Consider the following 90,481-nt stretch of genomic DNA (forward strand, 5'->3'; position numbering starts at 1 on the left):
GTGGCCGTGATCACCACGTCGCTATCGGCCACCGCGTCGTTGCGGTTGTGCGCCACGCCGATCGTGCATCGATCGACGAAGTGCGCTTCGAACGCCGGGTCCGGTTCGCCGCTCACGGTCACGTACTGCACCGTGCATCGCCGCGGCAGCAGCCTGAGCGCGTAGTCGAGCTGCACACGCGCCTGCACGCCCGTGCCGAACACGCAGAGCCGCGTGCTGTCGCGGCGCGCGAGCAGTTGCAACCCGAGGCCGCCGGCGGCCCCGGTGCGCGCGGTGGTGATCGCGTTGCCGTCCATGATGCACAGCGGGCGTCCCGTCGCCGGATCGAACAGCGCGACGGTGGCCTGATGCGGCTCGCCGCCCAGCGCACGGTTGCCCGGCCAGAACCCGGCCGCCTTGAAGCCGAGCAAGTCCTGACCGGCGACGTCGCCCGACTTGATGCCGAACACGCCGCCGGTATGGAGCTTCTCGCGCACGACCGGGAATACGCGTCCTGCCCGTTGACTGTGCAGCACGAACGCTTCGCGGACGGCCGCCATCACTTGCTCGACCTGCAGGGCGGGCTCGACGGCATCGCGGTCGAGGAGAAGGAGGCGGGCGTCGGTCGGCATGGTCGGGGGCGCCTGTTCGGCACGAGATGAATCAAGGGTGTTTAAAGTTTGTCCAAATATGGACAAATAGTCAATGCGTGGATGAGACGGCATGGACGCCGGACGACGCTCACCACCCGTAGAACCGCGGCCACGTCTGCGCGGCGCCGTCGCCGCCGATGGCCTGGTATTCGGGATGCTGCGCGCCAGTGGCGCACGCATGATTCGGGAGAATGCGCAGCCGCGTGCCGATCGGAAACCGCTGCGCGATGTCCGTATCCGGCGCGCCCGTTCGCGACACGATCCCGTGTTCCTGATTGGCGGCGCTCATCAGGTAGCCGCCGAGCACCTCGCCGTCTTCGGTGCAGACCTGCCCGTAGCCGAAATCGCGCGCCTGGCGCTGCGTGCCGCGGTCGCGGCTCATCGCCATCCAGCCCGCGTCGACGATCGCCCAGCCTTTCTCTTCCTGATGGCCGACGACGGTGGTCAGCACCGACAGCGCGATGTCGGACGGTTCGCACACGCCGATGTTGTGCATCACGAGGTCGAACATCACGTACACGCCGGCGCGCACTTCGGTCACGCCGTCGAGCCGTTGCGCCGCCAGCGCGGTGGGCGTCGATCCGATGCTGACGACCGGGCACGGCAAGCCGGCGGCCCGCAGGCGCTCGGCGGCGCGCACGGTGCGGCTGCGCTCCTGTTCGGCGATCGCGACCAGCGCTTCGGGCGTGTCGTATTCGTAGCTGGAGCCCGCATGAGCGAGCACGCCGCCGAGCCGCATGCCGCCGTCGGTCAGCGCGCGGCCGACGGAGATCAGCAGGTCGGCATCGGGCGGGATGCCGGAGCGGTGCCCGTCGACGTCGACCTCGATCCACACGTCGAAACGTTCGCCGTGCTCGCGCCCGAACGCGGCGATCGCGTGCGCGGCCGGCAGGCTGTCGGCGACGATCTTCAGGTCGCAGCCCTGCCGGCGCAGCGCCAGCGCCTGGCCGAGCTTGGCGGGCACCATGCCGACCGCATAGACGATATCGACGATGCCGTCGGCGAAGAATTGCTCGGCTTCCTTGAGCGTGGACACCGTGATGCCCTGCGCGCCCGCCGCGATCTGCGCGTCGACGACTTGCCGGCATTTGGTGGTCTTGACGTGCGGCCGGAACCGCACGCCGAGCGCGTCCAGATGCGCCTGCATGCGTGCGATGTTGCGGTGCATGCGGCCGATATCGATCAATGCGGCCGGGGTGTTGAGGGTGTGAAGGTCCACGATGCGTCCGTTTGCGAAGTTGCCGATACGGACACTGTAGGGGAGGGGAGCAGCGCCGTGTTTAATGCACGGCTAATCTGCCATTAAGTAGAATTTAATCAACGAAGTCCTCCTGGATCGCACCGGATCTCAGGCCTTGCCGCGCCAGGGCGGCGGATCGAGAAACTGCCGCGCGGCGTCGAGAAACACCCGCTGCCGCGCGGAGCGGCCGGTACGCGATGGCACGAGCGCCGTCACCGGCGCGGGCGGCAGGCGCCAGCGGGGCAGCAACCGGACGAGCTTGCCGTTCGCCAGCAGCGGTGCGACGTCCCACTCGGAGCGCTCGACGATGCCGAGCCCGGCCAGCGCCCATTCGGTGATGACGGTGCCGTCGTTGGACGACAGCGCGCCGGTGACGCGGATGACGGTGGACCGCCGCGAATCGCCCTTGGCGCCGCCAACAGGCGAGAAGCGCCAGCGCGGGATGTCCTCGTCGTTCTCGCGCAGGCACAGGCAGTCGTATCGCGCCAGGTCGGACGGATGCTTCAGATCCTTGATGCGACGCGCGTACGCGGGGCTCGCACAGAGGAAGCGCTCGTTGGGCGCGAGCGGATAGCCGATCCACGAAGACGACTTGAGGCTGCCGACATGGACGACCACGTCGGCCCCCGCCGCGCTGGTCAGCGGGCTTTCCGACAGATGGAGCGAGATCTCGAGTTTCGGATGTGCGCGCTGCACGTCGCGCACGATTCGTGCGACATATTTGCGGCCGAAGCCGAGCGGGGCGACGACGCGCAGCGTGCCCTGCACGTCGCCGTGGTCGCCCGCGATGCTGACCGGCAGCGCCTCCACGCGCTCGAGAATGCCCACGGCTTCCTGGTACAGCCGCTGCCCTTCGTCGGTCAGCGCGATGCCTTTCGGTTGCCGCACGGCGAGCCGCGCGTTCAGGCGCGCTTCCATCCGCTGCAGGCGAATCGTGACCGCGGGCGGCGTGAGATCGAGCAGCCGGGCGGCAGCGGCCAACGATCGGGACGTGCCGATCGCGCGGACGAGTCGAAGATCGTCGAGGTCGAGCATTTCACGGCTCTTAATGCAGAGGGTATCCAGCATTAAACCGCACATTCGGTGCCGCCGCCATCGAGGGGGCCGGCGCCCGCCTGCCGCATTCGCCGATATATTGAATCGTCCGATCGATCGTGACGCCCGGCGCCCGCCCGCCTACGCGTGCAGCCCCCAGATCAGCGACCGGTGCGCGGCCACTCCGGCCATCACGCCCGATGCCGATGCGAAGGTTGCGTTGCTCATCGACGTCGACGCATCGCCCGCCGCGAATACGCCGGCGACGCTCGTCTGCTTCGACGCATCGACGCGAACGACGGGGCCGAGCGGCCCTTCGTCGAACGCGCAGCCGAGCTGCCGCGCGAGGTCGCTCGCCATGTCGGTGCGCGCGCCGATGAACAACGCGTCGATCGGCACGACCTGGCCGTCGGCGAGCCGCAGCGCGTCGATACGCGGCGCATCGCCGAGGATCTCGGCGACCGGCGAGCGTTCGATCCGCACCCCGCGCGCGGCGAGCAATGCGGCTTCTTCGTCGTTCGCTTCGACCACGCCCTGCGTGAACCACGTCGTCGGGCCCCAGTCCGGAATCAGGATCGCCTGATGGACCGACAGCGGATGCGTGGCGAGCACGCCGAGCCGCTGGCCGCTTACTTCATAGCCATGGCAGTACGGACAATGCAGCACGCTGATGCCCCAGCGTTCGGCGAGCCCCGGCAGCGCGGGCAGTTCGTCGCGGATGCCGGTGGCGAGAATCAGCCGGTCGGCGCTCGCGCGGCCGCCGTCGGCCAGCGTCACGTGAAAGCGCCCGTCCGCGTCGCGCTCGGCCGTGCGAACCGTGCCGTCGATGCGCCGCACCGTCGGATACGCGTCGAGCTGCGCGCGCGCATCGGCGACGATTTGCGCCGGCGGCTTGCCGTCCTGCCCGAGGAAGCCGTGCGCGTGTTCGGCAAAGCGGTTGCGCGGCCGGCCGGCGTCGATCACGAGCACGCGGCGGCGCGCCCGCGCCAGTTGCATCGCGGCCGACAACCCGGCAAAGCTGCCGCCGATCACGATCACTTCATGATGAGAATGCATGCGTCCGCTCCTTTCTGAACCTGCGTGAATGACCGATGTGCTCCGCTGACGGTCAACTCATGAAACATGAGAAGTTGCATGATAGGGGCGATGGTATCATTCATGCAACTTCAGAAGTTTCGAGAGAGAGGGGAGTTCTACCCGTGAGAACCGACAGCCGTTTGTCGCGCATTCTGCATGCGCTGATCCACATGGACCAGGCCGACGGCCCGCTGACGTCGGAGACGATCGCGACGATGCTGTGCACGAACCCGGTCGTCGTGCGGCGCCTGCTCGGCGGGTTGCGCGATCGCGGGTACGTGCAGTCGGAGAAGGGGCACGGCGGCGGCTGGGCGCTCAGCGTCGCGCTCGACGACATCACGCTGCTCGACGTCTATCGCGCGGTGGGCGAGCCGCCGCTGTTTTCCGATCTCGTGTCCGACGACGCGCCCGAATGTCTGGTCGAACAGGCCGTCAACGCGCATCTGTCGGCGACCCTGAAGGAGGCCGAAGCCTCGCTGCTCGCGCGCTTCGGCGAAGTCACGCTCGGCATGCTGTCGCGTGATTTCGACGCGAAGGCGGCGCGGCCGCGCAAGCCGCGCTGACGCGGCGCAGCACGTCCGCCGTACACGCGTGACGTGCGCGCCGGTGCGATCGAAACCGTCGCGCCGTCATGTTCTGTCCCCCAACTTCTGCCCGGTTCGCCCGCCACAGGGCAAAATACGGGTTTTCCGCACCCGCGAGGGCGCGTTCGAATCACGCGCCGGGCGGCGGCAGTGCGCATGCCGCACGCGGCCGCCCGGTGCCAGGCAAGATCGCTCGCCACGCTGCGAGCCCACAGGAGTCCAGACCCCATGCCCGAATCCAACCTGTCCTTCTTCGGCCGGCTGTCGCTGGCCGTCGGCACGTTCTTCTCCGTGCTCGGCAATCGCGAGTTCGCCGCCGACGTGCTGCGCGTGCGCGATGGCGCCGCGGCGCCGGTCGCGCCCGCCCCGACGCCGGCACCGGCCGCCGCGCCCATCGCCCCCGCGCCCGTGAAGCCGCCGGCGCCCGAGCTGCGCGAAGCGAGCCCGCAGGCCGCGCTGCAGCTGCTCGGCCTGCTGCAGCGCGATGCGCGCTTCATCGATTTCGTCGAGGAAGACATCGCCGGCTACGCGGACGCCGACATCGGCGCGGCCGCGCGCCTCGTGCACGACGGCTGCCGCGCCGCGCTGCGCGAGCACTTCACGATCGTGCCCGTGCGCGACGAAGCCGAAGGCAGCCGCGTGACGCTGCCGGCCGGCTTCGACGCGACGGCCGTGCGCGTGACCGGCAACGTGGTCGGTTCCGCGCCGTTCACGGGCACGGTCAGCCATCGCGGCTGGCGTGTCGCAGACGTGCGCCTGCCGAAGCTGACGGGCAGCCACGACGCATCGGTCATCGCACCGGCGGAGGTGGAACTGTGAGCGATCCGCGCTATTCGATCGGTATCGACCTCGGGACGACCCATTGCGCGCTGTCGTACGTTGACAGCAGCACGAGCGACGGCGAGAAGATCACGCAGCAGGTGCTGCCGATCGCGCAACTCACTGCACCCGGCGCGCTGGAATCGCGCGACCTGCTGCCGTCGTTTCTCTACTTGCCGCACGAAAGCGAGCTGACGCAGGGCGACCTGACGCTGCCGTGGACGGCCTCGCGCACCTTTGCGGTCGGCGAGATGGCGCGCACGCGCGGCGCCGGCACGCCGATCCGCCTCGTGTCGAGCGCGAAGAGCTGGCTGTGCCACCCGGGCGTCGATCGCCGCGCGGCGATCCTGCCGAGCGATGCGCCGCCGGAAGTGACGCGCGTGTCGCCGCTGGAAAGCTCGATCCGCTATCTGACGCACCTGCGCGAAGCGTGGGACCACGCGCATCCCGACGCACCGTTCGCCGACCAGGACGTGACGGTGACGATCCCCGCGTCGTTCGATCCGGCCGCGCGCGAGCTCACGGCCGAGGCGGCGCGCGCCGCCGGCTACTCGCGGATGACGCTGCTCGAGGAACCGCAGGCCGCACTGTATAGCTGGATCCAGAAGAGCGAAGGCGGCTGGCGCAAGCAGGTGCAGGTTGGCGACCTGATCCTGTGCGTGGACGTCGGCGGCGGCACGACCGACCTGTCGCTGATCGCGGTGGTCGAGCGCGACGGCAATCTCGAACTGCATCGCGTGGCCGTGGGCGAGCACATCCTGCTCGGCGGCGACAACATGGACCTCGCGCTCGCGCACGTGGTCGCGCGCAAGCTCGCGCAGCAGGGCACGCAGGCCGATCCGTGGCAACTGCGCGCGCTGACCTACGCGTGCCGCTCGGCCAAGGAAACGCTGCTGTCCGATCCGAGCGCCGACGCGGTGCCGCTCGTCGTGCCGAGCCGCGGCTCGAAGCTGATCGGCGGCTCGATCCGCACCGAACTGACGCGCGCGGAACTGACGCAGACGATCCTCGAAGGCTTCTTCCCGCAGGTCGATGCGGCCGCGCGCCCGGTGAGCCGCGCGCGTGTCGGCCTGACGCAGCTCGGCCTGCCGTATGCGCAGGACGCCGGCATCACGCGCCATCTCGCGGCGTTCCTCGGCCGCCAGGTCGCGGCGCTCGACACGCTCGAAGGCGTGCAGCGCACGCTGCCGCAGGGCGCGACGTTCCTGCATCCGACCGCCGTGCTGTTCAACGGCGGCGTGTTCAAGTCGACGCTGCTCACGCAGCGCGTGCTCGACACGCTCAACGGCTGGCTCGCCGCCGAAGGCGCGCCGCCCGCGCGCCTGCTCGAAGGCGCGGATCTCGATCTCGCGGTCGCGCGAGGCGCGGCGTACTACGGCTACGTGAAGCGCGGCCGCGGCGTGCGCATTCGCGGCGGCACGGCGCGTGCGTACTACGTCGCGATCGAATCGGCGATGCCCGCGGTGCCGGGGCTGGAGCCGCCGGTGCAGGCGCTGTGCGTCGCGCCGTTCGGGATGGAGGAAGGCTCGGACGCGGCGCTGCCGCCGCAGGAGTTCGGCCTCGTCGTCGGCGAACCGGTGCAGTTCCGCTTCTTCGGCTCGTCGGTGCGGCGCCAGGACCAGGTCGGCACGCTACTCGACTACTGGTCGCCGGAAGAGCTGCAGGAGCTGGAGGAAATCCAGGCGACGCTGCCCGCCGAAGGGCGCACCGTCGGCGAAGTCGTGCCGGTGAAGCTGCATGCGCGCGTGACCGAAGCCGGCACGCTCGAACTCGAGGCGATCCCGAGCGGCACGAACGAGCGCTGGAAGGTCGAGTTCGACGTGCGCGGCGCCGCCTGAGCGCGATGAAGCGTTATACGGTCGGCATCGACCTCGGTACGAGCAATACGGTCGTCGCGTACGTCGAGGCCGGTTCCGACGCGATCCGCGTGTTCGACGTCGAGCAACTGGTCGGGCCCGGCGCGATGGCCGCGCAGCCGCTGCTGCCGTCGGTGCGCTATCACCCGGCGGCGGGCGAGCTGCCGCCGGATGCGTTGCGACTGCCGTGGGCGGCCGATCCGAAGGCCAACACGAAAGCGGACGCGGCCGACGCGCCGCCGGCCGTGATCGGCCGCTACGCGCGCACGCTCGGCGCGCAGGTGCCGGGCCGGCTCGTGTCGAGCGCGAAGAGCTGGCTGTCGCATGCCGCGGTCGATCGGCTCGCGGCGATCCTGCCGTGGGGCGCGGCTGACGGCGTCGACAAGGTGTCGCCGGTCGACGCGAGCGCGAGTTATCTCGCGCACGTGCGCGACGCATGGGACGCGCATTTTCCCGATGCGCCGCTCGCGCGGCAGGACGTGATCCTGACGGTGCCCGCGTCGTTCGACGACGGCGCGCGCGCGTTGACGGTCGAGGCCGCGAAACGCGCGAAGCTGCCGGCGCTGCGCTTGCTCGAAGAGCCGCAAGCCGCGTTCTACGACTGGCTGTATGGGCAACGCGACACGTTGCGCGAGGCGTTCGCCCATGCACGGCGCGTGCTGATCTGCGACGTGGGCGGCGGCACGACCGACCTCACGCTCGTCGACGTCGCGCCGGGCGACGACGGCGAGCCGACCTTTACGCGCGTCGGCGTCGGCAACCACCTGATGCTTGGCGGCGACAACATGGATCTCGCGCTCGCGCGCCTCGTCGAGACGCGGCTGACCGAGCCCGGCACGCGGCTGTCGGCCGCGAGCCTGTCGCAACTCGTCGAGCGCTGCCGCGGGGCGAAGGAGCGGTTGCTCGGCGACGACGCACCCGCGTCCGTCACCGTCACGCTGCTCGGCGCGGGCAGCAAGCTGGTGGGCGGCGCGCGCTCGGCCGAGCTGACCCGGCAGGAAGTCGAGCAGATCGTCGTCGACGGGTTCTTTCCGCAGGTCGACGCCGACGAATTGCCGCGCCGGGCGCGCGCGGCGATCGTCGAATTCGGCTTGCCGTATGCGAGCGACGCGGCCATTACGCGCCACGTCGCCGCGTTCCTGAAGCGTCATGCGGAAGGCCCGCTGCCCGACGCGCTGCTGCTCAACGGCGGCGTGTTCCGCGCGGATGCGCTCGCCGGCCGTCTCGCGCAGACGCTCGGCGCGTGGCGTGGCGCGCCGCTCGACGTGCTGCACAACGCGCACCCGGACGTGGCCGTCGCGCGCGGCGCGGTGGCCTACGGGCTCGCGCGCGCCGGGCATGCGCCGCGCATCGGCGGCGGCTCCGCGCGCAGCTATTTCCTCGTGCTCGACGATGGCGCCGATGGCGCGGCCGCACGCGGCGTCTGCCTGCTGCCGCGCGGCGCGGAAGAGGGCCGCGAGATCCGGCTCGACGATCGCACGTTCGCGCTGCAGCTTGGGCAGCCAGTGCGCTTCCACCTCGTATCGACCGTGGCCGACACGAAGTATCGACCCGGCGATCTCGTCGATCTCGACGGTGGTGACTTCGTGCGGCTGCCGCCGATCGCGACGGTCGTCGACGCGAAGGCGGGCGGCGACGCGCGCGAAACGCCGGTGACGCTCACCGCGTCGCTGACCGAGGTCGGCACGCTCGAAATGCACTGCATCGCGATCGATGATTCGTCGCGACGCTGGCGGCTCGAATTCCAGTTGCGCGGCGATGCACCGGTGCACGGCGACGCTGCCGCGCCCACGCGGCATCCAAGGCTCGACCAGGCGATCGAGCTGATCGAGCGCTCGTTCGGCAGCAAGGCCGCGGGCGTGACGCCGAAAGACACGCGCCGGTTGCGCGCGCAACTCGAGCAGGTGCTCGGCGCGCGCGAAGAGTGGGACGTCGCGCTCGCACGCGAACTGTTCGACGCATTGCTCGCGCGGGCGCGGCGGCGGCGCCGCTCGGCCGATCACGAGCGCGCGTGGCTGAATCTCGCCGGGTATTGCCTGCGTCCGGGTTTCGGCCATCCGCTCGACGCGTGGCGCATCGAGCAACTGTGGCCGCTGTTCGACGACGGCATTCAATACGTGACCGACGCGCAGGTGTGGTCCGAGTGGTGGACGCTGTGGCGGCGCGTGGCCGGCGGGCTCGACGACGATGCGCAGACGCAGGTGCGCGATGCGATCGCGTTCCTCGAACCGTCCGACGACAAGCGGCGCAAGCTGCCGTTCGATCCAGCCAAGGTCGGGCCGGCCGACATGACGCGGTTGTCCGCGTCGCTCGAACGGCTGCCGGTCGAGCGCAAGGTCGAACTGGCCGAGCGCCTGATCGCGCAATTGCAGAAGCCGGCCGAACGCACGCTGTGCGCGTGGGCGCTCGGGCGGATCGGCGCGCGCCGGCCGTTCTACGGCAGCGCGCACGGCGTCGTACCGGCGGAAATCGTCATCGGCTGGCTCGATGCGCTGTTCGCGCTCGACTGGAAGCAGGTCGAGCCGGCTGCGTTCGCGGCTGCGCAGATTGCGCGGATGACGGGCGACCGCTCGCGCGATCTGCCGGACGACACGCGCGAGGCGGTGATCAAGCGCCTGTCGGCCGCGAATGCATCGACGGCATGGATCGACATGGTGCGTGAAGCGATCGCGTTCGACGAAGCCGATACGGTGCGCGTGTTCGGCGAAACGCTGCCGGCCGGGTTGAAGCTGCTGGGCGATTGATGGCAGTACAGGATGTTTCGATCTCGTTGGAAGGTCGAAGCATCCGGTCGCGGTCGCGCCAACCATGGCGCGACCGCGACGCCCGTTCCATTCAGGCGTGCGATACCGACGCTGCTTCGCGTCGTTTTTCCATTGATTCGAATTTCGCGCCATCCTGCGCCGCCGCCGAACGCCGTGCGAGATGAATTCCCGCGAGCATGCAGCGCACCGACCGTTGACGCGCAAGGCGCGACACGGGCCGGTTCCGCGCCACGTTCCTGCGTGCGGTCAGGCGCTGGGCGCCGGCTCCGGAAACACCGGCTCACCAAGCGTCAGCATCAACCGGTTCGCCCACGCGAAGATCGCGATCGCGTGCGACAGGTCGAGAATTTCCTCATGCGGGAGCCCTTCGGCTTCGAGCGCGGCGATGTCGTTCTCGTCGATCGCGTCGGGCCGTTCGGACAGCGCGATCGCATAGCGGACGATCGCGCGTTCGCGTGCCGTGGTGCCGGCCGTCGCCGGGTCGTCGAACACCTGTTCGATCGCATCGGTGCGTTTCGCGAGTTGCGCGAAGCGCTGCGCATGCACCGACGCGCAATACACGCAGCCGTTCACGCGCGATACCGCCGTGCTCGCCAGTTCGCGCTCCGCGCGCGACAGCCCGCCTGGGCCGTACATGATCGCATTGAACACGCCCGAGCGCTGCCGCAGGATGTCGGGCAGGTGGACGAGCAGCAGGTAATAGTCGGACGTCTTCGCTTGCGGGTGGCTCGCTTCGAGCACCGCGAGTTGATCGGGCGTCGCCGCATCGAGCGAGACCGTGTCGAGCCACGCGCGCCAGCCGAGCGTGTCGGAGGTGAAGCCGTGGGTGGCAGTCGTCATGCGGCCTCCTTTGCGGCGCGTGCCTGAAGCGCCCGCGCGGCCGCGGCGACGCGCAATTGATACGCGACGAACGCGACGAGCTGCGACAGCGCGACGATCGCGGGCGTCGTGAGCCCGGCCGACTTCAACGTGTCGAGATCGGATGCGCGCGCGTCGACCGGCGCGTGCGTCAGGCGCTTCGCGTGCAGCAGGATCGCGCCGAGGCGGCGAGGCAGCGCGTCGAACGCGTCGGCATCTGCGTGCTCGATGTCGTCGAGCGTGCCGCCTGCGTCGAGCAGCCGGGCGCGATAGATGTCGGCCAGCGCGTGCGCATTCGACTGCCACGCGACATACCGTGCCGCATGCAGCCGCTCGATCAGCGAAAGATCGGGTAGCGCGGGATCGAACAGCGCGGCTTCGCTCAGTTGCGTATGCAACAGCACCTTGTCGCGCGCGCGGCGCAGCGCGGCGACGGCGTCGCCGGCGCGCAGGCCGGCTGCCGCGTCGATCGTGTCCGGCCCGGCGGCCGGCGTGATGGAGTCAGTCATCGTTTCGGTTTCCCTTCGTCGTCAAAGTGATCGATGGCGTCGGCGTCGCGCCATTCGTCGCCTTGCAGTTCGGCATTCGCGTACGCGACGAGCGCATCGTAGTGGCGGTCGCGATCGGCATCGAACAGCCGGCTCGCAATGCCGCGCGCGAGCCGCTGCGCGCCCGCGCTGATCGCCGGGATATCGCCGGACAGCTTGCCTTGGCTCAGGCTCGCCGCATGGTTGAAGCAATGGATGCGCGTGACGGCCGGGCACGCGCCGCGCTCGCGTTCCTGGAACGCGAACGCGGGGCCGAGATCGGGCGACTCGGCGAGCTCGTCGAGCCACAGCGCCGGTTCCGGCCGATACCGATCCTTCCAGCGCCGCACGTGCGCGCCGAACGACGCGAATTCCTCGCGCGTCGTCCAGTCCGAATGAAAGCCCGTCGCGAAGATCAGGAAGTCGACCGTGTAGCGTCCGCGCGGCGTCGTCAGTTCGAGGCCGTCCGCGTGGTCGGCGAGCATTTCGATCGGGCTGCCCGCATGGAAATGCGCATGGTCGTGGCGCGAGACGCGCAGCACGCTGTCGCGCGGCGGTGGCGTCTGCGACGTCAGCGCGTAGTGCATGAAACGCCACTTCGTCGCATCGTCGAGATCGGCGTAGCCGTGCACGAGGCCCGGGCTGCCGATGCCGGTCAGCTTGTTGATGCGCGGAATGTCCGCGCGACGGAAGAACAGGTCGACGCGCGCGGCGCCCGCTTCGAGCGCGGTGCCCGCGTTGTCGAACGCGGACGCGCCCGCGCCGACCACGCCGACGCGCTTGCCCGCGAGCGCGGCGAAATCGATCGGCTCGGATGAATGAGCCCAGCGCGCGCGCGGCGCGCGCCGCGCGACGGGCGGCACGTACGGGCCGCCGAGGCCGTCGCGGCCGGTCGCGAGCACGACGTGCCGCGCGAGCAGCGTGTGCGCTTCGCCGTTGCCGCGCACGTCGAGCGCGAGCAGCCCGTCGTCGCGCGGGCGCAGCGCGACGAGCGTCGTGTCGTTGCGCACCGGCAGGTCGAGCACGCGCCGATACCAGCGCAGGTAGTCCATCCATTGCGGGCGCGGAATCTTGTACAGCGCGTCCCACGCGTCGCGGCCGTATTGCGCTTCGAACCACGCGCGGAACGTCAGCGCGGGCAGGCCGAGTGCGGGGCCCGCAAGCTGCTTCGGCGAACGCAGCGTCTCCATCCGCGCGAACGTGACCCACGGGCCTTCGTAGCCGGCCGGCGCGCGGTCGATCACGCACTGGTTGTCGATGCCGAGCAGGCGCAGCTCGGCCGACGCCGCGAGCCCGGCCATGCCGCCGCCGACGATCGCGACGTCGAGCACGCGCGCGCCGTCCGCTTCGCGCGGCGGCACCCACGACGGCGCGGGCAGGTCGAGCCAGCGCAGGTCCTGCGCGAGGCGCGCCTCGAGTGCGTCGAGCGGGGGCGTCATGCGGCCTCCGGGCGCACGCGGCGGGTACGTGCCGGGCGAGGCGCGCGCGTCGCGCGGTCGGCCTGCAGCCGGTCGCCGCGCAGCAGCGCATCGTGCGCGGCGGCATCGTGAAAGGTCACGTCGTCGAGCAGCGCGCGCGTCGTGCGATGCAGCGCGTCGAGCAGCGCATCGACGGCCGCCGTGCGCGCCTTGCCGGCCGGCGTCGCGACGCCGAACGCGAACGGGATGTCGACGTCGAGCGCGCGCGCGACGACACCGTCCACCGGCAGCGCGACGCCCGTGGCCGGATCGACGATGCCGACCCCGATGCCCGCGCGCGCGGCCATCACCGCATTCAGCGACGCGTTGGTTTCGATGAACACGTGCGCATCGACACGCGCGGCCGCGAACGCCGCGTCGATCCGCTGGCGCAGCCGGTGCCGGTTCGCGACCGTCACGATGCGGCGCCGCGCGAGGTCGCGCAGCGCGATGCGCGGTTTCGCCGCGAGCGGATCGTCGGCCGGCAGCACGGCGACGCACGGCGTTTGTGCGATCCAGTGCACGTCGAGCCCGGCATGCGCCATCGGCAGCGTGACGACGCCGACATCGGCCGTGCCGGCCAGCACCTCGTGCACGACGTGCTCGGCCGATTCGCTGCGCAACTGATAGTGCGGCGCATGCGCGTCGTCGGGCAGCGCGGCGAGCGCGGCCGGCACGAGCGTGGCCGCGAGCGACGGCGTGGCCGCGATGCGAACGGGTTCGGCCGTTTCGTCGCCGAGTGCGCGTGCGCGCGCCTCGATCGCGCGCAGGCCGACCAGCGAGCGCTCGACTTCCTCGTACAGCAGGAACGCGCGCCGCGTCGGCGTGACGCGCGGGCCGTGCCGGTCGAACAGCGCGTAGCCGAGATCGGCTTCGAGTTCCTGGATCTGCCGCGTGACGGCCGGCTGCGAGCGGCCGAGCAGCTCGCCCGCGCCGGTGACGCTGCCGGCCGACATGACCGCGGAAAAGGCTTCGAGTTGATGCAACTCCATGACGCGTTCCGATGATGCGATTTGCGCATTGTAGGAGTGCGAGCATGCACGATTCATATAATGATTTTTGCTATCGACAGCGGGAAAACTGCGAAGGGCGTAACGGCCGCGGCGGCCCGTCGTGCGTGCAGTCGCACCGGTCGTGCACGGTGCGCCGAACGAAACGCCCATCGAATCAATACGATGCGATGCATGCCGGCATGTCGATCGATGCGGCGGGTATCGGCGGCCGTTCGCGCTCGTCATCGGCTTCGCGCCGCATGCGATATCGATATGCGCAAAACTTCGTTGGATCGTCCTGAACCGGATGGTTACATGCCCTCACTCTTTTCGATTGACGGAAGCTGGGGGACGCATGAAGGTTTCGGGGAACGACGCGCGCGGCGCATGGCGGCGCGTGCTGGGCACGGTGGCGGCGCTCGCCGCCGCATGGGGCTTGTCGGCCGGCGGCGCGCTCGCGGCCGGCGTGTCGGGCGAGCCGGTGGTGATCGGCGTGAGCGGGCCGCTGACGGGCCAGGACGCGCAATACGGCGAGCAGTGGAAGCGCGGCTTCGATCTCGCGCTCGACGAGATCAACGGCAGCGGCGGCATTCACGGCCGGCCGCTCGCGATCGACTTCCAGGACAGCCGCAGCGATCCGCGCCAGGCGGTGGCGATCGCGCAGAAGTTCGTCGCCGATCCGCGCATCGCGATCGAGCTCGGCGATTTCTCGAGCGCGACGTCGATGGCCGCATCGCCGATCTACCAGCGCGGGCAACTGGTGCAGTTCGGCTTCACGAATTCGCATCCGGATTTCACGAAGGGCGGCGATTATCTGTGGAGCACTGCGCTGAGCCAGGCCGAGGAGCAGCCGCTGCTCGCCCGCTACGCGGTGAAGGAACTCGGCTTCAAGCGGATCGCGGTGCTGTACCTGAACACCGACTGGGGCCGCACCAGCAAGGACATCTTCGCGAAGGCGGTGACGGGGCTCGGCGCGCAGGTCGTCGCGGCCGAAGGCTACCAGCCGGCGGAGAAGGATTTCCGCTCGACGCTCGTGCGGATCGGCGCATCGAAGCCCGATTCGATCGTGCTGATTTCCTACTACGCGGACGGCGCGCAGATCGTGCGCCAGGCACGCACGTCGGGCGTCGCGCTGCCGATCGCGGCGGTCGGCTCCGTGTATTCGCCGAAGTTCCTCGAACTGGGCGGCACGGCCGTCGAAGGCGTCTATACGGAATCGAACTTCTTCCCGGCCGAGCCGCGCCCCGAGGTGCAGGCGTTCGTGCAGCGCTATCGCGCGAAATTCCACGCCGATCCCGATTCGTTCGTCGCGCGGGCGTACGATGCGCTGATCCTGTCGGCGGAAGTGCTGCGCCGCTACGGCACGACGCGCCAGGCCGCGCACGACGGCTTCGCGAAGATCAGCGACGTGCCGAGCGTGATCTTCGGCAAGGTGCGTTTCGATCCGCAGACGCGCCGCGTCGCGGGCGCGCGCACTGTGTACCTGGTCGTGAAGCAGGGGCAGTGGGCGCTGTGGGATGGCGCGAAGCCGCAGCTCGCGGCGCGCTGAACCCGACATGAACCGCCTGCACCTGACGGACGCATCGTGATGGCTTCCTGGCTCGACTACACGCTCAACGGCCTCATCGTCGGCAACATCTACGCGTTGCTCGCGGTCGGGCTCGCGCTGATCTTCGGCGTGTCGCACCTGATCAACTTCGCGCACGGCTCGGTGTACATGGTCGGCGCGTTCATCGGCTGGCTGTGCCTGACGCGCTTCGGGCTGCCGCTGCCGGTCGCGCTCGCGGCGGTCGTCGTCGGCTGCGGTGCGCTCGGCATCGCGATCGAGCGGATCGGGCTGCGGCCGCTGCGCCATGCCGCGCGCATCGCGCCGCTGCTCGCGACGATCGGCATCAGCTTCATCCTCGATCAGCTTGCGCAGCTCGCGTTCGGCGCGGACCCGCGCGCGGTGCCGACGCCGCTGCCCGACTGGCACCTGCGGATCGCCGGCGCGACGCTCGGCTCGCTCGACCTGCTGATCGCGGGCATCGGCATCGCGGCGGCCGCGCTGCTGTACGGCTTCCTGCGCTTCACGCGGCTCGGCTGGGCCGTGCGCGCGACCGCGCAGGATCGCGACGCGGCGTTGCAGATGGGCGTCGACGTCGATCGCGTGAACCAGACCGTATTCGCGATCGCGTGCGCACTCGGCGGCGTGAGCGGGCTGCTGGTCGGCATGTACTACAACAGCATCGATCCGGCGATGGGCTTTCAGGCGACGCTGAAGGGCGTGGTTGCGCTGCTGATCGGCGGGCTCGGCAACGTGCCCGGCGCGATCGCCGGCAGCTTGCTGCTCGGTCTCGTCGAAAGCTACGGCGTCGCGCTGTTCGGCACCAGCTACCGCGACCTGTTTGCGTTCGGGCTGCTGATCGTGTTCCTCGTGTGGCGGCCGAACGGCTTGTTCAGCGCGAACCGCGCATTGCCGCCCGAGCCGATGACGGGCACCTTCCTCGCCGCCGCGAAAGCCGTGCGCGTGCCGCGCCCCGTACTCGTCGCGCTGATCGCGGCGGCGGCCGTGCTGCCGTGGCTCGGTGCATCGCCTTACGTGCTGCAGACGCTGACCAACGCGTGGCTGTACGGGCTGCTCGCGCTGAGCCTCACGCTCGTCGCGGGCACGGTCGGGCAGATCTCGCTTGGGGCTGCCGCGCTGCTCGTGATCGGTGCGTATGCGTCGGCGCTGCTGTCGTCGGATCTCGGCTGGTCGCCGGCCGTGACGATTCCGTGCGCGGGTGTGATCACCGCCGTGCTCGGCACGCTGCTCGTCTATCCGGCGTTCCGGCTGCGTGGGCATTACGTGTCGATCGCGACGCTCGGCATCGGCGAAGTGGTGAGCCTCGTGATCCTGAACTGGGATGGCCTCACGCGCGGCCCGCTCGGCATCACCGGCATCGCGCCGTTGCCGTGGGCGACGACCGCGCGCGCCGCGTACTGGTTCACGTTCGCGGTGCTCGTCGTGTTCGCGCTCGTGCAGGTGCGGCTGCTGCGCTCGCACCTGGGCCGCACGCTGCGCGCGGTGCGCGAGGACGACGTCGCCGCGCGCGCGCACGGCATCGCGCCGAACCGCTACAAGGCGATCGCATTCGCGGTCGGCGGCGTCGCGGCGGGCGTGAGCGGCGGGATCGCCGCGCATCTGTACAGCTACATCAATCACCAGACCTTCGACTCGCAGGTGTCGATCCTCGCGCTGACGATGGTGATCCTCGGCGGGCTCGGCAACGTGCTCGGCGGTATCGTCGGCGCGATCGCGCTGATCGGGCTGCCCGAGCTGTTCCGCTGGGCGGCCGATTACCGGATGCTGATCTACGGCCTCGTGCTGCTGCTGCTCGTTCGTTTCCGGCCACAGGGCCTGCTCGGCACGGTGTGAGGAGGAATGCGATGATGACGACTCGACCCCTGCTCGACGTGCAGGGCCTGACGCGCCGCTTCGACGGCGTGACCGCGCTCGACGGCGCGAGCCTGACGCTCGCCGACGGCGAACTGCTCAGCGTGATCGGCCCGAACGGCGCGGGCAAATCGACGCTGTTCAACCTGATCGCGGGCGCCGACCGGCCCGATGCCGGCCGCGTGACGTTCGACGGCCGCGACATCACCGGCACCGCGCCCGAACGGCTCGCGGCGCTCGGCATCGCGCGCACGTTCCAGCACGGCCGTGTATTCGGCAACCTGAGCGTGCTCGACAACGTGCTGATCGGCGCACATGCGCGGCTGCGTGCGGCGCGGCCGGGCTGGCCGGCGCTCGGCGCGGCGGCCGAAGTGCTGCGCGCGCTCGTGCGGCCCGCGTCGGTGCGGCGCGAGGAAGCCGCTTTGCGTGAAGAAGCGCGCGACATCATTGCCGGCTTCGGCGAACGGCTTACGCCGCGCATCGATCATCCGGCGCACAGCCTGTCGTACGCGAACCGGCGGCGCGTGGAGATCGGTCGCGCGCTCGCGCTGCATCCGCGCCTGCTATTGCTCGACGAGCCGACGGCCGGGATGAACGAGACGGAGACGGCCGAGATGCTCCAACTGATCCAGTCGCTGAAGGCACGCGGACTGACGATCCTGCTGATCGAGCACAAGCTCGAACTCGTGATGCGCGTGTCCGACCGCGTGATGGTGCTCGATAACGGCGTGAAGATCGCCGAAGGCGCGCCGCGCGACGTGCGGCACGATTCGCGCGTGATCGAGGCCTATCTCGGTCGCCGCCACGCGGGCGGTGCGCCGGCGGACCATACCACGCAGGCGGCCGCATGACCGTGCAATCTTCCGTGCCTGATACGACCATGACCGACGCGCTGCTGAAACTCGAACACCTCGACACGTTCTACGGGCCCGTGCAGGTGCACTTCGACGTGAACTTCGAAGTCGCCCGTGGGCAGATCGTCAGCCTGCTCGGCGGCAACGCGAGCGGCAAGTCGACGACGATGAAGCTGATTCTCGGGCTGATGCGTCCGCGCCGCGGCGTCGTGCGTTTCGACGGCGACGACGTGACCGCGCTCGCGACGCCGCAGCGCGTGCGGCGCGGGATCGCGGCCGTGCCCGAAGCGCGGCGGCTGTTCGGCGACATGAGCGTGCGCGAGAACCTGTTGATGGGCGCGTACACGCGCGGCGATCGCGCGGCGGTGGCCGAGGACTATGAGCGCGTGCTGGACCTGTTTCCGCGTGTGCGAGAACGATTGACGCAACGTGCGGGCACGTTGTCGGGCGGCGAGCAACAGATGCTTGCGATGGCGCGCGCACTGATGGCGCGGCCGAAACTGATCTGCATGGACGAGCCGACGATGGGGCTGTCGCCGCTCTACGTCGACAAGGTGCTCGAACTGATCGACGCGATCAACACGCAAGGGGTGACGGTGTTCATGGTCGAGCAGAACGCGAGCCTCGCGCTGGAAATCGCGCACTACGGGTACGTGCTGCAGACGGGGCGGGTGGTGCTGGAAGGGCCCGCGAAAACGCTGCTCGACGACGAGCGCGTGCGCGATGCGTATCTCGGTGGGGAGGCGGTGGCGGCGTAGGGCGTTTCACCGCCCGGCATTCGGCGGGTTCGCGTCGTCGACCTTGCCTTGCAGCCGTCGGTCGGGTTCTGTCCGATGCAAGTGAACCGCGTAGGTATCCCAAGGGAGTTCGATATGCTGTGCCGAGAGCGCGGCCGCCTGAATCATCAGTCTGCCCGCTTCGCCGCGATGATAGCCGCCGTGCGTGACGACATGGGTCAGCATCTCTTCGCGCATGAGCCGCCCAGAAAAATCGTCACCGATACCGAAATTCACGGTAGATTGACGATCTCCTGATCTCGAACGCCACGGGGTTGCCGCGCCATGTTGACCTATTCCATCCAGAGAGTCGGCTACGATTTCAATCAGCTCGATCAGCAGGGCGCGACCGACTACGCGTCGTTCGTTCATGCGTTCGAGGCGTTTCCTTGGGCGGCCCAGCACATCGAATGGAACGAGACGCAGGACGGCCCGCTACCGGCGCTCGTGTTGCAGCATGCCGACGATCAGCGCGAGCTGTGGGTGACGGCATTGACGGATGCGCATTCGGACGGCTTCCAGCTGAATGCGGTGTCCATGCGGATGAAGAAGGGGCTCTTCGGCATCGGCAAGGGCAAGCTGGAGCAGCACGTCGAGACGATCGACGTGAGGAAGCGCGTGGACGTCGATACGTTGTGCCGGTTGTTCTGCGACCGCCAGTATGACGAACTGGACCAACTGGTGGCGCGGCATGCGCGGCGAAACGCCGACGACGGTCGGGACAGCGACGGCTGAACGCGTGTCGCCCGGTGGCGTTCAACGGAGCGTGCCTGCGCCGGATGCCGTTGCCTAAGTGTCGCTTGCGTGCGCCGTCACCGCACGCGGAAACGTCAACACCACCGCGAACCCGCCCGCCTCGGGAAACGCGAACCCCACGCGCCCGCCGTGCGCCTTCATCACTTCCTGCACGATCGCGAGCCCGAGGCCGGACCCCGTGCGCCGCTCGCTGCCGTCCGGCGCGATCCGCACGAACGGCTGCAACGCCGCGTCCCAGTGCTCGCGCGGTATCCCGCGCCCGTTGTCGGTGACGGTCAGCGTCACCGCCTGATCCGCGTTACCCATGGTCGCGACCGACACGACGATGTCGTCCGCATGGCCGTGCAGCAGTGCGTTGTGCAGCACGTTCGACAGCGCTTCCTGAAGACTGATCGCGTCGCCGTCGATCCACGCATGCGGCGCGTCGCTCGCGAACGCAACCGCCACGTCGCGTTCGCCGGCGAGCGGAATCGTGCGGCCCAGCACTTCTTTCGCGAGCGCGACGAGGTCGACCGGTTGCAGCGGCACGGCCTCGGTGCGATGAATCACCATCGCGTGATTGAGCAACTGCCCGGTGAGCCGGCCGACGTCCGACGAGGTCGCACGCAGCGCATCGAGCCGTGCCGCGTGACGCGCGGGATCGGATTCGCCGTCGAGCAGCTCGATCTGCGCGTCGAGCCGCGCGAGCGGCGTGCGCATCTGGTGCGCGGCGTCGGCGATGAAGCGCTGCATCGCGTTGATCCGCTCGGCGAGCCGCCGCATCAACCCGTTGATCGACCCGATGATCGCGTCGATCTCGCTCGGCGTATCGACGGCCACCGGCCGCAGGTCGGCCGGGTCGCGTGCGGCGATGATCGCGCCGATCCGCGCGAGCGGGCGCAGGCCGCGCCGGATCGCGAGGCCGCTCGCACCGATCGCGAGCACGCTCATCAGCAGGATCAGCGTCCATACCTTGATGCTCATGTCGTTCGTCAGTTGCTGGCGCGCATTGGTGGTCTGGGCAACCGTCACGAGCGCCCAGCCCGGCGTGCTTTCCTCCGGCATGTAGCGTGCGATCGTCGCGGTGCGGACCTGGTGCCCCTGGTAGACGGCGTTCGCGAACGCGGGGCCCTGCTTCGCGGCGGCGAGTGTCGCGGGGCTCGCGAGATCGTGATAGCCGGCCACGACGACGCCGCGCGAATCGACCACCTTGTAGTAGACGAGGTCGTAGCGCGACAGCGTCGACAGCGCGGCGACCGGCGGATTCAGCGCGAGCACGCCGCCTTGCACGTAGAGGTTTTCCGCGACCTGGATCGACGCGCCCGCCAGCAACTGGTCGTACGCGCGTTCGGCCGCGACGCCCGCGTAGTAGCGCGCGATCGCAGCGAGCGCGAGCGCGCCGGTCGCGACGACGAGCGCGATGAACAGCAGCGTGCGCCCGAACAGCGTCCTCGGGAACCAGTCAGTGCGCGGCAATCTGATACCCCATCCCGCGTGCGGTGCGGATCTCGACCGAGCTGCCCTGCAGCTTCCTGCGCACGCGCGTCACGTATTGCTCGACCGCGTTCGCCGTGGGCTCGTTGCCGAAGCTGAACAACTGGTTCAGCAGTTCTTCCTTCGAGAAGATGCGCTGCGGACGGCTCGCGAGGATTTCGAGCAGCGCGAATTCCTGGCGCGACAGCGACAGCGGCTGGCCGTCGAGTTCCGCGAGACGGCTGCTGCGGTCGATCACGAGGCCGCCGAGCGTCAGCACGTCGTTCGCGTGGCCGCTGTTGCGGCGCAAGAGCGCCTGCACGCGCGCGTCGAGCTCGCGGTAGTCGAACGGCTTCACGAGGTAGTCGTCGGCGCCGAGGCCGAGGCCGCTCACGCGGTCGTCGATCGCCGAGCGCGCGGTGACGAGCAGCACGGGCGTCGTGCTGCCGGCCGCGCGCAGGTTGCGCAGCACCGTGAAGCCGTCCATGCCGGGCAGGTTCGCATCGAGCACGACGAGATCGAAGCGCTCGACGCGCAGCAGCCCGTTCGCGGTCGAGCCGTCGGTTTCGAGATCGACGGCATGGCCGAGCCGCGTGAGACGGCTGCGGATCGCCGCGCCGATTTCGGCATCGTCCTCCACGACGAGAATGCGCATGGTGCCGTTTGCAGGTAGGTGGATTAGGGGTTTTCCCGGGGACGGGATGTCAGCATTTTCTCAGACTCGCCCGATAACCTGTGTCGAGCCGGAAGCAGGATGCAAGGACGGCATTAATACCAGAAATATTCAAGGAGACGGCAACATGCAGCATGTCACGGGCACGACGAACGCGCGCCGCCGCGCCACGCCGGCCGGCGCGTCGCCGCTGGCCGTCCGCCGCGCGGCGGTGCGCGCATGACGACGTCGCCGCGCCGCCGCGCGTTGATCGCCGCCGGCCTCGGCGTGCTGGGCGCGCTCGGGGCCCCGGCGCTCGTGCGCGCGAAACCGCGCACGGTGCGGATCTCGAAAGGCTATGGCGTGCTGTACCTGCCGCTGCTCGTGATGGAGAAGCAGCGGCTGTTCGAGCGGCATGCGGCGCGCCACGGCGTGCGCGACGTCGCGGTCGAATGGGTGCTGCTCGACGGCGGCAATTCCGTCAACGACGCGATGATGGCCGGCACGCTCGATTTCGCGGGCGCCGGCGCGCCGGGTTTCATCGAGCTGTGGGCGCGGGCGCGCGGCATTCCGAATGTCGAGGTGATCGGCATCAGCGGGCTGTCGACCACGTCGCTGTCGCTGAACGCGAACCGGCCGGGTCTCGTGTCGCTGCGCAATTTCACGCCGTCCGACCGGATCGCGGTGCCGGGCATCCGCACGTCGCTGTCGGCGGTCGTACTGCAGATGGTCGCGAGCCGGCAGCTCGGCCCCACGCATTTCGCGCAGCTCGATTCGATCACCGTGAACCTGCCGCATCCGCAGGCGATGCAGGCGCTGATCCGCCGCGAGCACGGCGTGACCGCGCACTTCACGTCGCCGCCGTTCTCGACGCTCGAATTGCGGCAGCCGGGCATCCATCGCGTGGTGAGCTCGGTCGACGTGCTCGGGCCGATGACGCTCGACGTCGTGTTCGCGCCGAAGCGGCTCGTCGATGCGGAGCCCGCGTTGGCCGCGGCGTTTCTCGGCGCGCTCGACGAAGCGAACCGCCTGATCGCGCAGGACCCGCGCGCGGCGGCGGCGCTCTATGCGGCGTCGTCCGGCGTCGGCGTGTCGCACGACGACGTGATGCGCATGCTGGCCGCGCCCGACACGCGCTTCTCGGTGCGGCCGAACCAGCTGATGGACTACGTCGAATTCCTGTACCTCGCCGGCACGATCAAGGCCAAGCCGCGCGCGTGGCACGAGATGTTCGCGCCGATGCTCGACGACTACCGGTCGGGTTGAGCCACGCGGGCCGCGAGCCGATTCCATTCATCGAACCACGTGGCGCCGGCGCGCTCGTTCCGCGCGGCGCCGATTCAACCCGCCGATTCAACCGATACGCAACCGATTCACGAAGGAGCCTGAAGTGAACGCTACCGACACCCTGGACCCCGCGTCCGCCGAAGAACAGCGCATCATGTCGAAGATGGCGCGGCGCCTGCTGCCCATCCTCGTCGTGATGTTCCTGATCGCGTTCATCGACCGGCAGAACGTCGGTTTCGCGAAACTGCAGATGGTGCACAGCCTCGGGATGACGGAAGCCGCGTTCGGGCTCGCGTCGTCGCTGTTCTTCATCGGCTACCTGCTGTTCGAGGTGCCAAGCACGCTCGCGCTGCATCGTTACGGCGCACGCGTATGGCTCGCGCGGATCATGCTGACGTGGGGGCTCATCACGGTGCTGATGGGCTTCACCACGTCGATGCCCGCGTTCTGCTCGCTGCGCTTCCTGCTCGGCATCGCCGAGGCCGGCTTCTATCCGGGCGTGATCTACTACCTGACGCTGTGGTTCCCGCAGAGCTACCGCGCGAAGGTGCTCGGCATCTTCACGCTCGGCAGCGCGCTGGCGAACATGCTCGGCTCGCTGGTCGGCGGCGTGTTGCTGAGCCTGAACGGCGTATGGGGGCTCGCGGGCTGGCAGTGGGTGTTCGTCGCGACGGGCATTCCGGCCGTGATCGTCGCGATCGTCGTGTTCCGCGTGCTGCCCGCGTCGTTCCGCGAAGCGCCGTTCCTCGACGAGCGCGAGAAGCAGATCGTCGCGGCCGCGCTGGAGCGCGAGAAGCCGGCGCAGGCCGAGCACGGGCAGCCGTGGAAGGCGCTGCTCGATCCGCGCGTGATGCTGTTCGCGGCGACCTACATGCTGATGTCGACGTCGCTGTACGGCGTCACGTACTGGCTGCCGACGCTCGTGAAATCGTTCGGCGTGTCGAGCGCGACGAACGGCTTCCTGAGCATGCTGCCGTGGGCGCTGGCGGTGGTGCTGCTGGTGTGGCTGCCGGCGAAGCTGCGCCGCGCGAAGAGCATCCTGCGCACGATCGCGATCGTCGCGGCGCTCGGTGCGCTCGGCTTCCTGCTGAGCCTCGTGCTGCCGTCGACGCCGCTGCGCTTCATCGCGCTGGTGCTCGGCGGCGCGTGCATCCCGCTGCTGTATCCGTGCTTCTGGTCGATGCCGCCGCGTTACTTCACCGGCGCGCGGGCGGCCGCGAGCGTCGCGGCGATCAACTCGATCGGCAACCTCGGCGGCTTCTTCAGCCAGAACCTGATGCCGTTCGCGGGCAAGATGACGGGCACCGCGTTCGGGCCGATGATCGTGCCGATCGTGTGCCTCGCGCTGCTCGGCGTCGGCGCGCTGGTCGCGTGGACGCGCTCGGAGCGGGGGATGGTGGCGGCACGGGCGTGAGCGTTCCGTCGACAGCTCGACTAGAACGAACGGTCGACTGTCGTCGATTCGGGCCGATGTGCTACCATGTATTACATATGTAATGCATGGAGGGTGCGATGAAAACGGCCACGATGCCCGCGCTGCGAGTCGATCCGCAGTTGCGCGAGGAAGCGGAATCAGTTCTTGCGGAAAACGAGACGCTCTCTGCGTTCATGGAGTCGGCGTTGCGTGATGGCATCGCTCGGCGACGCTTGCAGCGCGAGTTCGTCGCACGAGGTTTGGCGTCTCGCGACGAGGCGCGACGCACGGGCGAATACATCGATGCCGCCGACGTTCAGCGCGAGCTCGAGTCCATGCTGAAAGCGGCTCGTTCGAAGAAGGCGGCGGATTGAGTTACCAAGTCAGATATACGCGTGCGGCGCGCGAAGACTTGGTGCGACTGTATCGATATCTCGTCGAACGTGATGAGGAAGCGGCAGCGAGGGCGTTGGAAGCGATCGAACGAGGTGTGGCCATGTTGCGATTGTTTCCGTTTACCTGCCGCAAGCTGGATGCGAGCAATCCCTTCCTGCGTGAACTCATCGTTTCCTTCGGCACGTCAGGCTATGTGCTCCTGTTCGAGATCGAAAGTGCAGAACAAGTCACGGTCTTGGCCGTTCGGCATCAGCGCGAAGAGGACTACCACTGACCCCTCGCGGCAGCATCCCGCTACCGTTGCTTTGACCGCTTTAGCCTTTCGTCCGCAACGCGCCGGGTCCTTCATGCACAATCGCCGCATGCACGGACGCCACCGGAATATCCACCTCCACCGTCGTGCCTTCGCCGAGCGTCGTCGCGATCCGCAGCGTGCCGCCGACCAGATACGCGCGCTCGCGCAACCCCACCAGCCCGAACGAACTCGACTTGCGCGGCACCGCGGGATCGAACCCCGCGCCGTCGTCGCGTATCGTCAGCGCGATCGCTTCGCCGCCGCACACGAGCTCGACGGCCGCGTGCGACGCGGCCGCGTGCCGCGCGACATTCGCGAGCGCTTCCTGCGCGATGCGGAACACGGCCGTCGCATACGGCTCGTCGAGTTGCAGCTCGGGCGGCTCGACGTGCAGCGAACAGGCGATCCCGTGACGGTGCCGGAAATCCTCCACGAGCCATTGCATCGCCGCCGCGAAGCCGAGATCGTCGAGCATCAGCGGGCGCAGGTCGGACGCGATGCGGCGCGTCGCGGCCACCGCGCCGCGTGCGAGCGTATGCATCGCCGCGATCTTGCGTGCGAGCGACGCGTCGTCCTGCGGCACGCGGTCGATCAGCCATTCGAGGTCGTTCTTCAGCGCCGCGAGTGACTGCGCCAGTTCGTCGTGCAGTTCGCGCGCGATGCGGCGCTGCTCGGCTTCGCGCGCGCTGGCGCTGATCGCCGCGATCTCGCGCAGCTCCTCGCGCGATGCCTGCAGCGCCCGCTCGGCACGCACGCGCTCCTCGACTTCGCGCCGCAGGTCGCGGTTCGACGCGCTCAGTTGCGCGGTGCGCGCGGCGACGCGCTGTTCGAGCCGTTCGTTCGCGTCGTTCAACTGCGCGCTTTTCTGCGCGACGAGCAGATGCTGGTAGCGGGCGCCCGCCAGTGCGCGCACCGTCTGCGCATGCAGCCGGCCGTTTTCGAACAGCATCGCGAACAGCACGACGCCCGATGCAACGAGACCGTACGCGCGCCCCGCATAGAAACCGAGATCGAAGCGCCCGTGGTTCAGCATCGACGACAGCGCGATGTCGAACAGCCACGCGACGAGCACCGTCATCACCCACAGGTCGAGCACGGAATGGCGCCGCCGCTGCCGCCACATCAGCATCAGCGCGACCAGGTTCAACCCCCAGACGGCCGTGATCGCTTTCGTCATCGTCGCGGTCATCCGGTTGCCGCTCATGATGCGCGGCAGCAGGTCGTGGCCGGCGGTCGCGAGCAGCGCGAGCGCGACCGTCGCGCCGCCTGCGGCCGCGATGCAGAGGACGACCGGAATCGCCGCGCGACGCTGCGGGGCCGGGACCGCACGGCCGCGCGAGGTCGCGCGCAGCAGTGCGTACGCGGCGACCGACAGCGGAAAGCCGCCATGCCAGAACAGGTACAGCCATGCGGTGGTCTGTTCGCCGGCGCCGAGCAGGCCGGTGGGCGCGAACAGGCCGGGGAAGGTCAGCATGTGCGTGCCGGCCATGAACGCCGTGAACAGGTAAGCGCCCGCCAGCACGAGCAGCGGCTTCTCGCGCAGGATCGCGTACTGGCCGAGCAGCAGGCCGGCCGTCACCATGTCGTTGACGACGATCGCCGACTGGTACACGGGAATGAACGCCCAGCCCGGCGCGAGCGGGATCGCTGCGAACGGCGCGAGCGCGGCGAAGATCACGGCCGAGACGAGCACCGTCGCGAGCGCGAGCCGCCGCTCGCGTCGGCCAGGCGGCAGCGACGACATGAACAGGCGCGACGTATCCGGACCGTCGTCGTCCGACGGCGGCGGGGTGGGCGGGAGGGGGAAGGCGGCCGTCATGCGTCGTCGGTGCCGAGGTCGAGATCGTGGCGCACCGCGTAGCGGATCAGCGCGGCTTCGTGCGGCAGCGCCATCTTCTCGAGGATCCGCGTCTTGTACGTGCTGACCGTCTTCGCGCTCAGCGCGAGTTCGCACGCGATCTGCGTGACGGTCCGGCCCGTGACGATGCGGCGCATCACGTCGAGCTCGCGCGCGGACAGTCGCTCGTGCGGCAGGGCATGAGCCGGCGCCCGCAACGTGCGAGCGAGGCTTTCGGCCGCGGACGGGCTCACGTAGACGCCGCCCGCCGCCACCTTGCCGACGGCCTCGACGAGCTCGGCGGTTGCGCTGTCCTTCGTCAGATAGCCGATGGCGCCGGCCTTGAATGCGCGTGCCGCGTACTGCGTTTCCGCGTGCATCGTCAGCACGAGCGTGCGCAGCGACGGCGCCTGGCGCTTGACCAGCCGGATCAGCTCGATGCCGGTGGGGGCGGGCATCGACAGGTCGAGCAGCAGCACGTCGGCGGCGGCGCGCTCGGCCAGCGCGAGCGTGCCCGAGCCGTCGCTCGCCTCGCCGACGATCTCGAAACCGCCGGCCGTTTCCAGGATGTGACGCAGTCCGTCCCGCATGACTGCGTGATCGTCAGCCAGAATTACCCTGATCATCTTCCAGCGGTCCTCTTCGGGATGACGCCGCGCGCTGCTGTCGTTGCTGTCCGGGTGTTGCCGCGGCCGTTCTTCTGACCAATATATGCCCCCGAACCCGAAAACGGTACTCGTTCGCGAAATTTTCAGGATGGTGGGTCGCGAAATGCCCACCGACACGAAATAATTCACGCGGAATGGCACGGCCCCAGCCCGGGCGAATCAGGGTATTCCCGGGGGGATCGTGACGTCCGACGCGGCCCGGCGCGCCGTCGCCGCAACCGCCCCGCGAACCGTGCCGAATCGGGACTAAACTGGTGCGCGATGCCACTGCGCGAACCGGGGAGCCCGCGATGATCGACCTGGCCGATATCCTGCCGTCCGCGCTGCCCGCCGCGCTCGCCTGGGCCGAAGCCGAGGCGGCGAGCGGGCTCGCGCGGGGCGCGCCGCTGACGCCGGCGCAAGCCGACGATGCGCGCGCGGTGGGCGTCGTGCAGCCGGACCTCATTCGCGTGGTGGCGGTCGATCGCATGCCGTTTCCCGATACGCCAACGCTTGCCGAGATCGCCCGCGAGGCCGGGCTGCTGTCGCCCGGGACGATCGGCCTCACGCTCGGTCATGCGGTGTACGTGCTGCGCGGGCACGACACGCGCCGCCTGCTGACCCATGAATTCCGTCACGTACATCAATACGAGGCCGCCGGCTCGATCGGCGCGTTTCTTGCGCGCTACCTGCGCGAGATCGCGACGGTCGGCTACCACGATGCGCCGCTCGAGGCCGACGCGCGGCAGCACGAGTTCGATTGAGACGCAACCCTGCCCCCTGAACCCCGCCGGCGGCGCGAGCGTGTACATGTTGCGATGAACGTATCCAATGCCCCTGCCGGCCCGGCGTTCGCACACCGGGCCGCCCCGCTCGGGAGTGTGCGATGAGCGACACGATCCATGCGTGGATCGGCGCGATCGGCGCGCATCCGCTGCTCGTGCTGGCCATCGTATTCGTGGCCGCGTGCGCCGAGGCGATCGCGCTGATCGGCACGGTCGTGCCGGCCGGCGCCGTGATGTTCGCGGCCGGCGCGCTGATCGGCGCGGGCGCGCTCGATGCATGGGCGACGATCGGCGTCGCGGCCGTCGGCGCGGTGATCGGCGACGGGATCAGCTACGAACTCGGGCGACGTTACCGCGGGATGATCCGCAACGCATGGGTGCGCTTCGGCTACGCGAGCGCGTACGCGCGCGGCGAGGAATTCGTGTTGCGTCACGGCATCAAGAGCATCGTGCTCGCGCGCTTTCTCGCGCCGGTGCGGGCGGTGGTGCCGGTCGTCGTCGGCTGCGCGACGCTGCCGCGCCGGTCGTTCTATCCGGTCAACGTGATCTCGGCACTCGTGTGGGCGCCCGTGCACGTCGCGCCCGGCATTCTGTTCGGCGCATCGGCCGCACTGGCCGCGGCGATCAGCGTGCGGGTCGCCGCCATCCTGCTGGTCGTGGCCGCGCTGGTCGCGCTGGTATGGATCGGCGTGCGCGTCGCGCTGCGGCGCGGCTGGCCGCTGCTGCGCCGTGCGCTCGCCGACGCCGTGCACGCAGGCGCGCACCGCTGGCCGCGGGTCGGCGCGCAATTGCACGGCGCGATCGCCCGCTTGCGCGCGTTGCCGGGCGCGGTGCCCGTGCTCGCGCTGCTGTTCATCGGCTGCGTGTGGCTGTTCGCGGGAATCGTGCGGGACGTCGTCGCGAACGACCCGCTGATGCATGCGGACATCGCGCTGTACGCGTTCCTGCAGAACCTGCGCACGCCGCCCGTCGACGCCGCGATGAGCGCGCTCGCCGTGCTGCACGGGCACGACACAGGGCTGATCGTCGCGGCCGCATTTCTCGTCTGGCTGATGATCCATCGCTGCTGGCTGACGGCTGCATGGTGGCTCGCGACGGTCGGCGTCGCCGTCGTGCTCGTGCCGGTGTTCGGCGCGAGCGTGCCCGGCGCGACGCCGGCGAGCCTGCCGCCCGGCGCGCCGCACGTGCCGCTGCCCGATGCCGATGCCGCGTTCGCGATCCTCGCGAGCAGCGGCCTCGGCTGGGTGCTGACGCGCGACCGGCCCGCGCCGTGGCGCATTCCGGTCGTGACGGCGGTCGTGCTGTGGATCGTGCTCGGCGGTTTTGCGCGGCTGTACGTGGGCGATACCTGGTTGTCGGGTTTGCTGGGCGGCTGGAGCCTCGGGCTCGCGTGGTTCGCGTTGCTCGCCGGCGCCTACGCGTACTGGCGCGTGCGCGAGCACGTGCAGCCGAGAGGCGCGCTCGTCGCGATGGTGGTCGTGCTTGCGACGGCCGGCGTATGGACGGTTCCCGCGCAATGGCAGATCGATCGCGCATCGCGCCCGCATGCCGGCGACGTGGTCGCGATGACGGTCGACCAGTGGCGGCGCGGCGGGTGGCAGCGCGTGCCGACGCGGCGCACCGAGATCGGCGGCGACCGCGAGGAGTATCTGCCGCTGCAATGGAGCGTGACGTCGGACACGCTCGACCGCCATCTCGCGCAGGCCGGCTGGCAGCGTGCGACGCCTTGGTCGCCGGCCACCGCGCTGCGCTGGCTGTTGCCGCAGGCGCCGGCCGATGCGCTGCCGGTGCTGCCGCGCTATACGCATGGCGAAAGCACGCGGCGCGTGTTCGTCCGCGTCGATCCGGCCCACCCGGACAGCCGCTTCGTGCTGCGGCTCTGGCGTTATCCGTACGTGCTGCAGGACGCGCTCGGCATGCGCCCGCTGTGGTACGGCGCGCTGTATCGCGAGACGCTGCGCCGGCCGGCGCGGCTGATGACGTTCGTGCGCACGACGACGATCGACGATGCGGCGGCGATCGCGCAGGCATTGGCGGTCGAGCCGACGATCGAGCATCGCCCGGCGGGGATGACGGCCGCGCCGGGCGAGATGCTGCTCGTATGGATGTTCAGGCCGTGAGCGGGCAGGCGTGACGTGCGCCCGTTACGCGTGCGACGGCTGTGCGGGAACGACGGACAGGCGCAGGCCGACGGTCTTGAGCACCGCGAGCAGGGTCTTCAGCGTCGGGTTGCCGTTCGGGGACAGCGTGCGATACAGCGATTCGCGGCTGATGCCGGCCTCGGCCGCGACCGCGCCGAGCCCGCCGTACGCTTCCGCGACCGTGCGCAGCGCGAGCAGGCCGGCCGCGCGGTTGTCGGGATCGTCGAGCGACTCCATTGCGACGCGCAGATAGGCCACCGCGAGTTCGCGGTCGGCGCCGAGTTCGGCGACTTCCGCGTCGTGGTGCGATACCGCGCCTTTGAGCTTGTTCATGTTTGTCTCCGTTTCCAGTTCGACCAGTGTTCCTTCGCGCGCCTGATGTCGTCGGGTTGGCTACCCTTGTCGCCGCCGGACAACAGCGGGATCAGCGCACCGCCGTACCGGCCGAAGTACACGCGATAGCCGGCACCGACGTGGATGCGCAGTTCGATCACGCCTTCGCCGACCGGTTCGCAATCGCCGAAATTGCCGGTCTGCACGCGGCGCAGGCGTTCGCGAATCCGTGCCTGCGCAAGCTTGTCGCGCACGGCGTTCAGCCACTCGGTGAACGGCTCGCGACCGTCGTCGCGCTGATAGCGAAGCAGTTCGAACCTGGAAAGCATTGTAACTTATAAGCTACAAAAAAGGTGGCTGGAACGAGGCGGTCCGTATCGCGACGGCGCTGCGGCCGACACGCACGCGGCGTCTTCATGGCTCGAGGTTTCAGGCAGTGATGCCGGCTTCACGGACGAAGATCATTCTTTCATCCGGTTCGAAGCGTGGCGATTCGGCCGAATGGCCACGGTCGATGGTGTGATGAGGGGCGCGTATTGCAGCGCGGCATTGCGCGCCGGCGAGCGTCGATGAATCGCGGTACGATCGCTGGCCTGCCTGTCGACATCACCCGCACGAGAGAACCCGCATGATCACGATCCGCCCGATGACCGACGACGATTTCGCACGCTTCTGGCCGACCTACCGCGCCATCGTCGCTGCTCAGGAAACCTACGCATTCGATCCGGAGCCGACGCCGGAAGCGGCGCGCGCACAGTGGCTCGACGCGCCGCTCTGCACGTGGATCGCCGAGGAGGACGGCGTGCTGCTCGGCTCGTACTACCTGAAGGCGAACGCGGCCGGGCCGGGCAAGCACGTGTGCAACTGCGGCTACATGGTGAGCGAGGCCGCGCGCGGACGCGGCGTCGCGCGCCTGATGTGCGAACACTCGCAGCAGGTCGCACGCGAGCGCGGTTTCCTCGCGATGCAGTTCAATTCGGTGGTCGCGACGAACGAGGTCGCGGTCGCGCTGTGGCAGAAGCTCGGATTCGAGATCGTCGGCCGGCTGCCGCGCGCATACCGTCACGCGCGGCTCGGCTTCGTCGACTGCTTCGTGATGTTCAAATGGCTCGGCGACGCGGCGGCCGCCGAAGCCTGAGCCGGCAATCGCCGCCGCGTCAGACGGCGAACGCGCCGTCGAACACGATCCGCTCGTCGAGCGCGAGCGTGCCGCGCGCGAAGATCAGGTCGAGATGGTGGCTGCCGTTTTCGCCGCCGCCGAGCCCGAGATGCAGCCCGGGGTGGCGTTCCTCGAACCCCGCGTTGCGGCCGTACAGCCCGCGAATCCCGAGGTTCGTGCCGATGCCGAATTCCTCGATCCGCCGGTGATTCGCGTGCCGGTCGAGATAGGTCGAGAAATCGCGGCGGAAGCCTGCATCGTCGGTGTCGAAATCGACGATCGTGCTGTGCTCGACGTGCAGCGTCGCGAGCCGCTCGGCCACCTTGTACTTGATCGCGAACGGCACGGTGCCGAGAAACGTGCCGCTGAACACGACCGAGCCGTTCAGGTCGGTCACGTGCGTCGCGATCTCGCCGGGCACGACGTCGAGGTTGCCCATGCCGTCCACGCTCGTCCATTTCTGGTCCGGCGCGAGCGAGCCCGTCAGCGTGTTGCCGGCTTCGTCGATGAAGCGGATCTGCGACGCGCGCGCGGCCGCCTCGATCAGCCGGGCGTTGCGTGCGGCGATGTCGTCGAGCGATTCGGCGAACGCCTCGTCGAGATGCGGGCCGTAATCCTTGAATAAAACCGATTTGCTCCAGTGCTCGACGATCGCGGGGCGGATCGCGGCGAGGAACGGCGGCCCGCTCGGAGAAGGCGTCGGCAGGCACGACGAGTCGTACAGCAGCACGAACAGGTCGGCGTCGCCGAGTGCGGCGGCGATGTCGGCGGGTGGGGTGCTTTCGAGGCAGAGGGTGGTCGCGTCAAGCGAATCGGGCAGGGCGGAAAAGGCGCGCAACGCGATGTCGCGATTGCGGGCGTCGTAGCCGACCAGCAGTTTCCCCGATTCGCCGCGTGCCAGCTTGTCGCGCAGCGCCGGGTGAAAACCGAGCGCGCGGTGCAGGTTCAGCATGCGTATCTCCGGAAGCGGCGGAAGGGCCGCGGCCCTTCCGCGAGAACGGGTGGCCCGCTCAGACCGGCCAGAGCGCGGTGCCGAACGGCACCACGGCGTCCTCGACCATCATGTCGACGGCCTCGGGGTGCGTGTCTTCCTGCATCCAGTCAAGCAATTCGATTTGCTGGGTTTCCTGCATGTCAATTCTCCTGTGGTGAACATGAGTGATTCAACATGAAAGCGCGGAAAAAACAATCCCGCTCCTCGTTCGATATTTTGTGAATGCCGGACGAGTGGCGTCGATATTAGTCGGATGAATTTGCGAAAGCAATGCGTTGCAAGGTTTTTAGCGGAAGCGTGCTAAACAAGGGCGTTTGCGGTTCAAATATTGGAAAAAAACGGATAAAACGACAGGCGGGTCACGCATCTTTTTTTAGTGAATCGAATTTGGATCTCCGAAATGAATTCGATCATTTTTAATTTGGATTCAATTGCCGGAATTGCTGCGCTTTATGTCATTGACGAAAGCCGCATGCGAGCGTCATCCGAGCAACGCCTTGCCGATCGCCTTCGTCGGCTCGGAGCGCAGCACCAGCGAAGTCGTGACCGCGCCGAAGCGGGCAATCGCATCGATGAGGGTTTCGAGCTGGCCCGGTGTCGGCACCAGCACCTTCAGCAGAAAGCAATCCTCGCCGGTCATGCGATGGACTTCGATCACATGCGGCATCTCGGCAAACGTGCGCAGCGCCGGTTTGATGTGCTCGTGGGTCGTTTTCAGCCGGATGATGGCCATCATGCCCAAGCCCAGTGCCGCCGGATCGATCCGTGCGCCGTAGCCGGCGATGATGCCGCGTTCTTCCAGCCGCTTGACGCGCTCCGACGTCGCGGGCTGCGACAGCCCGATACGCCTGCCCACTTCCGACAGCGGCGTCCGCGCGTTCTCCTGCAGCGCTTCGAGGATCGCAAGATCCAGGCGATCGAGTGCTTCGTCCGGCATGACGGTCCTCCGGTACCGTTGATTCATCGGCATTCTGGCTCAATAACCGATGACTTGCCATTCCATGCCGATCGGCGCCCCGTCACACTGCGGGCTTTGCGTTGACGGAGGGCGTGATGGAGCAAGCGATCGTGATCGTGCCGGGTATCGGCAATTCGGGACCGGATCATTGGCAGAGCCACTGGGAGGCGGCGTTGCCCGGCGCCGCGCGCATCGCGCCGGCTTCGTGGGAGGCGCCCGACCTGGCCGACTGGACGGCGGCGCTGGACGCGGCCGTCGCGAACGCCGGGGCGCCGCCGCTCGTGGTTTGTCACTCGCTGGGCTGTCTGTTGTTCGCACATTGGCATGCCGCGTCGGCGCGCGCGGTGTGCGGCGCGTTTCTCGTGGCCGCCCCCGACCCGCAAGGGCCGCGCTTTCCGGTTGCCGCCGCCGCGTTCGCGAACCTGCCGAAGCGTTCGTTCGGGCGCGTGCCGGTGCTGGCGATCGCGAGCGCGGACGATCCTTACGATCCATCCGGGCGCGCGCTCGAATGGGCAACGGAACAGGGCGCGACGCCGCTTCTGCTCGGCGCACGCGGCCATCTGAACGCGGCGTCCGGGTTGGGCGGATGGTCGGAAGGGCGCGCCCTGCTTGCGGCTTTTGCGGCCGGACTCGGGCGGTAGTGCGGGTCAGCGCCGGCCGACCTTCGGCTTATTCCCGCCGTTGTGTCGGACAGAGGGGGGCGGGCGCCCCAGCCGTCGCGATTTTGCCGCGTGCGCGCGCCGGTTTCACGGCGGCTCCAGTATGATCGACCGATGGCGGCGGAAGCCCCGGAATCGAACAACGAAGGAGACACCCCCGATGCGTGCAGTGCCGCAACCGGAGCGTGCCGGCCGCTCGCGGCCGGACGCCGGCGCAACCGATCCCGGCCGCATGGCCGCATGGCGGCTCGCGATCGGCCTGTCGCTCGGCAGCGCGATCGCGCTTGGCCTCGCACGCTTTTCGTACGCGCTGCTGCTGCCGCCGATGAAGGCCGATCTCGGCTGGACGTTCGCGCAGGCCGGCGCGCTGAACACGGCGAACGCGGCCGGCTACCTGATCGGCGCGCTGGCATTCCCGCTGCTGTCGCGGCGCTGGCGCGCGGGCACGCTGCTCGCGGCCGGCTGCGCGTTGACCGCCGTGCTGATGGCCGCGGGCGGGCTCACGTCGGACATGCACGCGCTGCTGGCGCAGCGGCTGGCAACGGGTGTCGGCAGCGCATCGATCTTCATCAGCGGCGGCGTGCTGGCCGCGCGGCTCGCATCCGCGTCGCCGCGCGACGCGGGGCTGCTGCTCGGCCTTTATTACGGCGGCACGGGATGGGGCATCGTCGCGTCGTCTTTGCTCGTGCCGGCCACGCTCGTGCCGCGCATGCACGGCTGGCAACCCGCGTGGTTCGCGCTCGCGACGGCATGCGTGCTGTTCTCGGCGGTGGCCGTATCGGCTGCACGCCGCATCGAGCAGGCACATGCGGCACCGGTCACGCAGGCCGACGCCGACGGCGCGAAACCGGCGGTGACCGCGAGCCCGGCGCGCTTCGCGCTCGCGCTGGCCGGCTACGGCCTGTTCGGCGTCGGCTATATCGGCTACATGACGTTCATCGTCGCGCTGCTGCGCGGCGCGGGGATGAGCGGCACGGTGGTCGCCGCGTTCTACGTGATGCTCGGGATCGCGACCGTCGTGTCCGCGCGGTTGTGGTCGGGGTTGCTCGACCGGATGCGCGGCGGCCAGGCGCTCGCCGTGCTCAACGCGCTGCTCGGCGTCGCGACGCTGATGCCCGCGCTGTTCGTGCATCCGGCTGCCGCGTTCGCGTCGGGCTTGCTGTTCGGCGCGACGTTCCTGTCGGCGGTCGCGTCGACGACGGCCTTCGTGCGGCACAACCTGCCGCCCAACGGCTGGGCGAAGGGCATCAGCGCGTTCACGACGGTCTTCGCATTCGGGCAGATCGCGGGGCCGGTCGCGATCGGGTGGGTGTCGGACAGCGCGGGCCTTGCGCGCGGGCTCGTGTATTCGGCGCTGACGCTGTTCGCGGGCGCCGCGCTCGCGGCCGGGCAGCGCGCGCTGCACAGCAGGTCCGCGTAGTCGCGCGAACGTCACCGCACGCACGCGGCGCGCGACACGCGATGAAATGCACGGCTGAAGTAGATGAGGCTGTCGCCGTCGTCGCGCACGCGAATCGACGTCGCCTCGATGAACATCACCGAGTGCGAGCCGACTTCCTTCATCTCGGCGATCGTGCCCTGCAGGCTCGCGAGCGCATCGCGCAGCACCGGCACGTCCTGTTCGCCGCGATCCCACACGGGCAGCTGGAAGCGTTGTTCCATCGGCAGGTCGGTGAGCCCCGCGAAGTGTCGCGCGAGCAGTTCGTGCTCGGCCGGCAGCACGTTGATGCACACCTGACGGTTGCGCTCGAAGGTCGCGTGCATCGCGCTCGACCGGTTCAGGCACACGAGCAGCGTCGGCGGCGCATCGGTGACGGAGCACACGGCGCTCGCGGTGATCCCGCAGCGGCCGTGCGGCCCCGCGGTGGTGATCACGTTGACGGCCGCACCGAGGTGGGCCATCGCCTGGCGGAAGGCCTTCTGCGCGTCGGTCGGTTCGACGCGCGGCGGTCGCTGGATATCGGTCGTGGAAGACATGGGCGCTCCTGATTGGACGAAAGCGGCGAACCGCGCGGCGCTGCGAGGGCAGCGCCGGATCGCCGACGATGACCCAAGCGTACGTCGCGAAAAGGCGGCCGACCATTCGCACGATTGACGATCGGGATGGCGTTCCTGCCAACGCGTCTAAAGGTTCTACCTAGACGCGCGCCGCCGCGTGCAAAAAAAGCCGCGATTGTGCGTTCGCGCGGCACGTCCAGGGGTTTGCAGCGGGTTTTCGGCTCGTTATGATGTGCCGCACACCCCCAGCGAACGACGCTTGCGCCACGCCGGCCACCGGCGTTGCGCGCGGCGCGTGCGATACCGATACCGATATTCAGCGAGACCCCCGCGATGACGTCACCCGCACCGATCGTATACATCGTCGACGACGACAGCGGCATGCGGACGTCGCTCGCCTGGTTGCTCGAATCGGTCGGCATCGCGTCCGAGGGATTCGCGAGCGCCGCCGATTTTCTCGCGCGCTTCGACGTGAACCTGCCTGCGTGTCTCGTGCTCGACGTGCGGATGCCGGAGAAAAGCGGCTTCGACGTGCAGGCCGAACTGAACGCGCGCGGCGCGACGCTGCCGGTGATCTTCGTCAGCGGGCACGGCGACATTCCGATGTCGGTGCGCGCGCTGCAGAACGGGGCGATCGATTTCGTCGAGAAGCCGTACAACTCGCAGCAGATGCTCGAGCGCGTGCAGCGTGCGTTGCGGCTCGCGCAGCAGCGGCATGCGGTGAGCCAGCGCCACCGTGAACTGCGCCAGCGGCTCGATGCGCTGACCGCGCGCGAGAAAGAAGTGCTGCGCGGCGTCGTGGACGGCAAGGGCAGCAAGCAGATCGCATCCGATCTGTCGATCAGCGTGAAGACGGTCGACGTGCATCGCGCGAGCATCAAGGAGAAGCTCGGCGCGACGTCGATCGCCGCGCTCGTGCGCGACGTGATGGTCGTGTGGGGCGACGACGGTGAGCCGTCGCGATGAGGTTCGGCGCGTTCAGCGCATGTACAGCCCGCCGTTGATGTCCCAGCATGCGCCGTTCGCGAAATGCGCGTCGCCCGACGCGAGCAATACGGCTGCATCCGCAACAAAAGCGGCCGACCCGAGCTTGCCGCCCGGCAGGCTCGCGAGCACCTGACGCAGCTTGTCGGGCGCGACGCTTTCGTACATGATCGGCAGATCGAGCGGGCCCGGCGAGATCGCGTTGACGGTGACGCCCTGCGCGGCGAGATCGCGCGCGAACACCTTGGTCAGCGTCAGCGTGCCGCCTTTCGCGGCCGCATAGTGCGCGCCCGTGGCCGAGCCGCCGTTCTGCCCGGCGAGCGACGCGATGTTGACGATGCGGCCCGCGCCGCGCCGCGCGAAATACTGGCCGAACACCTGGCAGCCGAACAGCACGCTGCGCAGGTTCACGTCGATTACGTGGTCGAACTGCTCGGCCGTGATCTCCATCGCCGGCACGACCTTCGATGCGCCCGCGTTGTTGACGAGCACGTCGATCGCGCCCCAGCGCGCGACGAGCACATCGCGCGCCGCTTCGAAATCGCGTTTCGACGTGACGTCGAGCGGCAGCGCGATCGCGCGTTCGCCGCTCGGATCGAGCTCGCGCGCATGCGCATGAACGGCATCGGCCGCGATGTCGGCCAGCGCGACGCGGTAGCCGGCCGCATGGAAGCGTTCGGCGATGACGGCGCCGAGCCCGCGCGCGGCGCCGGTGACGAGGACGACTCGGTCTGACATGGTGTGGTGTTCCGTGGTTCGTGGGCGCACGCCGGTGAAGGCGGCCCCCGCATCGTGGTTCATGCGGCCAGCGCCGCTTCGAAGTGTGCCGCGATCGCGCAGACCCGTTCGTCCGCGCCCTTGCGCCCGACGATCTGCAAGCCGGCCTTCAACGGTGAACCGGCGAGCGGCAGCGGCAGGCTGAGCGCGGGATGGCCGCTCAGGTTGAACGGCCGGATCAGCGACGACATCGCGATCACCGATACGCCGTCGCGGGCCTGCTGCAGCGTGATCGGCAGCGCGGGCAGCGTCGGCAGCACCAGCACGTCCGCGTGTTCGAGCGCGGCATCGACCTGCGCGGCGAAGCGTGCGCGCACGGCCTCGGCTTCCTTCAATGCCGCAGGCGCGGTCGTTGCGGCCGCACGCAATCGTGCATCGAGATCGGCGCCGAGTTTGCCGGTCGCGACCAGATGGCCGAACGCACGCGACGTTTCCGCGTTGATCACGGTGAGCCCCGCAGCGAACGCGGCCGGCATTGCATCGAGCACGACGGTGTGCGAGCGGAGGCCCGATGCACGAACGGCCGCGTCGAGCGCGGCGGCGATCGCCGGATCGGCTTCCACGGCGAGTCGAGCGACCGTGCAGCCTTCAACGGAGGCGGTCGCCTGCGCGCGATCGAAGCCCGGTGCGATCGCGGCCATCACATCGACGAGCGTGCGGATGTCGCGGGCGAATGGCCCGACGCAATCGAGCGTGGTTTCCGCAGGCGCGACGCCGCGCCGCGACACGCGCCCGAACGTGGGCTTGAGCCCGGCCACGCCGCAGCAGGCGGCCGGCCCGCGAATCGAGCCGCCGGTATCGGTGCCGAGCGCCGCATCGACGGCGCCGACCCCGACGAGCGACGCGGAGCCGCTTGACGAGCCGCCCGGAATGCGTGAGGCGTCCTGCGGATTGACGGGTGTGCCCGTGTAGTCGTTGATGCCGGTCATGCCGAACGCGAGCTCGTGCATGTTCGCCTTGCCGGCGATCTGCCAGCCGGCGTCGAGCAGCAGGCGGACCACGTCCGCGTGGCGTACGGCGGGCGGCGCGTCGGCGAGCGCGCGGCTCGCCGCGCGGGTCGGATGGCCAGCGATATCGATTGTGTCCTTGATCGCGATCGTCGGGCCCGGGCCGCCGAGCGTGAAAGTGTCGATGAAGCCTGTCATGGTCGGTATCGTGCGAAAGCGGCGGGAAACATCAGGACCGTGGCGCGGCGGCGAGCGGCCACGGGCCGTCGAGCACGCGTTCGGTGCGGAAATGGCGGATCAGCCAGGCGGAGCCGCTGGCGGCCGGCGCGAAATCGACGGTCAGCCGCGCGGCGATCAGTTCGGCCGAGCCGTCCGCGTAGCGCGACGCCTGCAGCATGACCCAGCGGCCGCGTGCGCTTGCATGGCCGGCGCCGATCTCGATCGACTCCGACGTCAGGAAGTGCAGATTCGCCGCGAAATGCGGATCGGGCGGCAGATAGCGGCCGAGCATCGCGACGATCGCGGCGGTGCCTTCGACGCGGCCGAACTTCTTTGCATACTGCGGGCCGATGCCTTCCCACACGGCGTCGGCCGTGAACAGTTCGGCCAGCGACGGGCCCGCGCCCGCATCGTCGGGTACGTCGCACAGCGCCATGTACCGGGTGATCGTCGCGCGCACCGCGCGCTCGGCGTCGAGCGCCGCGACGCGCCGCGCGAGCGCGTCGATCGCGGCGAGTGTCAGGTCGCTCATCGCGCGCCTCACGCCGCGGGCTTCGCGGCCGGCGGCACGGTCAGCGCGCGGCCGACGCGCGCCTCGATCTTGCCGTAGCGCCACAGGTTGTATTCGCCGACGGGCGTCGTGCGGTACAGGTTGCACACGGCGACCGCCGTGTCGAAATCGGCGACGTCGGCCATGATGTAGAACGTCCATGGCGCGCCGTCGGCCTGGCCGACCACGAGGCGGTCGTCGTCCATCACGCCGAGCACGCGCACGCCGGGCATCGCCTCGACGGCCGCGAGCATCGCGCCGTACGCCTGCCACACTTCGCCGATCCGCTCGCGCGGCAGGTCGAAGAAATTCTGCGACACGCCGCAGCAGAACAGCACGCGCAGCGGCAGCGGATTCGAATCGGACATATCGGGTTCTCCAGAGGAATCGGTTGGGTGCATGATCCGGCCGGCGAGCGCGCTCCGGATCCGGTTTCATGCGTATGCATCGCGGTTTCGGCCGATGCCGGTCACAGATAGCCGGGAAACGGCGTGACGCCGGTGAACACCGCGCCCGCGCCGTCGAAGTTGCCTTCGCCGAGAAACGCGTGCTGCGTGACGACCATCGCATCGCGCAGCAGCCGCTGCAACGGATGCGTGCGATAGATCGCCGCCGTGCCGCCGAGGCGGTATGCGCGTTCGACGACGCTCGCGCCTTCGCGCGCGATCTGCGTGGCCGCGAGCCGCAGCAGGCTGACCTGGTCGGGCGTCACCGGATTGCCGGCGAGGATCGATTGCCACACGGTATCGGTCGCGTCGTAGAAGAACGCGCGTGCCGAGCGCAGTTGCGCCTCGGCCTTCGCGAGCTCGATGCGGTAGTACGCGCGATCGGCGAGACGCGGCGCGCCGGTCGTCGTCTGGCGGCCGCCCGACATCCGGTTCACGACGTCGAGCGCCGCGCGCGCGAGGCCGAGGTTGACGACGGCCAGCACCTGCGCCGCATACGCGACGGTCGGGTAGCGGTACAGCGGCTCGTCGACCGTCGCCTCGCCGCCGCGCACGAAGGTCCACGCGTCGGGCACGAAGCGGTCGTTCACGCGCAGGTCGTGGCTGCCGGTGCCCTGCATGCCGACCACGCTCCAGTTCTCGACGATCTCGACGTCGGCGGCGCGGAACACGGCCGTGCGCGGCTTGTTGGGCGCCGCGTCCCGCGCGCCCGGCACGGCGATGCCGACGCCGAGCCAGTCGGCGCCCTTGCAGCCGCTCGCGAATTTCCACGTGCCGTTCACGCGCCAGCCGCCCGGAGCGTCCTGCGCGGGCTGCACCGGAAACAGGCCGCCCGCGAACACCTGATCGGGGCCGCTCGCGTACAGCTCGGCCTGCGTGTCGAGCGGCAGCGCGGCGAGGTAGACGTTCGCGGAGCCGAAGCTCGCGACCCACGCGGCCGAGCCGTCGGCGGTCGCGATCCGTTCGATCATGTCGAGGAACGCGGTCGGCGCGAGCGCGTCGCCGCCGAAGCGGCGCGGCGTGCCCGCGCGATAGATGCCGGCCTGCTTGAACAGCGCGATCACGTCGCGCGGCACGTGCGACAGCCGGTCGAATTCGTCGCGGCGCGCGGCGACGGTTTCGATCACCGCGTCGAGCGGCGACAACTGCCCGGCCGCGGGACGGGCCGCGGGCGGCGAAGGCGGCGCGGATTCGATGGCGAGGGCGGCTTGCGGCATGAAAGTCTCCTGGGGATGGGGCGATGTCGGGCATTCGCATGTGCGTTTCATATGCAAACAGACCTAGTCTAGAAACGCCGAAAACACGCAGCAATTGGTGCGTTGGGCCGCCTGACTGGTGACGCTCCGTGCCGGCCTAAAGAAATCTTCAGATGCGATCGGCGCGCGCCGGTGCTATGTTGGGCTTCCGGCCGCGCGACGCCGCGCGCCTTGCTCCGAATCCGATCATGAGTTTTCCCGACGAAGACGATTTCCACCGGCTGCTCGACGCGCTGACCACGTGCGTGCTGCTGCACGACGCGCAGACCAAGGCGATCGTGTGGGCGAATCGCGCCGCGTGCATCGCGCTCGGTTTTTCCGTCGAGGAATTGCTGCCGCTGAAGGCGCCGGACATGACGCGCCCCGAGCCGAAGTATCGGCGCGAGATCGCGGTGAGCGCGTGGGATCGCGCGCTCGTCGACGGACCGCAGGTGTACGAGTGGTGTTATCGATCGCGTACGGGCGTCGACATGCTGTCCGAGGCCACCGCGACCTACGTGCCGCTGCGCGGGCGCGACGTCGTGATGGTGCAGTTTCGCGACATCAGCGCGGAAGAGGCGGTGCGCCAGCAATTGCGCCGCTACGAGGCGCGGCTGCGCGAGTTCATGCAGGATCTCGACGAAGGGATCGCGGTCGTGACGCCGCACGGCGGCGTGCAGTTCATCAGCGAGTCGGGCCGCCGCGTGCTCGGGCTCGCGCCCGGCGAACCGCTCGGCGAGGTGCTCGACTACTGCGCCGAAGCCGATCGCGACCGGCTCGTCGCGCAGTTGCGCGATGCACCGTCGGCGCATCCGTCCGCGCCGCAGCGCTACCGGATCGTGCGGCGCGACGGCTCGGCATGCTGGCTGCGCATCCTGTGCCGGCAGGTCGAGATCGAAGGCGATCTCGACGGGCTGCTCGTGCAGTTCCGCGACGTGAGCGACGAAGTCGCGATCGAGGACGCGCGGCGCGCCGAGGCGCGGATGCTCGAATACGCGGGCCGTTACAACGCGATGGGCGAGATGGCGACCGTGATCGCGCACGAATTGAGCCAGCCGCTCGCGGCCGTGCGCAATTTCATCGAAGGCGCGGTGCGGCGGCTGAACGGCAACGGCGCCGTCGACGACGCGATCTGGGGGCTGCGCAGCGCGGACCGGCAGGCCGAGCACGCGGCGCTGATCATCAAGAGCGTGCGCGAGTTCATCGTGAAGCGCGAGCCGGTCGTCGCGCGGGCCGACCTGCGCGACATCCTCGCGGACGTCGCGTACTTCATCGAGCTGCGCGCGAAGGAAGCCGGCGTGACGGTCGCGATCGTGCAGGCCGACACACCGCTGCCGATCCGTTGCGAGCGCGTGCTGATCGGGCAGGTGATCCTGAATCTCGCGTTCAATGCGATCGAGGCATTCGCCAGTTGCGAGCGCGTGCCGCGCACGCTGACGCTCGGCACCGCGAACGTGGCCGGCCAGGCGGAGTTGCGTGCGATCGACAATGGCCCGGGCATCGAGGCCGGCGCGCACGAGCGGTTGTTCGACGGCTTCTCGTCGTCGAAGGCCGGCGGCAACGGAATCGGGTTGTCGCTGTGCAAGAGCATCGTCGCGCGCCACGGCGGGCGGATCGCCGCGAGCGCGGCCGCAGGCGGCGGGCTCGACTGCCGCGTCACGTTGCCGCTCGCCGATGGTTGAGCGCAACCGCGGCGGCGCGTCGCGGCGGGGCGGTGGCGCACGGCGCATCGTCAGCGCCCCAGCGCCCGCGCGGTCCGGCCGCCGATGCCGAAGTCGGTGTTCGGAATGTCCTTGATGATCACGCGCGTCGCCTGCAGCGGCGCGTCGAGCACGTTCGCGCCCGCGTCGGACAGCGCGGCGATCAGCGCGCGCTTCTGCTCGTCGGTGCGGCTGGCGATCAGGATCGCGACGATCACCGGCAGCGACGGCGGCGCGCCGTCCGCGGCGCTGCGGCCGCCGAGGCCGATATGCGTCGCGGGCAGTTCGGTGAGCAGCACGCGCACCGATTCGATCGGTGCGCCGATCGCGTCGACGGTCGCACCGGTCAGTCTCGCGATCAGCTCGGCCTTGCGCGCATCGTCATGGCCGGCCGGCAGGAAAACTTCGAGTGTGGGCATGATGGCTCGGAAAGGTGAAGGTGACCGGTTCACCTTTGCGCGTGCAGCGGTGAACCGGCCACGGCTTACAGCAGGAAGCCGATCGCGCTGAGCGCTTCGGTCGAGTCGATCAGGCGCACGACCTTCTCCGCGATCCGCATCTCGCCGTCGGCATCGACGTGCAGTTTGTGCGTGACGTCGGCCGCGAACAGCGTCGCGGCACCGCGCTTGTACGCGACGACGACCTGCGCCGATTTCAGCTCGACGGTGTCGGCGCTGCCGCTCTCCAGCGTGAAGCGCGACACGGTGCGCACCGTGCGCGCCGCGTCGGCGGCCGACGCCGAGTAACCGGACACCATCCGCTGCACGCGCTTCTCGCGCATGTCGTGGTCGTCGAACACGTAGTTCAGCGTCGCCGCGAAGTCGGTCGCGTCGGGATCGATCGGCACCACGTAGTGGCCGGCCGGATCCCACAGGTCGAGCCATGCGCGGTAGTCGCGACGGTCGAGCATCTCGGCTTCGCGCCACACGAATTCGACCGCGCGGGCGAAGGTCTGCTCGGAAAAGAGGGCGTTGCGGTCGTCCATCACTGTTGCTCCATCATCTTGCGCCACTGCTGGTAGGCCTCGCGCATGCCGGTTTCGTCGGTCGCATGCGCGGTCTTTTCGCCGTTCGCGGCGGTAATTTCACGGTTCAGCCCGCGATTCACGAGGATCGGCACGTCGGGGCCCGCATGCGCGCCGCGCTGCACGCGCTCCCAGGCTTCCGCGTCGTCGGGGCTGCCGAAGCCGAACGGGCCCTGGAAGTGTTCGTGAATGCGCAGGCGCTCGCGGTTCGCTTCGTCGGGGCCGCCGTCCATCGCGAGCGCGACGTGGCGGATCTCGGTTTCGTTCGCGGAGATCGGCCGCAGCACGCGAAAGAACGCCATCGACAGCGCGAGGTTCGGGAACAGGTTCAGGTTGAAGCCGACGCCCATCAGCGAGCGCACGATGCGGCGCACTTCGTCCGGCGCGTGGCGCTCGGCGAGCTTCGCCGCGAGCGGCGCGAAGCGTTCGGGCAGCGGGGCGCCGTCGTCCGCGTCGAGATCGATCAGCTCGGGCATCAGCACCGCGAGGCTGTGGCCGTTGCCGAGCGCGCGGCAGAACGCGTCCTCGCTCGTCATGAAGCGCGTGATCGCGGCGGCCGTTTCGTCGTCGATCGACTTCATCCACGACTTGTGCACGACCGGGAAGTGGTAGAGGTCGGTGGTGTTCTCGAGCTGGATCTTCCAGTTGCCCTTGAACCTGAACTTGTGCTCGCCATTCGCCTTGATCGGGTAGCCGGCGCCCTGTTTCATGAACAGGTCGATCCACGGCTTCGCGCCGCCGAGGAAATCCTCGAGCGGCTCGATCGCGTCGTTGAAGCTCGCGAAGATCAACCCCTGGTACACGCCGACGCGCAGCTTCACGAGCGGCAGGTCGCCCTTGTCGCACACGCCTTCGTAGCCGTCGCCGTACGGCAGCGCGCGCAGCGTACCGTCGAGCGCGTACGACCAGCTGTGATACGGGCACGTGAAGCCCTTCGCGTTGCCCTTGTGCGCTTCGCACACGGTCGCGCCGCGATGGCGGCAGCGGTTCTGCAGCACGTTGATCTCGCCGGTCTTGTCGCGCACGACGATCACCGGCTGGCGGCCGATCGTCGTCGTGATGAAGTCGCCCGGGTTCGGCAGTTCGCTTTCGTGCGCGACCCAGATCCAGGTGCGGTAGAAGATGCGGTCGAGCTCGGCTTCGAACAGCGCGGGGTCGTGGTACATCGCGGGCGCGATGCGGTCGGGCTGCGCGAGACCGTGCAACGCGCGGGTGTCGATCGTCTGGTAGGCAATGTCGCTCATCGTCGTCGTGGGGAAAGAGTCGCGAAAATCGGGCCGCGCCGGGCGCAGCGTCCGGAGATCAGTCTCGTCTTCTGCTACATATCGGTCAAATTGATCTAAAATCGACGATCAAATAAATGCGGCAAATGATGGAGGTCACGATGACATCGGTCGATCATCTCGATCTGAACCTGTTGCGCGTATTCCAGGCGATCGTCGAGGAACGCAGCCTGACGAAGGCCGGCGAGCGGCTTGCGCTGTCGCAGCCGGCCGTCAGCTATTCGCTCGGCCGGCTGCGCACGCTGTTCGACGATCCGCTGTTCGTGCGCACGCGCGCCGGCATGCAGCCGACGCCGGTCGCGCTGGAACTCGCCGGCATCGTCGGCAAGGCGCTCGACATGGTGCGCGTCGCGCTGCGCTACGCGGAGCGCTTCGATCCGGCCACCAGCACGCGCACGTTCCGGCTGTCGCTGTCGGATGCGGGCGAGATGGCGTACCTGCCGGCGATCTGCCGGGCGCTGCGCGAGCGCGCGCCGCGCGTGACGCTCAGCGTGCAGCCGCTGCCGGTGGAGGAGATCGAGGAAGCGCTGCGCGCGAGCCGGCTCGACTTCGCGATCGGCAACTTGCCGGAGTTGATGCCGCGCACGCGCCACCAGGTGCTGTTCGAGGAAACCTACGTGTGCATGACGGGCCGGCGGCGCGGCTTGCCGGCCGGCGCCGCGCTGAGTCTCGAGCAGTTCGTGCGCGCCGCGCACGTGAACGTGAAATCGGTCGAGCACAGCCACCACGCGCTCGACGATGCGTTGCGCGCGCAAGGCGTGGGCCGCAACATCGCGCTCGAGGTGCCGCACTTCGTTGCGCTGCCGAGCGTGCTGTCGGTCACCGATCTGTATGCGACGCTGCCGAAGCGGCTCGCGCGGATTCTCAACCGCGACAACGCGTTCCGGCTGTACGACCTGCCGGTCACGCTGCCGCCCGCGCCGGTGACGATGCACTGGCACGAGCATTTCCACGAGGACGAGGGCAACGCATGGATGCGCGCGCTGCTCGCGGAGATCGTCGAGCGTTTCGACGAATGACGATCGGGCGGTGCGAGATGGGCGGCGGCCGCGTGTCGCCGGCGCCGGCCCGTCCCGACCTTCAGCGCATCGGTGCGTCAGTCGATCTCTAGATCGCGATGCGCCAGCGCGCCCCGCGCATCAGAGATCGAGCACGAGCACGGGCGAGCGCGCACGCGACACGCAGCAGCAGATCACCGTGTTGCTCGCGCGCTCGGCCTTGCTCAGGCAGTGATCGCGATGATCGGGTTCGCCGTCGAGCACCGGCACCATGCAGGTGCCGCACACGCCTTCGCCGCATGAGGTATCGACCTCGATGCCGATCTTCGCGAGTGCGTCGACGATCGACGTATCGGGTGCGACGCGCACCGATTGGCCGCTGCGTTGCAGGCGCACTTCGAAGCCGTCCGCCGCGGCGTCATCCGCGGCGGTGACGCCCGCCGACGGTTCCGCCGCGAAGCGTTCGAGATGAATCGCGTCTTCCGGAACGCGCGTGACCGCGGCGGCGACGACCGCATCCATGAACGGCCCGGGCCCGCACGTATAGACATGCGCGCTCGAGTCGATCGACTCCATGCAGCGGCCGAGTTCGGCCGCGAGCGCATCGGGCTCGACGCCGTAGTGGAACGTCACGTGCGATGCGAACGGCTCGGCCGACAATTCGTCGACGAAGGCCGCGTGATCGCGGCTGCGCGCGAAGTAATGCAACCGGTAGCGTGCGCCGCGCCGGTTCAGCGCATACGCCATCGACAGCAGCGGCGTGATGCCGATGCCGGCCGCGACCAACACGTGCTCGCTCGCGGCATCGGTCAAGCGAAACAGGTTGCGCGGCGCGCCGATCGACAATTCGGCGCCGACGCTTACGTCGTCGTGCAGCGAACGCGAGCCGCCGCGCGAGTGCGTTTCCTTCTTCACCGCGAACAGGTAGCTGCGGCGCTCGTCGGGGTTGCCGCACAGCGAGTATTGCCGCGTGATGCCGGACGGCGCGGTGACGTCGATATGAGCGCCGGGTTCGTACGCGTCGAACGGCTGGCCGTCGACGCGCGAGATCCGGAAACAGCGGATGTCCTGCGCCGCGTCGATCAGCGCGTCGATCCGGACCTGGTGGCGGTTCGCTTGCATGGGAAATTCCGTGGGTAGAGAAAAGCGGCGCGGCCGAGCCCGCGCCGGCATGCAATCGAGAATAGGGATGGGCCTCGCATAAATCAAATCGATTAAAAATCGATGTTGGAATAAGCGGGATGGATGATGGTGAGTGTGCCGATTGTCGCCGGTCGGCGTGGCGGCGATCGCGCGGCCGGTGCGCGGACCACGCGATCGGTGAACCGCGCGGCTTCAGCGAACGGCGATGGCGTTGCCGCCGTCGACGGCCGCGTCGGCCGAAGCCGATGCCGCTGCATGACCGCGTTCGCGTTCGAGGCTGCGGCGATAGTGGCGGCACCCTGCGGCGAGCAGCAGCGCGGCCAGCGTGGCCGCCGCGACGTTGACGATCGCCATCGAATGGCCGACCGCGGCCGGCGCGCCGAACACGCGATCGGTGAATAGCGCGACGACGGTCGTGCCGATCCCGAGCGCGATCAGGTTCGACACGAGCAGGAACAGCGCGGAGATCTGCGCGCGCATCTGGTTCGGCGCGAGCGTCTGCATCGCGGCGGTCGACGTCGGCATCGGGAACGATGCGAAGAACATCGCGACGACCAGCATCGCGAGCGACGCGGGCAGGCTGTCGAGCTGCGTGAACAGCGTCGCGGGAATCACCATGCACGCGGCGCCGATCGCGCCGGCACGCATCGGCGCATCGCTTCGGCCGCGCCGCAGCAGCCAGTCGTTGAGCCAGCCGCCGCAGAACACGCCGGCCGTGTTCGCGGCCAGCAGCACGATGCCGAGCGTGTAGCCGGCTTCGACGGCCGTCATCCCGAAGTGGCGGATATAGAACGCGGGCGTCCAGCTCAGCAGGCAGTACAGCGTCATCGCATAGAACGAGAAGCCGAGGTAGTGACATGCGAAGGTCGCGCGATGCGCGCCGACGAAGCGCAGCGAATCGCGCATCGACACGCGCCGCACGGCGCCCGAGCGATCCTGCGCGAGCCCCTTGCGCTGCGGATCGCGCACGGTCGCGGCGAACAGCAGCGCAACGAGGATCCCCGGCAGCCCGACGATCAGGAACGTGACCTGCCAGGCATGCACCTGCCCGACGATCGGCAGCGTGAACGCGCTCGCATGCTTGAGCAGCGCGATCACGTAGCCGCCGATCAGGAACGCGATGCCGCCGCCGATGAACGAGCCGAGCGAATACACGGCGATCGCGCGGCCGAGCTTCTCCTTCGGGAAGTAGTCGGCGAGCATCGAATACGCGCCGGGCGACAGCGCGGCCTCGCCGACACCGACGCCCATCCGCGCGACGAACATCTGCACGAAATGCTGGCTGAGCCCGCATGCGGCGGTCGCGACGCTCCACAGCGCGATGCCGAGCGAGATGATGCGCGGGCGCGCATAGCGGTCGGCGAGATACGCGACGGGCAGCCCCATCACCGCATAGAACAGCGAAAACGCGAAGCCGTTGAGCAGGCTGAACTGCGTATCGGACAGGTGCAGGTCGCGCTTGATCGGTTCGATCATCAGCACGAGGACCTGGCGGTCGACGAACGAAAAGATGTACGCGAGCATGCAGATGACGACGACATACCATTCGTACGTATAGCGCTTGCCGTCGGCAGCGCGGGCCGTGGATGCGGACATGCGGGTTCTCCAGGAGCGGGCGGTGGAAACGCGCGGCATCGGCCTCGCGGGCCGGGCGCCGTCGCGGCGCGAACGCGTGCGGGTGACACGATCGGTGACGCAGCGTAGTCGGCCAAATTCGGCCGCCATAGCCGGAGTGACAGCCGCGCCACACGGACATTTACCGACGCGGATAAAGAAAACACCGAGGCCTTGCGCGCGAGCCGCCCCGCAGCGTACGTGCGACGGGGCGCGCGCGCATCATGCGGCGCGTCTATAAGCGTTATAGAGCGCATTGCGTCGACGTCCGAAATTGTCGTTCCTAGACTCGGCCGGGTTTTGATCGGCGGCGTTCGCGTCTCAAGGCGAACGCGCTTCACACCGCGCGGCGCGATGCCGACAGGCGCCGCAACTTCTACGGGACGACGCAGATGAACCAACCGAACGGGCGGGCCGACCGGCTTGCCGTACTGCTTGCCGCGCTGCTCGCGTGCATGACGCTGCCGGCCGCCGCGCAATCGAGCATGACGCTCTACGGCCGCATCGACACCGCGATCGAATACGCGAACGCCGGGCCGAACCACGTGACACGCATGGGCAGCGGCAACCTGTGGGCGTCGCAGTGGGGGCTGAAAGGTGTCGAGGATCTCGGCGGCGGCTACGCGACGATCTTCAAGCTCGAGGACGGCTTCAACGCGGCGAACGGTGCGTTGTCGAACAGCAGCGCGCTGTTCGGCCGCGAAGCGTGGGTCGGCATCACGGGGCCGTTCGGCGGCGTGCAGTTCGGCGAGCTCTACACGATCCTGCATACGACGCTCGTCACGTACAGCCTGCCCGGCCTCGGCGCGGGGCTCGCCTGGGGCAACGCGACCAACAACTTCGTCGGGCCCGCGTTCCTGCGCGTGCGCAACTCGATGCGCTACACGTCGCCGCGCTACGCGGGCTTCATGCTGCGCGCGATGGCCGCGCGCGGCGCCAATGGCGCGGCCGGGCAGCCGGCGACGCTCGGCGATACGTACGGCGCGGGCATCAACTACGTGCGCGGCGGGCTGTCGGTCGACGTCGACTACATGCAGCAGAAGTTCAGCCCGGTAGCCGCATCGACGCTCGGCAACACGAGCCCGGCCGCGAACGGCAACTACACGCTCGGCGCGATTTCGTACGACTTCAACGTCGTGAAGGTGGCCGCGCTGTATATGCGCCATCGCGGCGGCCCCGATGTGGCGACTGCGGTCGACAGCCAGAGCGCGTATCCGCACAGCGACATCATGGAGCTCAGCGCGACGGTGCCGATCGGACGCGCGTCGCTGCTGCTGAGCGTCGGCCATTACCGGAAGGTCGCCGACAGCGACGGCAACGCCGATTCGTACGGCATCCGCTTCGACTATCCGCTGTCGAAGCGCACGGTGCTGTACACGGGCGCCGCGATGGTGCGCAACGGCGCGCATGCGCGCTTCGTCGTCAACGGCGCGGCGGGCGGCGGCGTCGCGGTCGCGAAGCCGGGTGCGACCGCGAGCGCGCTCGTCGCGGGCATCCTCACGTCGTTCTGAGCGTTTTGGCGGACCCGCGCCCTGGTGCGGGCCCGCTCGCGCCGCTACGCGCAGGCGGGCGGGTGCGGCGCGAGCCATGCGTCGAACGGCGCCTGCTCGCCGATATTGAACAGTTCGAGCAGCAGCGCGCGCAGCCAGCGATGGCCGGGGTCCGCGTCGAAGCGGCGATGCCAGTACGCGTTGACGGCCCACTCGCCGGCGCCGGCGACTTCGTACAGCACGCACGGCTGGCGCGCCGCGAACGTGATCGCGATCGTCTCCGGCAGGATCAGCGCATAGTCGCCGCCTTGCAGTAATGCCGGCACCACCATGAAATCGGGCAGCGCCGCGCGCACGCGCGGCATCAGTTCGTGCCGTTCGAGCAATTGCATCGATTGCGGATGCGACGTGATCGCGACGAAGCGAAGCGCGTCGGGCGCCGCGCCGTCGAGCACGAAATCGTCGGGCAGGCCGACGCGCCGGGCGGTGCGGCGCGGCATCAGCAGCACGCAGCGCTCGTGCAGCAGCGCGGTGCGCTGGAAATGGCTCGACGCATCGGCGAAATGCCCGAGCGCGAAGTCGATGCGCCCCGATTCGAGTGCGACGTTGAGCTGGCATTCGTCGACGTGCAGCGTCTCGATCACGGCGCCCGGCGCGCGCCGGTCGAACGCGGCGAGCAGCGTCGGCAGGAACGCGCTCGCCGCGAAATCGCTCATGTGCAGGCGGAACACGCGCTGCGTGCTGTCGGGCGCGAAGCGCGAGCCTTCGTCGAGCACGTCCTGCAGGATCGCGAGCGCCTTGTCGACCGAGATCGCGAGCCGTTGCGCGCGCGGGGTCGGCTCGACGCCGGTGCCGGTGCGCACGAACAGCGCGTCGCGGAACATCAGCCGCAGCCGGCCGAGCGCGTGGCTGACGGACGGCTGCGTGACGCCGAGCCGCAGCGCCGCGCGGCCGACGTTCCGCTCTTCATACACCGCGCGAAACGTCTTCAACAGGTTGAGATCGAGATCCTGCACGCGCAGGCCGTCGGGCGAGTCGCCGTCGTGCGGCGCGGCTTCGGGGCGGGCGGGGGCCGTCGCGCGGCCGGGAGTGGAGAGCGTCAACGTGTCTGCCTCGCGGTGACGGAAGGCGCGTGGCCGTAACGCCGCGCATACGCCTTCGCGAAATGGCCGAAGCCATGGATGCCGTGCGCGATCAGCACGTCGGTCACGCTGCGCGCGTCGCCGCGTTGCAGCGCCGCGTGCACGGCGGCGAGCCGGCGCTCGCGTACGTACGCGGCCGGCGTGGTGTGCAGGAACGCGCGGAACGCATGCTGCAGCGTGCGCGGCGCGACGCCCGCGACGGCCGCCAGCACGGCGAGCGCGAGCGGTTCGCCGAGGTGCGCATCGACGTGATCGCACGCGCGCCGCACGTGCGCGGGCAGCGGTGGCGTGCCGCGCAGCAGCGCGTCGCTGTACGCGTGCGGCAGGTGCGTGAGCAGCAGCGACATCAGCCACGCGGTGAGGTCCGCGCCGACCACCGGCGACGCCGTGCCGATGCGCGGCTGCGCGCCGAGCCGGCACAGGTATTCGAAGGTCGACAGCACGAGCGCGGCGCCCGCGCCCGCGCCGCTCGTCGCGAGGTCGAATTGCAGCGGCCGCGTGAGCGGCGCGCGCAGCATGTCCTGCAGCTTGCGTTCGAGCGCACCGCGTTCGAGCCGCAGCACGAGATTGCGGCAATCGCGGCTCGTGCGCAGGCGGCTCGCGAGCGCGGGCGACGACACGGTCAGCGCGCCGGGGCCGGCGCGCGCGACGACGCTGCCGGCCTGCAGTTCGCACGCGCCCGCGAGCGTCAGCCGGAACAGGAAGTGATCGGCATCGTCGCCGAAATCGATGCGCGTTTCACGGCCGTAGCAGAGTTCGAGCAGCGCGCCGTGATGCAGCGGCACCTCGTACAGCTCCGCATGAAACGGATCGCGGCCGGACGCGGCCATCCGGTGCGGCCCGAGACGATGCGCGACCGCGCGTTCGACTTCATCGGGCGCCTGCAGCGTGCCGAGCCGGTTCGGCGCATGACGGGAAAGGGCGATGTCCATTCCTAGACCTCGAAGCGGAGGCGGGCGTGCAGCGTCGCGCACGGCGCCGCGATTGCGTTGCGCGAACGGGCGCGTCGTTGCGCGTTTTGAAGCGACGCGGCGCAGGCGGCCGCGTAGTCTCGGACAGACTCGATCACCGGGAGAAAACGATGAAGGTATGTGTTCTGGGCGGCGGCCACGGCTGCCATGCGGCGGCCATCGACCTGCTCGAAAAAGGCCACGACGTGACGTGGTGGCGGCGCGACCGCGCGCCGCATGCGCGGCTGCACGAGCTCGGCGTGCTGAACGTCACCGACTATCGCGGCAAGCGCACGGTGCCGCTCGGCGACGCGCCCGGCGCGATTCGCCTGACCGACGATCTCGCCGCCGCGTTGAGCGGCGCGCGGCTCGTCGTGGTGCCGCTGCCGGCCACGTCGCACGACGCGCTCGCCGCGCAGGTCGCGCCGCTGCTGGAGGACGGCCAGGTCGTGTTTTTGCCGCCCGGCACGTTCGGCAGCGTCGTGTTCGCCCGCGCGGCGGCCGACGCCGGCAATCGTGCGCGCGTCGCGTTCGCCGAAACGGGCACGCTGCCGTACCTCGTGCGCAAGCATGGCGACAACGACGTCGTGATCAGCGCGTACGCGACGCGCCTGCCGACCGGCGTGTGGCCGGCGAACGCGGCCGGCTGGGCGTTCGACGTGCTGCGTGCGGGCTATCCGTCGGTCGAGGCGGTCGAGGATGCGTTGTCCGGCGCGCTGATGAACGCGGGCCCGGTGATCCATCCGCCGCTGATCCTGATGAACGCCGGGCCGCTTGAACACTTCGACGCGTGGGACATCCACAACGAAGGCACGCAGCCGTCGATCCGCCGCGTGACGAACGCGCTCGACGCCGAACGTATCGCGGTGCGCGAAGCGCTCGGCTACCGCGCGCCGCATTTTCCGCTCGCCGATCACTACGCGACCGAAGGCGACGAGTGGATGTACGGGCGCGGCGCGCACGGCAAGCTGACCGATAGCGGCGACTGGCGCGAGAAGATCGATCTGCGCACGCATCGCTACATGCTCGAGGACACCCGGCTCGGGCTGTCGTTCATCGTGTCGTGCGGGCGTTGGGCCGGCGTGCCGACGCCCGTCGCGCAGGGACTGCTGGGCATCGCGAGCGCGGTGGCGGTGCGGGACCTGTACGCGGAAGGCCGCACGCTGGAACGGCTCGGGCTCGCGACGCTGTCACGCGACGCGCTGCGCGTGCTGCTCGGCGCGGGGTACACGGCATGAAGGCGGCCGCGGAAGTGACGCGCATCCACGTGCTCGGCGCGGGGCGCATGGGGCAGGGCATCGCGCTCGTGTTCGCGTTCGCGGGCCTCGACGTGACGCTGATCGACTTCAAGCCGCGCGATGCGGCCGGCCGTCGCGCATTCGACGATCGCACGCGTGACGAGATCGCCCGGCCGCTGCATGCGCAGGTCGCGCTGGGCCGCATCGATGCCGCACAGGCGGATGCCGTCGTCGCGCGCATCGCGATCGTCGCGCGGGACGGCGCGGCCGACGCGGTGCGCGATGCCGATATCGTGTTCGAAGCGCTGCCCGAAGTGCTCGATGCCAAGGCGGACGCGCTGCGCTGGCTCGGCGAACACGTCGATGCGCACGCAACGATCGCGTCCACCACGTCGACGTTCATCGTCACCGAATTGCAGCGCTACGTCGCGCACCCGGCGCGGATGCTGAACGCACACTGGCTCAATCCCGCGCTGCTGATGCCGCTCGTCGAGGTTAGCCGCAGCGATGTAACGGATCGGTCCGTCGTCGACGCGCTCGCGGCGCTGCTCGAACGCGTGGGCAAGAAGCCGGTGATCTGCGGGCCGGCGCCCGGCTATATCGTGCCGCGCATCCAGGCGCTCGCGATGAACGAGGCCGCACGGATGGTCGAGGAAGGCGTCGCAAGCGCGGAGGATATCGACACGGCCATCCGCACCGGCTTCGGCCCGCGCTTCGCGGTGCTCGGGCTGCTCGAATTCATCGACTGGGGCGGTTGCGACATCCTGTATTACGCGTCGACGTACCTGGCCGGCGAGATCGGGCCGCGCTTCGCGCCGGCCGCGAGCGTCGTGCGCAACATGGAAGCCGGCCGCGACGGCGTGCGCACGGGCGCCGGCTTCCACGACTACGCGAATGTGGATGTGCCCGCGTACATGCGCCGGCGGCTCGGCGAATTCGCGCGGCTGCTCGACCATCTTGGGCTCGCGCCGACGTTCGACAGCGCGCGGCGCGGCCGGGACGGGTAGCCTCGACGTTGCGGCTGCGTGCGCTTGCGGCGCCGCGCCAGCGCGCACGTGGCGCCGTGAACCGGTGCGCCAATCGTTTACCGGCAACGCGGGTGCGGCGGCCGGCGCGGGCCGCGCGCTCATGCCGCGTCGCCGCGCGTGCCGGCCGCCGGTACGGCACGCGTCTCGCGCATCACGCACAGCGTCGCGACGGTCACGAGGCCGAGCGCGACGAGGAACAGCGATACGGGCCACGACGCGTGATAGCGCGCGAGCAGCGCGGTCGCGATCAGCGGCGACATCCCGCCCGCGAAGATCGACGCGACTTCATGGCCGAGCGCGACGCCCGAGTAACGCACTTCGGTGCTGAACAGCTCGCCGACGAGCGCGGGTAGCGTGCCGATCATCGCACCGTGACTCACCGCCGTGCCGACCGTCAGCGCGAGCCACACGAGCGGCGTCACGCGCGTATCGAGCAGCCAGAAGAACGGAAACGCGCACGCGATCAGGCTCAGCGCGCCGATCAGGTACACGGGCTTGCGGCCGATCCGGTCGGACAGGCGACCCCACGCGAGCATTGCGCCCATCTCGACGATCATCGCGATCATCACGCCGGTCAGCATCGTGCCGTTCGGAATCCCGACGTAGTTGCCGTAGACGAGCGAGAACGCGAGGAAGATGTACGCGCCGCCGTTCTCGGCCACGCGCAGCCCCATCGCGAGCAGGATTTCCTTCGGATGGCGGCGGATGCACTCGACGATCGGCAAATGCGTGCGCGCACCGCGCTTGCCGGCCTGCTCGAAGTCGCGGCTTTCCGGCAGATGGCGGCGGATATAGATGCCGATCGCGAAGATCGCGATGCTCGCGAGGAACGGCAGCCGCCAGCCCCACGTGCGGAACATGTCGTCCGGCAGCGCCTGCGCGGCGAGAAACGCGGCCGACGACAGCACGAAGCCGCCGCCCACGCCGAGCTGGCTCCACGCCGCGTAATAGCCGCGCTGCTCGGGCGGCGCGTTCTCGCTGATCATCAGCACGCCGCCGCCCCATTCGCCGCCGGACGCGATGCCCTGCAGCAGCCGCAGCACGACGAGCGCGGCCGGCGCCCACAGGCCGACCTGCGCGTAGGTCGGCAGCAGGCCGATCGCGAAGGTCGATGCGCCCATGATCAGCAGCGTCCACACGAGCGACGCCTTGCGTCCGTAGCGATCGCCGACGTGGCCGAACACGATTCCGCCGAGCGGCCGCGCGACGAAACCGAGCGCGAATGCCGCGAATGCGGCGAGGCTGCCGGCCAGTGGCGACGCGCCGGGCGGAAAGAACACGTGGCCGAACACCAGCGCTGCGGCCGTGCCGTAGACGAAAAAGTCATACCATTCCATCGCGTTGCCGGCGACGGAGGCGATGACGATCCGGCGTAGCTGCCGGTCGGCGAGCGGCCGGGCGGCGCTCGGGGATTGCACGGTGTCGGTCGGGTACATGGCGGACTCTGAAGGGGAGGCGGGCGCGTGCCGTCTTTTGCAGCACTGCGGGCTAGTGTTGTCGGCCCCGGCAGCCCCGTCAAATCCGCAGAAAAAGGGGAGTGTCATCACTCCGGTTGATGATGGGTACAACCCTCGCGGGTGGAAAAGGTCACGCTGCGTGCCTGCATTTGCGTGGAAACTGGCATGGATGTTTCGGGCGGGCCAGAAAAGTTCAGACAGACTCCATGCAGGCGTCCGGTTGCTTGCGACCGGTACAAATCGGATCACGCAGAAAAGGGGCTTTATTAACGAAAGTCGAAGCCGGAAAATTCGTATTCATCCCATAGGCGGCGTTGCATTTCCGCGTTATCAATCTCGATCCACGTGATATGCGAGATCGCTGATGAAGAACGAACAAGGCCATGAAATGGTTCGCCTCGGAGACGCCACCGACCACGACGGCACCGTCATCGAAGCCGCCGACGACCTGAAACATCTCGGAATCGGCGTGGCGCTTGACGGCCATGGTGTTCGTTGTCCGAAATGCGATGGCGTGTTTCCGCTGCTGGCGAGCGGGCCGCGCATGCACCATGGCCGCCTGGTGGGATATCGCGGCGACGCAACCGACTGCGGCGCAATCGTCATTGGCCCGCGAGCAACAGGGGCGGCATGAATGGCGATTTTTGCTCATGCTCGCACGCTTTCGATCTCCGGCGCATCGTTGCCGACCTACGGAATGGATGCGCTGCCGGTCTTCGTTCCCGTGCGCTTGCAAGGCACCGAAACCCTTGGCCGTCTCGATGCATGCCGCTACCTCGTCACGCTGCGAACCGACGACGCCTATGCGTTCTCTCCCAGTCGCACGGCCGATGTCGAGCTGGACGAGATCGTCGGCACCGAAGTGACGGTGTCGATCCGGCTCCAGGACACAGGGTCGCTCGCGCCGGAGCCGCCCGGCACGGCTGGACACGACAACAGGGGCGCCGGAACGCGCGAGATCAGCGGACTGGTCGAAGCGGCACGGCTGGCCGGGCAGGATCGCGATTCAATCCTGTACGAACTGGAGCTGCGCCCGTGGCTCTATCGCGCGGCGCTGACGCAGGATTGCCGTCTGTTCCAGGATATGACCGTCGTCGAAATCACCGACGCGGTACTCGAGAAATCCCCATACCCCGTCGACAAGCGCCTGGGCGCATTCCGCGGCGCGTATCCGACACGCGACGTCCAGCGTCAGGCGTTCGAATCGGATTGGGCGTTCCTGCAACGCCTCTGGGAAGAATGGGGAATCTGGTGGTGGTTCGAACACGACGGCGGCCGTCATCGCCTGGTCCTGTGCGACTCGATGGGCGGGCATCGGCCGCATCGTGCCGCTTATGCGACGTTGCGCTATCTGCCGCCCGGCGCGCGGCGCATCGACGCGGAACACATCCATACGCTGTCCGTGACCCGTCGTCTGACGCCGGGCGGCATGAGCGTGACGGACTACGACTACACGCGCCCGCGGGCCGATCTCGCCGCGACGGCGGAAGCCCCTCGCCCGAACGCAAGCGCCGATGGCGAGATCTACGGATGGGGCGATTACAGTCAGCCGCTTGCCGGCGCGCCTGGGCTGACGGGCCAACCGAACGATACGGCGCGCGAGGCGCATCACTTCGCAAACGTTCAACTCGAGGCGCAGCGCTCCAAGGGGCTGCGTGCGAACGGGCAAGGAAACCTGCGCGGCCTCGCGGCCGGGCATACCTTTGAGTTGACCGGCTATCCGCAGCAGGCGGCCAATCGAGAGTACCTCGTCGTATCGTGCACGCTCGATATCGAAGAGCTCGCGCAGCGCACCAGCGACGCGCCGACCTGTCGCGTCGACGCGCGATTCGAGCTGTTGCCGGCCAACGAGCCGTTCCGCCTGGAACGCAGCGTTCGCAAGCCGGTCATGAGCGGGCCGGAGACAGCCATCGTCGTCGGCCCCGCCGGACAGGAAGTCTGGACCGACCGATACGGCCGCGTGAAGGTGCAGTTCGCCTGGGACCGGCACGGCACGCACGACGAGCATGCCGGTATCTGGCTGCGCGTGCTGTCGCCGTGGCAAGGCGTGGACATGGGGGCGACGTTCATCCCGCGCATCGGCCACGAGGTCGCGGTGTCGCACTACCAGGGCGACCCGGATTTGCCGGTGATCATCGGCAGCGCGGTCAACGCGTTCCGACAGCCTGCGCTGGAGCTGCCGCACAACCATTCGCTCGCCGTGATCCGCGGTCGGGAGTTTCACGGCACCGCGTCCGGTCATCTCGCGATCGACGATACGCGGGAACAAATCCAGACGCAGCTGTCGAGCGATGCCGGTGCATCGACGCTGAGCCTGGGTAACCTCCGCCGTATCACACGCAAGAAAGGTCGCGGCGACGCGCGTGGCAAGGGTTTCGAGCTTCGCACCGACGACTGGGGTGTTGTTCGGGCGTTGAAGGGACTGTTCGTATCAACGGACGGCCAGCCAGGCGGCCCCGGCCACGCGAAGGCCGCGAAAGCGGCCGTCGGCCGGCTGACGCAGGCGCGTGACCTGCAGAAAAGCCTCGCGGATCTGGCGCAACGGCACGACGCACCACCACCTGGCGCCGATCAGCGCGACGTCCACCGGGCGATCAACGCGCGCAACGATGCGATTCGGGGCACACCGTCCGGGGGCACGAACGACTTCCCGGAACTGGCCGAACCCGACATCGTGCTGGCCGGATCGGCCGGCATCAGCATGGCGGCCGAGCGCGGCGCGCATATCGCCAGCGGCGAGGACGTGGCGGTGACGAGCGGCCGGCATGTCGGGATCGCCGTGGGGCGGTCGTTGTTCGCGAGCGTGTCGAACGCGTTCTCGCTGTTCGTGCACAAGGCGGGCATGGCGCTCGTCGCTGCCGCGGGGAAGGTGCGGATCGATGCGCAGACGGATGGCGTCGACGTCACCGCGAGGAAAGCCATCCGGCTCACGAGCACGGCCGACAGTATCCACCTGCACGCGGCAGAGGAAATCGTGCTGCACGCCGGCAGGACGGAAGTACGCATCAGCGACCGCGGATATGTGGTGCGCACGGCGGGCGAGCACACGATCCATGCGGGCAGTCATCAGACCGACCATGCACGGGTGCGACCGATGCGCATGCCGGTCACGCCCGAACACCCCGGGCGGTACGCCGCGCAGTTCGTGCTGCTGGAGCACGGCAGCGGGTTTGCCTTGCCGAAGCAGCCGTATCGGATCACGCTGGACAACGGACGCGTGATCGAGGGCGTGAGCAACGAGCGGGGCGAAACGGACGTGGTGACGAGTCACGACATCGCGTTCGGCACGGTGGAATTGCTGGCGGCGAGCGCGCCGGACAAGGTGATTGCGGTGAATCGGGCCGCGATCGTGCGCGAGAACACGGCGCCCTACACCGCCCGGGCGCCGAACGCCGACAAGCGCGCGGCGACGATCATGGGTAGGGAGGCCAGTACCCCGGAACAGGGCGCTACGTCGGGCAGCCAGCGGCCCGCGTTCGCGGCATGCGATCCGCTGAACTTCGGGTTGCGTTTCCATCACTTCATCGACGGGGCCAAACAGGGCGATACGCCGCGCAATATGCCGGTGCGCCGGGATGTCGAGTATCCGGTGACGAAAGCTTATACGGTGGCGATCAAGAAGGTGCTCAAGGGGATTCCGTGGGGCAAGTACTATACGGTGAGCGGCGAGTTAACAAGGAATCTGAATGAAAACATTGCGCTCGCAGTTGAAAAAATACTATGCGTCGCACTTTCGACCGGGCCGTTTGGAGTGCCAAGTGGTTCTTCAAGCGACCCAATGAAATCAAATGGCGCAACTCCCAAGATCGTCATTGTTAATGCGATTGAAGGTCGATCCAGGTACAACATGCGCTCAGACGTAAGCGCGTCGTTTTCCACGCCAAAGTGGACGATCGTCATTCAAGAAACCGAGATACTGAAGATCATCGCATCGTCAAACAACGCAGCTGCCTTGGATAGCAACCTGAAAGCATTCGCCGACTTGCTTTATCACGAAGCACGACATTGTCAGCAGGCATTCTGGATGATGGCTTTGCTTAATCGGCACTGTGAAGATTATTCTTCATTTAATAAAATAAATGTCATTTATAAACAATATATCCCCGAAGATATTTTCGCGGTTACGAAGAAAACTCAAATTCCGAGCGATGCACGAGTTTCCACAGGACTTCATCGCATGCTTATTTTTCACTATTACTGGATGATTTCGCATCTGCAGAATCAGACTGGCGGATCCTATGTGAAACCCGACGTGCCAATTGCACAGGCCGAGGTGTGCAAGCTGTTGAGAGTGCCGCCAGAGACGGCGGCGAAGATGGTCAGTTTCGAAGAGGGATACCGGAGTCAGTTACATGAAGAAGATGCATATGCGTGTGCGGAAGTGGTGCAAGCCTATTGGGACCGTCCTGATCGTGCTTTCGTGCGTAACCCCGGTACATGCACAGGAGAATACGATGCTTCATTTCACGCCGTTGGGGGAGGGATTTGAAGTGCAAACGACAGACGAGGAGCAACGCACCGTGCTGCGCATCATCCTTGAAACGGCCATGGCGATCCTGCGCGATGATGCACCCTACGATCCGAAACATATTGTCTTTGGAACAAACTACACGACATGGACGCACCATCCTGCAAAAGGATATCTTTATAAGTACGCAAATCGTGCACTCCATCGAACGACGATCGAATTTTCCACAGGCGACGACCCGGAGGACTACAGCGATAATCGCGACAAGGTAAAAATTGTTCCAGCCGGAGTAAGGATTATCTTCGACGCAAGGGTTGCTGGTTTGTCGGCTGCAGAAATAAAATCGCTTCTCCAGCTGGAGGATTATTGGATTGACGGAGAGGGAAATCGTCAATACGGGAACGAGATGATGGTGCGCGACCCGAAAATGCCGAATTTGCAGTCCTTCCGCTACCGATCAAAGGACCTTCCGGGAAGCAAGTTTCCCGTGAACGTGAATCTATTTTACGTGAATTCCCCGGACGGATTATCCCCGCCGGTCCTTGATGAAGTGAGGATACGTCGCGCATACAAAATCCTGACGCCGGACGAACGCAAGCAACGCCGTCTCGAAGAACAGCAAGCGAAGCGGCAGAAATATGGGGAAATGAACCTGTGCACCGGCATGCTGTGCCCGGAAACGGGGATATGGCAGGGATACAGCAAAACATCGGAGTCGCATCGGTTGCTGATCCGCAAGGGTCAAAAATTCCCTGACGTTCGCAAGTTGACCCCTTGGGAGCAAGCACAACGAGCGCAATACGCGGACCTCTTCGAACCCGGCCGATGGATGTGGTTGGAGGAATACGGCGACCCGCCGTGGACACAGGAAGGATGACGTCGCATCCTCGTTAGCGAATGCCCACAGCTGGCCGATTTCACACATGCAGAATCGGCCACGCCGCGCTTATGTAAAGCCCGACGTGCCAATTGCACAGGCCGAGGTGTGCAAGCTGTTGAGAGTGTCGCCGGAAACGGCGGCGAAGATGGTGAGTTTCGGAGAGGGATACCGGAGCCAGTCACATGAAGAAGATGCTTATGCGTGTGCCGAAGTGGTGCAAGCCTATTGGGATGAGCGCGTTATGTCCCGAGCCCGGCTTGTGGCAAGGATTCATCCCCGTCTCGGGTTCACAGTAATGGTTGGCCTACGAGAGACGAAAATTTCCCGCAGTCCGCACATTGCCCCCCAGGCGGAACGCGAGCAAGGGCGGCGCATCGAGCACGTACCGGGTCGCCGGGTGTGATTTAGAGCGCCACACGACCACCCGTTATGGGATGCAGGACGCCTCCGAACCTGACCAGGCGTGAACTCGAGGGCGGACCCGGCCCACCCTTTGGGATTCGCTGAACGCCCACGCGCCGCGGGCCGGAAATGGACCCGACTGCGCTCTCCTTGGCTTCGTCCCTTTTCGCCCGCGGCGGCGCACGCTACCCCCTCACCGCTCGATCTGCCGATTCCACCGCGTATCCCACTGCGCACGGCGTGCGTTGATCGCGGTCCAGTCGACCACCGTCACCTTGCGCACCAGATCGTCGACGTTGCCGAGGCTTTGCTGCATCGTGGCAGGCATCTTCGCGAGACGGTTGGTCGGAATCTGCTTGCCGGCCTCGGCCGCCTTCGTCTGCGCGGGCGCGGACAGCAAAAACTGCGCGAGCTTCTGCGCGAGTTGCGGATCGGGATTGTTCGCGACCACGCACAGGTCGACGAGCAGCAGCACCGGGCCTTCCTTCGGATTCGCATACGCAACGGGGATGCCCTTGTCCTGCAGGTCGCCGACGCCGGTCGGCGTCAGCGGGAACAGGCCGGCTTCGCCCGTCTGTACCATCTCCGAGATCTTCGCCGAGTTCGGGATGTATTCGACGACGTTCGGCCCGACCGTGCTCGCCCACTTGCTGAAGCCCGGCTCGACGTTCTGTTCGTTACCGCCGAGCAGCCGGTTGATCGCGAGGAAGCCGTGCAGCCCGAACGTGCTGCTCGACGCCGACTGGAACACGACCTTGCCCTTGTATTTCGGATCGGCGAAATCCATCCACGACGTCGGCGGCGCCCAGCCTTTCTCGGCGAACAGCTTCTTGTTGTACGCGATGCCGGTCATCCCGAGCTGCACGCCCGCGCCGACGTCGTCCTTCATCCGCGCGAACGGGTACAACTCCTTCAATACCGGCGAATCGTCGAGTTTCTGGCATACGCCGAGGCTCACCGCGCGCGCCATCACACCGTCGTCGCGGAACGCGACGTGGATCTGCGGCTTGTTGCGGTTCGCGAGCAGCTTCGCGAGCACGTCCGACGACGTGCCGGGCACGATCACCACCTTCACGTTGTTGGCCTTCTCGAAGTCGGGCAGCACCTGGCTCGTATAGGCCTTTTCCATCGGCCCGCCGTTCATGCCGACGTAGATCGTCTTCGTTTGCGCGCACGCGGGCGCGCCGGCGCCTGCGATGCAAAGGGCGGCGGCCGCCGCGATCGTGCCGAGCAGTTTCATTTTTGGATCTCCTCTTGACGGAAAGGGGCGGTCGGCGCGGCTTGCGGGAAGAAGCGGCCGATCGAGAATGCATCGAGTGGCGTGACGGTTTCGCCGGTGGTGACGAGATCGGCGAGTACCTCGCCGACACCCGGCGCGAGCAGGAAGCCGCCGCCTGAAAAGCCGAATGCATGCAGCAGGCGCGGCGTCGTGCGGCTCGCGCCGATGATCGGGTTGTGGTCGGGCGTGCAGCCTTCGACGCCGCTCCACGTGCGGATCAGCAGCGCGTCGCGCAGCGCGGGCAGCAGCGCGCACGCGTCGCGCATCACCGCGCGCGTCGTATCGACCGACGGCTGGCCGAATTCGCCGTCGCCGCGGCCGCGGCCGCCGCCGATCACGCAGTTGCCGCGCGCGACCTGGCGCGCGTACACGCCGCCGCCGTACACGCCGAGGTTGTGCGCGATGAACGGCGGCAGCGGTTCGGTCACCCACATGTTCGGGTAGATCGGCTCCATCGGCACGGCTTCGCCGAAGCGCTCTGCGATCGTGTTCGCCCATGCGCCGGCCGAATTGATCAGCCATGTCGCCGTGTGCGCGCAGCCGCCGGCCTGCACATGAAAGCGCGTGCCGTCGTGGTGAACCTCGTCGACCGGGGTGTGCTCGAACACGTCCGCGCCCGCCGCGCGAGCCGCACGCGCGAACGCCGGCGACACGAGGCGCGGGTTCGCATGGCCGTCGGTCTCGCACAGCGAGCCGCCGAGCGCCGCGCGGCCGAGCCACGGGTAGCGGCGGCGGAACGCGTCGCCGCGCATCACCTGCAGCGGCAAGCCGTGTTCGCCGGCGAGCGCGGCGTACGCGTCGAGCGCGTCGAGATCGGCGTCGCTGCGCGCAAGCCGCAAGTGGCCGGACACGACGAATTCGCCGTCGATGCCGATCAGTTCGGGCAGGCGATCCCAGATACGCCGCGCGCGCAGCGCGAGCGGCAATTGCTCGGCCGGGCGGCCCTGGCAGCGCACCCCGCCGTAGTTCACGCCGCTCGCCTGCGCACCGCAGTCGCGCCGCTCGAACAGCCCGACGCGCAAGCCGCGTCGCGTGAGCGCGAGTGCGGCCGACGCGCCGACGAGGCCGCCGCCGACGATCGCGACGTCGTAATGTCGACGCTCACTCATCGCGCGCCTCGTCGGGAATCGCCGCGACGTCGTCGCCCGCGAGCGCGGCCGAGATCGGGAACGGCTTCACCGGCGGTTGCGCACGCAACCGGCCGACGTCGGCGAGCGGAAGGCCGGTTTCGGCGGCCAGCACGAGCGCGGCCGCGTCGCCGCACATGCGGCCCTGGCAGCGACCCATGCCGACGCGCGTCAGCGCTTTCAGCCGGTTCATTTCGGTCGCTGCGCCCGCGCGAATGCAGCGGCGCAGCGTGCCCGCGTCGACTTCCTCGCAGCGGCACACGATCGTGTCGTCGGGGCAGCGCGCGGCTTGGTCGGCCGGCGGCGCGAATGCCGCTTCGAGGCCCACGCGGAACGAGCCGATGCGTGCGAGCGTGCGGTCGAGCGCCGCCGTGTCGGGTTTGCCGGACGGCGAGCGAGATGCGATGCCGGCATCGTCGAGCAACGCGAGCGCCGCACGTCGGCCCGACGCTTCGGCCGCGTCGGCGCCCGCGATGCCCGCGCCGTCGCCGGCGACGTAGATACCGCGCACCGACGTGCGCCCGGCTGCGTCGCGCTCCGGCAGCCATGCGCGATCGAGCGGGTCGAAGCCGAACCGGCAGCCGGCCAGATCGGCGAGCTGCGTTTCGGAACGCAGGCCGAAGCCGAGGCCGAGCGCATCGCAGTCGAGCACGCGCGGCGACGCGGTGCGCTCGTCGTCGCCTGCGGCGCGCCATGCGAGCCCCGTCACATGTCGGGCGCCGAGCACGCGCTCGAACGTGACGCCCGTTTCGATCGCGACGCCGTGCGCGCGCAGCCAGCCGATGGTGTAGAGCCCCTTCGCGAAGATCGACGGCATGCGCAGCAGCGCGGGCGCGGCGGCGGCCTGGCGGCGCAGCGGGCTCGTATCGAGCACGGCCGCGACCTGCGCGCCGGCCTTCGCATACTGGTAAGCGACGAGGTAAAGCAGCGGCCCCGTGCCCGCGAAAACGATGCGCCGGCCGATCGCGCAGCCCTGCGCCTTCAGCGCGACCTGTGCGCCGCCGAGCGTATAGACGCCCGCGAGCGTCCAGCCCGGCACGGGCAGCACGCGGTCGGTGGCGCCGCTCGCGACGATCAGGTGCGCGTACGGCACCGTCACTTCACGGCCGTCCTGCAGCGTGTCGACGCGGCCCGCGCCGCATGACCACGCCAGTGTGTTCGGCCGGTAGTCGACGTGCGGCAGCAGCGCGGCCATCGTCCGGTGCAGCGCGTCGGCCTTCGCGGCCTCGAAGCCGTATAGCGTGCGCTTGTCGCGCGCGAACGCGGCGCCGGCCGGCGGTTGACGATAGATCTGTCCGCCCCAGCGCGCGTTCTCGTCGATCACGACCGGCCGCAGTCCCGCGTCGACCAGTGCCTCGGCCGCGCGCACGCCGGCCGGCCCCGCGCCGACGATCACCGGCTGCAGCGCGGCGTTCATGCTGCGTCTCCGGCTGCGATCGGCCGGGCGATCGTGAGAATCCGCATGCCTTCGACGATCGGCGTCGAGCATGCGCGCACGCGTGCGCCGGCTTCGGTGCGCACCCAGCAGTCCTGGCACGCGCCGATCAGGCAGAAGCCCGCGCGCGGCTGCCCGCTGAATTCGCTGATGCGCACGCGACGCTGCGCGACCAGAATCGCGGTGAGCACGGTGTCGCCGGCGAGCGCCTGCGCAGGACGGCCGTCGAGCGTGAACGCGACGGACGCGCGCTCGCGTTCGGCGACGCGCACGAACTGCGCGCCGTCGTCCGCGATGTCGTTGGTACGGGAAACGGGAGTCGTCATCAATGTTGGCCGATCAGGATGCGGTTCAGGCCGTATACGCGATCGAGCAGCAGCATCGCGCCGGCGGTGATGAAGATGACGAGCGCCGACACCGACGCCATCATCGGGTCGATCGATTCGGTCGCGTACATGTACATGCGCACGGGCAGCGTGACCGTCTGCGGCGACGTGACGAAGATCGACATCGTCAGCTCGTCGAAGCTGTTGATGAACGCGAGCAGCCAGCCGCCCGTGATGCCGGGCACGATCATCGGCAGCGTGATGCGGCGGAAGGTCGTCCACGGGTCCGCGCCGAGCGAGCATGCGGCCTGCTCGATGCTGCGGTCGAGGCCCGCGACGGACGCGAGCACGAGCCGCATCACGAACGGCGTGATGACGATCATGTGCGCGAGCACGAGCCATGCGAACGAACCGGTCGCGCCGATCAGCGCGAAAAAGCGCAGCAGCGCGATGCCGAGCACGAGGCCGGGAATCACGAGCGGCGACAGCAGCAGCCCGTTCAGGAACGCGCGGCCCGGAAACGTCGCGCGGCCGATCGCGAGGCCGGCCGGCAACGCGATCGCGAGCGACAGCGTCGCCGACGCGAACGCGAGCTTCACGCTGTTGAGGAACGCGGTGACGAAGTCGGGATAGTCGAGGATCGCGCGGAACCAGCGCAGCGACACGCCGCGGGTCGGCAGCGTCAGCGTTTCGTCGGGCGTGAACGCGACGAGCACGACGATCACGAGCGGCGCGAGCACGAACAGGATCACGAGCGTGTGGAACGCCAGCGCAAAGGGGCCGTTCTTTCTCATCGGGAGGCGCCTCCGAGGCTGCGCGCGTAGCGGCGTTCGAGCACGCGGTAGTAGGTGAGCATCACGGCGAGGTTCGCCGCGAGCAGCAGCACCGCGATCGTCGCGCCGAGCGGCCAGTTCAGCGAGCCGAGGAATTCGTCGTAGACGGCCGTGGCCGCGACCTTCAGGCGGCGCCCGCCGAGCAGGCCCGGAATCGCGAACGCGCTCGCCGACAGCCCGAACACCATCAGGCTGCCCGACAGCACGCCGGGCATCAGTTGCGGCACGACGATGCGGCGCAGCGTCGTGAACGGCGATGCGCCGAGCGACAGCGCCGCGTGCTCCGTCTGCGGATCGAGCCGCTGCAGCGCGGTCCACACCGGAATCACCATGAACGGCAGCATCACGTGCACCAGCGCGATCACGATCGCGAAGGTCGTGTATTCGAGCTTGTACGGCCCGAGGCCGACGAGCGCGAGCGCCTGGTTCACGAGCCCGCTCGTGTTCAGCAGCATGCTCCAGCCGAACGCGCGCACGACCACCGACACGAGCAGCGGCGCGAGGATCGCGAGCAGGAACAGCGAGCGCCACGGGTCGCGCATTTTCGACAGCACGTACGCTTCGGGCGTGCCGATCGCGACGCAGATCGCGGTGGTCAGCGCGGCAATGCCGAACGTGCGCGCGAAGATCGTGTGGAAGTACGACGAGCCGAGCACTTCCGCGTAGTTGCCGAACTGGAACGCGGCGATCGGGCCGGTGGCCGGGTCGAAGCGGTAGAACGTCAGCACGAATGTCATCGCGAGCGGCACGAGCACGAGCGCGGCGAACAGCGCGAAGGCAGGCGCGCACATCAGCCACAGCGGCGCATGCGCGCGCCAGCGCGCGCGCAGCGCGGCGGCGGCGCCGGCACGGGGCGTCACCGCGTCCGCCGCGGCCGTGGCGGCCACGGTCGCGCCCGATTGCACGACCCCGGCCGGTGCGCCTTCAGTCGAGAGCGGGCGGGAAGGCTGTCGCATTCAGGCCTCCCGGCGCATCACGCGCACCGCGTCGCTGTGCCAGTCGATGCCGACCGGCGCGCCTTCCGCGAGCGGCTCCGCGCCTTCGTTCTGGCAGCACACGAGCACCTCGCCGAGCGCGCTGTCGACGCGGTACAGCCACTGGCTGCCGAGGAAGAAGCGGCTCGTGACGGTCGCCGCGAAGCGGCCGGCCTCGGGCGCGCACAGCCGCAGCTTTTCGGGGCGGATGCAGACCGATACCGCGTCGCCCACGCGCACGTCGCGCTCGCGCGGGGGCAGATGCGCGGTGCGGCCCGTCTCGGCGAGATCGTGCCCGAGGTCGATGCGGATCGCGTCGCCGTCGTGCGCGACGATCGTGCCGGGCAGCAGGTTCGCCTTGCCGATGAATTGCGACACGAAATGATTTTCGGGGCGCTCGTATGCGCGATACGGGGTATCGGTCTGCGTGATGCGGCCGGCTTCCATCACGACCACGCGGTCGCTGATCGACAGCGCTTCCGACTGATCGTGCGTGACCATGATCGTCGTCGTGCCGATCTTGCGCTGGATCGCGCGCAGCTCGAACTGCATGTCCTCGCGCAGCTTCGCGTCGAGATTCGACATCGGTTCGTCGAGCAGCAGCACGGGCGGCTCGATCACGACCGCGCGCGCGATCGCCACGCGCTGCCGCTGGCCGCCGGACAATTCGCGCGGAAAGCGGTGCGCGAGCGCGTCGAGCCGCACGAGCGCCAGCGCCGCGCGAATGCGCTCCGCGCGCTCGGCCTTGTCGATGCCGCGCATGTCGAGGCCGAAGCCGACGTTCTCCGCGACGCTCATGTGTGGAAACAGCGCATAGCTCTGGAACACGATGCCGAGCCCGCGGCGGTTCGGCTTCAGGTGCGTGATGTCCTGCCCGTCGAGCGCGATGCGGCCGCGCGTGACGTCGACGAAGCCGGCGATCATCTGCAGCGTGGTGGTCTTGCCGCAGCCGGACGGCCCGAGCAGCGACACGAATTCGCCTTGCTCGACCGACAGGTTGACGTCCGCGACGGCGGTGAGCTCGCCGAAGGTTTTCGTCAGATCCGTAAGCGTGAGAAACGACATGGAGAGCTCCGGGTTCGCACACCGCATGGCCGGTGCGCCGATGACGCGGACTCTAGCCAGCCATATTTCGGCGCGTCAATTTCGAATTCTGCTGAACGGGAGGAATTTCGGAAAAATTCCATTGACCGGAACGAATCGGAAAATCGCCTGCGAATCGTTCCGTTGGATGACGGGCGGCCGATCCGTGAAATGTCCGCGTCAATCCCGTGCACACCCGGATGCCCGCGGATTTTCGGCCGGACGACAATAGCGGCTACCGTATTCCATTCACTGAAATCGTCGAGGAGAGCCGACATGCAGGAACCTCGTTCGCGCGGAACGTCGCCGTCCGCCCGCGCGCCGCGCCCGGACGAGCACGCCGCCGATGCGGCAGATCCCGTCGATTCAGCCGGTGCGCCCGGCACCGGCATGCTGCAGCGTGCGTTCGCGATCCTGCGCGCGCTGGCCGGCATGCAGCAGGACGGCGTGCGCGTCACGCATCTGGCGAAGGCCGTCGGCCTGACGCAGGGCACCGCGCACCGCATCCTGCAATCGTTGATCGCCGAAGGGATGGTCGAACAGGACGAGCAGTCGAAGCTGTACCGGCTGAGCGTCGACTTTTTCGCGCTCGCCGCGCAGGCCGGCAACCCGAGCAGCATGCGCACGCTGTGCCGTCCCGCGCTGCTGCGGCTGTGCGCGAGCCTCGGCGAAACCATCTTCCTGCTGGTGAAGAGCGGCTTCGACGCCGTGTGTCTCGACCTGTGCGAAGGGCCGTTTCCGATCCGCTCGTTTACCGGCGATATCGGCGGGCGCATCGCGCTCGGCGTCGGGCAGGGCAGCCTTGCGATCCTCGCGTTCCTGCCCGAAGCCGAGCGCGAGGAGGTGATCCGCTTCAACGTGCCGCGCATCCGCGGCTACGGTGTGCTCGACGAGGTGTATCTGCGCACCGAGATCGAACGCGTGCGGCAACTCGGCTACGCGGGCCGCAACAGCGGCGTGCTCGACGGAATGGCCGGCGTCGCGGTGCCGATCCTCGATCGCACCGGTTATCCGGTGGGTGCGCTGAGCGTCGGCACGCTCGCGTCGCGGCTCGGCGACGACCGGATGCCGATGGTCGTCGAACTGCTGCGACGTCAGGCCGCCGCGATCGGCCCGCGCACCAATCCGTTCGACGCCGCGTTGCGGCGGCCGATGCACGGGCTGTCGGGGAAAACCGTCTAGCCGCGTCGCGCGTGGCCGTTTCATCGGCTTGCTCGGCCCAGGCGCCATGCCGTTCGCCGGTGCGGATCGAACGCCTCGAATGACGTTTTTCGAGGGTTATACGACCTTTGAGCCATCCGCGTCACGTTCCATACTGCACGTGAACGATCAAGCAGGAACCCGCACGCAAGCGCCATCGCGTGTCGCGTAGCCGGCCTGGTCAATCACGACACGAAAAGGAACGGAAGATGCGACTCAAAAATAAATCGGTGTTGATCACGGGCGGCACCAGCGGCATCGGTCTGGCCACCGCGAAGCTGTTCATGGCGGAAGGTGCGCGCGTCGCGGTGACGGGGCGCGACGAGGCCGCATTCGAGCGCGTGAAGGCGGAACTCGGCGAGCATGCGCTCGTGCTCAAGGGCGACGTCAGGTCGCTGGACGACATGCGCGCGATTGCCGCCGCGGCCGACGAGACGTTCGGCGGCCTCGATGTCGTGTTCGCCAACGCGGGCTGGGCGTTCCCGTCCGCCGTGAACGACATCGACGACACGCTCTACAACGACATCATGGACGTCAACGTCAAGGGTGTGGTGTTCACGCTTCAAGCAGCGCTGCCGTACCTGCGCGAAGGTTCGTCGGTGATCCTCAATACCTCGTTCGTCGATCAGACCGGCAAGCACGGCATCTCGTTGACCGCGGCGGCAAAAGCCGCCGTGCGTTCGCTGGCCCGCAGCTGGTCGTACGAATTTCTCGACCGGAAAATCCGTTTCAACGCGATCGCACCCGGCCCGATCGATACGCCGCTGCTGTCCAGGTGGGGCAAGCCCGACGAATGGGTGCGCGAGCGCAAGGCCGAATTCGCGCACGCGATTCCGGTTGGCCGCATGGGCGAGGCCGACGACATCGCGTACGCGGCGCTCTATCTCGCCAGCGACGAATCCTCGTACGTCGTCGGTACCGAGCTGGTCGTCGACGGCGGTGCGTCGCAGCTTTAAGCCCGCGCTTCGCGATCGCCGGGCCCGGCATGTCACCCCGGCTCATCCTCATCCCGATTTCACGTCCGCCGCGCCGTTCGCCGCGGCGGTTCTTCGATCCGGCCCGGCGCGGTTGCACGCGCTCATGGGCCGAAGTTGCAAGGAGCAATCATCTTGACCGACAGTAGCGACAACCATGCGTCCGCCGGGCCGCTCACGCGGGCAGGCCGTTCGCGCCGCGATGTCCTGAAGTTCGGCAGCGCGGCCACCCTCGGCGCCGTGCTGGGTGGCGGCGCGGTGCTCGGGCACGCCACGCCGGCGCCTGCGGGCAGCACGGGGCTGCTCGCGCCGAACGAGCCGCTCGAGATCCTGATCGTCAATTACGACGGCGGCACGCTGCTCGACTTCGCGGGCCCCAGCGAGGTCTTCCACCGGTTGCCGAATACGAACGTGCGCTATGCGAGCCTCGACGGCGGCAACGTGACGCTCGAATTCGGCGTCGTGTACGGCAAGACCGAACGGCTGGCCGATATCCACAGGACCGACGTGATCCTCGTGCCCGGCGGGTCCAATTTGTCGGTGCCGATGCGGCCGGCGTATCAGGCGCAGATCCGCCGTCTGGCGGAGAGCGCCAAACACGTGACGTCGGTATGCAACGGGTCGCTCGTGCTCGCCGCGACGGGCGTGCTCCAGGGCAAGCGCAGCGCCTGCCATTGGGCGTTCGTCAACAAGCTGGCCGAATATGGTGCGATTCCCGTTCCCGATCGCTTCGTCGAAGACGACAACGGCCGCTTCATGAGCGGCGGCGGCGTGACGGCGGGCATCGACTTCGCGCTGCGCGTGGCGGCGAAGCTGCGCGGCCAGCAGGCCGCCGAGTACACGCAGCTCGTGATCGAATACGATCCCGATCCGCCGTTCCACGCCGGTCATCCGAGAGAGGCGCGGCCCGAACTCGTCGCGATGGTCGACAAGAAGCTGCCCGGTGCATCAAAGGGGCTCGCACGCATTCCCGGCGTGCGCTGAAACGCTTGCCGGCACCGCGAGCAGCGTTGCCGCCTCTTCAATTCAAACCCGATTCGGAAATCATTCGATGCGACGGATTCATCTTTGTACTGCCGCGCTTGCAGCGTGCGTGTCATTTTTTTCATTCGCGGCGTCGGCTGTCGCCGCTGGTGCGCAACGCCCGCCCGAAGCGGCCATCAAGGCCGAGAACGCGCGATGGGCGGACGCTTTTGCGCGAGGGGATTACGACGCGATCGGCCGCCTCTATACCGACGACGGCGCGCTCTTGCCGCCGGGCGGCGACAAGGTCACGGGGCGCCGGGCGATCACCGAGTACTTCACCAACGGGTATGCCGGATCGAAACCCGGCACCGTGTCGTTCGACAACTACGAGTTCTACGGTAACGACCAGGCCGTGACGGAGGTATCGGATGTGGAGGTTCGCAATCACGACGGAGTGCTGAAGATCCGCGCGAAGCAGACGCTCGTGTTCCTGAAGCAGGGCGGCACGTGGAAGCTGCATCGCGACATGTGGAACGCTTACCCGCCGGTCAAGGATTGACGACGACTATCGACGTCCGGCGAAATGGCGCGTTGGGCACCCACGCGCCAATCACCCATTGGCGAGACGTCGACCCGGCCGCGCGCTGACCGGCAGGCGGCCGATCAGCGCGCGGCGTTCGACCTGCTCTCGCGTCGAACCGCTTGCGGCGGGTGCCCGAGCAGCTTGATGAAGGCACGGCGCATCCGTTCCGGATCGGTGAATCCCACCGCCAGCGCGATCTGTTCGATCGGTTCGCTGCCGCTCTGCAGGCGTAGCCTTGCCGCTTCTACTCGTAGACGCTCGACCGCCCTCGCGGGCGTTTCCCCGGTTTCCCGGCGAAAGGCGCGCCCGAACTGTCGCACGCTCAAGCTCGCCGCATCGGCGAGCCGTTCGACCGGCAACGCTTCGGCCAGATGTTCGCGAGCGAAATTCAGTGCGATACGGATGCGATCCGATTCCGGCTCCATCTGCGACATCGCGGAGAATTGCGACTGCCCGCCGGGCCGCCGATACGGAACGACGAGAAGCCGCGACACCTCGCGCGCGATCTCCGCGCTCATGTCCCGTTCGATCATGCCGAGCGCGAGGTCGATGCCGGACGCGATGCCCGCCGACGTCCAGACGCGGCCGTCGACGACATAGATGCTGTCGCCGTCGACCCGTGTGCGAGGAAAGCGCGACTGCAATTGCGCGGCGTATCGCCAGTGCGTCGCCGCTCTCAATCCGTCCAGCGAACCGGTTTCCGCAAGCAGGAATGCGCCGGTACACACGCTTGCCACTCGCGACGCCCTGGTGGCCAGCTTGCTGGCCGCGACGATATTCTCCGACGTCTGCATCGGCGCGATATCGCCGCCGACGAACACGACGGTGTCGAACGCGCGCCGTCCGATCGGCTTCGTGTCGATCGAAAGGCCGGTATTGCCGGGAATCGGGCCGCCGAATGGCGAGATGACGTGAAGATCGTATGGCGTGCGGCCGGCGGCCGTGGCCACCTGATTGAAGGCCGATAGCGGCCCGCCAAGATCGAGCGCGTCGTAGCCGCGGCAGACGAAGAATCCAATTCGATGCATGACGAGGCAATGAGTCGGTAACGCCGGAATGGCGAATTTTACGGGGGAACCCTCGAATCATGTCATTTGGCTTGAAACGAGGGAAAAGCGTCCTTTACGTCTTCATCGATCGACTGTATGGGTTTGCGCCGCGCGGATGCGATGCCGACAGAAAGCAACGAACAGCGACGATAGGTGAATGCCGGTTGATCTCGCGCAGCGGGCGTCCCGATCCGGGAAAAAGCGCCGGTATTGCAGCGCAGCGAAAGACGGCGACGCCCGCCCGGTCGAGCCTCCGTCACGAACCGAAACCGCCGCCGCGGCCATCATGCGGATGCCGATGGTTGACCGCCGGCGGTCATGCTAGGATTTCCGTCAAACAACTCCGGAGACTGCGATGCCGTTCATCTGCGAAAACGTCGAATGTCGTGCCGTGCTGGCTCGCGGGCAGGTCAGGCACCATCAGGAGGGCGCGGGCTGGTGCTTCTACTGCCCCGACTGCAACACCCGAAACGAGTTGATGAATATCGGCACGGCCAGCGGGCCTGTCGAACTGGTTCAGCCGGAACGAGCGAGCCCGCCGCACAAGGTCGTCGCGACGGCACGGCCGCTGGACGACGGCCGCTACGCGGCGCAGTTGAGCGTTCAGCGAGCGCTCGCCGTGAAGGGCACGTACGCGGCCGAAGAGCACTGGGACGAACTCGGCGTATTCGGCGACGCGCAGGAAGCCGTCGCGCATGCGAAGTCATTCGCCACGGACCTGCTGCAGCGCGCCGCGTAATCGGCATTTTTCCGTGAATGAACAAGAGGCGTCGCGCATTCGTGCGCGACGCCTCTTTGCATTTTCCGCCTGCGTTTTTCAATCGCGGATATCGAACGCGAAGGACTGCTGCGCGATCCGTCGAACCATGCCGTCCCGAACCAGGCTCGCGAGAAGGCCATGCGTGGTCACGCAGCCGGCGCCTGTGCCGCGCGGGCCCGTTCGCGGGCCGCGACGAGTTCCCGGATCCGCTCGCGGTCGGCCGGCGTCACCGGCGTGAAGGTCACGAGGCTCAGGTCCGGGCTGCCGGTGACCGAGAACGCCGAATAGTCGAGCGCGATCCGGCCGACTTCCGGATGGCGGATCTCCTTCGTGCCTTCGTCGTGCGTTCGGATATCGTGGTCGCGCCACATTGCGTCGAATTCGGCGCTGGTCGCGCGCATCTCGTCGACGAACGCCTGCACGGCCCGCGTCGCGCCGCTGCGCGCGACGTCCGCACGAAACGCGCCGACCGCGAACCGCGCGACGCGCTCCCAGTTCGGCTGCGCATCGCGCACGCGCGCATCGACGAAGATCAGCCGCAGGATGTTGCGTGCGGCCGGCGGCAGCGTCGCATAGTCGGTCAGCGTCGCGGCCGCGGCGTCGTTCCATGCGACGACGTCCCACGTCGCGGTGCGGATGATCGCGGGGCTCGCGTCGAGCGAATCGAGCACGCGTTGCAGCCGCGGCGTCACGCTGGCCGGCGCGTGATAACGCACCTCGGGCGGATGGCCGACGCCGAGCAGGAACAGGTGTTCGCGTTCGGCGTCGTTGAGCATCAGCGCGCGGGCGAGCCGGTCGAGCACGTCGGCCGACGGCGCGCCGCCGCGCCCCTGTTCGAGCCACGTGTACCACGCGGCGCTCACGTGCGCGCGCTGCGCGACTTCCTCGCGCCGCAGGCCCGGCGTGCGGCGGCGCGTGGCCGGCAGCCCGAGCACGGCCGGGTCGAGTTTCTCGCGGCGGTCCCGCAGGTACGCGCCGAGCAGGTTGTCGGGGGCGTCAGCCATATCCTGTTAGTTCGTTTACCGGTAAACCGTCACGGCTTCACCGCGAGCGGCGCTCGGCAGATAGTAAGCCTCCATTTCATCCGGAGGTGCTGAACATGCGTGTCTTTGTTACGGGAGCGTCGGGATTCGTCGGCTCGGCCGTCGTCGCCGAACTCTTGGCCGCCGGGCACTCGGTGCTCGGGCTCGCGCGGTCGGATGCAGCGGCGGCATCGGTTGCCGCGGCCGGCGCCGACGTCCATCGCGGGTCGCTCGAGGATCTCGAGAGCCTGACGCGCGGCGCCGACGCCGCCGACGCGGTGATCCACACGGGATTCAATCACGACTTCTCGCGCTTCGCGCAGAACTGCGAACTCGACCGCCGCGCGATCGAGACGATCGGCGCGGCGCTCGCCGGTTCGGCGCGGCCGCTGATCGTCACGTCGGGCCTCGCGCTCGTCGCGCCCGGCCGCGCGGCGACGGAGGACGATTCGCATGTGCCGGTGTCGGCGAATTATCCGCGTGCGTCCGAAGCGAGCGCGGTCGCGCTCGAAGCGCGCGGCGTGCATGCGTCGGTTGTCCGCCTGCCGCCGTCCGTGCACGGCGACGGCGATCACGCGTTCGTGCCGCGCCTGATTGCGTTCGCGCGGGAGAAAGGGGTGGCGGCGTACATCGGCGACGGCGCGAACCGCTGGCCGGCCGTGCACCGGCTCGACGCGGCGCGCGTGTATCGGCTCGCGATCGAGCGCGGCGCGGCCGGCGCGCGCTATCACGCGGTCGACGACATGGGCGTGCCGTTTCGCGAAATCGCGGAGGTGATCGGCCGCCGGCTGAACGTGCCGGTCGTCGCGAAGTCGGCGGCGGAAGCCGGCGAGCACTTCGGCTGGTTCGCGATGTTCGCGGGGATGGATGCGCCCGCAACCAGCGAGCGCACGCGGGCGTCGCTCGGCTGGACGCCGACACAGCCGGGGCTGCTGGCCGACATCGACCGGCCGGCGTATTTCGGAAGCTGACGAGCGACGGGCGCCGCGCATCATGCGCGGCTCGGGCCGTGACGAACACGCGTACGTCGCGGCCGCCCGCCTGCGGTGCGTCATTCGACCGGATGCAGATCCTGCAGCAGCGTCGGCACCAGCTCCGATACGGTCGGGTGGATATGCATCGCGCGGCTGATCGTCGTGTACGGCGCGCCGGCGGTCATCACGTCGAGTATCCCGTGCACGACTTCGTCGCCGGTCACGCCGAGGATCGACGCGCCGAGGATCGCGTGGCTATCCGCGTCGACGATCACCTTCATGAAGCCCTGGCTTTCGCCTTTCTCGACCGCCCGGCCGACGCGCGTCATCGGGCGCGTACCGACCAGCAGCCGGCGGCCCGTCTGCTTCGCTTCCTCGAGCGTCATGCCGACGCGGCCGAGCGGCGGATCGATGTACATCGCGTAGGCCATGATGCGGTCGGACACCTTGCGCGGATCGTCGTCGAGCAGGTTGGCCGCGACGATCTCGTAGTCGTTGTACGCGGTGTGCGTGAACGCGCCGCGCCCGTTGCAGTCGCCGAGCGCCCAGATGCCGGGCACGTTGGTGCGCAACTGATCGTCGACGGTGATGTAGCCGCGCGCGTCGGTATCGACGCCCGCGCGGTCGAGCCCGAGATCGTCGGTGTTCGGCACGCGCCCGACCGCGAGCAGCAGGTGCGAGCCCGCCACCTCGCGGCCGCCGCCCGCGCAGTCGAGGCCGACCACGATGCCGTCGCCGTCGCGGCGCGCGCTCAGGCAATTCGCGTCGAGCTGCACGTCGACCCCTTCTTTTTCGAGGATCTCGCGCACGGCCTGCGACACGTCTTCGTCCTCGCGGCGGATCAGGCGCGGGCCTTTCTCGACGATCGTGACCTTCGAGCCGAAGCGGCGGTACATCTGGCCGAATTCGAGCCCGACGTAGCTGCCGCCGACGATCACGAGATGGTCGGGCAGGAAGTCGACGTCCATCATCGTCGAGTTGGTCAGGTACGGCACCGAGTCGAGGCCCGGCATCGCGGGCACCTGCGCGCGTCCGCCGACGTTGATGAAGATGCGTTCGGCTTCGAGCACGTCATCGCCCACGCGCACCGCGTTCGCGCGTTCGAAGCGGGCATGACCCTGAAAGACGGTCGTGTTGTCGAGGCCGCGCACCCATTGCTCGACGCCGTGGTTCGAGCGGCCCGAGATCTGGTCCTTGCGCGCCTTCACGGCTTTCATGTCGACGGTGACGGGGCCGCCAATCGACACGCCGTATTCGCTGGCGCGTCGGGCGAGCTGCGCGGCGTATGCGCTCGCGATCAGCGTCTTGGTGGGGATGCAGCCGGTATTTACGCAGGTGCCGCCGAAGCGGCCGCGCTCGACGATCGCGACTTTCATGCCGGCGCCGGCGAGCCGCGCGGCGAGCGGCGGCCCGGCCTGGCCGGTGCCGATGACGATCGCATCGAAGTGTTGCGTCATGACGTCCTCCTGGGCGGGGACAACGGGGAAAGGGGCAGGCGCAAGCCGCATGCCGTGCCGGCGGTCGCGCGGGCGACGAGCGCCTATGGTAGACCTGTTGGCCCGGTGTCGCGAGCGTCGGGCGGGCGACGCGCCGTATTGAAAAATGGCGCCGCCGCGGGTGGCGCGGCGTGCGGCGTCTAGTCCTTGCGCTGCCAGTGCCCGAACGACACCGGCCGGTGCGCGTCGGCGCGCGTGACGGTGACGTGGTCGGGCTGGTCGTCGAGCGGAAACGATTCGGTGACGATCCGGTTCGAAAACAGCCAGCCGTGCGTGCGCGGGTCGTAGCGGAACGTGATGTAGTCGGTCCAGTGCTGCCCGCACGCGACGGCGTTCTGCACGGTGAAATAGCGGCCCTTCACCGACACGCCGTTGCCGGCCGCATCGTCGGGATCGAACGGGTCGCACTGGCCGCCTTCGTTCGCGCGCAGCACGACTTGGTCGTTGCGGGCGGCGAGCCGGTACGTGTGATCGGCCTGTTCCTCGTAGATCAGCAGCGGGCGCGGCGACGGCTGCTCGCGCGTGTCCACTGCGCGATGCACGACGACGAGAAAGCTGCGCCGCCCGTTGTCGAGATCGGGGCCGGCCTGCGCGGTCAGCGGCTGGTAGCCGGGCGGCAGTTGCGCGGCGATCGATTTCGGCAGGGGGGCGGCGCGGGCGTGGAGCGAGAGGGCGGCGAACAGCGGGAGCAGCAGGGCGGAAAGGCGAAGGGCGCGCATGACAGGCGGTCCGGTCGAAAGGAGGAAAGGGAGATGAGTCGCGCGGCGCGTGACAGATCACGTCCGGACAACTCGCCGCCCGGCGCCGGATTTCCGGGCTCGTCGCTCGGGAAGGCGAGGCTGACGGTCGGGCTCGCGATGGACTCGCGAAGGATCGGATCGGCGACGGCGGCATCGTCGGGATAGCGGGCGGCGCGGATCTCGATCATGGGGCGGCGCGGGATCACGGGAAAGAGGGCCAGCATAGCAGCGCACAGCCGCTTTCGGCCATCCGCGAAGCGTGCCAGAATCGAGCGCTCGACCGTCGGAAACGACACGCAGGCGCCGGCGCAGCGGCGTCGCTGACCAAGGAGACTTCGATGACCGCATCGGCTGCCGTACTCGCCATCCTGGCTGCGCTGTTTCTCGGCGCGATGATCCCGGGCCCGAGCTTCGTGCTGGTTGCCCGCAATTCGATCGGGCTGTCGCGCCGCGACGGGCTCGCCACCGCACTCGGCATGGGCATCGGCGGCATCGTGTTCGGCGGCGTCGCGCTGGCCGGGCTCTACACGTTGCTGCAAGCCGTCGAATGGCTGTACGTGGGCCTCAAGGTCGCGGGCGGCGCGTACCTGATCTACATGGCGTCGAAGATCTGGCGCGGCGCCGACCGGCCGATCGCGATGGACGATCCGCAGGCGATGGCCGGCGGCAGCGCGCGCAAGTCGTTCTGGACCGGCCTCACGACCCAGCTCAGCAACCCGAAGACGGCGATCTGGTACGGCAGCATCTTCGCGGCGCTGCTCCCGCAGCATCCGCCGCTGTGGTGCTATCTCGTGCTGCCGCCGCTCGTGTTCGCGGTCGAATTCGGCTGGTACACGCTCGTCGCGCTGTGTTTCTCGACGCGCCGGCCGCGCGAGCTCTACCTGCGCGCGAAGAAGTGGGTCGACCGCATCGCGGCCGGCGCGATCACGCTGCTCGGGCTGCGGCTGATCCTGAATGCGCCGAAAGCGGGGATCTGAGCTTCATTCCTGATCAGTACCGGCGCGAACCGGCGAGTCGGCCGGTTCGCAAACGTATGACTTCCTCGTGGCGCGGCCGCTCGCCGGCTGCCGCCGATCCTGCTTCCCCACTCGGCACCGCCGCCCGCCCAGCCTTGCGCGACGGGCGTTCGCATGGGTTGACCGGCGCGTCGAACGGCGCCGCTTCCCCGATTCTGGCGGTCGACTGCCCGACGACGTGTAAACTGCTGCCTTTTTTGACGGTTTGCAGCATGGTGCAAGCATCTCCGCGCCCGGCGTTGAGCGGTCCGACGCTCGTCCGGCTGCTCGCGCGCCTGGCCGATGCCGACGTCGCGGAATCCCGGCAGACGCTGTCCGACCGGCTGAGCCAGTGGCTCGGCTGGACCGACGCGATCACGCTGTCGTCCGCGCTGAATGCGAGCCCGCCGGGCGTCGCGGCCGGCGTGCGCGGCTACGACGCGGAGCGCGATTGCGCGCGCGTGCGCCACGATCTCGCGCAGGCGATCACGGCCGCCAGCCGGCCGCGGGCGCGGCGCCGGCCGGGCGATCCGCCGCCGCCGGCCGCCGACACGGCCGATTTCGCGGATTTTCGTCAACGTTATCTGACCCTGCAGCAGGACATGGAAACGGCGATCGGCCAGTTGCGCGGCCGCCTGCGCGTCGCGCTCGCCGCACGCTCGTCCGGGATGGCGCGGCTCGCGACGCTCGACACGATCATGGAGCGCGTGCTCGGCGCGCGCGAGCGCAGCCTGTTGTCGGCCGTGCCCGCGCTGCTCGGCACGCGCTTCGCGCGGCTGCGCGAAGCGGAGCGGCAGGCGCTGGCCGACGCCGAAGCCGCTGCCGGCGGCGCATCCGCTCCGGCCGATGAAGGCGCGGCGGCCGACCCCGCGACCGTCGCGGCGATCGTGCCCGGCGCATGGCTCGATACGTTTCGCGACGAGATGCAAAGCATCCTGCTTGCCGAACTCGAAGTCCGGTTTCAAACGGTAGACGGGCTGCTCGCGGCCCTTCGCACCTGCTAATCAACACGCTATGTCCAGAATTCGCCTTGATCTCGTTGTCTTCGTCGCCGGTCTGCTCGCAGTGGGCTGGATCGGTGCCGGCTATGTCGCATCGAACCCGCTGGCGGCGGCCGTCACGCTGCTGATTGGCGCGTGCTACGTCGCCGGCGCATGGGAGCTGCTGCGCTACCGGCAGGCGACCGCCACGCTGTCGCGCGCGGTCGCCGGCCTGACCGAGCCGCCCGCGAAGCTCGATACGTGGCTCGACACGCTGCATCCGGGCCTGCGCGGCGCGGTGCGCGCCCGCGTCGAAGGCGCGCGCGTCGCGCTGCCGGGCCCGTCGCTCACGCCTTACCTCGTCGGCCTGCTGGTGCTGCTCGGCATGCTCGGCACGCTGCTCGGGATGGTCGTCACGCTGAAGGGCACGGGCGCCGCGCTCGAGAGCGCGACCGATCTCGACGCGATCCGCGCGTCGCTGATCGCGCCGGTGAAAGGGCTCGGGTTCGCGTTCGGCACGTCGATCGCCGGCGTCGCGACGTCCGCGATGCTCGGGCTGCTGTCCGCGCTCGTGCGCCGCGAACGGATCGATGCGGCCCAGCAGCTCGACGCGAAGATCGCGACGACGCTGCGCGTGCATTCGTCCGCGCACCAGCGCGACGAATCGTTCCGGCTGCTGCAGCGCCAGGCCGACGTGATGCCGGCCCTGGTCGACCGGTTGCAGACGATGATGACGACGCTCGAGGCGCGCAGCGTCGCGTTGCACGATCGTCAGCTCGAAAGCCAGCAGGCGTTTTTCGACCGGACCGAGCGGGCGTACGCGGGCCTGGCATCGAACGTCGGCGACGCGCTGAAGGAAAGCGCCGCCGAAAGCGCGCGCGTGGCCGGCGCCGCGTTGCAGCCGGTCGTCGCTGCGACGATGACGGGGCTCGCGCAGGAGATGGCCGCGCTGCGCGACACCGTGACGGGCGCGGTGCAGCGACAGCTCGACGGGCTGACGGACGGCTTCGAGAAGACCACCGGCAACGTGACGGCTGTGTGGAACCGCGCGATCGACGAACAACGTCAGGCGGGCAACGCCGTCGCGCAGCAGTTGCAGACGACGCTCGGCCAGTTCACCGACACGTTCGCGCAGCGTTCGTCGGATTTGCTCGACGGCGTCGCGACGCGCCTCGAATCGACCGAAGGCCGCCTGTCGGACGCCTGGCGCGATGCGCTGGCGCGCCAGGAGCAGGTCGGCGAGACGCTGGCCGGCCAGCATGCGCGTGCGCTCGGCGAAGCGGCCGCGACGTTCGAACGCCATTCGGCCGCGACGCTCGCAGCGATGCGTGAGTCGCACGCGGGTTTGCAGACGCAACTGGCCGCACGCGATGAAGAACGTCTCGCGGCGTGGAACGATTCGCTGGCGGCGATGGCCGCGAAGCTCGGCGACGAATGGCAGCGTGCGGGCGCGCATAGTGCCGGTCGTCAACAGGAAATCTGCGATGCACTCGCTCGGACGACGCGTGATCTGGCCGCACAGGCATCGACGTTCGAACAACGCTCGAACGATCTGCTGTCGACGATCCGCGAGTCGCACACGGGCTTGCAATCGCAACTGGCGGCGCGTGACGAAGAACGCCTCGCTGCGTGGAACGATTCACTGACCGCAATGGCCGCGAAGTTGGGCGAAGAGTGGCAGCGTGCTGGCGTGCACAGCGCCGGCCTTCAACAGGAAATCTGCGACGCACTCGCTCAGACGACGCGTGATCTGGTCGCACAGGCGTCGACGTTCGAACACCGCTCGAACGATCTGCTGTCGACGATCCGCGAGTCGCACACGGGCTTGCAATCGCAACTGGCGGCGCGTGACGAAGAGCGCCTCGCTGCGTGGAACGATTCACTGACCGCTATGGCCGCGAAGCTGGGCGAAGAGTGGCAGCGTGCTGGCGTGCACAGCGCCGGCCGTCAGCAGGAAATCTGCGATGCACTCGCTCAGACGACGCGCGATCTGGCCGCACAGGCGTCGACGTTCGAACAACGCTCGAGCGATCTGCTGTCGACGATCCGTGAGTCGCACACGGGCTTGCAATCGCAACTGGCGGCGCGTGACGAAGAGCGCCTCGCTGCATGGAACGATTCGCTGGCCGCAATGGCCGCGAAGCTCGGCGAAGAATGGCAGCGTGCAGGCGTGCACAGCGCCGGCCGTCAGCAGGAAATCTGCGACGCCCTCGCACAAACGACGCGCGATCTGGCCGCACAGGCATCGACGTTCGAACAACGCTCGAACGATCTGCTGACGACGATCCGCGAATCGCACACCGGCCTCCAATCGCAACTGGCCGCACGCGACGAAGAACGTCTCGCTGCATGGAACGATTCGCTCGCCGCGATGGCGGCCGCGCTGCGCGACGAATGGGCGCAGACGAGCGCGCAGGCCGCGGCGCGCCAGCAGGACATCTGCGACACGCTCACCCGCACCGCGAACGACATCACCGCGCAGGCGCAGGTTCACGCGAGCGACACGATCAACGAAATCGCACGTCTCGTGCAGGCCGCGTCGGAGGCGCCGAAGGCCGCGGCCGACGTCGTCGCCGAGTTGCGCCAGCGCCTGTCCGACAGCATGGTGCGCGACACCGCGACGCTCGAGGAACGCAGCCGCCTGCTCGCGACGCTGGAGACGCTGCTCGGCGCGGTCAACCACGCATCGACCGAACAGCGCGCCGCGATCGACGCGCTCGTCAGCACGTCGGCCGATCTGCTCGATCGCGTCGGTGCGCGCTTCAACGACACCGTCGATGCCGAAACGCGCAAGCTCGATTCGGTGGCCGCGCAGGTCACGGCCGGCGCCGTCGAGGTGGCGAGCCTCGGCGACGCGTTCGGGATGGCCGTGCAGGTGTTCGGCGAATCGAACGACAAGCTGCTCGCGCATCTGCAGCGCATCGAGGCCGCGCTCGAGAAATCGCTCGCGCGCAGCGACGAACAGCTCGAGTACTACGTCGCGCAGGCGCGCGAGGTGATCGACCTGAGCGTGATGTCGCAAAAGCAGATCGTCGAAGACCTGCAGCAGCTCGCCGGCCGGCGGGCGCCCGTCGGAGCGTAACGCATGCACGAGGAAATCGACGGCGGCGCGCAATCGGCGCCGGTATGGCCCGCGTTCGCCGACTTGATGTCGGTGCTGCTCGGCGCGTTCGTGCTGATCCTCGTCGGCGTGATCGGCATGCAGCTCCAGCTCACGTCGAAGCTCGAGGAAGCGGTGCGCGCGCGCCAGCTCGAGGCGCGGCAGCGCAAGTCGCTCGAACAGGCGCTCGCCGGGCCGCTCGCGGCCGGCCGCGTGACGCTCGTGAACGGGCGCATCGGCATCAGCGGCAACGTGCTGTTCGCGCTGAATTCCGACCAGTTGCAGCCCGCTGGCCGCGACCTGCTGAAGACGCTCGCCAGCCCGCTGGCCACGTACCTGAAGACGCGCGACGAGATCCTGATGGTCAGCGGCTTCGCGGACGACCAGCAGGTGCACGCCGGCAACCGCCTGTTCGCGGACAACTGGGAACTGTCGGCCAAGCGCGCGTTGACGGTCACGCGCGCGCTGATCGATGCCGGCGTGCCGGCCTCGTCGGTGTTCGCGGCCGCGTTCGGCTCCGAACAGCCGGTCAGCTCGAATGCGGACGATGAAGGCCGCGCGAAGAACCGCCGCGTGGAGATCGCGCCGGTGCCGCGCAAGTCGGCGTCGAACGGAGGAAAGGCAAAGTGACGGGCGACGCGACGCGGGTGCGCGCGACGCTCGATGCATGGCGCGAGCAGGGCGCCGACCGGCTCGATCCCGTGCGCTTTCATCGGATCGATGCGCTCGAACGGCGCGCCGCCGTGCTCGACGGCGCCGCGCGCGCGTTGCTCGACGCGCGGCTGGCGGCGCTGGTCGAAGGGTTTGCGGAGACCGTCGCGCGTGCGCGCGAAGCCGAAGCGACGCGCATGACGGTGGAAGCTTCGCCGGGTGCGCCCGCGCGTGGCGCGCTTGCCGCGCTCGTCGAAGGGCTCGCGCGCGATGCTCGGGCCGACCGGCGCGGGCTCGATCCCGAACTGGTCGACTACTTCCGCGCGACGTGGTCGAAAGTCCGCACGGAGCAGCAGTATCGACAGTCGCTCGATCAGGTGCCGCGCAACGCGGGGCCGCTCAACTCGAACAGCCTCGTGCACCGCTCGCTCGCGACGATGCGCGAACTGTCGCCGGACTATCTGCAGCAATTCCTGTCGTACGTCGATGCGCTCGCATGGCTCGAGGATCTCGCCGGCGGCGGCGCGCAGCCCGAGAAGGAAGCGCCGCGCGCGAAGGCCGCCAAACCGGCGAAGAAGTCGACGCGCGCCAAGGCGCGATAACGCCACGTCACGCCGCGCCGCGCGCGGTCCGCGTGCGGATCGCCTACCGGTTCGGCGTTGGGCGTCGATCGCCGCGCGTAGCGCGTGCAATGCTTCGACCCGTGCCGATATCGCGCGTGCGTTCGACGTCGGTGCGGGGATCGAGCGTCATCGAAGGGCGTTTCGATTGGCGGGTTGAGCCCGCGCGTCGCGCGGATCCGACGGATTATCGCATCGGCGTTCGGGCCATGTATCGCTCATCCCGGCCGCCTGCGCGAACGTGTCGAGCGCCCAGCCTTTCCCGAGCAACAGCCGCCGCGTGTGCAGCGCGCCGTGCACGTCGTCGGCAACGGTGTCGCCGAGATAACGCAGCGCGCGGCCTTCGACATCGACGAAACCATGCCGGTAGTCCTGCGCGAGCGCCGTCCACAGCCGCGCGGCGCCGACCGACTGGCGCGCGCCGCTGATCAGGCACAGGCCCGCGTCGAGCCCCCAGCGGTACAGCGTCGTCGCGAGGCCCTGGCGTTGCGCCGAGCCGCGCAGCCGTGTGTGCGGCGCGCGCAGGTAGCGGTCGGCGCGGCGCGGGATTTCGGGAAGCCGGTTGAACACCGTATAGCCGGCGAGCTGCCGGGCCGACGGATCCTCGACGTACAGGAAGTATTCGCCGTCCGCTTCGCGATGGCGCACGATCAGGCCCGAGCGGCCGAGCGCGACGCCCGGCAGCCCGTGCAGGCGATGCCCCGGCTGGTGGAGACGTTCATAAAGGGTGTCGAGTTCGTCGTCGATGTCGTGCTGGGAATGCTGTACGTCGATACGCATGGCAAAAGGCGCCCGTCCCGGGCGCATCGAGAAAGAAGTTCATGGCAACGGGGAAACGGAAATGAAAGCGGCCCCCGGGCTCGGCGAAGCGAGCCGGGGCCGCGAATCAGCTGGGGATGTGCTGGAAACCGGCGGCGATCGCGGCGAGGCCCGCGATGCAGAGTGCGAACAGGATCAGGACTTTGTGGATCACGCCTCTTTCCTCATGAACGCGCGGCGCCGAACGGGCGGCATCGCGGAGACGGTGAGCGGCGGGCACGGCCCGCGCGGCCGCCGCGCGGGGCGACGGTCGGGTGTCCGGCGACGGATCGTACGCGGACGGCCAGCACCATACGCGACGCGTCGGGAGCGGGCAATCGGACGGGTGGAGAAAAGCGACGAAAAGCGGAGAATCGCCGTGTTTCGCGACAATTGGCCGCATGGGGCGCGTTCAGCGGTGCGGAGATCCACGCGAAAGCGCATCGTCGAGCGCTGGACGGCGCATGTGGAAAGTGTCGCGGCCTGTGCGAAGCCCGCGCCTGCTTGGCATCCGCGCGAGCAACCGGAGCGGCATGAACTGCCGCCCCGGCCGCGCCGTCACACCGCCTGCCGCCCGCCAAACGCCTGCCTGACCCGCGCGAACAAGCCGTATTGCGCGATCCATTCGGCATACGCGCGATAGTCGGGGTCGCGCATCAGGTGGCGCTCTTCCGTTTTCGCGCGCGTGTAGTAGATCAGGTTGACGGCGACGAGCCCGGCGCAGTGCATGAGCCCGATCTGCCAGCCGAGCGGCTCGACGAACGGCACCGACACCATCCAGTACGACAGGTTCTTGGTGATGTACGCGGGATGCTTCGTGAAGCGATACGGGCCCGACGTGATGATCCCGCGGTTGGTGAGGTTCGAGAACCGCAGTCCGAACGAGATCGTGCACAGCGCGTAGGTCAGCAGCAGCAGGATGATCACCGTGCCCCAGATCACGCGCAGCGTCGGCGCCGACAGCAGCCAGTTGTCCCAGAACATCGAGCCTTCGTAGCGGATGTAATTGTTCGAGATCAGCGACCAGAACGGCTGATAGCAGATCAGCGCGGCGACCCAGCCGAGCGTCGTCGGCTCGACGGTGCGCACGTGGCTGTCGAGGATGCGGAACGTGCACAGGTAGCCGACGGTGCCGAACATCAGGTCCATCGTGAACGACAGGTCGTACATGAACACGAAGGTCGCGATCGTCATCGGCGCATGCATCGCGTTTGCGAGCGACGCGCTCAGGTGATCGGCGTCCTTCGACAGGTAGACGGTCATCAGCGGCAGGAAAAACGCCTTCACGCCCCAGCCGGCCAGCATCTCGCGCACCGGCTTCCAGCTCGCGGGCCGCTCGCGGCGAAACAGGAAGCGGCCCCACAGCAGGTACGCGTCGTCGGTTTCGCGCTGGTGGCGGTCCATCCACGCGAAGTAGAACGGCGCGGCGACGATCACGTACGGCGCGAGCGAGCGCAGCAGCGACCAGAACGGCAGGTAGAACGCGCCGTGGTATTCGGGCAGCAGCCAGTAGAGGAGGCCGATGCCCGCGTAGATCGACGTCAGCGCGCCGAGCCGCGTCGCGACGCGCGCGACGCTCAGCGGCCGGACGGCCTGCCGTGACAGCCCCGCGCTCGGACGCAGGTAGACGCGCGAGATGAAGAGTTCGTGCAGCGCGATCGTGCCGATGATCGCGAGGCTGGCGACGACCGCGCGTGTCGCCGCGTCGAGGGCAGGGTGGTCGCGCGTGATCCACAGCGCGAAGAGCCCGGCCGCGATGCCGAGCAGGCCGGCGCGGAACGGCGTGGCGGAACGGGGTGGGCGGTCCGGAGCGGCGACGATGCCGTCGAGCGTCGAGTTCATGATCGGATCCTCGTAGGGATGAGGGCCGGCGCCCCCGCTTGGCGGGTGACGCCGGCCGTCGGCCGGGCTGTTTATGGATGCGCGCCCGGCCATTGGCCTGTCGTTTTGATACGTGATGCGTCGAGGCTTACTTCTTGGTGCCGGCGCCGAGCAGGCCGCCGAGCAGGTTGGTGACCGGCGACAGCAGGTTGCCGGTGCCGCTGGCGGCGCCGCCGCTCGTGCTGCCGGTCAGGCCGGTCACCACGGAGCCGCTGCCGCCCGGCGTCGTCACGGTGCCCGTCGCGCCGCCGGGGCTGACCGTGCCGACGGCGCCGGCCGAGCCGGCCGGCGTGCCCAGCGCACCCGTGAGCGTGCCGACCGGGCCGCTCGTCAGCACCCCGCCGAGCGTGCCGGACAGGTTGCCGCCCGGCGTCGTGACGGTGCCGGTGAGGCTCGCGCCGAGCGGCGTCAGCGAGTTGACGAGGTTGGTGACCGGCGCGAGCAGGCCGCCGAGACCCGCGCCGCTCGTCCCGCTGGTGCCGCTTGTGCCGCCGGTGCCGCTCGAGCCGATGCTGCCGAGCGCACCCGTCACCGTGCCGAGCAGGCCGGTGATCGGAGCGAGCGGGCCGCCGCTCGTACCGCTCGTGCCGCCCGAGCCGCTCGAACTGCTGCCGCCGCCGAGTGCGCCCGTCAGCGAACCGAGCACGCCCGTGATCGGGGCGAGCGGATTGCTGCCGCTGCTGGAACTGCCGCTGGACAGCAGGCCGCCGGCCGACGCCACCGTGTTACCGAGCTGGGCCACGCTGTTCCCGGCGCTCGTGCCGACCGGGTTGCCGGTTGCGCCGCCGACCTGCGAACCGGCCAGGCCGAGGCCGCTGCCGAGCGTGTTCAGCAGGCCGCTGAGCGGGGCGCCGAGCAACGTGGCGTTGCCGAGCGTTTGCGTGACGCCCGGCGTCGTGACGCCGCCGGTCAGCGTGTTCGTGATCGGGTTGATCACGCTGCCGAGTTGCGTCTCGATTTGCTGCACCGGCGCGCTGTTCAGCGCCGTGTTCAGCGCCGATGCGGTCGAGTTGACCGCGGTGCCGACCGTGTTGACGAGACTGCCGACCAGCGTCGTCGCCGGCGCGAGCGGCGACAGCGGACCGGTGCCGAGGCTCGTCACGGCATTGCCGAGGCTGTTGACCGCACCGCCGGTGCCGGTCAGCAGGCCGGTGGTCGACGTGATCGTCGGGCCGAGCGGGTTCGGCGACACGCCGATCGAGCCCAGGCCGGCTGCGACGCCGTTGCCGAGCGATTGCACGCCGTTGCCGAGGCTGCTGACTGCATTGCCGACGCTGGTGGCCGTCGTCGGGTTCGTGCCGGGGATCTGCACGCCGCCGATCTGGGTGCCGCCGTTCACGACCGTCGTGCCGAGCGCCGTCACGAGGTTGCCGGATTTCTGGAGGACGTTGCCGAGCGGGGTGACGCTGGTGCCGGAGGTGCCGGAAGTACCCGAGGTGCCGGAAGTACCCGAGGTGCCGGAAGTACCCGACGTGCCGGAAGTGCCCGAGGTGCCGGAAGTGCCCGAAGTGCCCGAAGTGCCCGAAGTGCCCGAAGTGCCCGAAGTGCCCGAAGTGCCCGAAGTGCCCGAAGTGCCGGAGGTGCCGGAGGTACCCGAGGTGCCGGAAGTACCCGAGGTGCCGGAAGTGCCCGAAGTGCCGGAAGTGCCGGAAGTGCCGGAAGTACCCGAAGTGCCCGACGTGCCCGAAGTGCCGGAAGTACCCGAAGTGCCGGAAGTACCCGAGGTGCCGGAAGTACCCGAAGTGCCCGAAGTACCGGAAGTACCCGACGTGCCGGAGGTGCCCGAGGTACCGGAAGTACCCGAAGTACCCGAAGTACCCGAAGTACCGGAAGTACCGGAAGTACCGGAAGTACCGGAAGTACCGGAAGTACCGGAAGTACCGGAAGTACCGGAAGTACCGGAAGTGCCCGACGTGCCCGAAGTACCCGAAGTACCCGAAGTACCCGAAGTACCCGAAGTACCCGAAGTACCCGAAGTACCCGAAGTACCCGAAGTACCCGAAGTAC

General features: G+C 68.7%; 85 protein-coding genes (1 of these 85 only partly in view). 38 read left to right on the plus strand and 47 right to left on the minus strand.

What is annotated here, in order from left to right; translation table 11 throughout:
• The 4 genes from KPB06_RS24020 to KPB06_RS24035 all read right to left on the minus strand — a co-directional run.
• Nucleotides 1–611 carry the 5' portion of an ornithine cyclodeaminase family protein gene (locus KPB06_RS24020; protein ID WP_059580014.1) on the minus strand. It extends 361 nt beyond the left edge of the window, so 611 of the gene's 972 nt are visible here — the first part of the coding sequence; the start codon lies at nt 609–611; the stop codon falls past the left edge of the window.
• 109 nt (nt 612–720) lie between these two features.
• Nucleotides 721–1,851, minus strand: coding sequence for a DSD1 family PLP-dependent enzyme (locus KPB06_RS24025; protein ID WP_059580017.1), 1,131 nt, complete (start codon nt 1,849–1,851; stop codon nt 721–723).
• Nucleotides 1,852–1,980: 129 nt separating this feature from the next.
• Nucleotides 1,981–2,940 carry a LysR substrate-binding domain-containing protein gene (locus KPB06_RS24030; protein WP_275905990.1) on the minus strand — a complete coding sequence of 320 codons (960 nt, stop codon included), beginning with the start codon at nt 2,938–2,940 and terminating at the stop codon, nt 1,981–1,983.
• Between the two features lie 108 nt (nt 2,941–3,048).
• Nucleotides 3,049–3,963, minus strand: coding sequence for an NAD(P)/FAD-dependent oxidoreductase (locus tag KPB06_RS24035; protein WP_060315828.1), 915 nt, complete (start codon nt 3,961–3,963; stop codon nt 3,049–3,051).
• Nucleotides 3,964–4,106: 143 nt separating this feature from the next.
• On the opposite strand from KPB06_RS24035, the gene KPB06_RS24040 reads away from it, so the two are divergent.
• The 4 genes from KPB06_RS24040 to KPB06_RS24055 all read left to right on the plus strand — a co-directional run bounded on the left by KPB06_RS24040 (nt 4,107) and on the right by KPB06_RS24055 (nt 9,987).
• Nucleotides 4,107–4,547: an Rrf2 family transcriptional regulator gene (locus KPB06_RS24040; protein ID WP_059580023.1), complete on the plus strand. Its 441-nt coding sequence runs from the start codon at nt 4,107–4,109 to the stop codon at nt 4,545–4,547.
• Nucleotides 4,548–4,796: 249 nt separating this feature from the next.
• Nucleotides 4,797–5,387 (plus strand): DUF2760 domain-containing protein, encoded by a 591-nt coding sequence (locus KPB06_RS24045; protein ID WP_226221558.1) that lies wholly within the window; start codon nt 4,797–4,799, stop codon nt 5,385–5,387.
• Entirely contained in the window at nt 5,384–7,225 is a 1,842-nt protein-coding gene (locus KPB06_RS24050; RefSeq protein WP_099317101.1) for an Hsp70 family protein, read from the plus strand. Before KPB06_RS24045 ends, KPB06_RS24050 begins: the two co-directional genes overlap by 4 nt.
• 5 nt (nt 7,226–7,230) lie before the next feature.
• The gene (locus tag KPB06_RS24055) at nt 7,231–9,987 is read left to right on the plus strand and encodes an Hsp70 family protein (RefSeq protein WP_275905989.1); all 2,757 of its coding nucleotides are present in this window, start codon (nt 7,231–7,233) and stop codon (nt 9,985–9,987) included.
• A 267-nt stretch (nt 9,988–10,254) separates the two neighbouring features.
• Here the strand turns inward: KPB06_RS24055 and KPB06_RS24065 are convergent, their stop codons facing one another.
• The 4 genes from KPB06_RS24065 to KPB06_RS24080 are packed head-to-tail and all read right to left on the minus strand — an operon-like array spanning nt 10,255 to nt 13,842.
• Nucleotides 10,255–10,848, minus strand: coding sequence for a peroxidase-related enzyme (locus KPB06_RS24065; RefSeq protein ID WP_104013017.1), 594 nt, complete (start codon nt 10,846–10,848; stop codon nt 10,255–10,257).
• Nucleotides 10,845–11,375 carry a CMD domain-containing protein gene (locus KPB06_RS24070; RefSeq protein ID WP_275905988.1) on the minus strand — a complete coding sequence of 177 codons (531 nt, stop codon included), beginning with the start codon at nt 11,373–11,375 and terminating at the stop codon, nt 10,845–10,847. The genes KPB06_RS24065 and KPB06_RS24070 overlap by 4 nt, the downstream gene beginning before the upstream one ends.
• A complete protein-coding gene (locus tag KPB06_RS24075) occupies nt 11,372–12,832 on the minus strand; it encodes an NAD(P)-binding domain-containing protein (RefSeq protein ID WP_275905987.1) in 1,461 nt (486 codons plus the stop codon). The genes KPB06_RS24070 and KPB06_RS24075 overlap by 4 nt, the downstream gene beginning before the upstream one ends.
• Nucleotides 12,829–13,842, minus strand: coding sequence for a LysR family transcriptional regulator (locus KPB06_RS24080; RefSeq protein WP_089465389.1), 1,014 nt, complete (start codon nt 13,840–13,842; stop codon nt 12,829–12,831). The genes KPB06_RS24075 and KPB06_RS24080 overlap by 4 nt, the downstream gene beginning before the upstream one ends.
• Before the next feature lie 355 nt (nt 13,843–14,197).
• On the opposite strand from KPB06_RS24080, the gene KPB06_RS24085 reads away from it, so the two are divergent.
• The 4 genes from KPB06_RS24085 to KPB06_RS24100 are packed head-to-tail and all read left to right on the plus strand — an operon-like array spanning nt 14,198 to nt 18,872.
• Nucleotides 14,198–15,391, plus strand: coding sequence for an ABC transporter substrate-binding protein (locus KPB06_RS24085; protein WP_089465390.1), 1,194 nt, complete (start codon nt 14,198–14,200; stop codon nt 15,389–15,391).
• 39 nt (nt 15,392–15,430) lie between these two features.
• Complete coding sequence (locus tag KPB06_RS24090; protein WP_099317107.1) at nt 15,431–17,242, plus strand: ABC transporter permease; 1,812 nt, start codon at nt 15,431–15,433, stop codon at nt 17,240–17,242.
• Between the two features lie 11 nt (nt 17,243–17,253).
• On the plus strand, nt 17,254–18,111 hold the full coding sequence (locus KPB06_RS24095; RefSeq protein ID WP_099317108.1) for an ABC transporter ATP-binding protein: 858 nt from the start codon (nt 17,254–17,256) through the stop codon (nt 18,109–18,111).
• Nucleotides 18,108–18,872, plus strand: a complete 765-nt coding sequence (locus KPB06_RS24100) for an ABC transporter ATP-binding protein (RefSeq protein ID WP_059580051.1) — start codon at nt 18,108–18,110, stop codon at nt 18,870–18,872. Before KPB06_RS24095 ends, KPB06_RS24100 begins: the two co-directional genes overlap by 4 nt.
• A gap of 6 nt (nt 18,873–18,878) precedes the next feature.
• On the opposite strand, the gene KPB06_RS24105 is transcribed toward KPB06_RS24100, so the two are convergent.
• The gene (locus KPB06_RS24105; RefSeq protein WP_226094124.1) at nt 18,879–19,127 is read right to left on the minus strand and encodes a DinB family protein; all 249 of its coding nucleotides are present in this window, start codon (nt 19,125–19,127) and stop codon (nt 18,879–18,881) included.
• A 48-nt stretch (nt 19,128–19,175) separates the two neighbouring features.
• Between KPB06_RS24105 and KPB06_RS24110 the strand changes: the two genes are divergently transcribed.
• A complete protein-coding gene (locus tag KPB06_RS24110) occupies nt 19,176–19,625 on the plus strand; it encodes a hypothetical protein (protein WP_089465394.1) in 450 nt (149 codons plus the stop codon).
• A gap of 54 nt (nt 19,626–19,679) precedes the next feature.
• On the opposite strand, the gene KPB06_RS24115 is transcribed toward KPB06_RS24110, so the two are convergent.
• Nucleotides 19,680–21,101, minus strand: coding sequence for a sensor histidine kinase (locus tag KPB06_RS24115; protein ID WP_089465395.1), 1,422 nt, complete (start codon nt 21,099–21,101; stop codon nt 19,680–19,682).
• Entirely contained in the window at nt 21,088–21,753 is a 666-nt protein-coding gene (locus KPB06_RS24120) for a response regulator transcription factor (RefSeq protein WP_059580058.1), read from the minus strand. Before KPB06_RS24120 ends, KPB06_RS24115 begins: the two co-directional genes overlap by 14 nt.
• Before the next feature lie 237 nt (nt 21,754–21,990).
• Here KPB06_RS24120 and KPB06_RS24125 point away from each other — a divergent pair, with 237 nt between their 5' ends.
• The 4 genes from KPB06_RS24125 (at nt 21,991) to KPB06_RS24140 (ending at nt 25,121) form a co-directional block, all read left to right on the plus strand.
• Nucleotides 21,991–23,016: an ABC transporter substrate-binding protein gene (locus KPB06_RS24125; RefSeq protein ID WP_089465396.1), complete on the plus strand. Its 1,026-nt coding sequence runs from the start codon at nt 21,991–21,993 to the stop codon at nt 23,014–23,016.
• Between the two features lie 124 nt (nt 23,017–23,140).
• Nucleotides 23,141–24,451: an MFS transporter gene (locus tag KPB06_RS24130; RefSeq protein ID WP_059580063.1), complete on the plus strand. Its 1,311-nt coding sequence runs from the start codon at nt 23,141–23,143 to the stop codon at nt 24,449–24,451.
• 98 nt (nt 24,452–24,549) lie between these two features.
• The gene (locus KPB06_RS24135; protein ID WP_059580322.1) at nt 24,550–24,825 is read left to right on the plus strand and encodes a YlcI/YnfO family protein; all 276 of its coding nucleotides are present in this window, start codon (nt 24,550–24,552) and stop codon (nt 24,823–24,825) included.
• Entirely contained in the window at nt 24,822–25,121 is a 300-nt protein-coding gene (locus KPB06_RS24140) for a type II toxin-antitoxin system RelE/ParE family toxin (protein ID WP_059580066.1), read from the plus strand. The genes KPB06_RS24135 and KPB06_RS24140 overlap by 4 nt, the downstream gene beginning before the upstream one ends.
• A gap of 40 nt (nt 25,122–25,161) precedes the next feature.
• On the opposite strand, the gene KPB06_RS24145 is transcribed toward KPB06_RS24140, so the two are convergent.
• The gene (locus KPB06_RS24145; protein WP_275905986.1) at nt 25,162–26,961 is read right to left on the minus strand and encodes a sensor histidine kinase; all 1,800 of its coding nucleotides are present in this window, start codon (nt 26,959–26,961) and stop codon (nt 25,162–25,164) included.
• Entirely contained in the window at nt 26,958–27,605 is a 648-nt protein-coding gene (locus KPB06_RS24150; protein ID WP_059580324.1) for a response regulator, read from the minus strand. The genes KPB06_RS24145 and KPB06_RS24150 overlap by 4 nt, the downstream gene beginning before the upstream one ends.
• Before the next feature lie 332 nt (nt 27,606–27,937).
• Here KPB06_RS24150 and KPB06_RS24155 point away from each other — a divergent pair, with 332 nt between their 5' ends.
• The gene (locus tag KPB06_RS24155) at nt 27,938–28,390 is read left to right on the plus strand and encodes a hypothetical protein (protein ID WP_099317114.1); all 453 of its coding nucleotides are present in this window, start codon (nt 27,938–27,940) and stop codon (nt 28,388–28,390) included.
• Nucleotides 28,391–28,512: 122 nt separating this feature from the next.
• On the plus strand, nt 28,513–30,531 hold the full coding sequence (locus tag KPB06_RS24160) for a VTT domain-containing protein (protein WP_275905985.1): 2,019 nt from the start codon (nt 28,513–28,515) through the stop codon (nt 30,529–30,531).
• Between the two features lie 24 nt (nt 30,532–30,555).
• On the opposite strand, the gene KPB06_RS24165 is transcribed toward KPB06_RS24160, so the two are convergent.
• Both KPB06_RS24165 and KPB06_RS24170 read right to left on the minus strand, forming a co-directional pair.
• Nucleotides 30,556–30,885 (minus strand): helix-turn-helix domain-containing transcriptional regulator, encoded by a 330-nt coding sequence (locus tag KPB06_RS24165; protein WP_006479699.1) that lies wholly within the window; start codon nt 30,883–30,885, stop codon nt 30,556–30,558.
• Complete coding sequence (locus KPB06_RS24170) at nt 30,882–31,214, minus strand: type II toxin-antitoxin system RelE/ParE family toxin (RefSeq protein WP_275905984.1); 333 nt, start codon at nt 31,212–31,214, stop codon at nt 30,882–30,884. The genes KPB06_RS24165 and KPB06_RS24170 overlap by 4 nt, the downstream gene beginning before the upstream one ends.
• Nucleotides 31,215–31,513: 299 nt before the next feature.
• On the opposite strand from KPB06_RS24170, the gene KPB06_RS24175 reads away from it, so the two are divergent.
• A complete protein-coding gene (locus KPB06_RS24175) occupies nt 31,514–32,023 on the plus strand; it encodes a GNAT family N-acetyltransferase (protein WP_059580082.1) in 510 nt (169 codons plus the stop codon).
• A 19-nt stretch (nt 32,024–32,042) separates the two neighbouring features.
• On the opposite strand, the gene KPB06_RS24180 is transcribed toward KPB06_RS24175, so the two are convergent.
• The 3 genes from KPB06_RS24180 to KPB06_RS24190 all read right to left on the minus strand — a co-directional run bounded on the left by KPB06_RS24180 (nt 32,043) and on the right by KPB06_RS24190 (nt 33,975).
• On the minus strand, nt 32,043–32,996 hold the full coding sequence (locus KPB06_RS24180; RefSeq protein ID WP_089465401.1) for a CgnE/CgnB domain-containing protein: 954 nt from the start codon (nt 32,994–32,996) through the stop codon (nt 32,043–32,045).
• A 58-nt stretch (nt 32,997–33,054) separates the two neighbouring features.
• Nucleotides 33,055–33,177 carry a hypothetical protein gene (locus tag KPB06_RS24185; RefSeq protein ID WP_006479692.1) on the minus strand — a complete coding sequence of 41 codons (123 nt, stop codon included), beginning with the start codon at nt 33,175–33,177 and terminating at the stop codon, nt 33,055–33,057.
• Nucleotides 33,178–33,519: 342 nt separating this feature from the next.
• A complete protein-coding gene (locus KPB06_RS24190) occupies nt 33,520–33,975 on the minus strand; it encodes an Lrp/AsnC family transcriptional regulator (protein ID WP_059580088.1) in 456 nt (151 codons plus the stop codon).
• A gap of 116 nt (nt 33,976–34,091) precedes the next feature.
• On the opposite strand from KPB06_RS24190, the gene KPB06_RS24195 reads away from it, so the two are divergent.
• Entirely contained in the window at nt 34,092–34,637 is a 546-nt protein-coding gene (locus tag KPB06_RS24195; protein WP_275905983.1) for an RBBP9/YdeN family alpha/beta hydrolase, read from the plus strand.
• 178 nt (nt 34,638–34,815) lie between these two features.
• Nucleotides 34,816–36,075: a YbfB/YjiJ family MFS transporter gene (locus KPB06_RS24200; RefSeq protein ID WP_275905982.1), complete on the plus strand. Its 1,260-nt coding sequence runs from the start codon at nt 34,816–34,818 to the stop codon at nt 36,073–36,075.
• A gap of 11 nt (nt 36,076–36,086) precedes the next feature.
• Here KPB06_RS24200 and hpaC read toward each other — a convergent pair whose 3' ends face one another.
• On the minus strand, nt 36,087–36,632 hold the full coding sequence (gene hpaC / locus KPB06_RS24205; RefSeq protein ID WP_059580098.1) for a 4-hydroxyphenylacetate 3-monooxygenase, reductase component: 546 nt from the start codon (nt 36,630–36,632) through the stop codon (nt 36,087–36,089).
• A gap of 354 nt (nt 36,633–36,986) precedes the next feature.
• On the opposite strand from hpaC, the gene KPB06_RS24210 reads away from it, so the two are divergent.
• Complete coding sequence (locus tag KPB06_RS24210; RefSeq protein ID WP_059580100.1) at nt 36,987–37,619, plus strand: response regulator transcription factor; 633 nt, start codon at nt 36,987–36,989, stop codon at nt 37,617–37,619.
• Between the two features lie 12 nt (nt 37,620–37,631).
• On the opposite strand, the gene KPB06_RS24215 is transcribed toward KPB06_RS24210, so the two are convergent.
• From KPB06_RS24215 to KPB06_RS24235, 5 genes are all read right to left on the minus strand, one after another.
• The gene (locus KPB06_RS24215; protein ID WP_275905981.1) at nt 37,632–38,375 is read right to left on the minus strand and encodes an SDR family NAD(P)-dependent oxidoreductase; all 744 of its coding nucleotides are present in this window, start codon (nt 38,373–38,375) and stop codon (nt 37,632–37,634) included.
• Between the two features lie 59 nt (nt 38,376–38,434).
• Nucleotides 38,435–39,559, minus strand: a complete 1,125-nt coding sequence (locus KPB06_RS24220; RefSeq protein WP_275905980.1) for an amidase — start codon at nt 39,557–39,559, stop codon at nt 38,435–38,437.
• Between the two features lie 31 nt (nt 39,560–39,590).
• The gene (locus KPB06_RS24225; RefSeq protein ID WP_060967915.1) at nt 39,591–40,112 is read right to left on the minus strand and encodes a nuclear transport factor 2 family protein; all 522 of its coding nucleotides are present in this window, start codon (nt 40,110–40,112) and stop codon (nt 39,591–39,593) included.
• An 8-nt stretch (nt 40,113–40,120) separates the two neighbouring features.
• On the minus strand, nt 40,121–40,498 hold the full coding sequence (locus KPB06_RS24230) for a hypothetical protein (RefSeq protein WP_060967914.1): 378 nt from the start codon (nt 40,496–40,498) through the stop codon (nt 40,121–40,123).
• Nucleotides 40,499–40,599: 101 nt separating this feature from the next.
• Nucleotides 40,600–41,793 (minus strand): acyl-CoA dehydrogenase family protein, encoded by a 1,194-nt coding sequence (locus tag KPB06_RS24235; RefSeq protein WP_275905979.1) that lies wholly within the window; start codon nt 41,791–41,793, stop codon nt 40,600–40,602.
• Nucleotides 41,794–41,945: 152 nt separating this feature from the next.
• On the opposite strand from KPB06_RS24235, the gene KPB06_RS24240 reads away from it, so the two are divergent.
• On the plus strand, nt 41,946–43,493 hold the full coding sequence (locus tag KPB06_RS24240) for a sensor histidine kinase (protein WP_275905978.1): 1,548 nt from the start codon (nt 41,946–41,948) through the stop codon (nt 43,491–43,493).
• Between the two features lie 50 nt (nt 43,494–43,543).
• On the opposite strand, the gene KPB06_RS24245 is transcribed toward KPB06_RS24240, so the two are convergent.
• The 3 genes from KPB06_RS24245 to KPB06_RS24255 all read right to left on the minus strand — a co-directional run bounded on the left by KPB06_RS24245 (nt 43,544) and on the right by KPB06_RS24255 (nt 45,779).
• Nucleotides 43,544–43,930 carry a tautomerase family protein gene (locus tag KPB06_RS24245; RefSeq protein ID WP_275905977.1) on the minus strand — a complete coding sequence of 129 codons (387 nt, stop codon included), beginning with the start codon at nt 43,928–43,930 and terminating at the stop codon, nt 43,544–43,546.
• 65 nt (nt 43,931–43,995) lie between these two features.
• Complete coding sequence (locus KPB06_RS24250) at nt 43,996–44,499, minus strand: aromatic-ring-hydroxylating dioxygenase subunit beta (protein WP_059640303.1); 504 nt, start codon at nt 44,497–44,499, stop codon at nt 43,996–43,998.
• Complete coding sequence (locus tag KPB06_RS24255) at nt 44,496–45,779, minus strand: aromatic ring-hydroxylating oxygenase subunit alpha (RefSeq protein ID WP_060967911.1); 1,284 nt, start codon at nt 45,777–45,779, stop codon at nt 44,496–44,498. Before KPB06_RS24255 ends, KPB06_RS24250 begins: the two co-directional genes overlap by 4 nt.
• A 140-nt stretch (nt 45,780–45,919) precedes the next feature.
• Between KPB06_RS24255 and KPB06_RS24260 the strand changes: the two genes are divergently transcribed.
• Entirely contained in the window at nt 45,920–46,837 is a 918-nt protein-coding gene (locus KPB06_RS24260; protein ID WP_275905976.1) for a LysR family transcriptional regulator, read from the plus strand.
• Between the two features lie 120 nt (nt 46,838–46,957).
• Here KPB06_RS24260 and KPB06_RS24265 read toward each other — a convergent pair whose 3' ends face one another.
• Both KPB06_RS24265 and KPB06_RS24270 read right to left on the minus strand, forming a co-directional pair.
• Nucleotides 46,958–47,938: a PDR/VanB family oxidoreductase gene (locus KPB06_RS24265; protein WP_099317121.1), complete on the minus strand. Its 981-nt coding sequence runs from the start codon at nt 47,936–47,938 to the stop codon at nt 46,958–46,960.
• A gap of 213 nt (nt 47,939–48,151) precedes the next feature.
• Nucleotides 48,152–49,555 (minus strand): spinster family MFS transporter, encoded by a 1,404-nt coding sequence (locus tag KPB06_RS24270; protein WP_059580128.1) that lies wholly within the window; start codon nt 49,553–49,555, stop codon nt 48,152–48,154.
• A 410-nt stretch (nt 49,556–49,965) separates the two neighbouring features.
• On the opposite strand from KPB06_RS24270, the gene KPB06_RS24275 reads away from it, so the two are divergent.
• Nucleotides 49,966–51,084 (plus strand): porin, encoded by a 1,119-nt coding sequence (locus KPB06_RS24275; protein WP_089465407.1) that lies wholly within the window; start codon nt 49,966–49,968, stop codon nt 51,082–51,084.
• Nucleotides 51,085–51,128: 44 nt separating this feature from the next.
• Here KPB06_RS24275 and KPB06_RS24280 read toward each other — a convergent pair whose 3' ends face one another.
• Together KPB06_RS24280 and KPB06_RS24285 are read right to left on the minus strand one after the other, a co-directional pair.
• Nucleotides 51,129–52,166 (minus strand): LysR family transcriptional regulator, encoded by a 1,038-nt coding sequence (locus KPB06_RS24280; RefSeq protein WP_059580133.1) that lies wholly within the window; start codon nt 52,164–52,166, stop codon nt 51,129–51,131.
• Nucleotides 52,163–53,137, minus strand: coding sequence for an AraC family transcriptional regulator (locus KPB06_RS24285; protein ID WP_059580135.1), 975 nt, complete (start codon nt 53,135–53,137; stop codon nt 52,163–52,165). The genes KPB06_RS24280 and KPB06_RS24285 overlap by 4 nt, the downstream gene beginning before the upstream one ends.
• A gap of 149 nt (nt 53,138–53,286) precedes the next feature.
• Here KPB06_RS24285 and KPB06_RS24290 point away from each other — a divergent pair, with 149 nt between their 5' ends.
• Nucleotides 53,287–54,393, plus strand: a complete 1,107-nt coding sequence (locus KPB06_RS24290) for an NAD/NADP-dependent octopine/nopaline dehydrogenase family protein (RefSeq protein ID WP_059580138.1) — start codon at nt 53,287–53,289, stop codon at nt 54,391–54,393.
• Complete coding sequence (locus KPB06_RS24295; protein WP_275905975.1) at nt 54,390–55,400, plus strand: 3-hydroxybutyryl-CoA dehydrogenase; 1,011 nt, start codon at nt 54,390–54,392, stop codon at nt 55,398–55,400. Before KPB06_RS24290 ends, KPB06_RS24295 begins: the two co-directional genes overlap by 4 nt.
• Nucleotides 55,401–55,519: 119 nt before the next feature.
• On the opposite strand, the gene KPB06_RS24300 is transcribed toward KPB06_RS24295, so the two are convergent.
• Nucleotides 55,520–56,857 (minus strand): MFS transporter, encoded by a 1,338-nt coding sequence (locus tag KPB06_RS24300; RefSeq protein WP_124657326.1) that lies wholly within the window; start codon nt 56,855–56,857, stop codon nt 55,520–55,522.
• A 385-nt stretch (nt 56,858–57,242) separates the two neighbouring features.
• Between KPB06_RS24300 and KPB06_RS24305 the strand changes: the two genes are divergently transcribed.
• From KPB06_RS24305 to KPB06_RS24315, 3 genes are read left to right on the plus strand one after another with little or no spacing between them, the layout of a single operon-like run.
• Nucleotides 57,243–57,512 carry a PAAR domain-containing protein gene (locus tag KPB06_RS24305; RefSeq protein WP_124863835.1) on the plus strand — a complete coding sequence of 90 codons (270 nt, stop codon included), beginning with the start codon at nt 57,243–57,245 and terminating at the stop codon, nt 57,510–57,512.
• On the plus strand, nt 57,513–61,367 hold the full coding sequence (locus tag KPB06_RS24310) for a type VI secretion system Vgr family protein (protein WP_275905974.1): 3,855 nt from the start codon (nt 57,513–57,515) through the stop codon (nt 61,365–61,367).
• Complete coding sequence (locus KPB06_RS24315; RefSeq protein WP_226094128.1) at nt 61,333–62,223, plus strand: hypothetical protein; 891 nt, start codon at nt 61,333–61,335, stop codon at nt 62,221–62,223. The genes KPB06_RS24310 and KPB06_RS24315 overlap by 35 nt, the downstream gene beginning before the upstream one ends.
• 598 nt (nt 62,224–62,821) lie before the next feature.
• Here KPB06_RS24315 and KPB06_RS24320 read toward each other — a convergent pair.
• From KPB06_RS24320 to KPB06_RS24350, 7 genes are read right to left on the minus strand one after another with little or no spacing between them, the layout of a single operon-like run.
• The gene (locus KPB06_RS24320) at nt 62,822–63,868 is read right to left on the minus strand and encodes an ABC transporter substrate-binding protein (protein WP_275905973.1); all 1,047 of its coding nucleotides are present in this window, start codon (nt 63,866–63,868) and stop codon (nt 62,822–62,824) included.
• Nucleotides 63,865–65,016, minus strand: a complete 1,152-nt coding sequence (locus tag KPB06_RS24325; RefSeq protein WP_059580157.1) for an NAD(P)/FAD-dependent oxidoreductase — start codon at nt 65,014–65,016, stop codon at nt 63,865–63,867. Before KPB06_RS24325 ends, KPB06_RS24320 begins: the two co-directional genes overlap by 4 nt.
• On the minus strand, nt 65,009–66,451 hold the full coding sequence (locus tag KPB06_RS24330) for an FAD/NAD(P)-dependent oxidoreductase (protein ID WP_099317129.1): 1,443 nt from the start codon (nt 66,449–66,451) through the stop codon (nt 65,009–65,011). Before KPB06_RS24330 ends, KPB06_RS24325 begins: the two co-directional genes overlap by 8 nt.
• Nucleotides 66,448–66,795 carry a (2Fe-2S)-binding protein gene (locus KPB06_RS24335; RefSeq protein WP_059580162.1) on the minus strand — a complete coding sequence of 116 codons (348 nt, stop codon included), beginning with the start codon at nt 66,793–66,795 and terminating at the stop codon, nt 66,448–66,450. The genes KPB06_RS24330 and KPB06_RS24335 overlap by 4 nt, the downstream gene beginning before the upstream one ends.
• Nucleotides 66,795–67,589, minus strand: a complete 795-nt coding sequence (locus KPB06_RS24340) for an ABC transporter permease (RefSeq protein WP_059580164.1) — start codon at nt 67,587–67,589, stop codon at nt 66,795–66,797. Before KPB06_RS24340 ends, KPB06_RS24335 begins: the two co-directional genes overlap by 1 nt.
• Nucleotides 67,586–68,584, minus strand: coding sequence for an ABC transporter permease (locus KPB06_RS24345; RefSeq protein WP_275905972.1), 999 nt, complete (start codon nt 68,582–68,584; stop codon nt 67,586–67,588). Before KPB06_RS24345 ends, KPB06_RS24340 begins: the two co-directional genes overlap by 4 nt.
• Nucleotides 68,585–69,667 carry an ABC transporter ATP-binding protein gene (locus KPB06_RS24350; protein WP_089465414.1) on the minus strand — a complete coding sequence of 361 codons (1,083 nt, stop codon included), beginning with the start codon at nt 69,665–69,667 and terminating at the stop codon, nt 68,585–68,587.
• A gap of 294 nt (nt 69,668–69,961) precedes the next feature.
• On the opposite strand from KPB06_RS24350, the gene KPB06_RS24355 reads away from it, so the two are divergent.
• The 4 genes from KPB06_RS24355 (at nt 69,962) to KPB06_RS24370 (ending at nt 73,384) form a co-directional block, all read left to right on the plus strand.
• A complete protein-coding gene (locus KPB06_RS24355; RefSeq protein ID WP_089465415.1) occupies nt 69,962–70,867 on the plus strand; it encodes an IclR family transcriptional regulator in 906 nt (301 codons plus the stop codon).
• A 227-nt stretch (nt 70,868–71,094) separates the two neighbouring features.
• Nucleotides 71,095–71,841: an SDR family oxidoreductase gene (locus KPB06_RS24360; RefSeq protein WP_089465416.1), complete on the plus strand. Its 747-nt coding sequence runs from the start codon at nt 71,095–71,097 to the stop codon at nt 71,839–71,841.
• Between the two features lie 153 nt (nt 71,842–71,994).
• Complete coding sequence (locus KPB06_RS24365) at nt 71,995–72,843, plus strand: DJ-1/PfpI family protein (protein WP_059580176.1); 849 nt, start codon at nt 71,995–71,997, stop codon at nt 72,841–72,843.
• A gap of 67 nt (nt 72,844–72,910) precedes the next feature.
• On the plus strand, nt 72,911–73,384 hold the full coding sequence (locus KPB06_RS24370; RefSeq protein ID WP_059580179.1) for a YybH family protein: 474 nt from the start codon (nt 72,911–72,913) through the stop codon (nt 73,382–73,384).
• 104 nt (nt 73,385–73,488) lie between these two features.
• On the opposite strand, the gene KPB06_RS24375 is transcribed toward KPB06_RS24370, so the two are convergent.
• Nucleotides 73,489–74,436, minus strand: a complete 948-nt coding sequence (locus KPB06_RS24375) for a GlxA family transcriptional regulator (protein ID WP_059580180.1) — start codon at nt 74,434–74,436, stop codon at nt 73,489–73,491.
• A 376-nt stretch (nt 74,437–74,812) separates the two neighbouring features.
• Between KPB06_RS24375 and KPB06_RS24380 the strand changes: the two genes are divergently transcribed.
• The gene (locus KPB06_RS24380; protein WP_059580183.1) at nt 74,813–75,196 is read left to right on the plus strand and encodes a hypothetical protein; all 384 of its coding nucleotides are present in this window, start codon (nt 74,813–74,815) and stop codon (nt 75,194–75,196) included.
• A gap of 167 nt (nt 75,197–75,363) precedes the next feature.
• On the opposite strand, the gene KPB06_RS24385 is transcribed toward KPB06_RS24380, so the two are convergent.
• Nucleotides 75,364–76,221, minus strand: coding sequence for a helix-turn-helix transcriptional regulator (locus tag KPB06_RS24385; RefSeq protein ID WP_059580185.1), 858 nt, complete (start codon nt 76,219–76,221; stop codon nt 75,364–75,366).
• 95 nt (nt 76,222–76,316) lie between these two features.
• On the opposite strand from KPB06_RS24385, the gene KPB06_RS24390 reads away from it, so the two are divergent.
• Entirely contained in the window at nt 76,317–77,210 is an 894-nt protein-coding gene (locus KPB06_RS24390) for an SDR family oxidoreductase (protein ID WP_059580330.1), read from the plus strand.
• Nucleotides 77,211–77,290: 80 nt separating this feature from the next.
• Here the strand turns inward: KPB06_RS24390 and KPB06_RS24395 are convergent, their stop codons facing one another.
• Both KPB06_RS24395 and KPB06_RS24400 read right to left on the minus strand, forming a co-directional pair.
• On the minus strand, nt 77,291–78,670 hold the full coding sequence (locus KPB06_RS24395) for an FAD-containing oxidoreductase (protein ID WP_059580188.1): 1,380 nt from the start codon (nt 78,668–78,670) through the stop codon (nt 77,291–77,293).
• A gap of 179 nt (nt 78,671–78,849) precedes the next feature.
• Nucleotides 78,850–79,428: a hypothetical protein gene (locus KPB06_RS24400; RefSeq protein ID WP_059580191.1), complete on the minus strand. Its 579-nt coding sequence runs from the start codon at nt 79,426–79,428 to the stop codon at nt 78,850–78,852.
• Nucleotides 79,429–79,787: 359 nt separating this feature from the next.
• Here KPB06_RS24400 and KPB06_RS24405 point away from each other — a divergent pair, with 359 nt between their 5' ends.
• Complete coding sequence (locus KPB06_RS24405; protein ID WP_059580193.1) at nt 79,788–80,426, plus strand: LysE family translocator; 639 nt, start codon at nt 79,788–79,790, stop codon at nt 80,424–80,426.
• 13 nt (nt 80,427–80,439) lie between these two features.
• On the opposite strand, the gene KPB06_RS24410 is transcribed toward KPB06_RS24405, so the two are convergent.
• Nucleotides 80,440–80,679 carry a hypothetical protein gene (locus KPB06_RS24410; protein WP_143328745.1) on the minus strand — a complete coding sequence of 80 codons (240 nt, stop codon included), beginning with the start codon at nt 80,677–80,679 and terminating at the stop codon, nt 80,440–80,442.
• Here KPB06_RS24410 and KPB06_RS24415 point away from each other — a divergent pair.
• The 4 genes from KPB06_RS24415 to KPB06_RS24430 are packed head-to-tail and all read left to right on the plus strand — an operon-like array spanning nt 80,678 to nt 85,777.
• Nucleotides 80,678–81,448 (plus strand): DUF3348 domain-containing protein, encoded by a 771-nt coding sequence (locus tag KPB06_RS24415; RefSeq protein WP_059580195.1) that lies wholly within the window; start codon nt 80,678–80,680, stop codon nt 81,446–81,448. The genes KPB06_RS24410 and KPB06_RS24415 overlap by 2 nt on opposite strands.
• Nucleotides 81,449–81,458: 10 nt before the next feature.
• Complete coding sequence (locus KPB06_RS24420; RefSeq protein WP_059580198.1) at nt 81,459–84,506, plus strand: DUF802 domain-containing protein; 3,048 nt, start codon at nt 81,459–81,461, stop codon at nt 84,504–84,506.
• 3 nt (nt 84,507–84,509) lie between these two features.
• A complete protein-coding gene (locus KPB06_RS24425) occupies nt 84,510–85,154 on the plus strand; it encodes an OmpA family protein (protein WP_059580201.1) in 645 nt (214 codons plus the stop codon).
• Nucleotides 85,151–85,777, plus strand: coding sequence for a DUF2894 domain-containing protein (locus tag KPB06_RS24430; protein ID WP_059580205.1), 627 nt, complete (start codon nt 85,151–85,153; stop codon nt 85,775–85,777). The genes KPB06_RS24425 and KPB06_RS24430 overlap by 4 nt, the downstream gene beginning before the upstream one ends.
• Nucleotides 85,778–85,924: 147 nt before the next feature.
• Here KPB06_RS24430 and KPB06_RS24435 read toward each other — a convergent pair whose 3' ends face one another.
• The 3 genes from KPB06_RS24435 to KPB06_RS24445 all read right to left on the minus strand — a co-directional run.
• On the minus strand, nt 85,925–86,575 hold the full coding sequence (locus KPB06_RS24435; RefSeq protein ID WP_226094133.1) for a histone acetyltransferase: 651 nt from the start codon (nt 86,573–86,575) through the stop codon (nt 85,925–85,927).
• 576 nt (nt 86,576–87,151) lie between these two features.
• A complete protein-coding gene (locus KPB06_RS24440) occupies nt 87,152–88,435 on the minus strand; it encodes an isoprenylcysteine carboxylmethyltransferase family protein (protein ID WP_059580208.1) in 1,284 nt (427 codons plus the stop codon).
• A gap of 127 nt (nt 88,436–88,562) precedes the next feature.
• Nucleotides 88,563–90,481, minus strand: a 1,919-nt coding sequence (locus KPB06_RS24445) for a collagen-like triple helix repeat-containing protein (RefSeq protein ID WP_275920515.1), incomplete at its 5' end; no start/stop codon positions are given.

The organism is Burkholderia semiarida, assembly GCF_029268935.1.
GTDB classification, from domain to species: domain Bacteria; phylum Pseudomonadota; class Gammaproteobacteria; order Burkholderiales; family Burkholderiaceae; genus Burkholderia; species Burkholderia semiarida.

Coding starts and splice junctions, on each gene's coding strand:
- KPB06_RS24030 (WP_275905990.1), bottom strand. CDS start 2,940: ATGCTGGATACCCTCTGCATTAAGAGCCGTGAAATGCTCGACCTCGAC.
- KPB06_RS24035 (WP_060315828.1), bottom strand. CDS start 3,963: ATGCATTCTCATCATGAAGTGATCGTGATCGGCGGCAGCTTTGCCGGG.
- KPB06_RS24045 (WP_226221558.1), top strand. CDS start 4,797: ATGCCCGAATCCAACCTGTCCTTCTTCGGCCGGCTGTCGCTGGCCGTC.
- KPB06_RS24055 (WP_275905989.1), top strand. CDS start 7,231: ATGAAGCGTTATACGGTCGGCATCGACCTCGGTACGAGCAATACGGTC.
- KPB06_RS24065 (WP_104013017.1), bottom strand. CDS start 10,848: ATGACGACTGCCACCCACGGCTTCACCTCCGACACGCTCGGCTGGCGC.
- KPB06_RS24070 (WP_275905988.1), bottom strand. CDS start 11,375: ATGACTGACTCCATCACGCCGGCCGCCGGGCCGGACACGATCGACGCG.
- KPB06_RS24075 (WP_275905987.1), bottom strand. CDS start 12,832: ATGACGCCCCCGCTCGACGCACTCGAGGCGCGCCTCGCGCAGGACCTG.
- KPB06_RS24080 (WP_089465389.1), bottom strand. CDS start 13,842: ATGGAGTTGCATCAACTCGAAGCCTTTTCCGCGGTCATGTCGGCCGGC.
- KPB06_RS24085 (WP_089465390.1), top strand. CDS start 14,198: ATGAAGGTTTCGGGGAACGACGCGCGCGGCGCATGGCGGCGCGTGCTG.
- KPB06_RS24090 (WP_099317107.1), top strand. CDS start 15,431: ATGGCTTCCTGGCTCGACTACACGCTCAACGGCCTCATCGTCGGCAAC.
- KPB06_RS24095 (WP_099317108.1), top strand. CDS start 17,254: ATGATGACGACTCGACCCCTGCTCGACGTGCAGGGCCTGACGCGCCGC.
- KPB06_RS24100 (WP_059580051.1), top strand. CDS start 18,108: ATGACCGTGCAATCTTCCGTGCCTGATACGACCATGACCGACGCGCTG.
- KPB06_RS24110 (WP_089465394.1), top strand. CDS start 19,176: ATGTTGACCTATTCCATCCAGAGAGTCGGCTACGATTTCAATCAGCTC.
- KPB06_RS24120 (WP_059580058.1), bottom strand. CDS start 21,753: ATGCGCATTCTCGTCGTGGAGGACGATGCCGAAATCGGCGCGGCGATC.
- KPB06_RS24125 (WP_089465396.1), top strand. CDS start 21,991: ATGACGACGTCGCCGCGCCGCCGCGCGTTGATCGCCGCCGGCCTCGGC.
- KPB06_RS24135 (WP_059580322.1), top strand. CDS start 24,550: ATGAAAACGGCCACGATGCCCGCGCTGCGAGTCGATCCGCAGTTGCGC.
- KPB06_RS24145 (WP_275905986.1), bottom strand. CDS start 26,961: ATGACGGCCGCCTTCCCCCTCCCGCCCACCCCGCCGCCGTCGGACGAC.
- KPB06_RS24150 (WP_059580324.1), bottom strand. CDS start 27,605: ATGATCAGGGTAATTCTGGCTGACGATCACGCAGTCATGCGGGACGGA.
- KPB06_RS24155 (WP_099317114.1), top strand. CDS start 27,938: ATGATCGACCTGGCCGATATCCTGCCGTCCGCGCTGCCCGCCGCGCTC.
- KPB06_RS24160 (WP_275905985.1), top strand. CDS start 28,513: ATGAGCGACACGATCCATGCGTGGATCGGCGCGATCGGCGCGCATCCG.
- KPB06_RS24165 (WP_006479699.1), bottom strand. CDS start 30,885: ATGAACAAGCTCAAAGGCGCGGTATCGCACCACGACGCGGAAGTCGCC.
- KPB06_RS24170 (WP_275905984.1), bottom strand. CDS start 31,214: ATGCTTTCCAGGTTCGAACTGCTTCGCTATCAGCGCGACGACGGTCGC.
- KPB06_RS24175 (WP_059580082.1), top strand. CDS start 31,514: ATGATCACGATCCGCCCGATGACCGACGACGATTTCGCACGCTTCTGG.
- KPB06_RS24180 (WP_089465401.1), bottom strand. CDS start 32,996: ATGCTGAACCTGCACCGCGCGCTCGGTTTTCACCCGGCGCTGCGCGAC.
- KPB06_RS24185 (WP_006479692.1), bottom strand. CDS start 33,177: ATGCAGGAAACCCAGCAAATCGAATTGCTTGACTGGATGCAGGAAGAC.
- KPB06_RS24190 (WP_059580088.1), bottom strand. CDS start 33,975: ATGCCGGACGAAGCACTCGATCGCCTGGATCTTGCGATCCTCGAAGCG.
- KPB06_RS24195 (WP_275905983.1), top strand. CDS start 34,092: ATGGAGCAAGCGATCGTGATCGTGCCGGGTATCGGCAATTCGGGACCG.
- KPB06_RS24200 (WP_275905982.1), top strand. CDS start 34,816: ATGCGTGCAGTGCCGCAACCGGAGCGTGCCGGCCGCTCGCGGCCGGAC.
- hpaC (WP_059580098.1), bottom strand. CDS start 36,632: ATGTCTTCCACGACCGATATCCAGCGACCGCCGCGCGTCGAACCGACC.
- KPB06_RS24210 (WP_059580100.1), top strand. CDS start 36,987: ATGACGTCACCCGCACCGATCGTATACATCGTCGACGACGACAGCGGC.
- KPB06_RS24215 (WP_275905981.1), bottom strand. CDS start 38,375: ATGTCAGACCGAGTCGTCCTCGTCACCGGCGCCGCGCGCGGGCTCGGC.
- KPB06_RS24220 (WP_275905980.1), bottom strand. CDS start 39,559: ATGACAGGCTTCATCGACACTTTCACGCTCGGCGGCCCGGGCCCGACG.
- KPB06_RS24225 (WP_060967915.1), bottom strand. CDS start 40,112: ATGAGCGACCTGACACTCGCCGCGATCGACGCGCTCGCGCGGCGCGTC.
- KPB06_RS24230 (WP_060967914.1), bottom strand. CDS start 40,498: ATGTCCGATTCGAATCCGCTGCCGCTGCGCGTGCTGTTCTGCTGCGGC.
- KPB06_RS24235 (WP_275905979.1), bottom strand. CDS start 41,793: ATGCCGCAAGCCGCCCTCGCCATCGAATCCGCGCCGCCTTCGCCGCCC.
- KPB06_RS24240 (WP_275905978.1), top strand. CDS start 41,946: ATGCGATCGGCGCGCGCCGGTGCTATGTTGGGCTTCCGGCCGCGCGAC.
- KPB06_RS24245 (WP_275905977.1), bottom strand. CDS start 43,930: ATGCCCACACTCGAAGTTTTCCTGCCGGCCGGCCATGACGATGCGCGC.
- KPB06_RS24255 (WP_060967911.1), bottom strand. CDS start 45,779: ATGAGCGACATTGCCTACCAGACGATCGACACCCGCGCGTTGCACGGT.
- KPB06_RS24260 (WP_275905976.1), top strand. CDS start 45,920: ATGACATCGGTCGATCATCTCGATCTGAACCTGTTGCGCGTATTCCAG.
- KPB06_RS24265 (WP_099317121.1), bottom strand. CDS start 47,938: ATGCAAGCGAACCGCCACCAGGTCCGGATCGACGCGCTGATCGACGCG.
- KPB06_RS24270 (WP_059580128.1), bottom strand. CDS start 49,555: ATGTCCGCATCCACGGCCCGCGCTGCCGACGGCAAGCGCTATACGTAC.
- KPB06_RS24275 (WP_089465407.1), top strand. CDS start 49,966: ATGAACCAACCGAACGGGCGGGCCGACCGGCTTGCCGTACTGCTTGCC.
- KPB06_RS24285 (WP_059580135.1), bottom strand. CDS start 53,137: ATGGACATCGCCCTTTCCCGTCATGCGCCGAACCGGCTCGGCACGCTG.
- KPB06_RS24290 (WP_059580138.1), top strand. CDS start 53,287: ATGAAGGTATGTGTTCTGGGCGGCGGCCACGGCTGCCATGCGGCGGCC.
- KPB06_RS24295 (WP_275905975.1), top strand. CDS start 54,390: ATGAAGGCGGCCGCGGAAGTGACGCGCATCCACGTGCTCGGCGCGGGG.
- KPB06_RS24300 (WP_124657326.1), bottom strand. CDS start 56,857: ATGTACCCGACCGACACCGTGCAATCCCCGAGCGCCGCCCGGCCGCTC.
- KPB06_RS24305 (WP_124863835.1), top strand. CDS start 57,243: ATGAAGAACGAACAAGGCCATGAAATGGTTCGCCTCGGAGACGCCACC.
- KPB06_RS24310 (WP_275905974.1), top strand. CDS start 57,513: ATGGCGATTTTTGCTCATGCTCGCACGCTTTCGATCTCCGGCGCATCG.
- KPB06_RS24315 (WP_226094128.1), top strand. CDS start 61,333: ATGCTTCATTTCACGCCGTTGGGGGAGGGATTTGAAGTGCAAACGACA.
- KPB06_RS24320 (WP_275905973.1), bottom strand. CDS start 63,868: ATGAAACTGCTCGGCACGATCGCGGCGGCCGCCGCCCTTTGCATCGCA.
- KPB06_RS24325 (WP_059580157.1), bottom strand. CDS start 65,016: ATGAGTGAGCGTCGACATTACGACGTCGCGATCGTCGGCGGCGGCCTC.
- KPB06_RS24330 (WP_099317129.1), bottom strand. CDS start 66,451: ATGAACGCCGCGCTGCAGCCGGTGATCGTCGGCGCGGGGCCGGCCGGC.
- KPB06_RS24335 (WP_059580162.1), bottom strand. CDS start 66,795: ATGACGACTCCCGTTTCCCGTACCAACGACATCGCGGACGACGGCGCG.
- KPB06_RS24340 (WP_059580164.1), bottom strand. CDS start 67,589: ATGAGAAAGAACGGCCCCTTTGCGCTGGCGTTCCACACGCTCGTGATC.
- KPB06_RS24345 (WP_275905972.1), bottom strand. CDS start 68,584: ATGCGACAGCCTTCCCGCCCGCTCTCGACTGAAGGCGCACCGGCCGGG.
- KPB06_RS24350 (WP_089465414.1), bottom strand. CDS start 69,667: ATGTCGTTTCTCACGCTTACGGATCTGACGAAAACCTTCGGCGAGCTC.
- KPB06_RS24355 (WP_089465415.1), top strand. CDS start 69,962: ATGCAGGAACCTCGTTCGCGCGGAACGTCGCCGTCCGCCCGCGCGCCG.
- KPB06_RS24360 (WP_089465416.1), top strand. CDS start 71,095: ATGCGACTCAAAAATAAATCGGTGTTGATCACGGGCGGCACCAGCGGC.
- KPB06_RS24370 (WP_059580179.1), top strand. CDS start 72,911: ATGCGACGGATTCATCTTTGTACTGCCGCGCTTGCAGCGTGCGTGTCA.
- KPB06_RS24375 (WP_059580180.1), bottom strand. CDS start 74,436: ATGCATCGAATTGGATTCTTCGTCTGCCGCGGCTACGACGCGCTCGAT.
- KPB06_RS24380 (WP_059580183.1), top strand. CDS start 74,813: ATGCCGTTCATCTGCGAAAACGTCGAATGTCGTGCCGTGCTGGCTCGC.
- KPB06_RS24385 (WP_059580185.1), bottom strand. CDS start 76,221: ATGGCTGACGCCCCCGACAACCTGCTCGGCGCGTACCTGCGGGACCGC.
- KPB06_RS24390 (WP_059580330.1), top strand. CDS start 76,317: ATGCGTGTCTTTGTTACGGGAGCGTCGGGATTCGTCGGCTCGGCCGTC.
- KPB06_RS24395 (WP_059580188.1), bottom strand. CDS start 78,670: ATGACGCAACACTTCGATGCGATCGTCATCGGCACCGGCCAGGCCGGG.
- KPB06_RS24400 (WP_059580191.1), bottom strand. CDS start 79,428: ATGCGCGCCCTTCGCCTTTCCGCCCTGCTGCTCCCGCTGTTCGCCGCC.
- KPB06_RS24405 (WP_059580193.1), top strand. CDS start 79,788: ATGACCGCATCGGCTGCCGTACTCGCCATCCTGGCTGCGCTGTTTCTC.
- KPB06_RS24415 (WP_059580195.1), top strand. CDS start 80,678: ATGGTGCAAGCATCTCCGCGCCCGGCGTTGAGCGGTCCGACGCTCGTC.
- KPB06_RS24410 (WP_143328745.1), bottom strand. CDS start 80,679: ATGCTGCAAACCGTCAAAAAAGGCAGCAGTTTACACGTCGTCGGGCAG.
- KPB06_RS24420 (WP_059580198.1), top strand. CDS start 81,459: ATGTCCAGAATTCGCCTTGATCTCGTTGTCTTCGTCGCCGGTCTGCTC.
- KPB06_RS24425 (WP_059580201.1), top strand. CDS start 84,510: ATGCACGAGGAAATCGACGGCGGCGCGCAATCGGCGCCGGTATGGCCC.
- KPB06_RS24435 (WP_226094133.1), bottom strand. CDS start 86,575: ATGCGTATCGACGTACAGCATTCCCAGCACGACATCGACGACGAACTC.
- KPB06_RS24440 (WP_059580208.1), bottom strand. CDS start 88,435: ATGAACTCGACGCTCGACGGCATCGTCGCCGCTCCGGACCGCCCACCC.